Consider the following 115343-nt stretch of genomic DNA (forward strand, 5'->3'; position numbering starts at 1 on the left):
GATCGTTTCTTCTCTCAAAAACAGTCAGATACCGACCTAACTGCGTACATTGTTCAGATGAAACCCTCATTAAAATCACGGCAAAAAGAAATTGAGCAATTAGTAAAAGAATTACAAGGATTTACGCAGCAACCAAGAAAAAACATGTACCAGTTTTGGCAATTATTCATGAATCTTCCGCGAGCAAAAAAAGAACTCGAACAAAGTGAGCGCGATTGGTTAATAGAAGAAATCAAAAAACAACCGACATTGTTGCAATTGATAGAGTTAGAAAAATCAATTCAATCGCAAGCAAAGCAACTGAAAACACGATTGATTGCTTATCGACAAGGAAAGCTAGATGCGTTATGTATTCAAAGTATTCATAAAAGTAAAGGATTGAGTTACAGAAATGTTTTCTTGATTGGCTGTAACGAAGGCGCGTTGCCACATAACGGCGCTGCAGAAAAAGGAGCCGTGTCGTCGGAACAAATCAAGATAGAACCTGTGACAACGATTGAAGAAGAACGCCGCTTATTTTATGTGGCGATGACCAGAGCTCGAAATCGCCTGTATTTGTGTGTACCGCAAATGAAAGGAACTCGGCAATTAAAGCCATCTCGTTTTATTAAAGAGTCTGGTATTCAACTCAGGAAATAACTAAAAAATTGTGCCGCAATTGATAATTGTGGCACAATTTTTTTAGTTCACTTAGCGAATGATTGGTCTTTTTGAAATAATTCAGTTAAAATGGGATTATAATTAAAGAGGAGTGAGAAAATGATAAAAGTATATACCTCACCTAGTTGTACTTCTTGTCGTAAGGCTAGAGCATGGTTGCAAACGAATCAACTTGAGTTTGAAGAAAAAAACATTTTTGTCGATCCGTTACTTGAAGAAGAGATTAAAGAAATTCTAGCAGCAACTGAAGGCGGGGTTGAGGATATTATTTCCACTCGGTCAAAAATTTATGAAAAATTGTGTTTGGATTTCAATGAATTAACGCTTAAACAAATGATTGTTTTGTTTAAAGAGTACCCTTCGCTGATTCGTCGCCCTATCTTAATTGATGAAAAGAGAATTCTGATTGGTTTTAATGAGGATGAAATTCGCTCATTTGTTCCTAGAAAAATTCGTTGTGTTGAACGAAATCTGATTTATTTGCAAAATTATGGCACGTTGAACTCTTAGCCAATTAAAAGAAAGAGGGAGGTCCTGTGAGAATAAAAGTATTTGGATCAAAAGATTGCTTGACTTGTTTGAAAGCTAAAAAGTGGTTAGAAAATCATCGTTTAGCTTATCAATTTATTGACTTAGAAAAAACAGCATTGAGTATACAGGACGCCAAAGAACTATGTAGCTTTAAAGAAGTCCAAGCAACTCAATTGTTTGCTACTTGGTCCGAAGCATTTCTCAAAATGCAGGTGGATCTATCAAATTTACAAAATTCTCAGTTGATTTCACTTTGTAGAGAGCACACAGAAGTCTTGAGACGTCCGCTGATTATTATTGATGATGTTTTATTTATTGGCTATGATGAACAATTATTAGAACAGTTAGTTGTTCATGAATAAATTTGAGTGAAGAGTAGGACGTAATCGTGTCTACTCTTTTTTGATGTTTCTAAAATTGAATATTATTGAATGTTATATAGAGGTAAGGAACAACGCTTGCAATCACTTTAAGGTATCTTTATAGTTAACTGTTGATTAGTTAACCATGATTGCTAAGATAAAATAGTAAGTAACGCTATCTGAGTAACGTTATATAGAATAAAAGAAAAAAGCGAGGCGTTTTTAATATGAAAAAGCAAGTACAGTTTCTATCTGCTGATGGAAAGACTATGGTGGAAGTAAGCTGTTGGTATCCTGAGCAACAGCCCGTAGCCACTTTACAGATTGTTCATGGGATGGTTGAATTTATCGAACGTTATGATCTATTCGCTGATTATCTTAATAAAAATGGGATTATTGTGGTAGGGCATGACCACTTGGGACACGGCCAGTCTATTCAATCAAAGGAACATTTTGGCCATTTTGCAGATGAAAATGGTTCAGAACTCTTACTTTCAGATATTCATACAGTAAATGAAAAAATTAGTGAACAATATCCAACACTCCCACATTTTATTTTTGGTCATAGTATGGGTTCTTTTTTGGTAAGAAATTATTTGGCACAGTTTGAGACGAATTTTTCCGGTGTAATTATTATGGGGACTGGGTGGCACAATCCCAAAGAGATGACAGTTGCTGAATTAATGGCTTCGACAATCGTCACTATTCGCGGAGCAATGTATCGTTCAAAATTTCTAGATCAATTAGCATTTGGCGGGTTTAATCGACAATTTGAACCTGCAAGAACTTCAAAAGATTGGCTTACGCGTGATGAAATAGAGGTGGATAAGTATTTACTGGACCCTAGAACGCAATTTATTTTTACAGCGTCTTCTTATAAAGAGCTATTCCGATTAGTTAGACAAGCTTGTAGCCGTGATGAAGTACAACGGATTCCAGATCATCTTCCAATGTTAGTTGTTTCGGGAGCGAAGGATCCAGTAGGTGCGAATGGCCGTGGTGTTCAAACTTTTGTCCAAGTAGTGAAAGAATATACTACTAGTCAATTAACACTTTTGCTATATGAAGAAGCACGCCACGAATTACTTAATGAAATCAATCAAAAGGTGGTATATCAAGATCTTTATCTTTGGTTAAAAAAATATATTGATACTTATTGACAGGTAAAAAATTACATGATATATTTATTCCCGTTGTTGCGAAAGTAACATTCATGAAACTTTCGTAAATAACATGAAAAATAGTTGTTGACATGTGGATTATCACATGATAAGATAACTAAGTCGTTTAAAAAGGACTGCTTATGAAGCTTGATTTCATCAAGAAAAACTTCAAAAAAGTTCTTGACAAATAACAAACGATGCGATATGATAAATGAGTTGCTGAAAGATTTCTCAAACGAAATCAAAAAAACTTTTTGTAAAAAAGAGTTGACATTCAAACGTCGCTCTGATATGATATAAAAGTTGCTACGGCAATTCAAGTAGACCTTTGAAAACTGAACAAAGTAAGACAAACCAAATGTGTAGGGCGTCTTGATTCAATTCAAGACAACAAACATTTTTAAACAGCAAGCAATATGCTAGCAAACAAATTGAGCTTAACAATCGAAAGATTGTTCTAACTTTTATTATGAGAGTTTGATCCTGGCTCAGGACGAACGCTGGCGGCGTGCCTAATACATGCAAGTCGTACGCTTTTTCTTTCACCGGAGCTTGCTCCACCGAAAGAAAAGGAGTGGCGAACGGGTGAGTAACACGTGGGTAACCTGCCCATCAGAAGGGGATAACACTTGGAAACAGGTGCTAATACCGTATAACAATCGAAACCGCATGGTTTTGATTTGAAAGGCGCTTTCGGGTGTCGCTGATGGATGGACCCGCGGTGCATTAGCTAGTTGGTGAGGTAACGGCTCACCAAGGCCACGATGCATAGCCGACCTGAGAGGGTGATCGGCCACATTGGGACTGAGACACGGCCCAAACTCCTACGGGAGGCAGCAGTAGGGAATCTTCGGCAATGGACGAAAGTCTGACCGAGCAACGCCGCGTGAGTGAAGAAGGTTTTCGGATCGTAAAACTCTGTTGTTAGAGAAGAACAAGGATGAGAGTAACTGTTCATCCCTTGACGGTATCTAACCAGAAAGCCACGGCTAACTACGTGCCAGCAGCCGCGGTAATACGTAGGTGGCAAGCGTTGTCCGGATTTATTGGGCGTAAAGCGAGCGCAGGCGGTTTCTTAAGTCTGATGTGAAAGCCCCCGGCTCAACCGGGGAGGGTCATTGGAAACTGGGAGACTTGAGTGCAGAAGAGGAGAGTGGAATTCCATGTGTAGCGGTGAAATGCGTAGATATATGGAGGAACACCAGTGGCGAAGGCGACTCTCTGGTCTGTAACTGACGCTGAGGCTCGAAAGCGTGGGGAGCAAACAGGATTAGATACCCTGGTAGTCCACGCCGTAAACGATGAGTGCTAAGTGTTGGAGGGTTTCCGCCCTTCAGTGCTGCAGCTAACGCATTAAGCACTCCGCCTGGGGAGTACGACCGCAAGGTTGAAACTCAAAGGAATTGACGGGGGCCCGCACAAGCGGTGGAGCATGTGGTTTAATTCGAAGCAACGCGAAGAACCTTACCAGGTCTTGACATCCTTTGACCACTCTAGAGATAGAGCTTCCCCTTCGGGGGCAAAGTGACAGGTGGTGCATGGTTGTCGTCAGCTCGTGTCGTGAGATGTTGGGTTAAGTCCCGCAACGAGCGCAACCCTTATTGTTAGTTGCCATCATTTAGTTGGGCACTCTAGCAAGACTGCCGGTGACAAACCGGAGGAAGGTGGGGATGACGTCAAATCATCATGCCCCTTATGACCTGGGCTACACACGTGCTACAATGGGAAGTACAACGAGTCGCGAAGTCGCGAGGCTAAGCTAATCTCTTAAAGCTTCTCTCAGTTCGGATTGTAGGCTGCAACTCGCCTACATGAAGCCGGAATCGCTAGTAATCGCGGATCAGCACGCCGCGGTGAATACGTTCCCGGGCCTTGTACACACCGCCCGTCACACCACGAAAGTTTGTAACACCCGAAGTCGGTGAGGTAACCTTTTTGGAGCCAGCCGCCTAAGGTGGGATAGATGATTGGGGTGAAGTCGTAACAAGGTAGCCGTATCGGAAGGTGCGGCTGGATCACCTCCTTTCTAAGGAATATTACGGAGACTACACACGTTTGTCATCATTACTTTGTTCAGTTTTGAGAGGTTTACTCTCAAAACACTTTGTTCATTGAAAACTGGATATTTGAAGTAAGATCAAAACAAACCGAGAACACCGCGTTGAATGAGTTTTTTAATAAGTTCAATTGCTTATTTTTCTTGACTAGTTTCTATCGCTAGAAATGATGTCAAAACCCAACCGTAAGGTTGATAAGGTTAAGTGAATAAGGGCGCACGGTGGATGCCTTGGCACTAGGAGCCGATGAAGGACGGGACTAACACCGATATGCTTTGGGGAGCTGTACGTAAGCTATGATCCAGAGATTTCCGAATGGGGGAACCCAGCATCTTTTATAGGATGTTACAAATATGTGAATACATAGCATATTTGAGGTAGACGCAGAGAACTGAAACATCTAAGTACCTGCAGGAAGAGAAAGAAAATTCGATTCCCTGAGTAGCGGCGAGCGAAACGGGAAAAGCCCAAACCAACAAGCTTGCTTGTTGGGGTTGTAGGACTCCGATATGGTAGTTTTTTCAGATAGTCGAATGACTTGGAAAAGTCAGTCAAAGAGGGTAAAAACCCCGTAGATGAAATTTGGAAGACACCTAGGAGGATCCTGAGTACGGCGGAACACGAGGAATTCCGTCGGAATCCGGGAGGACCATCTCCCAAGGCTAAATACTCCCTAGTGACCGATAGTGAACCAGTACCGTGAGGGAAAGGTGAAAAGCACCCCGGAAGGGGAGTGAAATAGAACCTGAAACCGTGTGCCTACAACAAGTCAAAGCCCGTTAATGGGTGATGGCGTGCCTTTTGTAGAATGAACCGGCGAGTTACGATTGCATGCGAGGTTAAGTCGAAGAGACGGAGCCGTAGCGAAAGCGAGTCTGAATAGGGCGTTTGAGTATGTAGTCGTAGACCCGAAACCATGTGATCTACCCATGTCCAGGTTGAAGGTGCGGTAAAACGCACTGGAGGACCGAACCCACGTACGTTGAAAAGTGCGGGGATGAGGTGTGGGTAGCGGAGAAATTCCAAACGAACTTGGAGATAGCTGGTTCTCTCCGAAATAGCTTTAGGGCTAGCCTCGGAATTGAGAATGATGGAGGTAGAGCACTGTTTGGACTAGGGGCCCATCTCGGGTTACCGAATTCAGATAAACTCCGAATGCCATTCATTCATATCCGGGAGTCAGACTGTGAGTGATAAGATCCATAGTCGAAAGGGAAACAGCCCAGACCACCAGCTAAGGTCCCAAAATATATGTTAAGTGGAAAAGGATGTGGGGTTGCACAGACAACTAGGATGTTGGCTCAGAAGCAGCCACCATTTAAAGAGTGCGTAATAGCTCACTAGTCGAGTGACCCTGCGCCGAAAATGTACCGGGGCTAAACATATTACCGAAGCTGTGGATAACACCTATGGTGTTATGGTAGGAGAGCGTTCTAAGGGCGTTGAAGGTAGATCGTGAGGACTGCTGGAGCGCTTAGAAGTGAGAATGCCGGTATGAGTAGCGAAAGACAGGTGAGAATCCTGTCCACCGAATGACTAAGGTTTCCTGGGGAAGGCTCGTCCGCCCAGGGTTAGTCGGGACCTAAGCCGAGGCCGAAAGGCGTAGGCGATGGATAACAGGTTGATATTCCTGTACCCGTTGTTTTTGTTTGAGCAATGGAGGGACGCAGGAGGCTAAGGAATGCAGACGATTGGAAATGTCTGTCCAAGCAGTAAGTCTTAGGTTGAGTCAAATGCTTAATCTTTTAAGGACAAGCTGTGATGGGGAGGGAAATAATAGTACCGAAGTTCCTGATGTCACACTGCCAAGAAAAGCTTCTAGTGAGAAAACAACGGCCCGTACCGCAAACCGACACAGGTAGTCGAGGAGAGAATCCTAAGGTGAGCGAGAGAACTCTCGTTAAGGAACTCGGCAAAATGACCCCGTAACTTCGGGAGAAGGGGTGCTGATCGTCAGATCAGCCGCAGTGAATAGGCCCAAGCGACTGTTTATCAAAAACACAGGTCTCTGCAAAATCGTAAGATGAAGTATAGGGGCTGACGCCTGCCCGGTGCTGGAAGGTTAAGAGGAGTGCTTAGCGTAAGCGAAGGTACGAATTGAAGCCCCAGTAAACGGCGGCCGTAACTATAACGGTCCTAAGGTAGCGAAATTCCTTGTCGGGTAAGTTCCGACCCGCACGAAAGGCGTAACGATTTGGGCACTGTCTCAACGAGAGACTCGGTGAAATTTTAGTACCTGTGAAGATGCAGGTTACCCGCGACAGGACGGAAAGACCCCATGGAGCTTTACTGTAGTTTGATATTGAGTGTCTGTACCGCATGTACAGGATAGGTAGGAGCCGTAGAAATCGGAACGCTAGTTTCGATGGAGGCGCTGGTGGGATACTACCCCTGCGTTATGGCCACTCTAACCCGCACCACTAATCGTGGTGGGAGACAGTGTCAGATGGGCAGTTTGACTGGGGCGGTCGCCTCCTAAAAGGTAACGGAGGCGCCCAAAGGTTCCCTCAGAATGGTTGGAAATCATTCGAAGAGTGTAAAGGCAGAAGGGAGCTTGACTGCGAGACCAACAAGTCGAGCAGGGACGAAAGTCGGGCTTAGTGATCCGGTGGTTCCGCATGGAAGGGCCATCGCTCAACGGATAAAAGCTACCCTGGGGATAACAGGCTTATCTCCCCCAAGAGTCCACATCGACGGGGAGGTTTGGCACCTCGATGTCGGCTCGTCGCATCCTGGGGCTGTAGTCGGTCCCAAGGGTTGGGCTGTTCGCCCATTAAAGCGGCACGCGAGCTGGGTTCAGAACGTCGTGAGACAGTTCGGTCCCTATCCGTCGCGGGCGTTGGAAATTTGAGAGGAGCTGTCCTTAGTACGAGAGGACCGGGATGGACTTACCGCTGGTGTACCAGTTGTTCTGCCAAGGGCATTGCTGGGTAGCTATGTAGGGAAGGGATAAACGCTGAAAGCATCTAAGTGTGAAGCCCACCTCAAGATGAGATTTCCCATTTCTTTAAGAAAGTAAGATCCCTGAGAGATGATCAGGTAGATAGGTCAGAAGTGGAAGTACAGTGATGTATGGAGCGGACTGATACTAATCGATCGAGGACTTAACCAAGAATGGTAAAAGAAAAAAACTCGGTAGAGTTGAGATTACTTCAAATCCAGTTTTGAGTGAGCAAAAAGCAAACTCAATAAGATAACACCACAGTGTGGTGGCGATAGCGAGAAGGATACACCTGTAACCATGCCGAACACAGAAGTTAAGCTTCTTAGCGCCGATTGTAGTGAGGGGTTGCCCCTTGTGAGAGTAGGACGTCGCCACGCAACGGTAAAAAACAGATGAGTGATTAAGCTCATCTGTTTTTTTGTATTCTTTTTACTATTCAGCAAGAAGCTTTTCGATATCATCAATCATCTTTTCAGGAGAAGTCTGTGGTGCAAAGCGTTTGATGACAGTTCCATCTTTATCAATTAAAAATTTGGTGAAATTCCATTTAATTGCGTTAGTCATTGTACCAGGTGCATTTTCCTTCAAATAGGCGAATAAAGGATCAGCAGCTGCTCCATTTAATTCGACTAATTGATGCATTGGAAATGAAACACCATAAGTAGTTCGACAAGCTTGCGCCGCTTCTTCAGCAGAATCCAGTTCTTGTTTAAATTGGTTGGAAGGAAAGCCTAAAACGACTAATCCTTTTTCTTTATAGGTAGTGTAAAGTTGTTCAAGCTGCTCAAATTGTGGAGCAAGTCCACATTTGGTTGCAGTATTAACGATAATCATTGGATGATTCTGGTAGTCGTTTAGAGAGTAAGTAGTTCCATTTTCCAAAGTTGCATCAAAATCATAAACTGTCATAAAAATTCTCCTTTACTAATTGAGTAAGTACACACTTATTATAGAACAAAAAAACTGAGAAGCTTGTTTAAAAGCTCTCAGTTTTTTTAGTTAAATTATGCAAAGACGTCAGACCATTCATCGCGTTTTGCTAAGAATTCACGTGCTAGTGCTTGCGCACCCTCTAAAGTGTGACTTGCAGCCCAACCACATTGTGTTTCATTGCTTGCGGGTACTTCAGTAGCTTCAAGAACGTCCTTCATTGTTTTTTCTAAAACATCTAGTACATCGTCATAACTTTCATGATTCAGCACAGTTAGGTAAAAACCTGTTTGGCAGCCCATCGGCGACCAATCCACAATGTAGTCAGCATGATTACGAATTAGTTCAGCTGTTAAATGTTCAAGTGAATGTAAGCTTGGCATCTCCATATGCTCTTTGTTTGGTTGTTTGAAGCGGACATCATATTTAATGATCATGTCACCATTTTCACCAGTTTTGCGATCAGCAACACGGATATAAGGTGCTTTTACTTTTGTGTGGTCTAGATTGAAACTTTCAACATTCATTTTCATGTAAGTTACCTCGATTCATTTTTTGTTCAGTAGTGATAGCTAAATTCTAACATTTATTTAGAATAAGTTATAGGTACATCTTTGATTTTTAACCTTATTTCTATAAATGAAGAAATTTATTTAGTACTTTCCATTTTATCTAAGGCTTGGGTTAAGTCTGCTAATAAATCATCTATATGTTCGATACCTACAGAAAGACGAATCAACCCATCTTTGATTCCTGCTTTTTCACGTTTATCTTTTGGAATAGAAGCATGAGTCATAATCGAAGGAACCTCAACTAGACTTTCTACGCCACCTAAGCTTTCTGCTAGAATAAATAATTTTAATGATTCAACAAAAGGTACTGCTTTTGCATCTTCTTTTAAGTCAAAAGAGACCATACCACTAAAACCACTCATTTGTGTTTTTGCAATCTGATAGTTTGGATGACTTGTTAGTCCAGGATAATAAACAGTTTCAACAGCTGGATGATTCTCAAGAAAAGTTGCTACTGCTAAAGCATTTTTTTGATGTGCTTCCATTCGCACACTTAGCGTTTTGATCCCACGTTGGATTAGCCAACTATCCTGAGGGCCTAAGACTGCACCCATCGCATTTTGTAAAAAGCCAATTTTTTCCGCTAAGTCTGCTTTATTAGTGGTGACTAAACCAGCAACAACATCACTGTGTCCACCAAGATATTTCGTACCACTGTGAACAATGATATCTGCGCCAAGTGCCAATGGCTGTTGGAAATAAGGTGTCGCAAATGTATTGTCAACGATTGTTAATAGATTATGTTTTTTTGCGATGGCAAGACTAGTTTTTAGATCAGTAATTTTAAGGAGTGGATTACTTGGTGTTTCAAGATAAAGTGCCTTTGTGTTTGGTTGAATCGCTTGCTCAATTTGTTTAAGATCACTTGTATCAATAATTGTGTATTCTAAACCGATTTTAGAAAATACTTTATCAACTAATCGAAAAGTTCCGCCATAAACATCATCACCGAGTAAGATATGGTCACCAGGTTCAAACAGTGATAAAACTGTATGGATTCCTGCCAATCCTGATGAGAAAGCAAAGCCTTGGATTCCACCTTCAAGGTCTGCAATTAGTTCTTCTAATGCAAATCGGGTTGGATTACCTGAACGAGAATACTCGTATTTTTTTGGTTGACCAACACCGTTTTGCCGGTAAGTTGAGGTTTGATAAATTGGAACACTAACAGCACCCGTTGTTGGATCTTCACTAATACCACCATGAATTAATTTTGTTTGAATATGCATTTTTATTCCTCCTATAAATAAATATTTTTTGACAGATAACGATCACTTGCATCAGGGAAGATGGTTACGATTGTGCTTCCTGCAGGCAATTGTTGCACTTCTTTGAGGGATGCTGCAAAAGCGGCACCACTTGAACTACCAACTAATAATCCTTGATTTTTAGCTAAAGCACGCGTGTAATAGAATCCTTCCTCATCTGAGATAGTTTCAAAACGAGTAATAGGCAAAGACTCAATAAACGGAGGAATAAATTCTACACCAATTCCTTCAATTTCATGAGAAGCTGCTTTGCCACCATTCAAAATAGAGCCTTCGGGTTCAACACCAATTAGTCGAATATCACTTATCTGTTCTTTAAGATAACTTGCTGTGCCAGAAAAAGTTCCACCACTACCAATTCCAGCCACGAAACTATCTATTTTTCCTGCCAGTTCGTCAATCAACTCTGGTCCAAGTGTGTGATAATAAGTTGCTGGATTGTCAGGATTTTCAAATTGTTTTGGGAGATAAACATTTTCTAATTTGGCTGCTAACTCCTGACTTTTTTTGATAGCACCGACCATTCCAAATGAAGTAGGGGTATGAATGATTTCTGCACCTAGTGCCTTCATAAGTTGTTGTTTTTCAATACTAAACTTTTCTGGTACTACAAAAATAGTTTTTAAATGGTAGTTTAAAGCAGCTAAGGCTAAACCAATTCCGGTATTGCCAGCGGTTGGCTCAATGATCGTTGTGTCTTGGTTGATCTTGCCAGTTTTCAAACCTTGTTCAATCAAATAAAAACCAAGTCGATCTTTAACGCTACCTCCAGGATTCAAATATTCAAGTTTCGCATAGATTTTTGAATCTTTTGGTATTTCATAAGCATCATGCGTAAACTCAAATAAAGGTGTCTTACCAATATAATCATGAATCGTTGTTAATATCATAGCTTCCTCCTAAAAATTCGATAAAAAAAGGAGCTGACTATTAAATCAGCTCCTAGATATCATAAATTATTCGTGCTTTTCCAGAGAGTACACGTAAATTATGAAGGGCAATTAATAGACACGGCAAATAGTATGCTGCTTTTTTGCACCATACAACAACAAGTAATCAATTGATTGAAGTTACTTTGTGTGTTCATCATGTCTGTTCCTCCAGTAATATTTTTATCAAAAATAGCATGAAAAAATGTCAGAGTCAAAGTATTCGGTGATTTTTAGTGATAGGAATAATTGGATAGAGTGCATGATAAAGTGAATCACAGAATCAAATGAAGAAGTGTTGCTAGATAAAAATGAAGATTTGCTAGTCTTATCCACTGTTGTTTGATACAATAAAAAAGATGATGATAAACAAAAAAGGAGCAATTTAAATGATTTCAGCAAGCGATTTAAAAGCCGGTATGACATTTGTACAAGATGGAAAATTAATTAAAGTTTTAGACGCAAGTCACCACAAACCTGGTAAAGGAAATACAGTTATGCGTATGAAACTAAAAGATGTTCGTTCTGGTGCAACATATGATACAACTTTCCGCCCAGAAGAAAAATTTGAAAAAGCACACATTGATACAAAAGCTGTTCAATACTTGTATACAATGGATGACACAGCGTTCTTCATGGATCTAGAAACATATGAACAATATGAGATTCCTGTTGAAACAGTTGAAGAAGAAATGAAATACATCCTAGAAAATATGGAAGTAAAAATTCAATTTTTCGGCAGCGAAGTAATCGGTGTGCAATTACCAACAACTGTTGTTTTACGTGTTGTTGAAACACAACCTTCAATCAAAGGTGCAACAGTAACTGGTTCAGGTAAACCAGCAACAATGGAAACTGGCTTAGTTGTCAACGTTCCTGACTTTGTTGAAGTAGATGAGTTATTAGAAATCAATACAACTGAAGGTTCTTATATCAAACGTGCCTCAAAATAATGAAATAAAAAAGTGCCGCAAAGATCTGTTCAGGTCTTTGCGGCACTTTTTTATAAGGAGAAAATCATTTTCAAGCTTAAATGATTAGTAAGTGACAGTGGTATCTTCATTGGTAATTAGTTGAATGACATGCGCTAAAAATTTTTCGGGATCTTCTCCTACTAATTTTTCCTCACGTTTCCCATCAAGTAAATGATACATTTTTTGGGCATCTTGTAAGAGATAGTAGTCATTTTCACCTTCAATATGAAATGCTTGAAGATCGTTTGGAAATTCAATATGGATGTCAATTACGCTAATTCCACCCAAACGATTGGTTAAATAATCTTCTATTTCTTTTGCTGTTACAGTTTTCATATTTCTCGCCTCTTTGCTTTAATAATTTTATTATATACCTATCAAAAAAGAGTGGGGTAAAAAACGTCTTGCTGAAGCTGAGGCATAATGATCAACTAAGTCTATTTGTTATGCTAAACTATGAAACAGTACGAAGAAGAAAGGACGTAATCGTGATGAAGACCTTAGTAATTGTCAGCCATCCCAATCTTCAAGAATCATTGAATCAACAATTTTTTAAAGAGGCATCTCAATCGCTTTCGATTACATGGCATCATTTAGAATCTGTCTATCCAGCCGGAGAAATCAACCAAAATGACGAATTAGCGTTGTTAGCAACGCACGAGCGAATCATTTTCCAATTTCCTCTTTATTGGTATAGCGCACCTGCACATTTAAAAATATGGCAAGACACAGTGTTGGCTAAAGCAAGTAAAGTGCTAAAAGGAAAAGATTTTGGTGTTGTAGTAACGACTGGCGTTGCAGAAAAAGAATATCAAGCAGGCGGAAAAGAAGAGTTCACGCTGTCTGAATTTTTGCGACCATATCAACGAATTGCACACAAATTTCAAATGAATTATTTGCCTCCATTCGTATTAGCACAATTTATGTATCAGACTTCGGAGATACGATTTGAACGCTTAATTGCTTATCAGCAATATCTTTCTTTAACTGGAAAACCAAGTCTTGTTCAGCGAATCAACTGGTTTCTTGAACAAATAGAAAAAAATACGCATTTTTCAGAACCGCAAAAATCCTATCTCCTAGATGGCTTAAAAGAACAACAGGAGATGATCGAAGACTTGACCTTCACACTGGGTGAATTAAAGGAGGAAAATGAATGAGTAGTGAGTGGTTACAGCAACAAATTGACGAGCTGAATGAAAAAAATGTTCATTATGAGGATGCTGCTTTGTTATTTGAATTGAAAAAATTAGTCAAAGAAAGCGACGAGCGCATCGCTCAACTGCAGGGAGAAATTGATGGAAAATCATGGAATCATCGTGAGTGGTAAAAAGGATTAGAAAATTTTAAGAAAAAAATGTGCATAACTATTGTTATTTGTTACAATGAGGATAAGGCATAACACTATTTTTAACATAAATTATTGGTGGTGAACTTATTGAAAAACAAAAATGAACGAGATGAAAATGTTCGGATGTCTAGAAGGCGTCAGCAAAAGCAACGAATGCAAAAAAGATTGTTGATTATTGGTGCCTGTTTGGTAGCAGTCTTGGTGATTGGCGGCTCAGTCTGGGGATTGACGCAGTTCGGAAAATCAACTTCTAGTGCCAAAGAAACACCTGAAACAACTGTTTCTTCAACGCAAAAAAATGAAAAAAAAGCGAAGAAAAAACAAAGTAAAAAAGCGACAAAAACAACCGATAGTTCAACAAAATCATCAACAGAAACGAGTAGCACAGATAAAGAGTCAGCAGATGAACTACAAACGATTTTGACGACTTACTCAGAGAAGTTGACTGAACAAACACCAATATTGATTGATGAATATCAAACAGAAATTCAATCAAATCAAAATGGGGTTGCAGGATTATCTTCGATTGCTAATCAGAAAGCATTAGCACTACAAGCAATTTCAAATGAAGGAATCAGCAAATTAAAAGCTGCACATCAAGCAGATAGTTCCTCAACTGTCGATATTAATTCTTTGGTTGACCAGCTATCAAGTAAATACACAACTGAAGTAGCAAAAATATCAGATATTTATTTACGAACGAGTAGTGCGCTGCAAGCTGAAGAAGCAAACAAACAGGAAACAAGTAGTTCAACCTCAGAAGAAACAATGACTTCAACTACCGAACAAACGGCTGAAACAACAAGTAATCAAATGACTGATACGTCAGAAACTACAACGAATCAATCTGCAACAACTGTTGTATTAGCTGGTGAAGGCCCCAATCAAGTTGCACAACGTACAGGTGTACCAGTCGAAACAATCTTAGCATTGAATGGAATGACGATGGATGATTATTTCTTAACGCCTGGTGCTGTACTTCAATTGCAATAAGCAATAAAAAACTGCGAGATGTTACTAACTCTAGAAAGGTCCCCTTTCCAAGAGTAGAACAGACTCGCAGTTTTTTTGTTGTTTAAGCTTTCTTCAAGCGTTTTTCGCGAAGAAAGTAATGAATCGTCATTAAAAACAAGAAGGCTAACCCAATAAGCAAGGAAATTCTTGTTTCAGGGTTAATAAACATGAAACAAAGAATAATAGCTAAAAATGCTAAAGTTAAATAATTGGTGTAAGGGGATAATGGCATTTTGAATGGATGTTTTGTCATTTGTTCAGCGTGGATTTTACGGAATTTGATTTCACTGATTAAAATGACAATCCAAGGAATCATTCCTGGTAAAATACTTGAACTATAAACAAAGACAAAAATATTTTCAGAGTGAGTAACAAACATTGGTAGCAAATAATTGATGACCAAACCAATCAAGATACCTCCTGAAATGGCAACAACGGGATAAAATGGAACACCATGACGAGATAGTTTTAAGAAACGCTTCGACATTTTTCCATTAACTGCCAATGTGTAAATCATGCGACTGGCGCTGAAAATACCAGAGTTACAGCCAGATAAGGCAGCAGTGATTACCACAAAGTTAATCAATCCAGCGGCAAAAGTAATCCCAATTTTCGCGAATGTTTGAACAAATGGGGACCCGATTTCACCAAGCTGATTCCATGGATAAATACTTACGATAATAAAAATAGCACCAATATAAAAAATAAGAATGCGTCCAATGGTAGATTGAACAGCTTCAACGATTGTTTTTTGTGGATTTTTTGCTTCACCAGCAGTCATCCCGATTAACTCAATTCCTTGATAAGAAGCTATCACGATGGATAAAGCAAAAAAGAAACCTTTCACGCCACCGGTAAAGAAGCCACCATTTTTCCAAAGATTTGAAATACCAATAGGTTGACCATGATTGCCAAAGCCAAAGAAGATAACGCCTAAACCAGCCACAATCATCAAAATGATCGTTACGACTTTGATCATCGAAAACCAAAATTCTAATTCACCGAAGGCTTTTACTGAAAACAAGTTAGCTAACATCAAGAAAAGTATCACAGCGATACCAGGAATGATGGTTGGCAAATTTGGCCACCAATAATTCATATACTCGCCAACGGCAATGACTTCACTAATTCCAACTACGACATACTGAAAGATATTGCTCCAAGCAGTTAAGTAACCAGCAACTGGATGGATGTAATCACTCGCGTAATTAGCAAATGAACCTGTAGAAGGGTCAACGTAAAGCATCTCGCCTAATGCACGCATAATCAAGTATAAAAACAAGCCAGCAACAGCATAGGCAATCATTACAGAGGGACCAGTCCAGCGAATGGTTGAAGAGGCACCCATAAACAATCCAACGCCAATTGTTCCTCCCAACGCGATCATTCGAATATGACGTGCGCTAAGACTTCGATTTAATTTTCCTTCTTCCATACAAAAACTCCTTTCATAATTTAGAGAATAAGCCAACACATTTGATTAAATTTATCAGTCAAAAAAATAAATTATTGATAAATAAAAACAGTTATTAAATTAATCTCTTGATGTGATTTTACAGAAAGGATTCAAAAAACGCGAGAAGAAATTTAATTTAATTGCAAAGTTTTTTGTTGAAAATGTTTTCTTAATGAGTTAAACTATCTTTAAATAAAAAGTTAGGTAAACCTAAAAAGGAGTGCTTAGGATGGCGAAACCAACAATCAGCGTAGAGAATCTTTCCGTTGCGTACCAAGGAAAGATCGCTTTAAAAAATATATCTTTAACGATTCAATCAGAAAAAATGACAGGAATTATTGGACCGAATGGTGCGGGGAAATCAACTTTTATGAAGTCTTTGTTAGAATTAATTCCCAAATCTTCTGGTACGGTGACGTTTTCAGGTCAATCTGTAAAAGAGGTTCGGAAAAAAATTGCTTACGTTGAACAACGAAGTGCAATGGATCTATCTTTTCCAATTGATGTTTTTGGTGTGGTATTACTTGGAACGTATCCTTCGCTAAGGATTGGAAAAAGACCAGGAAAACTGGAGAAAGAACGAGCAACACAGGCGCTAGTCAAAGTCGGAATGGAAAAATTTGCTAATCGACAAATCAGTGAACTATCTGGTGGTCAATTACAACGAGTGTTTATTGCACGGGCATTGACACAGGGTGCGGAATGGATCTTTTTAGATGAACCCTTTGTGGGAATCGATGCTGTTAGTGAGAAAAAGATTTTTTCGATTTTACAAGAATTGCGTGCAGAAGGCAAAACAATTTTGATTGTTCATCATGATTTGCATAAAGTAACTGAATACTTTGATGAAGTAATTTTATTAAATCGTGAGCTGATTGCAGCTGGGACGGTTCAAGAAACTTTTACTTCAAATAATCTGCAGTTAGCTTATGGTGAAGTAATTGGTCAGTTGGTAAAGGGGGAACAAGCATGATTCAGTCATTTGTTGAGGGGGTATTCAATTATCAATTTTTACAATATGCATTGATTACATCTATTTTAGTCGGATTAGCTTCAGGAGTGATCGGTTCATTTATTATTTTACGCGGAATGTCTCTGATGGGGGATGCAATTTCTCATGCAGTTTTACCCGGAGTGGCAATTTCTTATATGTTTGGGTTTAGTTATATTTTGGGCGCAACTGCTTTTGGTGTGCTGACTGCTGCATTGATTGGTTTTGTCACACAAAAGAGTCGCTTAAAAAATGATACGGCAATCGGGATTGTTTTTAGTTCATTTTTTGCATTAGGAATCATTCTTATCTCTTTTGCTCAAAGTGCAACTGATCTTTATCATATTCTATTTGGTAATGTTCTAGCTGTTCGTGAGAGTGATTTATATCTCACGGCAATCGTTAGTGCTGTTGTCTTATTATTTATTTTCATTTTTTATAAGGAATTGAAAATTACTTCTTTTGATCCAATGATGGCAAAAGCCTATGGGTTAAACACAACATTTATTCATTACGCATTGATGTTCTTCTTAACTTTAGTTGCTGTAGTGAGTCTCCAAACAGTTGGAACAATCTTGGTGATTGCCATGTTGATTACACCAGCTGCAACAGCCTACTTGTTAACGAATCGTTTATCTATAATGATTGCTTTATCTGCGAGTTTTGGTGTGTTGAGCGCAATCGTGGGTGTATTTTTCAGTTACAGTTATAACTTACCTTCAGGGGCAACGATCGTGTTGGCATCAGCTGTGTTTTTTGCCCTAGCATTTTTATTTTCACCAACAAAAGGCATTTTGTTTCAAAGAAAGGAGCAAACAAATGAAGAAATCTAAATTACTAATCTTGTTATTCGCACTAGGAATTTTCCTAGTAGGTTGCTCAACAAAGAGCGAGAAATCAGAACAAACGAAAGATGGAAAACTAACTGTTGTTGCGACAAATTCAATTCTGGCAGACATGGCAAAAGAAGTTGGAAAAGACAAGGTAACGATTCATAGTATCGTGCCCGTGGGAACTGATCCACATGAGTATGAAGTTTTACCAGAAGACATCAAAAAAGCTAGTGATGCAAAAGTTATCTTGTATAATGGACTGAATTTGGAAACAGGGAATGGTTGGTTCAATAATTTGATGGAAACTGCTAAAAAAGTCGAAGATGAAGATTATTTTGCCGTTAGTCGTGAAGTAGAGCCCCTTTATTTAACAAGTGCTGGTCAAGAAACACAGGCAGACCCGCATGCATGGCTGGATGTGTCTAATGGAATCAAATATGTTGAAGAAATCACTCGAATTTTGAGCGAAAAAGATCCTGAGAATAAAGAAGTTTATGAAAAAAACAGTCAAGAATACCGTAAAAAACTTGAATCATTGGATCAACAAGCAAAAGAGTCATTTGCTACGATCAGTGAGGAGAAAAAGTTACTAGTCACCAGTGAAGGTGCATTTAAATATTTTTCAAAAGCGTATCAATTACCAGCTGCTTACATTTGGGAAATCAATACGGAAAGTCAAGGAACACCCGATCAAATGTCTGCAATTATTGACCAAGTCAAAGCGTCAAAAGTCCCTGGTTTGTTTGTAGAGTCGAGTGTCGATCCTCGGAGCATGGAACGTGTATCGAAAGAAACCGGTGTTCCTATCGCTGAAAAGTTATTTACAGATTCAGTAGCCAAATCAGGTGAAACAGGTGATTCTTACTATGGAATGATGAAATGGAATATTGAAGCAATTCATGATGGGTTATCAAAATAAATTCATTATCCAAAAGGTTGAACTAAAACATTCTTTTGTTTTAGTTCAACCTTTTTCTGTTTTCGTATATGGATAGCAAAAGGAAGTATCAATGACAGATAGTTATTCGAAAAAAGAAAAAACATCTTCGAAAAGTTCTTTTTTAATTCAATGAGCTAGTTACTTTGGATCATAATTTTTTTTCGCGTTTTTTTAGTGTAATAATGTTTTTTTCTTTCGATTTCCGTTATAGTTAAGGGTAAGAAGGAGAGGTGTAGCTATGAATTTCACACGTAAAGATAAGCATCAAATTAAAGAAGACGTCTTTCGTTTGCTTGACCAACAAGAAGCAACTAAAAAAGACCAAGACCTTCAATTTCTTGAAACCGAGATGGCAAAATTATTCATAGCGAATGCAACAGATGACGCAGTTGAACCAGAACGTTACATTGGAAAGTGGATTTTTGATGAGTTTCAGCCACTAGATGAAACGGCCGGAATTGGTTACTTTGTTTTCATTTCTGCAGTTGGATTTATACCAGGAGTCTTAGTCAAGCAAAATCAAGAAGTTCAAACGAAAGCTTGGCCAGCACTTTTTTCTGTCATTGGTACTGAAAATGTTATTCAGAAAATCCAAGCAGCGTATTATAAGAGTTCATTTATTGCACACAGTAAGTTAATGAATAGCTATTATAACCAGTTGATGTTAGTAGCACGACCAGGAAAAATACCACAAACATTTACTTATACGCAACAAAAAAACTTACATGAAGATGTGTTATACTCTCGAGATTTATCAGAACTTCCTCAAACAGAGCAAGTACGTTTACATCAATTGTTGAATACAAAACCAGTCTCTTGGAACTTCTTCCAAGCATTGGATGACAAAAAAAAGCTAATCTCAACGAATTATTGGGAAGTTTTTGTTACTCGTAATCGTTGGCTAAAGGAAAAGAAAGTCGCTGATCAACAAATTGAGTTCGTCCAATTAAAAAAAGAAAAATTATATTATGGATTATATAGCCGGTAATCTTGCTACCAATAATCTATTACTTAATATAGAAGAAAAATGAAATAAGCGAGGAAATTTATGACTTTAAAGGAAGAAATCATTCGCGAAAGTAAACGCTTGGGTATTGATAAAATCGGGTTCACGACTGCGGAGCCTTTTGATCACTTGAGAGAATCACTGGAAGAACAAAAAGCCGCAGGGCACACTTCTGGTTTTGAGCATCCAGTAATTGAAGAACGACTTTATCCAGAAAAAACATTTGATCAACCTCAATCTATTATTTCAATTGCATTGGCATATCCCACAAAAATTCATGAGGAAATCCCAAAAGATGAAAAAAGAGGGCAATTTGCCCGCGCTTCTTGGGGAATCGATTATCATGATATTCTGCGAGATCGTTTAAATCGTTTGATTGAATTTATTACAACACGCGGAAAACAGTGGCAAGCAGAGGAAGAGTGGCGCTTTGCTCCACAAGTAGACACAGGAGAGTTGATTGATGTAGCAGTCGCACAGCGAGCTGGCTTAGGTTTTATTGGACGCAATGGTCTGCTGATTACGGAAGAGTTTGGTTCTTTTGTTTATTTAGGTGAAATTGTTACAAATATTGTTTTTGAACCGGATGAACCAGGTATGTTTGGTTGTGGAGATTGTACTCGTTGTATCGACGGCTGTCCGACGAAAGCGCTGCTTGGAGATGGGCGAATGAATGCCCAAAGATGCTTGTCTTATCAGACCCAGACAAAAGGGTTGATGCCAGAAGAGTATCGAAAAAAGATGCGTAATGTCATTTATGGTTGTGATATCTGTCAGCTAGTTTGCCCATATAATAAAGGGAAAGATTTTCATTTCCATGAGGAGATGGAGCCAAAAGTTGATGAAGTATACCCTAAACTAAAACCAATGCTTTCTATTTCTAATAAAGAATTTAAGCAACAATTTGGTCATCTAGCTGGTTCGTGGCGTGGGAAAAAGCCACTTCAACGAAATGCATTGATTGCCTTAGCAAACCTCGGTGATCGAGACTCATTACCGGAGATTGCTGCTTGTCTCAAAGATGTCCGTCCAGTGATTCGTGGAACGGCCGCTTGGGCAATCGGACGTTTGGGTGCGAAAGCTCCAGAAGAATGGTTAACAGTTCTGCAAGACTCATTGGCGAAAGAAACAGATGAAGAAGCGAAGCTAGAATTTGAAAAAGCAATCGAAATTTTACAAACGAAGCAGAGAAAAAAACAGAAATAGCTCAAAAGTGCAAGGATTTGCCTAATTTTTGCTAATTCATTCATTTTTAGTCAGTAATTGTTGTAACAATTACTGACTTTTTTGCTGTTTTTGTTGTTTTTTGACTGAAATTCGTTATTTTAGCAAAAAAAAATGCATTTTTCTTCTAAAATTTTCGTTGTAATGTTACAAAATGTCGAGTTTTTGTGAAAAAACACACGGGTTGATGAAAATGTTTTCTTCTTTGATACCAACGGTTTCTACGACTTTAGTCTGAGAGGGCAGACTAGTGAAATGTTACAAATATTAAAAAAAATGTCATTTTGTCATCAAATGTCATCATTCTTTTACCTATGAAATATTTTCAAATGTTAAAGTTAATGACGTTGAAAGAAACTAAGAGGACATGAGGGAGTTTAATATATGAATTCAATGAAGAAGATCGTTTTAGGAACAACTTTTGCTGCAGGTGCTGCAATGTTTGTGGGAGCTACAGAAGCTCATGCTGACGAAACTTATACAGTCAAATCAGGTGACACTTTATCTACAATTTCACAACAATTTGCAGGTGACAATTCTTTAATTAACACAATTGCAGAAAAAAATTCTATTTCTGATATTAACCGTATCTACGTTGGTGAAGAATTAACTATCCCAACATCAGGCGAAGTTTCAACTAAAGCAGAAGTAAAAACTGAAACTAAACAAGAAACAGCAGCAACTGAACAAGCAACTCAACAATATACATACGTTGCACCAGTTGAAACTGTTGAACCAGTAGTTGCAACACCAGCAGCTCCTGCAGCTTCAACAAGTGATGCAAAAGAATGGATCGCTCAAAGAGAATCAAGCGGTTCTTATACAGCTACTAACGGACGTTACATCGGACGTTACCAATTAGATTCATCATACTTAAATGGTGACTACTCAGCTGCTAACCAAGAACGTGTTGCTGATGAATATGTATCATCACGCTACGGTTCATGGGATGCTGCTAAAGCATTCTGGTTATCAAACGGCTGGTACTAAGTCGAGTAATCAACTGAAACCAAAATAGTTGAAGCCAAGGAAATTACTTTCGAGTGATTTTCTTGGTTTTTTTGTTTTTCAAAAAAATAATTGCTATTCTTGCATATCTAATTGTGTAGAGGAGCGGATGAGGGATGCCGTAAGACAAAAAAATAGTGCTGAGATATAATAGTTATAAAGCGTTTTCTATTTTTGATTTAAAAAAGGAAGGTGAGCGGATGAGTACGATAACGGGATATCCACAAGCAGCAATCAACTCAAAGAGCAGCTTATTTTCGAGTATTCGAGTAATAATTGAAACAGCATTTTATGGAAATAATGTACAAGTGATCGAGCATTTAGCACAAGCATATCAGTTAGCAGCTAGTAGTCCTGGGACGATCGTGACAGATTTAGCTGTCTCTCACACAGAAGAGTTAAAACTTCCAAAAGATAGCAAAGTTTTAGTTTTTAATGATGGTGAAATTGTTGGTCGAACTGCGGCAGCACGTAGGGTAATCGGTGAACCAGAGATTAACCAGGTGAAGTATGAAAAAATTTTACGGGAAGCAATTTATCAAAGTAGAACACGTCAGTTTTATCATGGTGAAGTCATTGTTGGGTTGGACCAGGAATTTTCAGTTAAAGCACATGTGCTGATTCCTGAAGGTTTTGAGAATAATCTATACTCGTATTTATTGAACTTTCAAGCGTTAACAGCAGAAATTGAAAACGAGTATCAGCATTCGCAAACATATCATGAGGGCGACTTGTACATCTTTGCTGATCCAGAATGGCAAAACCCAGCGTTTCCTGATGGCTTGGTATTGATTGATGCTGTGCATAATGTAGCAGCTGTTTTGGGACTACGTTACTTTGGTGAGCTAAAAAAAGCAACGCTGACTCTTGCTTGGGCGCTAGCAAATCGAAATGGTTTCATTGCGTGTCATGGAGGACTGAAGCAATATCAATTTCCATCACATCATTACACGATGGCCGTTTTTGGCTTATCTGGTTCTGGAAAGTCAACGATTACGTTAGCAAAACGCGCAGATGATGTAGTAACTGTGCTGCATGATGATGCGTTTGTCATCTCAAAAACAAAAGGATCAACCACGGCACTTGAGCCAGCCTACTTTGATAAAACACAAGACTATGCTTCAGATGATCCAACAATTGCATCATTTTTAACCTGTCAAAATGTGGGGGTGACGCTGAATGACTCTGGGAAAAAAGTATTGGTGACTGAAGATATTCGTAATGGCAATGGTCGGGCAATCAAATCACGATTTGTTACGCCAAATCGTGTAGATCATTTGGATGATAAAATCGACGCAGTTTTTTGGATTATGAAAGATGATATTTTTCCGCCGGTTGTTAAAATGAATGATCCTATCTTAGCCGCAATTTTCGGTGCAACATTAGCAACAAAACGGTCAAGTGCAGAAAACATTCGAAATCAAGAAGAAGTGGATCAGCTAGTCTTCGTTCCATACGCTAATCCATTTAGAGTATATCCATTAGCTGAAGACTATCAAGCTTTTAAAGAGCTGTTTGAGCAACAAAACACCGATTGCTATATTTTAAATACAGGATTTTTTGACCAAAAAAAAATTACACCTGAAATCACGTTGAAAAGTGTAGAGGCTATTGCTAAAAAACAAGTGCAATTTCTGCCACTAGGAAAGTTAACAGAATTGTCTTATTTACCGATAGCTGGATTTTCTGAGCGATTTAATGAGGTAACTTATCAAGAACGTTTGTATCAGCGGTTGAGTTCAAGAAATCAATTTCTGCAAGAACAAGCAGAGCTTTTAGAGGGATACCATGAACTTCCTGCTGAAGCAACGGAATATTTGGAACGATTATTGAAAAAGTTGAAGAAATAAAGAGAGCTTGTGGAAATCAAACAGTCATCTTTTGAGAGCAGACAACATATTGGTTTGCAGTATAGGAGAAAGAGATGATTTTAACAAATTTTTTGGGGTAAATTAATGATTGATTGACCTATCAAGTGAACAAGAAGAACAAAAAAGAGCGAGACAGATGTCCGCTCTTTTTTTAACTCACACTCAACTAACTGACTTCGAGATGTAAGTTTTTATTTCTTTTTGATAATTTTTTTTCTGCCAATTTCCCGTGTTTAGGTAGTCCGCTAACAAATACCCGATATAAGGACCTGTTGTTAAACCAGAGGAACCTAGCCCGCTTGCAACTAATAAGGTGGGATCATCTGGAACCGAACCGAAAAATGGTGAAAAATCAGACGTATATGCACGAGTACCCACACGAAAATGATAGTGCCAATCGTTTAGTTGCTCCGGTTTTGCTAAAAATTGTTTCGTGTGAGTAGTAAGCATTTCATAAGCTGTTTTAGTAGGAGCTAAGTCCCAACCACCGTCGTTTTCATGCGTGGCACCAATCAAAATTTTACCAGACATGAACGGAATAAAATCAGCTTCACCATCAAGCATCGCTACGGGCCATTCGCTACTGTGTTGATATGGAGAGTCAAAAACTAATAATTGTCCTTTTTGAGGTCGAATATCAACTGTATAGCCAATTGTTTCCAGCAAAGGTTTTAATGCGGGACCCGGAGTAAGAATGATTCGATCAACTAGTTTTTCACCAAAATCGCCTTGAATCAACCATGCATCACCTTTTGGTTGAAACGAAACGCAATCATTGATAATTGCCACTTGCTGATGGGTTAATCGTTTTGCTAGTTGCGTTAAATAAGCTTTGCCGTCAAGTTTTCCTCCACCACTGATATGAAGTGAAGGTGCTGGTTTAAGCAGTTCAAGTTTAGTGGCCGTTTGAGTTGGTGTTAGTAGTTCGATATCACCGATTTCTGGTGCTTCCTTTTTGCGTTCCTCCGCTAATTCTGCAAGTGAAATTAAGTCTTCTTGAGGACGTAATAAAAGAGTTCCTGAACGATCATAAATGGTTGAATCCAGTTGAAAATCTTGAATCAATTTATCGAAGAAAGCAGCACCATCTTTTGCTAGTTGATACCACTGTTTGTTCCGTCTTTTGGAAAGCCAAGGAGAAATTATTCCTGCACTGGCTTTTGTTGCTTGACCAGTAGCGTCATCGAATAAAGTGACCTCGAATTTTGTTGTATCTAAGTAATTTGCGAGGGTCATACCGATGATTCCACCGCCAATAATGGCAATTTTTTCCATAAAAGAGCCTCCTTTTTCGTTCTCATTCTTACACAAAAAGAAGATGGATGCAAACACCCATCTTCTTTCGTTTAATTTTATTTTTTATTTAAATAGTAAGGCATGAATTGAGCAAAGCTGATAATCAGCAAGACAAGTAAAACACCGAGTGCTGCTTTTGAACCTAAAGTAGTAGCTGCTTCATAATTCAAAGTGGAATGGTCTTGTACAAGGTTGATAATGATTGCTACCAGTGATGTAGCAATCGCACCAGAGAATTGTTGAAGAGTGTTGAATAGCGCATTTCCATCTCCTTGTAACTCTTCGCTTAAGGCGTTCATCCCAGTAGTCATCATATTGCTGTAGGAAAGTCCGATACCAATCATGTAGAAAACATGACAAGCCACTAACCAAATCAAAGAAGCATGACCAATCAATAGAACGAGCGCCAACCAACCAATGAAGGATAAGATCAAACCAACTAAGATTGGTTTTTTAGGTCCATGTTGGTCGAGTAATTTTCCAGAGAATGGAGATAAAATCGCACCGATTGCGGCTCCCGGAAGCATGGACAAACCAGCGATAAAGGCAGTATCTCCCTGAACGATTTGAATGAAATTTGGTAGGACAAATGAAACACCAAGTAATAGAAATTGATAAATTAAGAAACTAAATAGAAATAATCGGAAGGTTTTGTTAGATAAAATTGATAAGCGAATCAATGGTTGCTCGATTGTTTTCGAACGTTGATAGAATAAAAAGAAACCAATGATTGCGATAATCAAAGCAAGCCAACTAATTAGCTGACCAATCGTGCTCAGGAAGGTTAAAGCACCGCTGAAAAGTAAACATAAACCTAGTACGCTAAGAAAATCTAAGTGGCCACCTTTTTCTACACTTGTTTCTGGGATGGAGAATAGACCAATCACTAATGAAATCAGTAAAACTGGTACAAGGAATAGAAAAATGTGATTCCAAGTAAAAGCGGAGGTCAAAATTCCACCATAAGTTGGTCCAATAGCCGGAGCAATTGCAGTAGTCAATGTTCCGACACCAATCATCGTACCACGGCGATTCATGGGGGCATACGTCAAAATGATATGAAACATCAATGGAAGCGCGATACCAGTCGCAATCCCTTGTAATAGGCGCCCCATTAGGAGAATCATGAAAGTTGGTGAGAAAAAATCAACTAAGATACCAGCAAGAAACAGAAAATTTGAAAATAAAAATAATTTTCGAATACTAAAATTGCGGTTTAAATAGGTTGATAACGGCACGATGATTGAAATCATCAATAAGTAAATCGTTGTTACCCATTGGACTTGAGCCGTTGTCAAATCAAATTGAGTAATCAGCGTTGGAAAAGTTACGTTCATCGCAGTTTCAATCAGAACACCTGCGAAGGACATAATACCAGTTGCAATCACTGCGGGAACAAGTAGTAGTTCTTTTTGTTTTGTCATACATTTCACCTCTTAAAAATTTCGCAAAAAAAGAGAGAAGATTTCTATTAAAAAATAGAAACCGCCTCTCTCTCGACACGCATTTACGTGTTATCTGTACGATTGTTTGCTGGGATTATTTTAGCATAGACTCAAATTTTATGTCAATAAGATTAGTCAAGGATCCTCAAAAAGGTTATGATTGAATGGAGTGTGAAAATGGAAACAAATCAAAAAAATCGTAAATACATAAAGCAAGGGTAGGAGAAAAACAAAATGGATAAAATTGAATGGCGTAAAGCTGAACCAGGCTATCGGGTAACAAAAAAACCACAGATTTTAGAATTGCCTGAACAAAATTTTTTCACAATTAAAGGTGTAGGAGATCCAAACCAAGAAGATTTCCAACGACGTATTGGGACATTATATCCAGTGAGTTATGCAATTAAAATGTCACCGAAAAATAATTGGAACATTCCTGGTTATCAACCCTATACTGTCTATCCATTAGAAGGTCAATGGGGATTACAAGAAAAGTATTTGCAGGAAAAAGTGATGCTAAAAGACCATTTTGCTTATCAATTGATGATTAAACAACCTGATTTCGTGACACCAGAGATTGCCCAGCTTGCAATTGAGCGTTCGGCAAAAAAAATTCCCGAAGATTTGCTTACACAATTACAATTCGAGGCGATTGAAGAAGGGGTAGTTGGACAAATTTTACACATTGGTTCTTATGATGAGGAGCAGGAGAGTTTTGAAAAATTAACCGCTTTTCTTGAAGAAGAAGGCTATTATCGAGTATCCAAAGAGCATAAAGAAATCTATCTAAGTGATCCTAGAAGAGTGGCACCAGAAAAACGAAAAACAATTTTACGTGTGCGCATTGCAAAAAAATAGGCGAATCAGAAGTAATTTCTAAAGTAAACACGCAAATGATTGAGTAAGTTTGTTATAATTATGGATGAGAGAGGTGTCCAGGATGAAAAAAAGTCAACGACAGGCATTGATTCGCCAAATAATTACAGAATATCCAATTAGCACGCAAGAAGAGTTGCTTGCACGATTAGAGGAATCGGGTGTTAGTGCAACTCAAGCAACAATTTCTCGTGATATTCGTGAAATGAAAGTGATTAAGGTTCAAGACGAAGAGCAACGTGTTCGTTATTCTCTTTTTAGTCAACCATCCGTTTCGTTAAATGAGCAACGTTTGCGCTCTGCCGTTAAGCGAGAAGTTTTACGAATTGAGACAGTCCAATTTATGGTTGTTGTGTTAACTGAAAAAAATGGAGCAGATGTGGTAACAAACTGGTTGGATGAAGTTGCTTATCCAGAAGTTGCAGCGACAATTGCAGGCTTTGATACATTTATCGTCGTTTGTCGTTCAGAAAGTGAAGCACAAGCATTCGCCGAAAAATTAGAAAGTATGCGCGAATAACGCCAAAGTCAAATAATAAGTAGTAGTAATAGCTAGAACTGTTTTTGACACAAAGATTGTGAACTTGAATTTTTGGTAGTTATTTGCAGGACTTATTTATGAAAGCGTTCTAAAAGCGAGCTTGAGTGGCTGGAAGATCTATCTGAGTTAGGGCAAGAAAGAAGTCAAAAGGTGGGGAAGTTTGTTCGTTTTCTGGTAATGGAGGAGGAAAAAATGATGACGGGTATGATTATTTTTTTGACTGTGTTGGTGTATGGAGTAAATTTTTTAGTATATATGTATCTTAAAATCAATAAAATTAAGGATTATCTAGAAAAATTAGCTATTTATTTTGGAACAAACATGACGTTGTTATTTACAAGTGGTATTTTTATGTTTTTTGGTAAACTAGTTGAAGATGGCATTTTAGCATTTGAATGAGCAGATTCTTTGAATAAACGTCTCCAATAGGCTTACACTAGAAGTGTAGTAAGAAAGTCGAAAGGAGTAGTACAATGAAAAAATTATACGAAACAGCGATGATTAACCATGGCGGGCGAGAAGGCTCAGTCGAAGCACCAAATGGTTCAATGCACATGAAGATCACACCACCAGGAATCCATGCGGAGGGAACAAATCCTGAACAATTATTTGCAGCGGGATATGCTTCATGTTTTAATGGTGCATTACAGCACATGGTCAAAGAAGCAGGCTTAGATGCTGATTCAACAGTTAAAGCACGCGTTTCACTTTACACATTAGATGATGGTGGCTACCAAATTGGTGTTGTTCTAGAAGCTCATGTGGAAGGTGTTAGTGAAGAAGAAGCACGAAAATTAGTTGATGATGCACATGAATTTTGCCCTTATTCAAAAGCAACTAAGGGAAATATCGAAGTACAAGTAGACCTTGTTTAATAGTATTAATGAAAGAATATTTGAACGTAAGAGCTGACTTAGCTGTCAGTTTTTACGTTTTTTTGTTTTTTAATCGTTCAAACATTTATAATCAATTATAAAGAAACGGAAACCACAGTTGTCATGGGCTGTGGGGTTTGCTATTGTAGATGCAAGAAGAGAAAGTGGGAGGATTAGTCGATGGCAAAAATCATGGTAGTCGAAGACGAAGAAGTCATTCGTCAGCTAATTATGGAAGAGTTAGAAAAGTGGCAATTTGAAACGTTTGGAACAACTGATTTTAATCAAGTTTTTTCGGATTTTGAAGAAGAAGCACCGCAATTAGTTTTATTAGATATCAATCTTCCAGTTTTCGATGGTTATTACTGGTGTCAAAAAATTCGCGAAGTATCAAAAGTACCAATTATTTTTATCTCAAGCCGTAATACGAATATGGATATGATTATGGCAATGAATATGGGAGCAGATGATTTTGTAACCAAACCATTTCAAGTGGACGTGTTGATTGCTAAGATCAACGCGCTATTGCGTCGATCTTACAATTATACGGAACTGTCTAGTGAAATGATGAGTCATAATGGCATCACGTTAAACGTTGATAATGGCAGTATGGAAATTGACGGAGAAATCATTGATCTAAGTAAAAATGAATATCGATTATTATTTATTTTAATGAAGCAACATGGGAAAATTTTAAGTCGTGAAAAGTTATTGCGCGCTTTGTGGGATGATGAACGTTTTGTTGATGACAATACGTTGACCGTGAATATCAATCGCTTGCGAAGAAAAATCGAACAAGCCGGAATCATGGGCTACATTGAAACAAAAGTTGGACAAGGATATATTGTTCCTTAGAAAGGGCGGACAATAGCCAATGAATTTTTTTAGGTATTTAAAAGATCAATGGTCTTTAATTTTAGGCTGGCTTTTTTTCATGATATTGACAGCTTTCGTTATGTGGTTAGCGCCTAATATCGTAGTTGATTGGGAAACGATTGCTTATCTGACTGTTATCCAAAGTGTTTTTTTAGCATTTTATTTATTAGGTGGTTACCTCGGAAAACGTCGCTGGTGGGCACATTTGGCAAACGTGAAAGAACATTCTCCTTTGCAAAGTTACTTAGAGGGCGGTCATACAGAAGAAGAGAAGCTAGTTGAAGAATATATCAATCAACTGATTCGAGAACATCAAGAACTGATGCAGCAAGCAATCAGTAATCAACAGGATCAAAAAGATTACATTGATTCATGGGTGCATGAAATCAAAGTGCCTTTAGCAGCTTCAGAATTGTTGGTGCGTTCGGTTGAATTTGATATTGATGATAAAAAGTATATGTTATTAGAAAATGAGCTGTCAAAAATTGATGAGTATGTTGAGCAAGTGTTATACTACGCACGCTTAGATAGTTTTTCGAGAGATTATTTAATCCAAGAGTATAGCTTAAAAGGAATTATCCAACCTGTGATTCGCAGTCAAGCCAATTATTTTATTCAAAAACAAATCCGTTATGAGATTATTGGCGAGGATGCCGTGGTATTAACCGATGCGAAATGGGTTGCATTTATTTTCAAACAATTATTAAGTAATGCAATCAAATACACACCAAATCATGGAGAAATCATGATTTTAATCGAAACAACAGCTCAGGGAGTAACTTTAGCGGTGAAAGATTCTGGAATTGGTATCCCTACTGAAGATGTAAAACGAATTTTTGACAAGGGCTTCACAGGTGTCAATGGCCGCTTGACGCAGCAGCATTCAACAGGTTTAGGTCTGTATTTAGCAAAGAATCTGGCAGAAAAATTAGGTCTGAAATTAACCGCGGATTCAATCCAAAATCATGGTACAACGATGACTATTTTATTTCCAACCTTAAATTTCTACAATGAAGAACGTTAGAAAATCGTTAGAAAAGAAAAAATTTGCTTGTGTTGTTAACGTTTTCCCTGATAAGTTTCTTTACATGTGAAATAAAAGGAGAAAAGTTATGGAAATATTAATAGCATTAATCCCTATGCTTGCTTGGGGAAGTATCGGCTTAGTCAGCGGAAAAATTGGTGGCGATGCCAATCAACAAACTTTAGGAATGACCATAGGTGCATTCTTGTTTTCTTTAGTCTTATTTTTTGTAGTAAATCCAGTAATTACCCCTTGGATTTTCTTGATCGGATTTTTATCTGGTTTAGCGTGGAGCGTTGGTCAAAACGGTCAATTCCATGGAATGAAATTTATGGGTGTATCTGTTGGCTTGCCATTATCAACTGGTTTTCAATTGATTTTGAATACGATTGCGGGCGCGGTGTTCTTCCATGAATGGACGCAAACAAAAGATTTTATTTACGGTTTTATTGCTTTAGCGTTACTTGTAAGCGGTGCTTATTTGACTGCCCGCCAAGATGAGGACGGAAAAGTAAACACGGATAATAAAATGCTTGATTTTGGAAAGGGTTTTAGAGCATTAATCTATTCAACATTAGGTTATGGCGTCTACACGATTATCATTACTTGGGCACATCTTGACGCATGGTCAATTATCTTGCCACAAAGTGTTGGGATGATTTTAGGTGCAAGTTTCTTTGCCTTTAAAAAAGTTAAAATCGATCAATTTGTTTGGAAAAACATGATTTCTGGCTTACTTTGGGGAATCGGTAATATTTGTATGTTGTTAACAGTTAAATCACTAGGCTTAGCAGTAGGGTTTTCTTTATCACAAATGGGAATCATCATCTCAACTTTAGGTGGTATTTTCATTTTAGGCGAACACAAAACCAAAAAAGAAATGGTTTACGTGATTGTTGGTTGCCTTCTAGTCATTTTAGGTGGTATCCTTTTAGGGTATATGAAAACAGTTTAATTACTGTTTTCCAACCTAAAATGGGGAGGAACTTCAATGGATTTATTTCGTAAGAAAAAGATCGAGCTCAATCAAACGAGTGGTATGAAAAAAGAATTAAAAACAACGGATTTGATTATGCTAGGTATTGGTGCAATCATCGGAACCGGAATATTTGTAGTGACAGGAGTTGCGGCCAATCAAAATGCAGGCCCAGCACTGTCACTTTCGTTCGTTCTAGCGGCAGTTGTTGTTATTCTATCAGGACTAAGTTTTGCTGAATTTGCATCACGCGTACCAATACTTGGTGGGCCATATGCGTATCTGTACGTCGTATTTGGGGAATTCATTGCATGGTTGACTGGTTGGTTGCTGATAGGCGAATTTTTACTAGCTGTATCATCAGTTGCATCTGGTTGGTCTGGATATGTTCAAGGATTTTTGGCTAGTCTGGGTGTGGAATTACCGACAGCATTAACCGGAGGATATAATCCTGGAAAGGGTACGTATCTGGATCTAATTGCGATCTTAGTTGTTGTGTTTGTAACTTATATCGTTTCATTGGAAGCAAAGAAAGCTTTGCGTTTAAATAATGTAATGGTATTTGTTAAATTTGGAATTATTGCTTTATTTATTGTTGTAGGAATCTTTTTTGTAAAACCTGCAAATTGGACACCGTTTACGCCATTTGGTTTTTCAGGTGTGTTAGATGGGGCGGCACTAGTCTTTTTTGCCTTTCTAGGTTTTGATGCGGTAGCAATGGCAGCTGAGGAAGTGAAAAATCCACAAAAAGATGTTCCAAGAGGAATTATTGGTTCGATTTTAATTGCGACAGTTTTATATATTGTAGTGACGTTGATTTTAACAGGAATTGTACCATTTACAGAATTAGGTGTGAGTGATCCAGTAGCGTTTGCGATGCGTTATGTAGGCCATGATACAGTCGGGGCAATTATTGCAGTCGGAGCGATACTGACGTTATTAACAGTGACGATTTCAATGATGTATTCTTTAGCCAGATTGTTATTTGCGATTAGTAAAGATGGTTTGTTGCCAAAATACATGACGGAGATTGACGAAAAACATCGGACACCTAAAAAAGCAACTTATACAGCCGGTGTGGTAGCAGTCTTTTTTGCTGGGGCATTTCCACTTGATATTTTAGCTGAATTAACTAATATCACAGCGTTAACTTACTTGATTCTGGTAAGTTTAGGATTGTTGAAATTAAGAAAGCAATTTGGTCAACCAAAAGCGGGAGAATTCAAAGTGCCGTTTGTACCAGTTCTACCGGTGATTTCTATTTTGACTTGCGTGGTATTGATGTTACGTTTACAGGCGATTACGTGGATCGTTTTTGCAATCGTTATGGTGATTGGCTTGCTTATCTACTTTACTTACGGGTATAAAAATAGCGTTATGAATCAACAACAAGGCGAGTAATAATTGAATAAATGACAATGAAAAAGGGGTTGTGACAATGATTTTGTCACAACCCCTTTTTTTCAAAGAAATGGTGTTTCAGAAGTAATTCTGGGCTTATTTATTGATGCTAATGGAGCCACAACCTCTATCCACGGTGTTCCCCAAGCAACTCCTCGAAATAATCTGTAACTGACCAAAAATATGAAAAGCTATTTTTGCCAGTTACTTTTTATTTTTCGGAGCTGACCGCTTGGAGCCACAACCTCTATCTACGGTGTTCCCCAAGCAACTCCTCGAAATAATCTGTAACTGATCAAAAATATGAAAAGCTATTTTTGCCAGTTACTTTTTATTTTTCGGAGCTGACCGCTTGGAGCCATAACCTTTATCCACGGTGTTCCCAAGGCAGCTTCTTCGGCAATAAGTCCTTCTTTCATAAAAACATGAGGAACTGTTTTTAGAAAGAAATTCTTATTGCTTGAAGCTAAACGCCTTGTGCCACAACCTTTTTAGTCACTTTATTGTGTTAAATCAAGTAATTTTTGTTTCAAGTCTTCTTCCATATTTGATAGTTCAAGTTCTGCATGGCGACGTTTTTCTTTACCTTCTTGTTGGATACGTAAAGTTTCTTGGATTGTTTCAACGAGATCATTTTGTGTTTTTTGTAGTGTTTCGATGTCCACAATTCCTCGTTCGTTTTCTTTCGCCGTTTCAATAGCAGAAATTTTCAACATTTCTGAGTTTTTCTTCAGCAAGTCATTGGTTGTTTCAGAAACTTGACGTTGCGCAGTGACAGCATCTTTTTGACGAAGCAACGTCAACGCAATGACAACTTGGTTTTTCCATAAAGGAATCGCTGTCGCAACCGAAGCTTGAATTTTTTCTGCTAGTGCTTGGTTGGTATTCTGAATCAGCCGAATTTGTGGTGCTTGTTGAATCGTGATTTGTCTTGCTAAACGTAAATCGTGGGTACGCTTATCTAAACGATCTAAAAATTGGGTGTAGTCGTTAGCAATTTGGACATCCATTTGATCGCCGGTTTCTTCTGCTTTCTTCATTGCTTCAGGAATAGTCGTTGTTTGTAACTCTTCCATTTTTAGTTCCCCAGCGGCAATATAAATGTTTAGCGCATCAAAATAGTCTTTATTTTTTTGATAAAGCTGTTCAAGCATTAAATTATCTTTTAGTAGGCCATCTTTTTCTTTATCTAATTTAACAGCAATTTTGTCGATTTGTGCACCAATTTTTTGGTATTTTGCAGTTACTTCATAAATAGATTGCTTTACTTTACCAAAAACACGTTGGAAAATATTTCCTTCACCAGCGCGTAGCTCATCTGGATTTGCTTCTTGTAAACGATACATCAATTCTGTTAAAGAATCCCCAACTGGTCCAATGTCTTGTACTTGTACATGATTCAGCATTGATTGTGAAAATTCACTTAGTTTGGTTTGCGCAGCAGAGCCATAACTGATGACTGATTGTGCATCGGTGGCATCAATCTTTCCAGCTAGTTGTTTTGCTTGTTCCTGGCGTTCTGGGGGTAATTTATCAATCAAGCGTGTTGCGACTTGTTGCTCTTGTAAAGCATTGATTTCTGCTTGTTGCGTTTGAGTTAATGTATCTGTCGGTGTTGAAAAAGGATTGTTTAATAGGTCATCTAACGTACTATCTACAGGTGTAACATTTTTTAGTTCATTTGGCTTGTTATTGTCCATCTGAGTTCCTCCTTAGGGCTTGTGGTAAATGGTATAAAAAATCCGAGAGACGGAAATTGACAGCTAAGTTTGAAAATAACTCGAAGCACACCGAAAAAGCGGCAACTGCTTCGAGTCATTAGCTGACTATTCGAGTGACTCAGAAAAGATTAGTCTTCTTCTCTTCTATTATCACGTTTTAAGTTTTGTTTCGCAACTGATATCTCTAAATCTAGGTCATCTAAATCATCTGATACAAATTGTTGATAGTCTTGCGCAATCAAGCTAGCAACCTGATCGATGATCTGCGCACTTTCTTCTAATTTTGCATAAGTCTGCTTATTTTTGATTTCATGATTATTAATTTCGATATATTTATCCGTCAAATCAATGAGGTTTGGCAGATGTGTATAAAGAAAGTGACTAGCATCATGTAAGCGATGTGGCTCTTTGACCAATTCTTTAAAGAGTGCTTTGGCTGCTTTGACGGTGTCGTGACGTAGGTCAATTGCTTTAAGTTTTGCTGTTTGATTTAAGTTTACTTGAAGTCGATTGATTTGCGTTTTTGTGTGATTCATTGTTTCTCGAAAAAAATTAATTTCGCTTGGCGTCATACCAACTTCTGTATAGTGAACTTTTAAATCATCTGATAGTTCAGGAATTTCTTTTGAACGTTTTTTATTTTTTCCAGAACCAAATAGCTTCCATAAGACCAATAAAATTCCGGCTAAAATGATTGAGCTACTAATTAGCGAAGAATCTCCGCTGCTTGAAACAAATAGCAGAATTAGTCCGATTCCTAAAATCCATGGCCATTTTCGTTTTTTCATAATATGCCCTCCAGATTATTCTTTCCATTGAGTATCTATCGATGTTTCGATTTATTTCCCGTTTACATCTTTTATTTTAGCATATCCAGCTTAAGAAAGAGTATCGGGCTAAGGATGGATTTTCATATTTTAGGAAAATTCTAAGGTTTTTCTATGGTAAACTAGTAAGGAGTTTCTAGGAAAATTGAAAAAATAAAAAAAAGCAGTTATTATTACAAAAGAAAGCAGGAAACAGGATGCTGAATTATGACCAATTTGAAGAAAAAACAATGACGCGTAAAGAAATTTTTCATGGAAAAATTATTGATGTCGCTTTAGATGAAGTTCGTTTACCTGATGGAAAAATAGCTCAGCGTGAATTAGTTTTTCATCCGGGTGGCGTAGGAATCATCGCCTTTGATGAACAAGAACGTTTATTGTTAGTCAAACAGTTTAGAAAACCACTAGAAAAAGTGATTTTAGAAATTCCTGCTGGGAAAATTGATCCGGGAGAAGGACAAGAACCTGAATTAACTGCACGCAGAGAATTGGAAGAGGAAACTGGCTACCGTGCACAAGATATGACCCACATCACCTCGATGTATTTATCACCAGGTTTTGCTAATGAATTGTTGCATGTGTATCACGCAACAAACATAGAAAAAGTTGTGAATCCATTAGCGCAAGATGAAGATGAAGTATTAGAACTTTATGCGCTAACAATGGCAGAGGCGAAACAAGCAATGACTGAAGGCGTCATTTGCGATGCAAAAACCATTTTTGCGATTCAGTATTGGGCGTTATTGTCTAAAGGAAAGTAGAGGGATCGGCTGATGGCCAAAGGACCGCTGATTACGCGTTCAGAATTACGAAAACGACAAGAAGAGCAACTGAGAGAACCAGTTGATGAAACCAACTATCAGGTAAACAATCAGAGTGAGCCAGAGTCGGCTAACAGCTCAAATTTTTATCGTAAAGAAAGTAAAAAGAAACAAAAGGTAACGAAGACTCGAACAAGTGAACGAGAAAAAACACATAAGTGGAATGTTTTTTTGATGAAAGCATTAGCGATTGTGATCTTGTTGCTTTGTGTTGTTATTTTGGCAATCATATTTATTTAAGAGAGAAGGAATTTTTATGAAAATCGGTATTATCGGAGCAATGGAAGAAGAAGTAAAAATTTTGCGAGAAAATTTAAGTGAACCTTTGTCTTGGGAACGTGCAGGAGCATTATTCATTTCTGGCTCACTGGGAAAACATGAAGTTATCGTTGTTCGCTCAGGTATCGGTAAAGTATTGGCATCTATTACAACTAGTTTACTGATTCAACAATACGGTGTGAATATGGTTATCAATACTGGTTCTGCCGGTGGCATTGGTGAAGGCTTAGCTGTTGGTGATATTGTTGTTTCAGATAAAGTTGCCTATTTTGATGCAGACGCAACGGGATTTGGCTATGAACCAGGTCAATTACCAGGAATGCCACTTTATTATGAAGCAAGTACTTATTTACGTTCGGAAATGGTGAAGGCAGCAAACGCAACCAACTTAAATGTAAAAGAAGGCTTGATTGTAACAGGTGATACATTCGTAGATTCTCCAAAAAAAGTACAAGAAATCTTGACGAACTTCCCAGAAGCATTGGCTTGTGAGATGGAAGGGGCAGCTGTAGGACAAACGGCACGTCAATTCAATATTCCATTCTTGATTGTACGCGCAATGAGCGATACAGCAGATCACTCAGCGACACAAACATTCGATGAGTTTATTGAAGATGCAGGTAAACGTTCAGCAGAAATGGTTATCCAATTTGTTAAACATCTCGTTTAAGGAGGAAACACATGAAAGCATTAGTGTCAATTGATTATACAAATGACTTCGTTGCAACTGATGGGAAATTGACGACGGGTGCTGCGGGACAAGCAATTGAAACAGCAATTACAGCACATACCCGTGAATTTATTGAGGAAAATGAATATGTGGTATTCGCAATTGATGCCCATGATCCAAAAGATGTATTTCATCCAGAGAATCGTTTGTTTCCACCTCATAACGTAATTGGAACTGATGGTCGAGAATTATTTGGGACGTTAGCGCCACTTTATCAAAAATACCAAGAACAAGAAAACATTTACTGGATCGATAAAAGACATTATTCTGCTTTTAGTGGAACAGACTTAGATATTCGCTTGCGAGAAAGAAAGATTACAGACTTATATTTAACAGGTGTTTGCACAGATATTTGCGTCTTGCATACGGCTGTTGATGCGTATAATTTGGGTTATAACTTATTTATTTACAAGGATGCTGTGGCAAGCTTTGATGAAATGGGGCATGAATGGGCGCTCAGACATTTTGAAAATACGTTGGGAGCAACGATTGTCTAAAAGGTTGTGGCACAAGGCGTTTAGCTTCAAGCAATAAGAATTTCTTTCTAAAAACAGTTCCTCATGTTTTTATGAAAGAAGGACTTATTGCCGAAGAAGCTGCCTTGGGAACACCGTGGATAGAGGTTGTGGCTCCAAGCGTTTAGCTTCAAGCAATAAGGATGCTTTTCTAAAAATAGTTTCTCATATTTTTATGAAAAGAGGATTTATTGCCGAAGAAGTTGCTTGGGGAACACCGTGGATAAAGGTTGTGGCTCAAAACGTTCAGATCCGACTAGATAGTGGGCAGACACTCAAAATAGCTCCTCATATTTTGTAGGGGATGCAAGCTATCTTGAGGAGTTGTTTTGTGAACACCGTAAATAGAGGTTGTGGCTTCAAGTGTTCAGCCCCGAAAAAATAATGAGCAACTGACAAAATAGCCTTTCCTATTTTGGAACAGTTATGAGTTTATTTCGAGGAATTACTTGAGGAAGACCGTAGATAGAGGTTGTAAAAAAATATTCAGCTTTGAATGGATAATGAAAAAATTATGTTCACCAAGAGAAAAATAGGAATAAAAAATGAGGGCTGATTTATCAGTCCTCATTTTTGATAGTTCTTTTGTGATCAATAGTCAAAAGTCAGAAATTTTAGTGCACTATGTTACCAAATATGCACACGCTTTTCTGGTACACGATACATAGCATCATCTGGAGTAACATCAAACGTAGTGTAGAATTCTTCTAAATTTTGTGGTTGGATATTTGCGCGAAGCTTTGCTGGCGCATGAACATCCACTTGCAATAGTAGTTGTTGGTATTCTTTTTTTGCTTTGGTGCGCCAAATGGTTGCCCAGTTAACAAAGAAAGCTTCTAATGAAAGATCTGGTTCACCTTTAGCCGCTTCCAAGGCACAGCTTAGCCCACCTGCATCTGCGATGTTTTCTGAAACAGTTAGTTTTCCGTTTACGGTACCTTCTGCAAATTCAATTCCATCAAACTCTGCAATCATGGCTTTTGCTTTTTCTTGGAAATGAGCTAAGTCTTCATCTGTCCACCAGTTGTTTAAATTCCCATACTCATCAAAAAGTGCGCCGTTATTATCAAAAGCATGTGAGATTTCGTGTGCGATGACAGCACCAATTCCACCAAAGTTTGCAGAGCTCGATTGATCCAAACTGTAAAAAGGTGCTTGTAAAATTGCTGCTGGGAAAACAATGATATTTCTAAATGGATGATAATAAGCATTGACTGTGTCAGCACTCATTTCCCATTCTGTTCGATCAACAGGTTTGTTCCATTTGCTGAAACGGTCAATCAGTACTTTTTTACTAAAATCGAAGGCATTTGAAAGTAAAGAGCCTCCTTCTTCAGAGGATACTGTTTGGAATTGATCAAAAATCGCTGGGATTTTCTCAGGATAACCAACTTGAATACCTAATTTGTTTAATTTAATAATGGCTTTTTCGCGTGTTTCATCACTAAGCCAATTGTTTTCTTCTAATCGTTTTTGATAAACAGCAATCATCTTTTGTACCATTTGTTCAACATCTTTTTTAGCCGCTTCACCAAAATATTTTTTGCCGTAATAATCACCTACGACTTGATCGAATTGACCAGAAGCTAAATAGAAGGCTGCTTTCTTTTGTGGCATCGCTTCATCAGCACCAGAAAGTGTACGGGAATAGATGCTGCCGATTTGTCGAAAGTCTTCGGAAAGATAACCACTCAACGAACGAACGGTTTTAACAAATAACCAGCTCTTCAATAATGAAAAATGCGCATCGGTTAGTAATTCATCCAAATGTTCAAAGTAAACGGGATCCGTTACAATTACTTTATCTGGTTGTGTCCCAATCAAACCAATCGTTAATTTTTCTAGGTCTAATTTTTCGCTGTAACCGACAAAAGTTTCAAATGATTTTGGGTTATACATTTTGCTATAATCTGCATTTTCTTCCGCACTCTTAACATGTGGAGCAATCAGTTTGTCAAATTGAATGGCTTGTTCCACGATTGATTCAGCATGCTGTCTTTCTTTACCAGTAAGCTCTAATAACTGAACCATCATGTCAAAGAATACAGATAAAAGCTGTGCGCCGTTTGGATGTTCAGGTGTGTAATACGTTTTGTCGGGTAGAAATAAAGAAGGTGAATAAGCAAAATAAGCATTTGTTTGCGCGTTTTTCATATCTGCATCAACATCAACTGTGAATGGCAATGCAAATCCTTCCAGTGTCCAGTCAGGAAACAACGCATTTAAATCAGAATAAGAATTGATGGCTTCGATTTTTTCCAATAAAGGTAAAAGCGGTGTTGCGCCTAAGTCGTTTCGTTTGGAGTAATCATTTGCTAGCTGATAGTAGGCTAGAAAGTTTTTCATTTTTTTGGAAGAAACTTTTTCGGGATGTGCGAGTAAGTTGTCTACTTCGCCCATCAAAAGCTGGTCGATTCCTTCAACTAAATCTTGAAATCCACCTGTAGCAGGTTTATCAGCAGGAATTTTTGCTGTCTTTAGCCAGTCTTCATTGACTGCTTCAAAGAAATCTTGTTTCAATCGTTCTTTATTCATTCATCAGTCACTCCTTTTTTCTCGTGAATTCATTATCTAACAAAAAGTTTTTTTAAACAAATACTATGGTGTTTGTCGGTTTTTTTGTGAGAAATGAAAAATCAAAGTCATTTGTTTTTTAGTTGGCATCTATTATAATGAAAAAAAGGAGGCGAAGACAACTGAAATCAGAAATGAAAGAGTTTTCTTTAGCTGAAACAACCAATCAAATGATGAAAGAGCAGTGGGTTGGTTTGCCAGAAGAACGTTTTGAAAAGTACCAGAACTGGAAAACGCCATCTGGCTACTTATGTGGCACTTACGCGACGGCAGTTTTGTTAGCTTATTATCAAGATTACCGACAAGAGTTCACATTGCCGGAACGAATTCGTGTCAAAGATAGTCCAGATGAATCTGTACTAATTGATTTGTTACGTGCCTATATCCAACCACTAGGAATGCCGACAATCCCGTTACAAGTTAGTCAGGGACTCTCTCGATTTTTAAAAGCAATGGGAGAAGCGCAGCGCGCTAGAGGAACCTTGCTTGGGTCATGGCAACGTGCAACCAAACGAATTCGGCAAGGAAAACCAGTGTTAGTTGGTTTGTTGAAAGGATTAGGAAGTACCTACGGAAATCATTGGGTGGTGGCTTACGCATATTTTGAATCAACAACAGGAGAACGTTATTACAAGGTACATGATAATTGGGGAAATGCGAAAAAAATCATTCCAGTAAGCTGGACAAATGGAACTGTTTCACTTTCGTAACAATTTGCTGAAATTACCAGAAAATATGTTGAAAGTATGTTAAACTAACGTGGAATAGAAGTTTTAGGGAGGCCTACATGAGTAAAAAGTATCAGGATGACACGCTGAAAATTTTTAGCTTGAATGGAAATCGTCCATTAGCTGAAAAAATTGCAAAAGTGTTTGGGACAGAACTAGGAAAAAGTGTGGTAAAACAATTTAGTGATGGCGAAATCGCAATCAATATTGAAGAAAGTATTCGTGGCGATCATGTTTACATCGTTCAATCAACGAATGCGCCGGTGAATGATTATTATATGGAACTATTGATAATGATTGATGCAATGAAACGTGCAAGTGCTAAAACGATTAACGTTGTTTTGCCTTATTATGGATATGCGCGTCAAGACCGTACAGCGAAGCCTCATGAACCAATTACAGCAAAACTGATTGCTAATTTAATTGAAGAAGCTGGAGCAACACGTGTTTTAACATTGGATTTACACACGGTTCAAGTACAAGGATTCTTTGATATTCCTGTAGATAATTTATTCACGATGCCACTTTTTGCACATTACTATCGCGAACTTGGCTTAACAGGTGATGACATCGTTGTTGTGTCGCCAAAAAATAGTGGAGTCCAACGTGCGCGTAGTCTTTCTGAATACTTAGATAGTACTTTGGCAATCGTTGATCACGCAGATGATGCTGACTTAGATAGCGGCTATGTGATTGGTGATGTTGAAGGGAAAACATGCATTATGGTAGATGATATCTTAAACACAGGTGCTACATTTGCACGCGCTGCAAATGTCTTGAAAGAAAATGGTGCGAAAGATGTTTATGCTTGTGCCTCTCATGGGTTACTTTCAGTACCTGCAAAATCCATTCTAGACGGAGCACCAATCAAAGATATCTGTATCACTGATTCTGTTTGGACAAAGGACGAATTCCATCCAGAAAACTTGACGATTATTACTTGTTCTGAACTGATGGGTGAAGCTGTGAAACGAATTCACGAAAACACACCGATGAGTCCATTATTCAAGTTAGAAGAAAAAGCTTTTGACTAACCAATCGAAAGGTTGCTAATCAAAAAGTGAGAATAGCGAGTAGTTTCCTCAAGTTGTGAGAGGAGCTATTCGTTTTTTTTACTCAGCAAGTTGCTTACTTTTTTCTGAGGAATGAAGGAGTTATTTTTGGTAAGTAAGCTATTCTGTGCTAGAATGTGCCTAGTTATAAGTGGAAAGGATGAAATAAGGTGGAAAAAATTTATTTGGATCATGCGGCGACGACACCAATGCATCCTCAAGTAATCAAAGCAATGACTGATATTATGAATGAAACATTTGGAAATCCTTCAAGCATTCATGGATTCGGAAGAGTAGCACATGAAAAACTTGAAACAGCACGTCAAATGATTGCTGATACATTACAGGTGAAATCGCATGAAATTATTTTTAATAGTGGTGGAACTGAAGGCGATAATACAGCAATTCTTGAAACAGCTTTTGCAAGACAAAGTGAAGGCAAACATCTGATTACCACTGCAATCGAACATCCTGCAGTATTGAATACGATGAAATATTTGGAAACGCAAGGGTTTGAAGTCACTTATTTACCTGTTGATGAAAATGGGAATCTTTCAATCGCTGACTTTCAACAAGCATTGCGTGAAGATACGATTTTAGTTTCGATTATGTATGGAAATAATGAAATTGGAAATTTAATGCCTATCAAGGAAATCGGTGAATTATTGGCAGAGCATCCTGCGTATTTTCACACCGACGCTGTCCAAGCCTACGGAAACCAAACGATTCGTCCGGAAGCTTTGGGCCTTGATTTGTTGAGTGTTTCTGCACATAAAATCAATGGACCAAAAGGTGTTGGGTTCTTGTACAAACGTGACGGTGTGGTGATTCCAGCCCTACTTTTAGGTGGGGAACAAGAAGAAAAACGACGCGCAGGAACAGAAAATCTAGCAGGTATCTGGGGTATGGCAACAGCTGCAACGATTTTAGATGAAGAAGAACGTCAAGCTAGAAGTGAGAAATACCAAAAATTCCAACAAATGATTTTAACAGCGCTGGAAGATCACGGAATTGAGTATCAAGTGAATGGTGATTTAGCGAATAAATTACCTCATGTTTTGAATTTAAGATTACCTGGTGTGACGAATGATTTATTACTCATGAAATTGGATCTTAGAGGAATTGCTATTTCAACAGGATCAGCATGTACAGCAGGAAATATTGAACCTTCCCACGTGTTAGAAGCAATGTATGGTGAAGACACACCAATTCTAAAAGAATCAATTCGAATTAGCTTTGGGTTTGGGAACACAGAAGAAGAGATTCAACATTTTATCGAACAATTGCTTTCAATTTTAGAAAAATGAAAAAAGGACGGGCAAACGTGATTTCGTTTGCCCGTCCTTTTTTCTTTGTGCTTTTATAAAACTTTTGCCAAAGAAGCTAGTAAATTAAATTGGAAACTTTTATAATTAAGATAGAAAATAATTTTATCGAGGTGAAGAACGTGGCATTTGAAAAAACAGCGACAGTTCTTGGTGCAGAAACTAGTTATCGTTTAGCGCCAAGCGCAAAACGATATACACTGAGAGATAATGGCTTTATTGAAACAAATGGGGGAAATTACCAATTGATCCGCCCTTTAGATGCAACTCCACAAAGTAAAGAAGGTTTTAAGTTAAAGGTAACCGTATCAAAGGATATCCAAACAGTAAAAATGTCGATTACCACAGCTAACGGTCTGAAAGCCGTGAATATTTTTAAAGATCCTAAGCAAAAAATGAGTCAAGATAAGTTTTACTTCTTGATGGATGGAATGATCAGCCGAGGATTATTTGAAAAAGTTGAAGACTAAGCAAAAAATAACTAACCTCTCAATCAGTTGAAGGGTTAGTTATTTCTTTTTTATAACAAAGATATCTATAATTAGATTATTCTATACTATTTACAAAGCTTGAACATTCAATGTTTATTGAAAAAAATAATTTACGCATTTTTGGTAAAAAAACACCCCAGTTTTTTGTAGTTTTTATGTTTTTCTTGACTACTGGATACGCTATCAGTATCATAAGTGGCAGATAGAAACAGCCAAATAAAAAAGGCACCTCAGCAAATGGTGGCAGCCAAATGCTGAGGCCTTGAATCAGTCAACCAAACGGACCAATCAAGTTTGCCATAGTCAACGCAATGCATCAACCTCGTTCATTGTAACGAATCTGGAAGTATAAATCTAGTTTTTTAGAGAAATTTTCTAGAGGATGTATTCGGTTTATTTGCTATGCTGAAAGGTATTGGACAGATTGTGTTCGATACCTTTTCTTTTGTCTTAAAATACGCGTAAGAGACAAAAACTACTAAAAAGTGGCATCGTTTGTGCTACATAATTGTAGGAGCGAAGATTTTTTGTGATTTTATTGCCTTTTTTCATCGTTTGAAATAAAGTCCGCGTATTAATTTATGAAGGCACATTTCAATGTGGCTGTTTCTGTCATAAAAAGGAGGCATGCAGGTGCAAGTGATTTTGATATTGAATCATAATGCAGTCGTTGCAAGATCAAAGAAGGGAGAGTGGGTACTCATTCGACGAGGAATTGGATTTGGTAAGAAGGTCGGTGATCTCGTCGAACCAAAGAATGTGGAATGTATGTACCAAAAGATATCAATAGGATAACTAGGGGAGTTACTGTCTGGCAGGCTTGACCCATTCCAATGTTTGGAATGAGTCAGGTCTATTTTTTTTAGGAGGATGATTGGTTGGAAGCACTTGATATTCAGGAAATTATTCATAAAGACTTACTTGTTGTAGATTCGAAAGCAACGACCAAAGGCCAGATTCTGAAAGAACTAGCCAATTTATTAGAACGCAAAGGGTACGTAGCAAGCTCAGAAATATTTTTAACAGATGTCTATCAGCGAGAATCAGAAGGCGCAACTGGTATCGGACAGGGAATTGCGATACCGCATGGTAAGTCCACTACCGTGAATCAAACCGTAATTCTCATCGCTACTTTAGCACAACCAATTCCTTGGGAAACGCTCGATGATCAAGATGTCAAAGTTGTTCTTTTATTTGCAGTAAAAGCGGAAGATGCCAATCTTAAACATCTGCGGCTATTACAAAAAATTGCAACTTTGCTTGCAGATAATGAATTTATTCATGAATTAAAAGAAGTAGATACAGTTGAAGCTTTATATCAATTAATGATTAACCAATAAAAAAGGAGTGTCGATTAATATGTTAGTAACAGGAAAAGAAATTTTAGCAGTGGCAAAAGAAAAAGGGTTCGCAGTACCAGCATTCAATGCAGGTTCAGGTCAGTTATTGAATGCAGTGATGGAGGCGTGTGAGGAAGCAAAAGCGCCAGTTATGATTGCGATTCACCCAGAGGAACTACGTTTTTTAACAGATAGTTTTGTTTCACAAGTTAAATATTTAGCAGAAAAAGTAACGATTCCCGTTTGTATTCATTTAGACCATGGAGCAAATTTTGAGCAGGTTATTCACGCGATCCAATTAGGGTTTACGTCTGTAATGATTGATGCGTCTCATCATTCTTTTGAAGAAAATATCGCAATTTCTCAAAAAGTCGTAGAAGCAGCCCATGCAGTGGACGTCTCGGTCGAAGCAGAGTTAGGAACGATTGGTGACACAGGGAACACAGTTGAAGGTGGCGTTAGCGAAATTATTTATACGGACCCAAAAGTTGCGCAGAAGTTTATTGAAGAAACGGGTGTCGATAGCTTAGCTGTGGCAATCGGAACAGCGCATGGGATTTATCCAAAAGATGTTGATCCAGAGTTGCGCTTAGATATTTTAGAAGAGATTGAATATCTGACTGATGTCCCATTGGTTTTGCATGGTGGTTCAAGCAATCCGGATGATGAAATTTCAAAAGCTGTAGTGATGGGTGTCAATAAAATCAATATTTCTAGCGACATCAAAATTGTTTTCGCAGAAAAACTACGTGAAATCTTAAATGAAGGAAATCTGGAAATTCGTGAACCAAATGTGCTGTTCCCACCATGTATGGAAGCGACAAAAGAAGTTGCATTACAAAAAATTCATTTATTTAAAGCTGACGATAAGGCAAAATACTACACTACATCGAAATAGGAGGAGATCAATCCATGAAGATTGTTGGAATTGCTGCATGTACAGCGGGAATTGCGCATACTTACATCGCCCAAGAAAAACTACTTCAAGCTGCTAAGGCACGCGGACATGAGATCCATGTGGAAACACAAGGCCTAGCTGGTACGCAAGATGCTTTATTATCCAGCGATATTCAAGCTGCTGATATGGTATTGATTGCTGCGGATATCAAAGTTAGCGGGCGTAGTCGATTTACGGGAAAACGTATCGTGGACGTGCCTACAAGCTTGGTTGTTAAATCACCAAATAAATTGATGGAAAAGCTAGAAGAAATGCTCAAATAAATTTCAGGAGGACAAAATGGATAAAATCAAGACTTTAGGCATCAAAAAACATTTGATGACTGCAATTTCATTTTTTTTACCAATCGTTGTTGCTTCAGGTTTTTTATTAGCAATTGGAAACATGTTAGATGGTGTTGCAATTGAGACTTTTTCTGAGGGATTCGCATTTGCAGATACGTTGACTTCAATGGGAAATTATGGATTAGGTTTGTTGCCAATGATTGTTTCTTGTGCGATTTCTTACTCCATTGCCGACAAGCCGGGGATTGCTCCTGGTTTAATTATTGGGATGGTTGCAAAAGGAATTGGCGCAGGGTTTCTAGGGGGAATGCTTGGTGGGTACGTTTCGGGGATCATCGTGGTTCTCTTAACAGCTGGAATCAAAGTACCTAAATGGATGGAAGGTTTGATGCCGACTCTGGTTTTACCGTTTCTTAGTTCATTGATTGCCGGGCTGGTCATGTACTATGTAATTGGGACGCCAATCAATTGGTTTACAAACTTGATTACGAACTATTTGACTGGATTGGATACTTCTTCACTCTTTTTATACGGTGCAGTAATTGGTGTGCTTTCTGCGATTGATTACGGGGGCGCAATCAATAAAGTTGTCTTTGCTTTTGTCTTTGCTTTATTCTCAGAGGGAATCTATGAACCGGTCACTGTACTGATTTTGGCATCAATGGTAACGCCTTTTGGTTTGACGATGGCATTTTTCCTAGGAAAGATCATTCAAAAAGAAATTTTTAATCGTCAAGAAATCGAAACGCTAAAAACTGCGTTTCCGATGGGAATTTGTCAAATCACCGAAGGCTGTTTTCCTATTGTATTGAATGACTTGGTCCGCAATGTTATTGCTACTGGTGTTGGCGGTGGAATTGGCGGTGGACTAAGTATGCTGTGGGGAGCAGACAGCCATATTCCTGCTTCAGGGATGTTTGCTGTTGCTACGATGACCAGACCTTGGGCATTCATAGGTGCATTAATGATTGGTTCGTTTGCAACGGCTGTAACGATTTTAGTTTTGAAGAAACGTGTAGATCCAAATGCAGAAGTTGTTGTGGTCGAAAAAGCAGAAGAAGAAATTTCTTGGGATGATCTAACAATCAATTGAGGAGAACAGTCATGGACTATCAAACAAAAGTAAAACAGCTATTTTTGGATTCAGGAATGATTTTTACAGATGAAGAACTAGAGACCATTGAATTTGTTGATTTTGGCTTAGGTGCTATCGAGGTCGAAGGACTGAACTTATTTGTATATGAAAACAATGAACGCTATTGTGGAAAAGAACTAGCTTTGCTACCCTATCAAACATGTCCTGAACATCGACACCCACCAAGAAAAAATGATCTTGGTAAAAGAGAAACATTTCGGTGTCGAAAAGGAATCGTCTATTTGTATGTTGAAGGAGAGGAACCTGAAGTCCTATCATGCGAATTACCTGAAAATAATCAAGCAACTTATACAGTGAGGAAAGAGATTGTTTTACGACCAGGTGATCAGTATACGATTGAACCAAATATCAAACATTGGTTTCAAGCAGGGGAGACTGGCGCCGTGGTGACAGAATTTTCTTCTAGTAGTGATGATGCGAGTGATATTTTTACTAATCCGATGATCCAACGATAGTAAAAAGCAAAATAAAAATGGATTTGAAAAAAAGAATGTGTAGTTCATTTTTCGAAGAAAAGATGAAAGAGGTCTGGAAAATTTTCCAACCTCTTTTTTGTGTTTCGCGAAACATTCTTACTTAGTGAAACATAACAAATAAAAAAATTTTTGAAAAAAATGAAGAAAATGTTTGAACCAAGTTGAAGAAGCAAATGAACAAGCGGTTGAAAAAAATGTGTTATTCTTTCACATAAGATAATAAATAAGCCAATGGGAAAGAAAGTCATTTCAATTATTTAGGTATCTGTTATTTTTATTGATTTTTCATGAAAAAATAAGAAATAAAAGTTTTAGGGGTAAATCACTATATATAGTGTTTTTTTATTGTATACCACTAAAAATGCACAAAATCTAGTCTTTTCTTTTAAAAAAACACGAGTAGAATGAAGATAGATTTTAAAGTGAGGAAGTGTTTTTTTGAAATTAACTGTTTTTTGCGGTTCCCGTTTTGGCGAAAAAGAAAGCTACAAATTTATTGCCCAAACGTTAGGAAAATATATAGCACAAGAAGAAATAGAGCTCGTTTATGGTGGTTCAAATGCTGGAATCATGGGGATCATCAGCCAAACTGTGCTCGAAAATGAAGGAAAAGTAACTGGAATCTATCCAACTGGTTTATTTGAAGCAGAAACGCCAGCTGAAGAAGTAACGACGTTCATTGCAACAGAAACAATTGATGAGCGTAAAGAGTTATTATTTAGTGAAGGCGATGCTGTCTTAGTGTTTCCAGGAGGTTTGGGTACATTAGAAGAGTTTTCTCAGCTACTTTCATGGATTGCGATCGGATTAGTGCCAGAAAAACCAATTGGGATTCTGGATATTGGTGGGTATTATACAGGACTGGAGCAGTTGTTGAAGAATTTTGCCAAAGAAGGGTTTATGGATGAGAAATGGCTTGATCAAGTTGTTTTTTCAAATAACCCATTAAAATTAGTTGATTTATTAAAAGGGACGCATCAAGAAAATCGTCCTTTAGTGAAGGAGATTTATTGATGAGCCAAATTTATTTAGCAGGACCATTTTTTTCAGAGGAACAAGTTGAACGTATTCAACGAATCGAGCAAGCATTAGAAGACAATACTACCGTTTCGACTTTCTATTCGCCACGACATCACCAAGAGAGCGATTATGAAATGTTTAGCGCAGGCTGGGCACAAGAAGTGTATCAACGAGATATGACGGAAGTAACCGATGCGCAAGCTGTAGTAGCTATTTTGGATTTTGAAAATCAAACGATTGATCCTGGCACCGCATATGAGCTAGGTGTTGCGACAATGTTGAACAAACCAATAATTATTTTCCAAGAAGAGACAGTACCAGTGAATTTGATGGTTACAGAAAGTCTTCATGCTTATTTAAAAAATGATAGAGAAATTCAGCAATATGATTTTGAAAAAATGCCGAAACATGCATATATTGGTGAGTATTTATAGAAAAGGAAGGGTTGTATGTCAGTGATTTTAATTTCAGGAACGATTGGCGCAGGAAAGAGTAGCTTAACAGATATGCTTGCAACAGAGATCCGTTCAAAACCATTTTATGAAAGTGTAGAGGATAATGAAGTATTACCACTTTTTTATTCAAATCCAGAACAGTATGCATTTTTATTACAAATCTTCTTTTTGAACAAACGATTTTTAGCGATGAAAAACGCATTGATCAATGATGATAATGTTCTTGATCGTTCAATTTATGAAGATAGTTTATTGTTTCATCTAAATGCAGATCTTGGTCGTGTGACGGATATCGAAGTACAGCAGTATGATAATTTATTAGATACGATGTTAAACGAGTTAGATGATGTGGCGCCTAAAAAACGTCCTGATCTAATGGTTCATATCAAAGTTTCTTTAGACACGATGCTAAGCCGAATCAAAAAACGTGGTCGTGATTATGAACAATTAGAAAGCGATGAAACATTGTACAATTATTATCAACAATTGAATGAACGTTATGATCAATGGTATGAGAACTTTGATGTTTGTCCAAAAATCCAAATTGATGGAGATCAATTTGACTTTGTCGAAGAACCAGAGCATGCGAAAGAAGTAATTGAACAAATTAAGCAAAAATTAGTTGAATTAGAAAAAGCGCCTGCTGGAAGTTATTACACAGATAACAACTTAGCAAAAGGGCAAGAATTAGGATAAATAAAAAAGGCGTCGTGAGAAAATCACGGCGCCTTTTAATGCAATTAATGTGGCTTACTGCTCACTGCTTGAATGTTATCTGTAACATAAGCATCAAAGGATTTAAACGAATCTTGAATCAGTTTATGGCAGTTATCACAAATGCTTAAACTTCCTTGATCGCTAAATTCCGTATGGATGTTTTTATTGCTGGTGCATGTACAATAGTCATGACTATCAAATATATTCATTTTTTTCTCCTTAGTAACCAATCTAACTTTCCCAATATAACAGAAAAAAAGAAAATAGGGAGAAAAATTAAGAGAATTTAACGTGTTCTGAGTCTTTTTGTTTATTACATAAAAAAAGGACTGGGGCAAAAGGAGCTTAAATAGAAAAAAAGCCTAAAATTCGTTTTTGAAAACGTTGATTTTAGGCTTTTTTAAATTGAAAAACGTGTGAAGAACGACTGGATTTTTCGTTTTGTCCTAGTCTCAAATCATGTACTGGATCACAATTGTTTAAATACTATAAACGTTACCATCTTCATCTTTTATCTGATAGTTACCAATTTTAGTAAAGACAACGGAAACTTCTTTTTTGTCTGCCATTCCAGTAATTGTATAACTGTCACCTTTTGTGTCAATTTTAATGGAAGTTAAGGTAATGTTCTCACTGGTCTCAGAAGAAGTCGTACTGTCTTCGTTATAGGTACGCAACCATTCCATCTTATCATCGGTAAACGTAATTTTCCCACTAACTAAATTCATGTTCTTACGCATTTTCAAAGAATAAACACTATTTGAAATATCAGTTTTTTCTGCTTTAAGCGTAGAAGATTCGGTGGTTTCGTTTGTTGATTGGTTTGATCCACCCAGCATATTACAGCCAGTTAAGGTAAAAAGTACCAGTCCTAGAGTAAATATAGCTAATAGTTTCTTCAAAATCCTGCCTCCGTCTAATAGGATAAAGAAATTATACCATTTGAATGAACAACAGGAAACTAAGGATTGTAAAAATCTTTTTAAGGAAAACGCTTAAAAAGTAGTTGCAACTTGGAAAAGTGTTTGTTATATTATTTTTGAACCGGTTCAAAAATCGGTGAGCAACTAAAGATACTTCACTAAAAAAAGAGGTGAACAAGTTGAGTTCAATTCGTGAAGTAGCCAAATTAGCAGGCGTTTCTACAGGTAGTGTCTCACGTTACCTGAATGGTCAAACACTAAAAGTAGCCAATATGGAAAAAATCGCTACGGCAATCGATCAACTGAATTACAAAGAAAATATTATTGCTAAAGGGTTAAAGAATAATCGAAGCTTTTCAGTCGGACTGTTAATGAATAATTTGTCGAGTCGACTAAGTGCGGATATCGTAGCAAGTATTGAAGCATTGATGGAAGAAAACGGGTATAGTTTATTTTTAAGTTGTTTTAATGGTGAAGCGCAATTAGTTTCGCAAAAAATCGACTATCTACTTTCGCACTCAATTGATGGACTGATTCTTTTTGAAGCAGATGAAACTTGGCCAGGAATGGAAAAATTAGTAGAGCTAACGATTCCGATCATTTCTTTAAATACGCCTAATCAGTTGGAAAATGTCGATTCGATTTTGGTTAATGATCGCAAAAGTGTCCGCGAAACGATTGAGCAGATGATTGCGATGGGACATCAGTCAATTGGTGTTATCGCAGCGCCACAAACAGAATATGTGGCTAGAGAGCGATTAGCCGGGGCATTGGAAGCCAAGAAATACAGCGAAAAAGAAATAACTATTGACGTTTACACGGGTGATTACTCACGATTGAGTGGCTTTTATGGTGCGAAAGAATTATTAGCCAAAAACATAACAGCTTTATTTGTTTGTAACTATAACATGTCTATTGGAGCACTAGAATATTTTAACAAAAGTGATCAACAAATTGATCAAGAGATTTATTTTGCGCACTACGACTACTTAGATGAGTTACAGACGGTACTTCCTGAACGAATCATCATTCAACAACCCGCTGTGACAATTGGTGAATTGTGTGGGAAACGTTTGATTGAAAGAATGGAAAACCAGCATACAAGTGGTCAAACGATTCTTTTAGAAAATAAAATTTATGGAATGAAACAAAATAACTAAAAAAGAGGACGAGAAGATGACAAAGTATCAATTTCCTGAAAATTTCTGGTGGGGTTCAGCAGCAAGCGGCCCACAAACAGAAGGACGCGTAGCAAATGATGGCAAAGGTGATAATATTTTTGATTATTGGTATGCACAAGAGCCAGAAAAATTTTTTGATGAAGTAGGTCCAGGTAAAACATCACAAGTTTATACCAAGTACAAAGAAGATGTACAGTTAATGAAACAAACTGGACATAATTCTTTCCGTACATCGATTCAATGGAGTCGTTTGTTACCAGATGAATCTGGTGAAGTAAATCAAAAAGCGGTTGATTTTTATAATAGTTATTTTGACGAATTAATCGAAAATGGTATCGAACCGTTTGTAAATTTGTATCACTTTGACATGCCAATGTACCTTCAAGAAAAAGGTGGCTGGTTAAATCGTGAAACAGTTGAAGCTTATGAACGCTATGCAACGATTTGCTTTGAACTATTTGGACAAAAAATCAAAAAATGGTTTACTCATAACGAACCAATCGTTCCTGTTGAAGCTGGTTACTTGTATCGTTGGCACTATCCAGAAGAAGCAAATATGAAACATGCTGTTCAAGTTGGATATCACGAAGCTTTGTCGTCTGCGCTTGCAATCAAAGCATATCATTCTCTAGACTTATCTGGAAAAATTGGGATTATTTTGAATTTAACACCTAGTTATCCACGTGATGAAAATAACCCGGAAGATGTCAAGGCAGCAAAATTAGCAGATGCGTTCTTTAATCGCTCATTCCTTGATCCAGCAGTTAAGGGCGAGTTTCCGAAAGAACTGATTGAGGTATTAAAAGGCTTAGATTTGTTACCTGAAATCAAAGAGGGTGACAAGGAAATCATCAAAGAAAATACGGTTGATATTTTAGGAATCAATTATTACCAACCACGTCGAATCAAAGCAAAGGAAACACCAATTGACAAAGCTCTTTCGCCAATGCCTGAAGACTTCTTTGATAACTATGAAATGCCTGGCAGAAAGATGAATCCTTACCGTGGATGGGAAATCTATGAAAAAGGGATTTATGATATCTTGATCAACGTTCGTGACAATTACGGAAATATTGACTGTTTCATCTCTGAAAACGGAATGGGTGTTGAAGATGAAGCAAGATTTATTCAAGAAGATGGGATGATTCACGATGACTATCGAATTGAATTTGTAACAGATCACTTGAAATATGTGCATCAAGCAATTCAAGAAGGAGCCAATTGTTTAGGGTATCATATGTGGACATGCATGGATAACTGGTCTTGGACGAACGCTTATAAAAATCGTTATGGTTTTATTTCAGTTAATTTAGCTAAAGATGGTGAGCGTACAATTAAAAAATCAGGTCATTGGTTCAAGCAAGTTTCTGACCAAAATGGATTTGATGCGTAATTAGCGTGAGCAAAATTTTTTAAATTTTACTCAGATCATTAAAAATAAAATAAAAACTGTGTTTAAATCACGTAAAGATTTAAGCACAGTTTTTTTTCGCTAGAAAAAAGTGTTATTGATTACTATGAAATTTTATAGTCAAGTTGTCTTTTCAACGATAGTTTGTTTATTAAAAAAAGCAGCTAGTTATTTATTGTTTTTTTACAGGTTTTTTACCTTTAGATTTCATTTTTTGTATATAATAGAACAGGTAAATTCAAATAGGAGTGGAAGAAGGTATGAGAAAGAAGCGTCCTGTTCTTCTCTTTTGGTTAATTGGTTTTTTCCTTTTGCTTATTCTATCTGTAACGATTTCTGGACGAATCACAACAGAAATAGTTCATACAAAAACGGAAAAAATCGTTGCAAGCAAAGAATCAGTAGATAAATTTAGAAAAGAATTCTCAACTTATTGGTGGGAGGACTATAAATTTGAAGCCGACTATGATCAAGGCGAATTAGTGATTTATTTACCAAAAGGAAAAGAAGACAACCAGTTTACAAATATCGACGATGTTTTAAGTGCGATTTCCTTGAGACAATATCAATTTAAAGATAAACGACTGACCGTTTTACTGTTATCAAATTCGGGAGAGAAGCTAGCCCGATTAAAAAATGGAAAAGTAACAAAAGGGTACTCTGACAAAGTAGATAAAAAAGTCGTGGCCAGTCGCTTAGCGGAATGGAAAAAGACAAATACGCCAACGAAAACAAGTGATTCCAGTCATCCGAAAACAACAATTGACTCAACGACTGCACCACCGGCAACAAATTCGTCTGAAAGTTCATCCACAAGTAGTCATCTTTCTGGGACGAGCCAGTGATCAAAAATAGTGAAAGAAAAGTTGTGACAATTGTCACAGCTTTTTTTTGGAAAAGAGGGAGAAAATGATTTCTTATCGTGCAACGAAAAAACTAACACAACAGCAATTATTAGGGTTATATGAAGACGCTGGCTGGACAGCCTATACGAAAGATATCGAGCAACTACAGCAAGCCGTTCAACATTCCTTATCCGTTATCACTGCGTGGAAAGAGGACGAACTAGTTGGGTTGATTCGTGTTGTGGGCGATGGGCTAACGATTATTTATATTCAAGATATCTTAGTCAAAAAAGTAGTTCAAAATCAAGGAATCGGGTTTGAACTGATGCAGCAAATTTTGTTGAAATATCAAGCAGTTCGTCAAAAAGTATTACTGACGGAAGAGGCGCCAGCTATACGTCATTTTTATGAAAAATGTGGCTTTATTTCGGCAGATAAAGGTGATACAGTAGCTTTTGTTAAACTATCTTAAAATATAAAAATTTATTAAAAAAAATAGTCTTTTAGCTTATTCTCATTTTTTAAGTTCAAAATGTACGACAAAAGCGAATAGAGAGAAGTGATAATCGTGACTCCAATCAAAAAGTGGTGTCAAAATCGTTTGTTTATTGTTATTTTGGCAGGTGTATTTTTTTGGTTAAAAACTCTTTTAGCCTACTATATTGATTTTTCCTTGGGTGTCGAGGGAATCATTCAAACATTTATTTTATGGATTAATCCAGTTGCAACGACGCTGTTATTATTTGGACTATCTTTGTATGTAAAAAAAACAAAGCCAGCGCTATTTCTACTATTGTTTTTAGATATTTTGAATACAGCTCTTTTATATTGCAATATTATTTTTTATCGAGAATTTACTGATTTTATTACAGTTAAATCAGTTTTAGGTTTTTCGAAAGTGTCACAAGGACTGTCAGGAAGTTCGTTTTCTTTAATGAAACCTCACGATATTTTATATTGGTTGGATATTCTGGTCTTTCTTGGTTTGCTCATTTGGGTAATTGTCAAAAATGTACCCATTAAAAGTCAACCAGTTAAGAAACCAATGGCGATTGCAATAAGTTGTTTGGCTGTGTTTATTTTTTCTGGAAACTTAGCGTTGAGTGAAGCGAACCGTCCTCAACTGTTACAACGAACTTTCGATCGTTCTTATATTGTGAAGTATCTAGGAATTGATGCATATACGATTTACGATGGCATCAAAACGGGAATGACAAGCAGTGTTCGCGCGCATGCAAGTAGCAACGGAATCACTGAGGTCTTAGATTATACGAAAGAGCATTACGCAGAACCAGATAAAAGTATGTTTGGAATAGCAAAAGGGAAAAATATTATTGTGCTCCATTTGGAAAGCTTTCAACAATTTTTGATCAATATGAAGGTTGATGGTCAAGAAGTAACACCTTTTCTTAATAGTATTTTTGATAATCAAGCAACAATTAGTTTTGATAATTTCTTTCATGAAGTAGGCCAAGGAAAAACGAGTGATGCTGAAAATATGCTAGAAACGGGCACATTTGGTTTACCACAAGGGTCGTTATTTACTGAACTAGGTTCTGATAATGTTTTTCAAGCTGCACCAGCTATTTTAAAGCAAAGCCAAGGCTACACAAGTGCCGTGTTCCACGGAAATGTTGCTAGTTTTTGGAATCGAGATCATGTGTACAAAAACTTGGGTTATGATAATTTCTTTGACCGTTCTTACTTTGAAGAAGCGGACGAAACTTTAGGCTATGGTATTTTAGACAAAAATTTATTCAGTGAATCAGTCGGCTATCTTGAACATTTGCAACAGCCGTTTTATACAAAATTCTTATCTGTAACCAATCACACGCCTTATTATACTGATGATAAGAATTTTGATTTTCCAGGTTTAAATACTGGTAACAGTACAGTTGATAATTATGTGCGAACAGCCCATTATCTTGACCAATCATTGGAACAATTTTTCACTTATTTGAAAGCCTCAGGTATTTATCAAAATTCAATGTTTGTTATTTATGGTGATCATTTTGGGATTTCAAATTCAGATAACAAAGATTTAGCTACAGTATTAGGCAAAGATGAGAAGACTTGGAGCGAATTCGATGATGCACAGATGCAACGAGTGCCATTGATGCTTCACATTCCTGGATACACAAACGGGAAAGTCAGTCACGCATATGGTGGCGAGATTGATGTTTTGCCAACGCTACTTCATTTGGTCGGTGTAGATGATAAAAATTATGTTCATTTTGGAACAGATTTATTGTCTGCTAAACATGACCAAGTAGTTGCTTTTAGAAATGGTAATTTTGTTACTCCAAATTACACTGTTTTGGGGAATAAAACGTATGATAATAAATCAGAGCAAATTCTAGATACTGAAGCTCTGGGTATTCAAAAAGAAATCACGAAAGATCAAGACAAAGTGAAGAAAACTTTAAGCTTGTCAGATAAATTGAATCAAGAAAACTTATTACGTTTTTATGTGCCAGATGGATTTACAACAGTTGATCCACAAAAAATTGATTATCAAAAAGAAGCAGAAAAAAATGAAACAATTGAACAGCAAAAAGGAAAAGCTTCAACCAGTGTTTATTCAAAAAATGGAAATAAAACGACTAAGAACCTATATCCAAAAATTACAGATTCTACTGGGAATTGAATCAGCTACTTTAAACTTCTGAAAAACAAATTTTTGTTTTTCAGAAGTTTTTTTTATGTTTTGATATTTTTTTCCTTTTTTACGTATGTAAATAGTGAACCTAGTGATTTTTTCATTATACGCACCAGAAAAATTGCTAAACCTGTTGGTCATTCATTTAACCGACAGAATAATAATTTGAGGAGGAACAAAGCGATGCATGACGGGAAATTGATTAGGAGCCTTCGGATCAGTAAAAAATTAACTCAAGCTGAGTTAGCGGAGGGGATTTGTTCAAAGACATCATTAGTAGGTCTGGAAAAAGGAACAGTGAGAAAAATCGCATTTACGACATTACAAGCAATCTTGGCTCGCCTAAACGTTTCTTTGGCAGAGTATGAAGTGTTGCGACATAGATTGGAAGAACCAACAAAAAGCAAAAGAACCAGACGCCTGCTTAGTAAGGTACAAGAAGAAAATTTTGATCCGTACAAGGAAGTAGGGAACAATCGAAAACGGTTCAAGCAAACAGGAGATTTATATTACTTAGTTTTGAATATCCACATGTTTTTAAAAACAGATAGTCAACTCCAAAAAGAACTGCAGTTTGAATTTTTACGCTATGAATGTAAAAAAATTGAGGATTACTTTATGCGAATACAAGAATACAGCCAATTTGAGATGACGATTCTAGCTGAATTACCCTTTTTATTTAGCGAGTCTTTCATCGAAAGTAATTATGTGAAAATCAAGAAAAGAATGCGGAATTTTTCTCTGACAAATAATCCTGATCAGTATATGGATTTGTTTTTGTTAAACTTGACTACGCATTACATTGCGAAAAAACGATTTAAAAAAGCGCGAAATGTCAATGATGATTTAGCAAGAAGCCTTGCAGCCAAAGCTAAGAACTTAATTATTTACGAAACATTAATGATGAATTATCAAAAACAACTGATTCTTGTTGGATTGGGTGAGTTGATTGATGAGGATGAATGCAATCAACTGTTTTCTGTTTTGGAGTATAGCTTGGGGAGAGAGCAACGTAGGCAGTTGGAAGAGCAATTTCGTGTGCTTTTGCCATAAAAAAGGTTGTGGCTCCAAGCGGTCAGCTCCAAAAAAATAATGAGCAACTGACAAAAATAGCTTTTCATGTTTTTGGACAGTTATGAATTATTTTGAGGACATCTAGAAGAAGGTTGTGATGCAAAATACTTAGCCCAGAGAAGATAGTGAACAGGCCCTCAAAATTGTACTTTATATTTTACAATAGGTTCAAGTTATCAGAAGAACAATGATCGACTAACTGTAGGAGGGCGCAATTATTTAAGAAAATGTTACTTACATAGATTATTTTGAGAAGTCATTTTAATGGATTTTTATTGGAGAAAAAGCATTGTTGAATGACGCCAATCAGCAGTTAGTTGTGGAAAAATAAAAAAAGCTAGAAGTAGAATATCCTAGCTTTTGATAGCGTGTTTTAAGATGGTAAACTGCTGCTTTCTAGCACAGCTTCCTGTTCATATTGATAATGTGTTGGTGGGAAGAATCGAGCAATCTCATTTTTTGAAGCATCACGAGAATCAGAAGCATGGATAATGTTTGCTGTTCCAGGAACTGCAAAATCTCCGCGAATCGTTCCGGGCAGTGCATCCACAGCCTTGGTTGCGCCAACCATTTTCCGGACGATATCAATGACATCATCGCCCTCTAGTACAAGATAAACAACAGGTCCAGAGATCATGTAGTCGATTAACTCTTGAAAAAAGCTACGACCAGCTAAGTGTTGATAGTGTTCTTTGGCAAGTTCTGGAGTCATTGTTGCTAGTTTCATGTCAACGATTGTTAGCCCTTTTTCTTCAAATCGTTGAATAATGCGGCCAATTAGATGTCGACGGACACCATCTGGTTTGATAATCACAAGCGTGTGTTCCATAAAGATCACTCCTTTTGTCCATTACTATAATTTTATTATAGTAATGGAAAGCTTTTATGACAAATGAAATTCGAAAAAAAGTTTTTTTTGTTAAATAAATTAAAAAATGAATACGCTTTATTTAGGGGAAAAGGAAAAATTTGAGAAATAGATTTGACATTTCTGTAAATCGTTGTTACAGTAACCACTGGAAAACTAAATAAGATTTGTTAGGTGAGGCTCCTATACAAACACAGGCTACTGCCCAAAAATGTCGAGAGACGCCAATGGGTAGAACAGGAATTGTCGATCTAAGGCTTTTCATAAGGTAGCTAAAGGCAGAGGTATTTGCTTTTTACGTTGTATAGTGTCAAAACTCAACGATGAGATCGAAATAGCTTCTTTTTGCTGTGCTTATTTCAACCTTTCGCTGAGTTTTTGGTGGAAGGTTTTTTTGTTGCCAACCTAACAGTTTAAATTTTAGTAATCCGGCAAAGTAAGGGAGCTGATTTTTGTTGGGACATTGATGCGACAAGTACGAGTGAATTTTTGTAAGGAAAAAGAACAGATTTATGAAAGCATAAAGGAGATGAGAACAAATGGATGACAGTTTACCGAAACCGAGGGGATTAGAGAAAAGTAAAAGTTTGCTGAAACTATTATCTATCTGTTTTCAGCCCACTTATGTAAAAATGCTTCTCTCTTGACCCAAAAAATACGAAAAACAAAATTGTAAAAGTTTGTTTTTCTGATACAAGGGAGAGAATACAATGGAAAAAAAGAAAGATACACAAAAATTATATGCAAATTTTGCACAAAAAAGCGAACGTGCATTATTTGACTTGTTCCATAGCAGTGAAAAAGGAATGAGCACAGAACAAATCGAACAATCAAAAGAAGTCTATGGAGATAACACGATTTCATATGGAAAGAAAACACCTTTTTTAATTGAAGTGTTGAAGGCTTATATTACACCATTTACCTTAGTATTGATTGCTTTAGGGATTATTTCGTTTATTACAGAATATTTACTACCAGCTCCAGGTGAGAAGGATTTATTCGGTGTAATTATTATTTTTAGTATGGTAATTGTGAGTGGCACAATGACTTTGATTCAATCAGTTCGTTCAAACCAAGCAGCTGAAAAATTAAAATCATTAGTAAAAGTGACCGCTGCAGTAAAACGTCAAGGCAAATACCAAGAGATTCCAATGGAAGAAATCGTCTGTGGTGACTTGGTTCGATTATCTGCAGGCGATATGATTCCGGCAGATATACGATTGCTTTCTGCAAAAGATTTATTTATTTCTCAAGCAGCTTTGACGGGTGAAAGCTATCCTGTTGAAAAGAATGCCGTAGTTGCGATAGATGGGAATAAGAATGAAACAAGCTATGAAAACCTAGCGTTTATGGGAAGTAATGTAATTAGCGGAAGTGCCACAGGAATTATCGTAGCTGTGGGAAATCAAACTTTGTTTGGTCATGTAGCACAAACGTTATCTGAAAAACCAATTAAATCCAACTTTGAATTAGGTATCCATAAAACATCTATGTTATTGATCAAGTTCATGGCTTTGATGGCACCCACAGTGATTGTCATTAATGGATTAACTAAAGGAGATTGGCTAGAAGCTTTCTTATTTGGATTGTCTGTTGCAGTCGGTCTAACGCCAGAAATGTTACCAATGATTGTTACGACGAACTTGGTTAAAGGCGCTAGTGTGATGGCAAAAAAAGGGACAGTTATCAAAAATTTGAGTGCGATTCAAAACTTTGGCGCAATTGATGTTTTATGTACTGATAAAACAGGAACGTTAACTCAAGATAAAATTATCTTAGAATACCACATGAATTGTGAAGGCGCTGAAGACGATCGGGTATTACGCCATGCGTATTTAAACAGTTATTATCAAACAGGTTTGAAAAATTTACTTGATGTCGCGATTATTGACGAAGCTGAAGAAACCCTTGATACAACCAACACGCGTTACAGAAAAATAGATGAGATTCCATTTGATTTTGAACGTCGTCGCATGAGTGTCGTCGTAGAAGATGTGACAGGCAAGACACAAATGATTACCAAAGGCGCGATTGAAGAAATGTTGAGCATTTCTAAGTTTATTGACTTAGAAGGAGAAGTTACACCTTTAACGAAGGAAAGAAAACAGGAAGTTTTAGAAAAGGTAACAGCGCTTAATGAAGATGGATTACGTGTAATTGGTGTAGCCCAAAAAACAAATCCTAGTGTAGTTGGAGAATTCTCAGTCAAAGATGAATCAGACATGGTGTTGATTGGTTACTTAGCGTTCCTTGATCCACCAAAAGAAACAACGAAACAAGCATTGCAAGCATTGAAAGATCACGGAGTGGCTGTTAAAGTGTTGACTGGAGATAACGAATTAGTAACACGTTCTGTTTGTCGTCAAGTTGGCTTAGAAATCGATGAGCTAATCACCGGAGAAAAAATTGCTTCTATGGATGATCACCAACTTTCACAGGTTGTTGATGAAAATGATGTTTTTGTAAAACTAAATCCACAACAAAAAGCACGCCTAACAACAGCTCTTAGAAATAATGGACACACAGTTGGGTTCTTGGGAGATGGAATCAATGATGCTCCTGCGATGAAAGTGGCCGATATCGGTATTTCGGTTGATACAGCTGTCGATATTGCAAAAGAATCAGCAGATGTCATCTTATTAGAAAAAGATTTGATGATTTTAGAGCGTGGACTATTAGCGGGTCGGGAAACATTCGGAAATATCATGAAATATATCAAAGCGACAGCTAGTTCAAACTTTGGAAACATGTTTTCCGTTTTGATAGCCAGCACCTTTTTGCCATTCTTGCCAATGTTGCCTTTACAAATTTTATTCTTGAATTTGATTTATGATGTGTCTTGCATTTCCTTACCATGGGATAAAATGGATCCAGAATATTTAGTAAAACCTAAAAAATGGGAAGCTTCAAGTATTGGCAAGTTTATGGTGTATTTTGGTCCAACAAGTTCTGTCTTTGATATTACAACGTATTTATTGATGTACTTTGTTATTTGTCCAGCGGTTATTGGAGGAGATTTCCACACGTTGAATGGCACACAACAAGTAGCATTTATTGCGTTGTTCCATGCAGGTTGGTTTGTGGAATCACTTTGGTCACAAACGTTAGTATTACATGCGTTACGCACACCAAAATTACCATTTATCCAAAGCAACGCAACCTTTGCTATGACAGCAATTACTACGTTAGGCATTGCTGTTGGTTCTGTTTTACCATTCACAAGTTTTGGTGCAGAGCTAGGTTTGATGCCATTACCAGGTAGTTATTGGGTTTGGTTGATCGTAACAGTTTTAGCTTATTTAACACTGGTTACGGTAGTTAAAAAATATTATATCCACAAATTTGGTGAACTGTTGTAATTTAAAGGTTAAGAAAAGCACAAGCATGCGGAGTAATTTTCTCAAGAAAAGTCTTCTGCATTTGCTTGTGTTTTTTAGTTTCAATCAAGTTACAAAACATTACTGGAATGTGTCATTTTTAAATTTCCCTTAAGGCGGATATGTTTTTTTGTTAAAATAAAAGATAGGTGATACATACATCCAATAAAAAATATGAGGAATAAAGGAGAAAAAATGAAAAAAACGAATTTTTTACTTAGTGTGATGGTACTAGGCGGAATCGTTTCAACTGCTGCTCCTGTGAGTTTTGCAGATGAAGTTGGCACAGGCAATGAAGCAATTGCGCAATCAACAGTTAGCACATATGAGAATCAAATAGCTGGAACTGAAACACAAGAGAGTGCACTTGAGACACAAAATAGCTCGACTATTAGTACAACAGAGGCAACTGCTGTAGAATCAAGCGAAATAACAGAAGCAACTGGTTCAGCAGTGGAAGAAACAGCTCCTGAATCAGAGGAACAATCTACGGAAGCAACAGAAGCAACAAAGGCTACAGAAACAGTGGAGAATCAGTTGGATGACGGAGAGGTACTTGTTCACACAACGCAAACAGACCTTTCACAATTTGAAGTTTCTATTGCTTCACGCTTTGCACGTTCATCATCAAATACACAACAGCAATTCATTGACAGCGTGGCTCCCTCTGCAAGAACGCTAGCAAGCCAAAATGATTTGTATGCTTCTGTCATGATTGCTCAAGCGATTGTGGAAAGTGGTTGGGGAAAGAGTCAATTAGCTTCTGCACCAAATTATAATTTATTTGGAATTAAAGGTAGCTATAATGGACAATCGGTAACTTTTCCAACAGCAGAGTTTGTTAATGGTCAATGGATTACAGTAAATGCTGCGTTTAGAAAATATCCATCCTATAAACAATCTCTAGAAGATAATGTTCACATTTTAAAAACAACTTCATTCCAATCTGGCGTTTATTATTATTCGGGCGCATGGAAAAGTAACACAAAATCTTACAAAGATGCGACAGCCTGGTTAACGGGACGTTATGCGACAGCACCAAACTATGCAACAACTTTAAACAGTGTAATCGAAACCTATAATTTAACGCAGTATGACAGTCAACCTCAAGTACCTACATCACCAATGTATCGTTTATACAACCCAAATACTGGTGAACATTTGTATTCTCTAAATGAGGGTGAAAAAAATTCTTTACCAAAAATTGGTTGGAAATATGAAGGTGTGGCTTGGTTAGCACCAAACAGCGGAACAAAAGTGTATCGGATGTATAATCCAAACAGTGGCGACCATCATTATACGGCAGCCCAGTCAGAAATCAATTTCTTGAAAAAACTAGGCTGGCGTTATGAAGGACTAAGTTTTTACTCTGGCGGTTCAAAAGCGATCTTGCGTCTGTTCAATCCAAATGAACAAACAGGAACGCATCATTACACAATGAGTACAAAAGAAAGAGATTACTTAGTGAAATTAGGTTGGCGCTACGAAGGAATCGGTTTTTACGGCAACTAAGCGTTAGGTGTTCGAGCAGAAACTTCAAGAAGAACAAAGTTGCTTTGCAAACATCAAACAAGTAAAAAATGTCAGAAAATAACTACTTAGAGACAGAGTGCATAGGCGCTCTGTCTCTTTTTTGATTTGGAATGAAAAAAATAAAATAATTTTCGTGAAACTTCCATGCAGTCGATGATTTTATAACTGAATCATGCTAAACTAAGGATATTGTTTTTTGAAAGGAACCGTGGGGAAATGAAAGGCGCAATATTTGATTTAGATGGACTATTAGTTGATAGTGAAAGAGCTTATCGTGATGGTTGGGTCTGGGGCTTTGCACAATTTGGGATCGAGATTCCACAAGAAATCGTTAATACTTGGGGTGGAAAGAATTGGAAACAAAGTTTTGATATTTTAGTCCAATTAGCTGGCAGCCCAGAAAAAGTACAAGAAGTACGAGCAAAACGGGAAAAATTTTTTTATGAAAAACTAACGACCGGAGAAATCCAGCTTAAACCATATGCGAAAGAAGTACTGAGTTATTTAAAAGAACAGAATTTTAAACTTGGCTTAGCAACGACAACTGTTACTGAAAGAGCAACAGCCATTTTAAATCAGTTTGAATTAATGGACTATTTTGATACGTTTACTTTTGGGGATGAAGTATCTGAAAATAAGCCTTCACCGGTTCCTTATTTAACAGCATTGGAACGAACTGGATTAGTAGCAGATGAGGCTTTTGCAGTCGAAGATTCATTAGTGGGTGCAACTTCAGCTTCTCGCGCAGGCATGGGCGTATTTCTGATACCTGACTCAAGTTTTGAACGAAATTATTCGGAAAAAGACAAAGAAAACTTGCAAATTATCGAACAAGGAAAAGATTTGAAAATTGTTATTGATTTTGTGAATAAAAAAACAGCAAAAAATTCTTAGAAAAAAAGAATAAATTTTATGCTTGACTTTCATTTGTTCATCCTGTAAATTAATCGTCAACAACCAAATAATTTTTCGATGAAAAGGAAAGTAAACTTGGAGACTGCGTAGAGAGACTCTGGCTGGTGAAAAGAGTTCAGTATAAGAAAAGTTGAAAATGGCCTTGGAGAAAAATTTGTCGATAAGTAGGCAAATTCGGATTCGTTCGACCGTTAAAACGAACACCAATCTCTCATTACAGATGAGACGTTGGGCTGAGGGAAGGAAACTTCCGAATAAAGGTGGTAACACGATACGTCGTCCTTTTACTAGCATTTGCTAGTAAAAGGACTTTTTTTTATATATTTTTCGCGATGAAATGGTAAGTACATTGGTAAAGTCTTTAACAGAGAGCTTCGAAATGCTGAGAAGAAGTAAGATTAAACTTTTGGAAAATGGCCATTGAGCGATTCACTCCGAGCAATTTGTAAGGCGGTGACGGCTGCGTCCGATAGCACGCTAGAGTATGTTTGTACTTGAAGAGGAATTGTGCGTGAGTACAGTTCGAACATGAGGTGGTAACACGCAAAAAGGCGTCCTCAAGTAAATGACACTAGTCGTTTGCTTGAGGATGCTTTTTTTAGTATCGATAAGGGAGGAGAAAGAATGATTGATTTACGAAATATATCTGTCACCTTTCAACAAAAGGGGCAGGAGATTCGCGCAGTAGATTCTGTGAATCTAACGATTGATGAGGGAGATGTTTTTGGAATTGTTGGTTATTCTGGAGCCGGGAAAAGTACATTGGTTCGAGTAATCAATTTACTTCAACCACCAAGTGATGGTGAAGTTTGGATCAACGATGTGGAACTAACCAAGCTCTCACCAAAAAAGTTACGTGAAAAAAGAAGAAAGATCGGAATGATTTTTCAACATTTTAATTTGATGAACAGTCGGTCAATTTTTGATAACGTTGATTTTTCATTGAAATACACAGGGAAATCTAAACAGGAACGTCAACAAAAAGTGACTGAATTATTGGATTTGGTAGGTCTTTCAGATAAAGCTAATGCGTATCCAAATCAATTATCCGGCGGGCAAAAACAACGCGTGGCAATTGCCCGAGCTTTAGCCAATGATCCTGAAATTTTATTATGTGATGAGGCAACTAGCGCTTTGGATCCAAAAACGACGCTTCAAATTTTAGCTTTATTGAAACAACTAAATCAAAAATTAGGCTTGACCATCGTGCTGATTACTCATGAAATGCAAGTAGTCAAAGAAGTTTGCAACAAAGTAGCGGTGATGGAGGAGGGAAAAATTATTGAACAAGGAAGTAGTATTCAGATATTTAGTCGTCCGAAACAAGCATTAACAAAAGATTTTATCCGAACAGCAACACATATCGATCAGGCGCTAGAAACAATTACTGCTTATCCGGATTTTGCTGAGCAAACCAATGATAAATGGCTAGTGGAACTGTCTTACGTTGGAGAGCGAACCAATGAGCCACTAATCGCCCAACTTTACAGTAAATATCAAGTAACGACCAACATTCTTTACGGAAACATTGAATTGCTTCAAGATGTCCCGCTGGGGAGTTTGATTGTGACTTTGGCGGGTGAATTAAATCAACGACAAAAAGCTTTAGACTTTTTATTTGAACAAGGTGTGACAGTTCAAGTATTGAAGAAGAGTGAACGTAATGAACAAATAAAAGTGATTGAAGGGGGAAGATAACATGACCAAATTCCTAGAAACATATTTACCAAATGCTTCTGCGATTCCTGATGAATTTATTGAAGCAACGAAGCAGACGCTATATATGTCATTTTGGACGGCATTAATTTCTGGAATTATTGGAATTGCGCTTGGTGTGATTCTAGTTGTGACTCGCCCAAATGGATTATTAGCACATCGGTTATTCTATGAAATTTTAGATAAAGCAATCAATATTATTCGTTCGATACCGTTTATTATTTTATTGTCGCTTTTAGCACTTACTACTCGCTTTTTTGTTGGGACGACAATCGGTGCCAAAGCAGCATTAGTTCCACTGATTGTGGGCGTCGTACCATTTTTTGCTAGGCAAATTGAAAATGCATTGTTAGAAGTTGATCCTGGAGTAATCGAAGCAGCAGAATCAATGGGAACGAGCCCATTTGGAATTATCGTACGAGTTTATTTATTAGAAGGATTACCAGGAATTGTCAGAGTATCTGCTTTGACGATTATCAATGTAATTGGTTTGACCACGATGGCAGGCGCGGTCGGTGCCGGAGGATTAGGAAATTTAGCTATTTCTCGAGGGTACAATCGATTCCAAACAGATGTCACGATTGTTGCGACCTTATTGATTTTACTTTTGGTATTTTTAAGTCAATTTATTAGTAATCAAATTATAAAAAAAATTAGTCATTAATTGGGGGAAAAAGAGATGAAAAAAATTATTCGTTTAGTAGCAGTTGCACTTATTGCCGTGGTTTGGTTAGCAGGATGTAGTAAAGGATCAGCTGAAACCACTGATAAATCAAAAGAAACAACCGTTAAACTAGGTGTGATTGGTGAAGATACAGATGTTTGGGATGACGTGAAAGATCGCTTGAAAAAAGAAAATATCAATTTGGAATATGTTAAATTTACCGACTACAACCAACCAAATGCGGCATTAGCAGATGGCTCAGTCGATTTGAATGCTTTTCAACATCAGTTCTTTTTAGATAACTACAATGAAGAACATGGAACAGATTTAGTTTCCATTGGAAATACAGTCAATGCGCCATTAGGTATTTACTCAAATTCACTCAAAAAAATAACAGAGCTGAAAGATGGTGCAAAGGTTGCCATTCCTAATGATGTGACTAATGGTGGCCGTGCCTTATTGTTATTACAAACGGCTGGCTTAATCAAAGTAGATGACTCAAAAGGACCAGCACCAACTGTTTCGGATATTACTGAAAACAAGAAAAATCTAGTGATTTCTGAATTGGATGCTTCACAAACAGCACGTGCATTATCTGATGTAGATATTTCCGTCATTAATAGTGGTGTCGCAGTCGATGCAGGATTTAATCCAACGAGCGATGCAATTTTCTTAGAACCTGTCGATGAAAATGCTCGTCCTTATGTCAACATCATTGTTGCAAGAAAAGAAGATGAAAAAAATAAAACATATCAAAAAATTGTCGACGCATATCAAACAGAAGATACAGCTAAAGTAATCGAAAAAACATCAAAAGGTTCAAGCGTTCCTGCATGGGAAACATTTGGACGTAAATAAATCAGCCAAAACTAAGGGAGGAATTTTTTATGAGTACAACACAAACGACAACATCTGTAAAAGAATTTATTGCTGAAAGATTGCCAGAATATCAAGAGTTAGCATTAACGATCCACGATCATCCAGAAGTCAGTAACTATGAATTTTTCTCCTCAGAGGCATTGATTAAACAGCTGGAAAAAGAAGGGTTTACTGTTGAAAAAGAAGTCGCGGGTCATCGAACAGGTTTTGACGCTCGTTATGCTTCAGGAAAACCTGGTCCAACCCTCGTTTTTTTAGCCGAGTTTGACGCATTACCGGGCATTGGGCACGCATGTGGGCACAATTTATTTGGAACGTATTCAGTATTAGCGGCTAGCGCAGTGAAGGAATGGACCAATGAATTTGGTGGGGAGATTCGAGTCTATGGTACGCCTGGTGAAGAAGGTGGTGAAAATGGCTCAGCGAAGGGAAGTTTTGTTCGCGAAGGATTTTTTGAAGACGTGGATGCAGCTCTTTGCGTTCACCCAGCCTATCGTTATGGAAAAACCACAGAATCTTTAGCAAATGATCCAGTAGATATCAAATTTTATGGAGTTGCCTCCCATGCTGCAGGAGCACCGGAAAAAGGAATCAATGCACTTGAAGCATTAATTCAAGTGTTCAATGGGATTAACGGATTACGCTTGCATTTACCAAAGGATGTCAATATCCATGGTATTATTACCGACGGTGGAGTTGCTGCTAATGTCATCCCTGAATATGCGGCTGGACGTTTCTACTTGCGGGCAGCTAACCGTGAAACGTTGGACGAAGTATCTCAAAAAGTTGAAAACATTGTGAAAGGTGCGGCACTCAGTACAGGTACCTCTTATGAATTTGGGTTGTTCCAAAATGCAGTCGATGATGTGGTTGTCACCCCAGCGTTTGATGAACTCTTTTTTGAACATCTTCAAGAACTTGGTATTCCAGACGAAGAAATTGAAACTCAACAGCGTACAAGTCTAGGTTCATCTGATGTTGGAAATGTTAGTCAGGTAATCCCGACGATTCAACCAACTGTCTCCATCTCTGATACGTATATTGCAGGTCATTCGACTGAATTCAAAGCAGCAGCAAGAAGCGAAAAGGGACTAGCATCAATTGCGATTGCAGCAGAGCTTTTGGCAAAAACAGCACTTGATTTGCTTCAACAACCAGAAACATTAACCACAATCAAAAAAGAGCATCAAGAACAGCTTGCTAAGAAGAAAGAACAGGGATCTTCTTTCTAAAATGTTATCTTTTATTTTGAGCACAGAAAAATAAATCAGATTTTTTTGTTGACAAATATTTGTTGAGGATGTAAACTTCATGAAAGTCATCTTTTCAACAGTAGTAGCAGAGGTGTTTTGTTCAGAAAGTCGGTGGTTGCTGCGAACCGATCAAGCCATGCTAACGAATTACATGAAAAGTTCAAAAAATAAAATATGTTATTTAAAGTGAAAAACAGATCTGTTTTTAATTAAGGTGGTACCGCGGAGCAATTCGTCCTTAGTTGAAAACGGGTCTTTTTATTTTTAGCCAGAGGGGGAAGCCAAAATGAATTGTGGCGGGATGATTCGATATTATTTCTTTTTTAGTACCTAATATTTTTAACTAAAAAAGGAGAAATTATCATGGAGAAAAAAGCAAATCCGAGTTTTGTAGAAGCAACATTAGTATTAGCAGTCGTCGTATTGAGCATTGCAGTTGGGGTAGTGGGATTGAAAATCTCACCAAATATTGCTATTTTAGCAGCTATCGGGATGGTCATGGTTTACGCTGTTGTAAAGAAATACCCTTCTGAATGGTTGCATGAGGGAATTATTAATGGAATCAAACCAGGAATTATTCCAATTTTTATTTTTATTTTAGTTGGTTCATTGATCGCAGTTTGGATTCAAGCGGGAATTATCCCAACCTTGATGGTGATTGGGTTTGATTTGATTAGTGTCCAATGGTTTGTCCCATCTGTCTTTGTTGTTTGTGCGATTGTAGGGAGTGCAGTTGGTAGTGCTTTTACAGTTATGTCAACAATTGGTATTGCCTTTTTCGGTATCGGAACAACGTTAGGTTTAAGTCCAGCTTTGGTAGTGGGTGCCATTGTTTCTGGTTCTGTCTTTGGAGATAAGATGTCTCCGTTGTCAGAGTCAACGAACTTGGCAGCAGCGATTGTCGATGCAGATTTATTTAAACATATCAAACATATGATGTGGTCAACTGTTCCGGCATTCGTACTTTCGTTTTTCTTATTCATGTTCTTAGGCCACACGGATAAAGGTGCAAGTCTTTCAGCTATCCGTGAAGTCACAAATACGTTAGAAGCCAATTTTACAATTTCATTTTGGTCATTGATTCCACTTGTTTTGATGTTAGTATGTGCATGGAGAAAGGTACCAGCCATCTTAACTATTTTATTGAATATTGCTGTAGCAGTCGGAATGATTTTTATTCAAAACCCGCAGACGTCTGTGAACCAATTAGCTTCTGTAATTGAATCAGGATTTGTGGCAAATACTGGAAATGAACAAATTGATGCGTTACTAAGTCGTGGAGGAATCGAAAGTATGATGCCGACCGTTGCATTGATTATCTTGACTTTATCACTAGGTGGTTTGCTAATTGAGTTTGGGTTGATTTCAACTGTGATGGATGTTGTTTCTAAGCGGATGACCAGCACACCAAAGTTAATTTTTACAACATTGTTAACAAGTATCGGGGTCAACGTTTTCATTGGTGAACAATTCTTGTCAGTCATTTTGCCAGGAAATGCATTTAAAGACACGTTCAAAAAGGCTGGACTTGATCCAACTGTTCTAGGACGAACACTGGAAGATGGTGGTACAGTTATTAACTACTTAGTTCCTTGGGGGATTGCTGGTAGTTTCGTAGCAAGTACATTTGGTGTTCCAACATTAACGTACTTACCATTTGTTTTCTTTAGTTTGTTATCACCAGTCTTTTCAATGGTGAGTGCTTTCACTGGTTTAGGTATTTCAAAAATTGAATCAGAAGATGAATCAGAATTAGTTTCTGAATAATAGCGGCGTATTTAAAAACAGGAAAAATATGCTGTAAAAATAAGATTAGAGGGTAAAATCAAACATCATTGATTTTACCCTCTAATTGTCTAGTAAGGTTGTGGCGCAAAACGTTCAGCTCCGAAAAAATAATGAGCAACTGATAAAAATAGCATTTCATATTTTAGACAGTTGTAAGTTATTTCGAGGAGTTGTTTTGGGAACACCGTGAATAAGGTTGTGGCTCCAAGCGTTCAGCTCTGAAAAAATAAAGAATAACTGACAAAAATAGCTATTTATGTTTTTGGACAGTTATGAATTATTTCGAGGAGTTGCTTTGGGAACACCGTGGATAAGGTTGTGGCGCAAAACGCCTAATTCCGACAAGATAGCAATCATTAAAATAGTTTTCCATGTTTTGAAATGGATGCAAGCTCTATTGAGGAATTGCTTCTTGAACACTAGTAATTAGAAAAAAGAGAGGTGACAAAATTTTGTCACCTCTCTTTTTTGCTAGGACTGATCAGATAAGGCGAAGGGTTCTTTGGGTTTTCGATAACTAAAGAAGATAATTAGGTAAAGTAAAGCAGTCAATAAAGTAACACCAAGTATATTGGTCATTAAAATACCAATGAAAATTAAAGACAATGCAATTAGCGCAAATAGGTTGAGACTTTTATCGAACAAAGTACCTTTCTTTAGTGAAAGAACAAAAGCAGCAGAAACAATCATCAACCAAATAACTAATACGGTATAAGAAAGTGAACCTGCTAGATAACCAAATAACTCATCACCGACAAAGTAAGAAAGGATGACACCAAGGTAAAGAACACTGGTGCAAAAGAAAACTGAGCGTTGAGGTACTTGATGTTTATTTAGGACTGCAAAGGTTTTTGCAGCTCCTTTCTTATCTTTCAATCGGAAAAACAGCGTGCGCGAAGCAGCATAGACACCTGAATTGATGGAAGAAAACAAAGCTAGAACAATGACAAAATTGACAATATCCGCAGCAAATGGAATATTCATTTTTTCAAAAACCATTACGAAAGGACTCACGTTACTGTTAGCCAGTGTGTTCCAAGGGAAAATAATCAAAAGTAAAAACAAAGGAATAATATAGAAGGAAACGATTCGTCCCATCACACCTTTGACTGCTTTAGGAATAGCTTTTTTAGGATCATCTGCTTCACTAACTGTAATCGCAATCAGTTCAGAACCACCGTAAGAATAAATTACGACTAACAAAGAATTAATGATTCCTTTCATTCCATGCGGTGCAAAGCCACCATGATTTGTCATTTGTTGTAAGGTGGGAAAAACGCCATGGCCAAACATCTGTTGTCCAACTAAATAAAGACCAAAAAGAATAAGTGCAATAATTACACTGATTTTAGCAAAAGCTAACCAATATTCTGTCTCAGCAAAAAGTCTCACGGAATAGAGATTAATCAGTGTTGTGAGGACTGCTAAAATCAACACGAAGATCCACGCAGGGATATTAGGAAACCAAAGCTGTAAAAAAGATGCAGCTGCTACAGCTTCTGCAATAATGTTGATCATCCATAATGACCAGTAAACCCAATCAATAAAGTCAGCAGAGTGGTCACCAAGATAAGGGCGGATCAATCCAGAAAGGCCATGCTGGTTCTCACCATCTAAAACAAGTTTTCCTAATCCAGTCATAACAATAAATAAAACGATGCCGCCAATAGCAAATGCTAATAAGACGGAGGGACCTGCGATGCTAATTGCTTCACCACTCCCTTTAAATAAACCTGCACCAATCGCGCCACCTAATGCTAGCATCGTAATGTGACGCGAACTCATTTGTTTTTTTAGTTTTGTATTTTCCATAAGCAACCTCTTTTCTGTACGTGTTTCATGAATAAAAAATAACGTTGCTTAATAATACCAAATATTCTGACAATTTCAACTATTCTAAAAAATTTTTTGGATACTTTAATCAAATCGTCATAAAATTGAAAGATAGAAACGAAAAGAATTGACAAAAAGAGAGACTAATTTTATTCATTCAGAGCATAATATTCGCTTTTCTATTTCTATAAGAGCTATGATTAGGAAAATTCTTTATGGGAAAGTGAGGAGAATGAAATGGCTGATACTCATGAAATTTTACTCGTCGCAAAAGATAAAAACTTATATTTTTTTCCTTTCATCGACTCATTCGAAGTGATTTCTGGAAAAGACTTATTTGATGAACAGTTTTTACGAATGAATGCTGCAAATTTTCGCCAATATCAACTGATTATTTTTTTGGATTTTGGATTTGAAGTGGCGATGGCTGCTCAAGTTCGTTCGTTGACTCAGGCAAAAATAGTTGTTTTCTTTTGGAATCACTTTAAAAAAGAACATTATGAATTATTGGAACAAGTACAAAAGGATTCAGCGATTGATGAAGTTTATCATTTTGATGCGTTGGAAGCACATGAGTTAGGTTTGAAGCACAATAGCTCCTTCTATTCTACAAATGTCCAACTACCCAAGGAACAAATCACAACAGATTTATTTTTTGGTGCGACTGATAATGGACGAAAGAATCTTGCTGAACAGTACCGAGCAGATTTTTCAGCAAGAGGTGTAACGACTAATTATTTTATTTTACCATTGAGAGGTAACGAACAAGTTGGCTATTTAAGTTACTCGGAATATTTGAGATTAGTGGCAAAAAGCCGGGGAATTTTAGAGTTGCTTCGTGCAGGACAACAGGGCGTAACATTGCGGACATTTGAATCCATGTACTTCCAGAAGAAATTGGTGACTGGAAACGATGTGATTTTTGATTATCAATGTTACCATCCAGATAATATCTTTTTATTGTCGCAACGATCTTTGGATGAATTACCCGAATTTCTTAACCAGCCCTATCAGTCAGTTTCGCCAGAAATTCTTGATTTCTTTGATGCGCCAAACTGGGCTAAGCGCTTCTTGGCTACTGATGAACTACTTTTTGAGCGCTATGAGTACCGGGCAGATTTGCTGGCAAGGTTGAAAAAGTGAGGACAACTACAAATAGCTGATACTTAGGGTGAAAATAAAAAGAAATTACGACTTAAATATATATAAGTCGTAATTTCTTTTTTTAAAGTTAGTAGAACTTGCTTTTTCATTCAGTAAGAGAACACTACAGGATAAAATCTTTTTTAGCTCCTTTTTAGAAACTTTATTAGTTATAAAATTAATTGGTTGCCTGAAAAAAATTTATAGCGACAGTTTAGTAATAAGACTGCTTTTATTGACTATTTTCTATTTTTCATTGCAAATGACGTGAAAGAGCAAATAAATTTGGGATAAGAAAATATCTATCTTGATGTATTGTAACTACAAGTTTTTATTACTAGTTGTATAGAGTATCAGTTTCACTAATTAATAAAAAGTGTTGTGGTTGATGAATAAAAAAAGGATGTCAATCTATTTTTATAGATTGAAAATAACTATTTTTAACAACTAACATAAGAAAAATTTTAAGAGTTATTGGTGCAAAAAGACACATAATAGCAGGATTATTTAAAAGTTGGTTTATTTTCATTAAAAAACATTAATAATGTTTTTTAATGAAAGGATAAGAGTTATCATATAAATATAGTAAGCGCTTGCTTTTGAGATTTATAATAACGATAACAATAGGAAGAAGGATGGTTATGAAATGGACTAAGTTTTTATTACTTTCCATATTTGCAAGTGTTGGATTATGTATGAGTGTAAGTAAGGATGTTCATGCAGCTGAAAGAATTGGTAAACCATTATCGGGTCCTGTCACTCAAGAAGAAATCTATAATAGATATTCTGATGATGCAAGTATCCTACTGATACCTGATGGTGGATTTCTTCATGGAGAAATGATTGAAACTTCTGCTATCACAGGTGAAGTAGTTGCTTATTACAATAGTGAGACAGATTCCAGTGCTACTACATGGGGGAAATTAAAAGATAAAATGGACCAAGTGCTAGAATCAGATGATTTTGTTGCTCCCCTCAATCTTCAACCAAGAAGAGCTACCCCACCTTCAACAGTTAGAGGTCTTTCTTATGGAGCAAGTTACACATCAGATTACTTTTCAGGAAGTGGTTGGCGATTTGCAGGATATTTATTCAAAGCAATAAATTCTGCAGGACCATTATTACGTTGGGAATCTCATAATGATGGTGGAGTAATCGGAACTGAGACACAAGCTTGGAACACACTAGATTCAGGATTTGCTGAAGGAACATTAATAAACAAGAATGCTTATTTATACTTAAATGGCACACAGTGCTACTTTAATCATAATCCTCAAAACGGAACATATTATTGGGTTGGAAATGTTGATTAAATTCGGCAACTAAGCCACAATACGATTAAGCAATCTATGATAAATTTGTCATAGATTGTTTTTTTATTTGTGGAACTTTTAGCTACTTTATTTCCTCTAATATAGTGTGTACATAAAGGGAAGGTGAATGTTAGTTGTTAAAGGAAACTTGGTTAGTAAAGAAAGCACAAAAAGGTGATGGAGAAGCATTTGTACAATTGGTTAAGCAATACGAAATAGTATTATATGGGGTTGCTAAACGTTACTTGAACATAGAAGATTCAGCAGATGCCTTACAAGAGACGATGCTCATTGCATTTAAAAAGATAAATGGGTTGCGACAGCCCAAATATTTTTATTCATGGATTACCAAAATTTTGATTAACGAATGCTATAAAATACTAAAGAAAAATAATGTATATTCGTTTCACGATCCAGATTATTCATATGAAAAATTTACGACAGAAAATACTGAAAATGATAAGTTGGGTGATTTAATTACAGAATTGAATCCAATTTATAAAACACCATTATTACTTTATTACTATAGCGGATTTTCTTATAAAGAAATCAGCACAATTATAGATGAGCCATTAGGAACTGTTAAATCACGTATTTATAGGGGAAAAGAGTTGCTAAAAAGAGAGTATTTGAAAGGAGAATAAAATCTAATGAGTCAGAAATTTGAAAAGAAATTGGAAAATTTGAAAAAAGAGGATATAGAAATTCCTTTTTTGGTAAGACATAAAGTAGATGTAGCTTATTCAAAAATCAAGCTTAGTAAAGGTATCAAACATAGATTTACCAAAAAGATTATGTTAAGTGTAGTTTTGCTAATCACCTTGTCAATAATTATTGGAATTTCTCCGATAACACAAGCCATAAATTACTTGAAATTTGGCTCATTCTCGTCCGAAAAATTGAGAGAAGAAAATTTTATTGTTGCTGACAACAGTCACTCGCAAAGTAAGGAAATAAAGATTAGTTTAGAAGAATCATATATGGGTAAAAAGCAAATAGGTCTACATTTTAGTATTAGTTTTCCTAAAAATTCAAAGTTACTCTCACCTGAGATTAACTATTACAGTTTAGGATTTTCAGTCAAAGACAAGAGTAATATATTATTTTCCAATGACACGAATGACGGCTCTATGGTAGGGGCATACACTCAAAATCAATTTTTTGATAAAAAAAATAGGACTTTAGAAATTACTTATTTTTTAAATAATTATCAGACTGAATTTTTAGCTGCAGAGGATAAGCAGAAGATAGAAATTACTAAAATCACAGGAACGATTCAAGGAAATACTAAAAAAGTTAAGCAGGGATTTTCACATGTAGAAACTGTAACAACTGAAGGGAAATGGGAGTTACCGCTGAGTACAAGAAATGTAGAAAATTTTCCGGAAATAAGATATACGGGAACGATAGTAGAAAACGGTGAGTTAGTAAAAGGGCAAGCTTTTCCAACGATGTTTAGAGTAGAAATAGATCCTTTTGAGTTTGCTAAAAACACAACAGATATAAAACTTGTTTCAGTAAAAAAGGGAAAAGTGAACGAACACAAATTATTAAATAGCTCTTCAGAAAATGGTAAACTGATTTGGTATTTTGAGTATTCAGATTATGATGAACCGAATGAAGTAAGACTTCAAATAAATAATAACAATGTAGCTACTTTGAGTAAATCTAAAAGTTAGCTTATTCCAAAGTTTGTATAGATTTTTTATGAATAAAGTAAAAATAGAAAAGAGCTGCGACAAAATCAACTGATGTCACAGCTCTTTTTTCTATTTTGCCCCCAAAAGGCCTTCTTTTGCATGAACGAGTTGCGTTAAGAAAGCACAATAAGGTGTTTGAATACCATATTTTTGTCCTTTGCGCCAAACAGCACCATTTATATAATCAATTTCAGTCAAACGATGATTTTTGATTAAGTCTTGATACATTGAAGGGTAATGAAGACCGATATTTGCAGGATCATAAGTTGCTGCAATGTGCTCGTTGACTTCTGGTTGGTCAAGCTGAATCCCTTCTTCAGCAGCAACAGCAGCAAATTCTGCAACAATTGTTTCAACAATCTCATTTGCGACGGGTTGTTCCCCAAAGCCAGCGATGTTGCAGTCTAAAATCGTACATAAGCCATTTAGTGTACCGTTGACACAAGCTTTGCGCCAAATCGAATAACGAACATTTCGACTATAGACCGGATTTAGGTTTGCTTCGTCAAAAACACGAACGACTTCATGCGCAAAAGTTTCGCCCTCAGGTTCAAGATTTTCTAATTCGATTTCACCATTTCCCAATAAGGTTACTTTCCCTGGTCCATCCAAACCGGCAGTCCACATTGTGATACCAAATAAAATGTTTTTCTTAGGAACATATTTTTCTAACACATCTTCATGTCCTAAACCATTCAATAAACAAAGAACATGGGTCTTTTCAGTAATAATTGATTGGATTGCGTGGAACATGTCGTCTAATTGATTTGCTTTAGTTAATGCAACGATCAAATCAACTTGTGTTTGACTTTCAATCAATTCTTCAGGTGAATAAATAGGAATTTTGGCAACAACTTCTTCTCCATTGAAGTCTGCAACCAAGCCATGTTCTCGAATAGCTTCAATATGTTCGGGCCAATGATCAATCAAAATCACGTCATTCCCACTTTGATGAAGCATTAGTCCGATTCGGCTACCCATTGCGCCTGCACCAGCGATAGCAATTTTCATGTCAGTTCTCTCCTTTAAAATTCGTTTCTTAAAACCGTTCTATTCTAGTATATAGAAAAAAAGCAAAAATTAGGATTGTTTTGTTTGATAAAAACGAAGAAAAGTGTCTAACTGAAAGAAAGAGAATCTAAAAAAAGTATGTCAGGAGGCGAAGTAAATGAATATTTTGGTTGCAATTGATTCCTTTAAGGGAAGCGCGACTTCATTTGAATTAAATCAAGCGGTTGCTCGTGGCTGGCAAGCCGTTCATTCAACTGACCAGTTAATAAACGTCCCCATTGCAGATGGCGGAGAAGGGACAGCACAAGCTTTGTTCTATTCATTAGGTGGAAAATGGCAAAAATTTTCTGGGGGAGACTTGTTATTTAGAAAACATGAAAGTCACTATTTGATTACCCAGTGGCAGGGAAAAAAAATCGCAGTGATTGAGTCTGCTGAAGTGATTGGTATTGATTTACTGGAACAAGCAACAGATCAAACAATTCGTTTAGCTTCTAGTTTTGCATTAGGAGAAATAATTAAGGATGCGTTAGCACAACGAGTTGATGAAATTATCGTTACACTAGGTGGAAGTGGTTGTTCGGATGGCGGGTTGGGCTTACTGCAATCTTTAGGTGCAAAGCTTGAAGGCGTAAAGGATGGCAACCCATTACTGACAACGGAAAAAGTCAATTTTCAGGCAAGTAAAGCCCACTTTTCTCATACAAAATTACGAATTGCTGCGGATGTAACTAGCCCGTATACTGGCGAAAAAGGAGCAGCAAAATTATTCGGTAAACAAAAAGGAGCATCACCTGAAACAATCGATTTTTTAGAGAAACAGGCAAAAAAACTAGCGAAACAATGGTCCAAAGAATATCAAATTGACCTTGAAAAAATTCCGGGAAGTGGAGCAGCTGGTGGCATAGGTGGTGCGTTATTTTTACTTGGGGCACAGATGATTAATGGCTTTGAATTGATTAGCCAAATGATCGAACTAGAAGCAAAAGTAAAACAAGCAGACTGGATTGTGACGGGTGAAGGGAAAATCGATCAGCAAACAATCCATGGAAAGGTTCCTTATGGTGTAGCCATGTTAGCGAAAAAATACAAGAAACCGATTATTGCTTTTTGCGGCAGTCGCCAGCCCGATTTAGGGGAATTAACCAACTATTTGCCAGCAGTTTTTAGTATTCAATTAGGACCAATTCGATTACGTGAGGCAATGGAGCATGAACGAACAATGGAAAATATTGCTATTTTGGCGGGAAATATTTGTCAACTTATCCGTCGTTAATTTTTTTGATTGACAAAAATTTTAAATCTGTGTTAACGTAATAGACAAATAAACCAAAGTGAGGGATCCGTGCATTGAAAAAATAAGTCAATTGATTGAAGCTGCATTCAGACTGTACCTTGATGAAACAAGGGAGCAGTGTGCAGATTTTCAGAATTGGCTAGTTTTTCAATGGAGGGGTCTTTTTTTGCGCCCGTACCTTTGTGACCAGTTCTGAAAATAGGACTGGTCTTTTTTTACGAGGTGAATTATTGATGTCTAAAATCGAAATAAAACAACTGACTTTTGGTTATGATAACCAAGAAACAACTATTTTTAATGAAGCAAACTTAAACTTTGATACACAATGGAAACTGGGATTGATTGGCCGAAATGGTCGTGGTAAAACAACACTCTTAACAATTTTACAAAACCAATTACCTTATCAAGGACAAATCGTCCATCAACAAGAATTTGTCTATTTTCCGCAAAAAACACAAGACACCAGTCGCTTGACTTATTATGTCTTGAATGATGTAACTGATTTTGAGATTTGGGAAATTGAACGCGAGTTGAACTTGATGGAAACAAATCCGGAGATCTTATGGCGTCCGTTTGATACTCTTTCTGGTGGCGAAAAAACAAAAGTTTTATTGGCATTGTTATTTGTGGACGAAGCCCGTTTTCCTTTGATTGATGAGCCAACCAATCATTTAGACTTAGCTGGTCGGCAACAAGTAGCAAAATACTTGAAGAAGAAACAACAAGGATTTATTGTAGTTAGCCACGATCGGGCGTTTATCGATGAAGTGGTGGATCATGTATTAGCAATTGAAAAAACACAGTTAGAACTCTATCAAGGAAACTTTACTGTTTATGAAGAACAAAAACGTCTTCGTGATGAATTTGAACTAGCGCAGAATGAAAAAATCAAAAAAGAAGTTAGTCGGTTGAAGAAAACAGCTGCAGAAAAAGCAGAATGGTCTCGTTCGCGTGAAGGCGATAAAACGAAGAAACGTGTCGGATTTGTTGATACTGAAGATCGCCGAAAAAACCTCGGAGCAATTGGTGCAGACGCTGCTCGAACGATGAAACGCTCCAAGGCCATTGTTAATCGAATGGAAACCCAGATTGGGGAGAAAGAAAAATTGTTAAAGGATATTGAATATATTGATGCGTTGACAATGAATTATCAGCCTTCTTATCATAAACGCTTGTTGAGTGTAGAAGAGTTGCAATTGAGCTATGAGTCACCATTGTTTGAAAAAATTAATTTTACGGTTGAGCAAGGAGAACGAGTTGCATTAGCTGGTCAAAATGGTGCTGGAAAATCTTCAGTAATTTACTACTTGCTAAATCAATTTCAAGGAATAGCCGAAGGAAAAGTGGGCTATCCTCAGAATCTCCGAATTAGTTATGTTCGCCAAAATTATGAAGACAATCGTGGAACGCTTAGTGATTTTGCTGAAAAAAATCAAGTAGACTATCAAGCTTTCTTGAACAATTTGCGGAAACTGGGAATGGAACGTGAAGTTTTTCATAATAAAATTGAACAAATGAGTATGGGACAACGAAAAAAAGTTGAGCTAGCTAAATCATTAGCACAACCTGCTGAATTATATATTTGGGATGAACCATTGAATTATTTGGATGTATTCAATCAAAAGCAATTAGAACAACTATTGCTTACGGTCAAGCCAGCGATGCTTTTTGTTGAACATGATCAAACTTTCTTGAAGAAAGTCGCAAATCAAGTGATTACTTTAACGCCAGTCAACTAGTTCTTGCTTTCTTGAAAGGTGGACGTTGATGAAAGCTTTTGGTATGTTGTAGGTAGTTTATAAAAATCAAAGATGAAGAGCAAAGGGAGTTTTATGACATGTTATATGTAACTAGGCACGGAGAAACTACTTGGAATGTTCAAGGTCTTGTTTGCGGACGAGCAGATGTTCCTTTAACTGAGAAAGGTAGACAGCAAGCAGTCGCATTAGCAGAAAAAGTTGCGACACTCGAGGTACCAGTAACTAAAATTATTCATTCGCCATTACAACGAGCAAAAGATACTGCACAAGCTGTTGCAGATAAAGTGGAGTTACCGTTGACGGCTGACCCACGTTTGATGGAAATGGATTTTGGTGCATATGATGGCATGCCTAGCCATGAAACGATATTTCAAGAAGCACGTTTAGAATTTGGGGTACGATTTCCAGAAGGTGAGTCACTCTTTGACATGTATGCGCGTGTTGTGCCAGTTTTACAGGAATGTCTAGCAGATGAAGAAAATACTTATTTGTTGGTCTGCCACAATGCGTTGATTCGGGCAATCAATGCGTATTTTACGCCAATGCCAAACGAAACCTTTTTTGATTTTTTTGTAGAAAATACTGAACTATTATCTTATAACTAAATGATTGAAAATGGCGTGACCAGGTCAGAGTCACGCTATTTTTTTATCTATCTAAGAAATAAAATTTAATTATTTTTATAAAAGTGTTGAAATTTCATTTCTTAAGCGTTATACTCTGTTCATAGAAATGAAGACGGATACATAAAGCGAGGGATGAACATGTTTGGGTTTTCAATATTCATGAATGAGCCATTAACTCCACAAAAAAAAGCGTATATTCATAAAATGGCAACTAGTGGTTTTATTGGCATCTTTACTTCGATGCATATTCCAGAAGATGATGTCAGTGCTTATCAAGGACGACTAAGAGAACTGGGCGAAGAAGCAAAAAAAAATCAGCTCGAATTAATGGTTGATATTTCAGGAGATGCGTTGAAACGAGCTGGGTTTTCGTTGACCGATTTAACGCCACTAAAAGAAATCGGCGTGACGGGCTTACGAATGGACTATGAATTGTCTAACAAACAGATTGCTGTTTGGTCACATCAGCTGAAAATTAGTTTAAATGCTAGCACGATTACACCAGAAGATATTAGTGAGTTGAAAAAATATCAAGCGGATTTTTCTAATCTTGAAGCGTGGCACAATTACTATCCACGTCCAGAAACTGGCTTAGCCAAGTCATGGTATCAAGAAAAAAATCAATGGTTAGCGGATCAGGGCTTTACAATTCAAGGATTTGTTGCTGGTGACGCTGATTTAAGAGGCCCGTTATATCAAGGGTTACCTACTTTAGAAAAACATCGTGGTGTCCATCCATTAGCAGCAGCGCTAGAGTTAGCCGAGTGTAAAACTGATTTGATTTACATTGGTGATGCAGGTTTGTCAGAAAGAGTACAGCAACAATTCGCAACCTATCAAAATAACCGAATGATTTCATTACAAGTAGAAGTACTTGATGAGGAATTGATTGAATTAGTCTTAGGCACGCATGTCAATCGCCAAGATGAGGCGAGAGATGTCATTCGAAGTGCTGATGCACGATTTAAAAAAATTCCACAAATTTCACCTAAGCAAACGATTGAACGAACGGTCGGGAGCATTACGATCGACAATGAAAACTATCTTCGTTATATGGGTGAGATTCAATTAACCAAAAGAAATTTACCAGCTGATGAAAAAGTGAATGTCGTGGCTCAAGTGGTTACAGAAGACTTACCATTGATTCACCAAATTCATGCAGGCGTCAACTATCAACTAATTCGTAAAGAGGGAAGAAAAGATGAGCAAAATTAATTTAGATAACTTAACAACGGAACGTAGAAATCAAGAAACATTTGGACTAGACGAGATGAGTGTAACACAAGCTGTTGAGTTGATGAATCGTGAAGACCAAAAAGTCGCAGAGGCAGTTGCAAAAGAACTAGGAAGTATTGAACCAGTAATTGCGCACACGATTGACTCATTTAAAAAAGGTGGACGTTTGATTTACATGGGCGCAGGCACAAGTGGTCGTTTGGGCGTACTAGATGCAGCAGAGTGTGTACCAACATTTGGCGTTGAGCCAGAAATGGTGATTGGCTTAATCGCAGGTGGCGAGGCAGCAATGACTGTAGCTGTTGAAGGTGCAGAAGATTCATTCGAGCTTGGAGAAGAAGACTTGATTCATTTAAATTTAACAAAAAATGACATGGTCATCGGAATTGCCGCAAGCGGACGTACACCATATGTTATTGGCGGCTTAGATTATGCTCGCTCAATTGGTGCAGTGACCGCAACGATTTCTTGCAATAAAAATGCTGAAATCAGTAAACATGCTGATTTCCCAATCGAAGTTGATGCAGGCCCAGAATTTTTGACTGGTTCAACTCGCCTGAAGTCTGGTACAGCTCAAAAATTGATTTTGAATATGATTTCAACAATCAGCATGATTGGTATTGGAAAGGTCTTTAATAATTTGATGGTCGATGTTAAACCAACCAACGAAAAATTAGTGGAACGTTCAAAACGAATCATCATGCAAGCAACAGAGGTTGACTATGAAACAGCTGAGCGATACTTTAATGAAGCAGAGCAAAATGTGAAATTAGCAATTGTTATGATTTTAACAAATAGTGATAAAGAAACTGCACAGGATAAATTGGTTGAAGCAAATGGTTTTGTAAAAGGAACCTTATAAGGGGGAGCGACTGATGGCTAAAAATGAATTGACTTTAGAAGAATTAGCAAAACGCATTTATGAAGAAGCTGGTGGGATGGACAATGTTGAGAGCATTGTCCACTGCATGACACGTGTACGAATGAAAATCAAAAATGACGAACTAGTTGACACAGAAAAATTAAAAGCGATTCCAGGTGTCCTGGGTGTTGTTGAAGATGAACAACTACAAGTGATTATCGGCCCGGGGAAAGTAAACAAAGTTGCACAGCAAATGGTTGATCTTGCGGGTGTAAAACTAGGCGAAAAATTGCCGGAACATGGGACAGCAGAACACTCAGCCAATTCTGGTAAGGATTTGGTAAATGAACGAGCACAAGCAATGAAAGCAGCTCAAAAATCAAAACAAAAACCATCAAAAATCAAATCAATCTTAAAAGATATTTCTAATATCTTTGTTCCGATGATTCCAGCTTTTGTTGGTACAGGGATTGTTGCGGGGATTGCCGCTGTATTAGCTAACTTAGTCACAGCAGGAAATCTTGATGCAGCAACTTGGCAACAATATATCGATGTAATGAATATCCTGAAAAACGGAATGTTCAGTTACTTAGTTATCTACACAGGGATTAACGCAGCACAAGTTTTCGGTGCTACACCAACTCTTGGTGGGGTAATTGGTGCCGTTGTGATGCTAACGGGAATGAATCCAGAAGCACCATTGAAAAATTTATTTACTGGTGAAGCTTTGGCAGCTGGTCAAGGTGGGATTCTTGGCGTAATCTTTGCTGTTTGGTTACTTTCAATAGTAGAAAAGAAATTGCACAAAGTGATACCGGATTCAATTGATATTATCGTGACACCAACGTTATCTCTAATTACAATTGGTTTAGTGGAAATCTTCTTGATTATGCCATTAGCTGGCTTTATTTCAGACGGCATGGTTGGCGGAATCGATTGGGTGCTAAATGTCGGCGGAGCATTTGCAGGGTTTGTTTTAGGAACATTATTCTTGCCAATGGTTATGTTTGGATTGCACCAAATTTTGACACCTATTCATGTTCAAATGATTGATGAAACAGGTCGCACACTATTGCTTCCGATTCTTGCGATGGCAGGTGCAGGGCAAGTTGGTGCAGCGCTAGCTTTATGGATTCGTTGCAAAAAAGATAAAGAATTGACAGAAATGATTAAGGGCGCTTTACCAGTTGGTATTTTAGGAATTGGTGAACCATTGATTTATGGTGTGACATTACCTCTTGGCCGTCCATTTATCACCGCATGTATTGGTGGTGGTATCGGTGGGGCAGTGATCGGAATGATTGGTAATGTTGGTGCGATTGCTATTGGTCCTTCAGGTGCGGCATTGATTCCATTAATTTCAGATGGTAAATGGTGGGGCTATGTTCTAGGTTTACTTGCAGCTTACGCAGGTGGATTTGTGGCAACATTCTTCTTCGGAATTCCGAAAGAACAATTAGAAAAAGAAGCGTTAGCAGACGAAACAAGTGACAATGTAGCAACAACCAATGAAGTTGTCTTAACAGCTGTTGCTGATGGAACAGTAATGTCATTAGAAGAAGCAAGTGATCCTGTATTTGCGCAAAAAATGATGGGTGAAGGATTTTTCGTTGAACCAACAAACGGACAAATTTATTCTCCAGTTGCTGGTACAGTTCAATCTGTCTTTCCAACAAAACATGCAATTGGTATCACGACACAAAATGGTATCGAAGTATTACTTCATATGGGGATTAATACTGTTGATCTTGGCGGTGCGCCCTTTGACGTGAAGGTGACAGAGGGACAAAAAGTTACGACTGATACATTGGTAGCAAATGCAGATCTTGATGCAATCAAGGCTGCTGGAAAAGAAACGTCAATGATGGTTCTTTTAACTAATATGGATCATGTAGAAAATTTTGTTTTGGAAAAAACAGGCGAAATGAAGGCTAAGACGGCTGTGATGGATGTGAAAACTGTGTAAAACAGGTTGTGGCGCAAAGCGGTTAGCTCCGAAAAGATAGTGAGCAGGCACTCAAAATAGCTTTCCATATTTTGAAGTGGATGCAAACTATCTTGAGGAGTTGCTTTGGGAACACCGTGAAAAAGGTTGTGGCGCAAAGCGATCAGCTTCAAGTAATAAAAATGCTTTTCTAAAAATAGTTTTCCATATTTTAAGAAAAGAGGACTTATTGCCGAAGAAGTTGCTTTGGGAACACCGTATATAAAGTTGTGAAAGAAATACTCAGCTCCAATAAATAAGAATAAATTACCAGGAATTACTTCTTGAATTTTTGAGTCATTTAGGCTTCACTCGATTCCTGATTAGAGGACATCAAGGAGTAAAAATGAGTTAGGCTGGAATATCAAGAAATACAACAAAAAGAAGAACTTAGATTCCCACTCGCTTAAAATAGCTAACCAAAAACACGTTGCCAAAATCTTAAGAAAGATTTTGGCAACGTGTTTTTCATTTTTGTAGCATTACCTATTTAAAAGTATAGCTATAGAACAGTAGGACTGTTATTCCTTAGTAAAACTATATTCAATTTTATTGGAATCGACAAGTCGGTTACCTTGATCATCTAGCCAGGTAAATTCTTTTTTATAATCGTCAGCATAAATAACTGTCTTTTCCTTTTTTTTATCAACTTGGACATATGCTTTTTTTATTTCTTTCTCGTATGTTTGAAATAGTTCATTTTGATCCGTCTGTTTATCTTCTTCTGAAAGCTCATTGTCCAATAATTTAATTATTTCTTCTCTTTCATTGTCAGAAATAATTAAATCAGAGGGATCTTGATTGATATCTTTAACCGTTTGGAGTTCTTTGAAGATTTGAAGGGTTCCATCTTTTAGTTTGTAACTACCTCTACTTTGTAGAGTCCCGCCATTAGTTACTTGGTTCAACTCAGCATTTTCTATTTTGCTGTTTTTTTCAGACTTACATGCGCTTAGTGAAACAATAAAGAAAGCTAATAAAGATATAAAAATAACAATGTTTTTATTTTTCATAATTAAGTCACTCCTTTATTATATCCTAGCATAATAAAAAATAAAAACAATCAATAACACTTTTTTTATACAGACTATATAAGTAATATATACAAAAAATATCGCGTGGAAGAGAATTTGTACATTTTGTTGTTATGTAATTTTAACAAGAGTCCTTATATTATGAAAATAGCTTGTTATAAATCGCATTAATTTCATGTTTTAAGTTATTTTATTATTTTTTCAAAATAAAAATTAATGGAAATTCAAAAAAACAAGTTGATAAAAAGACGTTTTTTGTTTTTATTTTATTTTTTTAAAAAAACAATGATATTATTTTCTTTTTTTTAATGATATATTTATATTTAAATTGTACCAAATAAAAATAAGAGGTGACTTATGAAGAAAAATGTTATTTTATGGTGTTTAGTTTGTTTGAGTTCAATTGTTGTGTCACTTACTAGCCAAGAGGTTAAAGCAGAAGAAACTTCTATGGATCCAGAAACTATTGTCACTAATCCTGTTGAAATCCTTGATATTTTCGACTTGAAAGAAAACGGTTTAGATAACATATCTCCATATGCAACTTTAACTAGATACTGGACAAGCGGTTGGGTAAAGACAGGAAGCCCAGCACCACAATTAGCGTTCTTTCAAAGTGGAGCTTATCGAGGGTGGTTAAGTAAGTACAGAGAATTGCCAAGTCACTATGGTACAACTGGTTACTATGAGGGCTATTTTTATCATAATTCCCTTCCTTTACCAATTCCATCGAGATTAGATACGATTGTCAACAAATAGTAAAAATAAGGAGGAAATCACAATGAAACGATTTAAAATTGCTTTATGTTCATTAATTGCATTAGGAGGGATTGTATCTTTTTCTAATTCTGTAAGTGCAGATGTTGAAACGACGCCTGTAACTACTTCCTCGGTATCTATAGTACCTTTTGGTAGTAAAGTAATTCATTATACTAAAAAATCAGCTACTTTAGGTGGCCTAACAAATACAATTATTTATAATGACGGAGTTTATTGTGGTCAATTAACCCTTCAATCATGGTCTTATGAAAAAGATTTTTCTACAGGTAAAATGTGGTATGTAGGGATTTATAAAGGGACAGTAAGAGACAATGGTGGTTGTCCAATTGGATAAAAAAATTGTTAAATAAGCATTCAGACTGAAGTATTGCTATGGGAAAATAGTGTGATTACGAAATTTTGCAATTTATTGCAAAGTTTTAGAGCTATGTTGTATTGAACGCTTCCAAAACAAGAAAAATAACCCTTTAAAACGAGGGTTTTTTTTTGTTGCTTCATTTTTTGGAATAGCAATTCCCCAATAAAGGAATTTTTTAATTGCTTCTGGAATTTCTTTATCAGTTGACTCGCGATTATCAATTTTTCCTAATGCAATCATGTCACTGTAAACATGACAAAATTCTGGACTATTAAAGCTAAAATTGATTGAAAGTTATCTGTATCCTTATTTTTTAGATAACCGTTGCATTTTTTGTATAAAATGGACAAGTCATGGCGTATTCACAATTATGCTCAAAAATAAATTTTTTTAGATTGTTTTAAATAGCACAAAGTTTTTGAGATATAATTAAAAATGATACGGAAGGTTTTTTTAGAAGTGCAAGAATAAGAAAAAAATAGATCCTTTACCTGCATTACGAGGAGTTAAAAAACTCCTCTTTTTTCTATGAATCAAGAAAGGTAGCGGGCTATGAAAGGGGAATAATGACAATACTATTCAAAATCGAGAATCATAAATTATGGGAAAGAAAATACTCTGTATTTCTGACTGTATTCAGTTTTTTAATCATGCTGATATTTTCCAAATCTTCTCCGCTCTACTTCATAAATGACTGGGTAGATGCCAATGCTTTTTTCTCAGTCGGTAAAGGAATCGCTCATGGGCAAGTGCCGTATAAAGATCTATTTGAACAAAAAGGGATACTCTTGTATTTCATTCATGCGATGGCTTACAAGTTGAGTACAACTTCTTTTTTCGGTGTTTATCTATTAGAAAGTATTTCGTTTGCCATTTCGATGATTTTATTTTTTAAAATTTGTAATTATTATTTCTCAGAGAAAATAGCCTTTGCAGTTACTTGTTTATCACCAATAATCTTGCTAAATAAGGATTATTTTCGTGCAGGAGATAGTGCAGAAGAGTTTGCTTTTCCTTTTGTGCTAGGGCTTTTATATTTAATCATATCTATCTCTAATACGGATGAAAGAATAAAAGGGAAGCAATATTTCATTCAAGGCTTACTGATGGGATGTGTATTTTGGATAAAATATACTATGATCAGTCCGTGGATTGCCTTTTTTCTCTTTTTTGGAATCTATTATCTAGTAAGGAAAGATTATCAGCAGTTACTTAAAGCAGTGATTTGTAGCTTGCTGGGATTTTTGTTAGTCAGCATTCCAATTATCATCTATTTTTTAGTCAACCATGCGTTACATGAAATGTATTTTGTTTATTTCAAATTCAATATGGTGTTGTATCCACAATTAGTTGACCAGGGAAATAATGTAAATATAGTTAGCCGCTTTTTTAATACATTAAAGATATTTTTTACTTTGATGTGGCCAAACAAAATTAGTTTAGCTGTCTTGATGATTGGGTCTGTCTACCTTTTATTTACAAAGGCAATCTTTAAGCAAACTCGTTTTAAAGTGTTGTGGCTGTTTATGTTTTTATGCACTAACTTTTTTGTTTTTTATGGTGGAATTCCATTGAACTATTATCTCTTGTTGGACTTAACCATATTATTAGTAGGATTTTTGGGTTTTTGTTTATTGTTGAAAAATTTAGTAATTCGATATAAATTGCAACGGCCTGAAGTAAGTAAATTTTTAATACCAGGGGGCATTATTTTTGCAATCCTATTGATGGTTATTTCAAATGATACTTTTAGAGATATGCGCTTTTTTACTAATCGACCAAGCATTCAAATAAAAAATGCTGCAAATACAAAGCCAAATGCAAAAGTACCAGCGCAGTTAGAATTTGCTAAATACTTAAAAGGCAAGGAAGATGTGACTCTGCTAAACTATCGCTTTGTTGATTATGGATTTTCTGTAATCCCCAATATTGTTCCGAGCGTCAAGTATTTTATGAATGTCAATATCCCTTACGAAGTTTATCAAGAAAGTATGGATCAACAAAATAAATATGTAGAAGAAAAGAAGACCGACTACGTTGTTGCTGGTCTTGATTTGAATGATGATGTGAATAATTTTGGTACGCCTTGGCTTCACGAGAACTATCATCCGATTGCTGTCCATGTCCAGGAACGTGAGGGAAATATCTTGAAATATGTGCTTTATGAAAAAAATAAAATTGACGTATACAATTAGCGGGGATTTTTAGCTGTCATTGTTCTATTTAAATGGTCTAAGTTTTCCTAACTATTTAGCATGAGGTGTATCTCATACTCAAGAGGGAAAAATAGGTTACACGTCAGATTTAAAGTAATATATGATAATAAAAAACTATTAAAATGAGGATGTTACATGAAAAAAATATTTTACATTGATGAAAGCGGGAACACTGGAGCAAACTGGTTAGATCTGTCACAACCATACTTTATATACGGAGGATTTTTAATTGCTGAACACCAATTAGAGAATATAAACAAATTATATTTAAATTGGATGAATGGTCTTCAAAGACAAAGTAATAAGGAATTAAAATCTAGTAAAATAATAAAAAACTTGAAAGGAAGGAGAGCAGTAGTAGATATATTAACAAATGTATTAAAACAGGATTCAGTGATTCCTTTTATATGGATAGCAGATAAAAAATTTTTGCTCTCTATTAAGTTAGTTGAAACATTTTTTGATCCAGAATACAACCCTAGACTCGATGTCAGCTTCATTTCTGAATTTAAAGTTAAAACCTCTTTAGCAAACTTTATATAATCATGACAACGGTGTACTAGATAATTTTTCTATGCTCGTAAAAAATGGTACAACCAGTATAGAACATATGAAAATTATAAAATACCAACTTATAAAATTATTAAGTGATTGTGAAATCAGTTTTTTTTCTGACATAACTAGTAGTTTGAGTGAATACAATCTCTATCAAATGATTGATGAGTTTGAGACAGTATCTGATAACGGGGAAATTAAGACTAGTTTAGCTTTAACAGCGCCTTTTGCTCGAGATATTTTTCAAAATGTCAATTTTGTTGGGAAAAACGCTGAAATAGCTATTGTGCACGATGAACTAAGGGGCTATTTTCAGACATTTAAAGATATGGCAAAATTAACTTTTTCAAACGGAGAAGATTTAAAGATGATTCCTATAGGCGATAGGGTACTGATAAACAATTACGAAAATGTGAAAACATTTGAATTCGCAAAATCTGAGGATGAATACATGATTCAACTAGCTGATTTGCTAATGGGTTTTACAAAATACACATTAAGTATTATGGACGGGGATACTTTGACAGTTGATGAGTTGGAATTGTGGGACATAATTTATAAATGGGCTATTAAATATGCAGAAGAGGAAAGTGAGTGCGCAGTTAACACTGTTAAAACTTATTTCACTGATGATTTAGATATTAAGTTTTATAATTTTACATCCAAAATTTGAATAATCAAATCTCTTCATTTAATTAGGTTCAGTTAGTTACTTACTTATTTTAGAGTCCAACAGAGTATAGCTGATTGGCTATAACCTGGTATTTCAAATTATTGCATTGGTTGCTTTGGGGATTAAAAAGAAGCATGGTAAGAACAATTTTGATGAAAATTAAACGTAATTAAGGAGCGAATGTTAGTGTTCAATTTTTTTAGAAGGAAAAAACTAACAGATGAAGATATGATACAGCTTAGTCATGAAGAAATACAAAGTCATCCGACAATTCGGGATGAAATTTTTTGTATAGATTTTAAAGGAATTGGTTTTGACACAGTACACAGAGTAGAGTTAAAACAGGTACCTGAGTCACCCAAAATGACTTATCTGGTGTTTACTTACGTTTCTGGATTAGCTGTTACGAACTGGAATTATGAACATTATGTGTTAGCTAATAAAAAAATAGCTATTGGAAATACACCCATTTACTATTATGTAGGCGGCTTTGACAAGACACCTACTGCAATATCTATGAGTTACAGAGAAAAATAATTAGCCTTGTTTTATAACTCTTTATCGTTTATGGAAATATAGGGCAATTTTTTGGGAAACCTGAAAGAGATATTTTCAGGTTTTTTATTTTGAATAGGTAGATTTATGCTTTTTAGGATAAAATGAAAGAAACAGATTTAGAAAAAATTGGTTGGGCAGCATAATATTTACAATAATTTATAGGAGGTAGCGAGTATGGTCAAAGAAAAAAATCCGACTATGTTTGATAGTTTTATGATAGAAGGTCTTTGGTCAACTAGTGTTGACTTTGAGAAAACGATGGGAGGAACGTTGAAATATGACCCGTTAGATTCAACTGCTATCGAGTTGAATCTGATAAATAGTTCAATGTTTGAATTTGAGGAAATTTCAGTTTTATATGGCATTTCTAGCAATGATGAATATGTTACTTTAATAGGATGTAGGATTAACAGCTTCACATGTAATTCTATTACTACTCAAACTGTGATAGCTCAAAAAATAATTGTAGGAAAGAAGCATTTATTGTTAAGTGATTTAAAAAAAATAAAAACAGCAAGTTTCAGTTTTTTTAACTTAAATGAATGGATGGATATGCCACTTTGGAATCAGATTGAAAGTTCAAAGGCCAAAATACCTATACAAAATGAAAAAGTTTTGCCTAACACTTATAGGATAGAAAACATAAAAGCAAATTTAGAAGAAGTATATTCTATTAACACTAATAGAATATATAAAAACTGGAATTTAAAAACAGAACAATATTATAAACTTATATTTGATGAACCTAAAAATCTTGGGGAGATATATTATGAAGTTTATCGTATTGTACAATTTTTTTATTTTGTATTTAGTCAGAATGCTCCGTTTAAATTTTTTGAATTTGAATATGGAGAAACAATTTATATGACAGATAAAAAAGCGCCAGATAAATATCGACTATATGTTAATCAGATAAGTAAGATGCCGGAACGTATAACAGCTTCTAGTAAAATGATTCCATACTCATATATCTCAAAAAATTTAGAATCTTTACTCGTCAATTGGTTTGATAATTATTCAAAAGTAAAACCAGTTATTCAAACATTTGTGGGTGATCTACAAGTAGGTTCTTTTATAGAAACCAAGTTTTTAAATGCGTGTAGGAATATTGAAGTTTTCCATAGAGTATTTATTGAAGAAAAAAAAGAAATACCTGAGGATATAGAGGATATTAGGGTGGAGCTATTAGACTTACTTAGTTCGAAAGAACCTATAATAAAACAATATTTTGGGAAGAGAATTAATCACACTGAAGAAGGGACCCTTTCAATGCGAATTAAAGAAAGCATAAATAAGTTGCCTAGCGATTTTTTAGGGGAAATTATAAAATTTGAAAATAAGAATTTATCAGACTCCAAGACCAAATTTACAAGAGCTTGTGTAAATACTAGAAATTACTTAACTCATGGTAGTAGCAATAAAGAAATGTATAAACCAATGTTTGAAAAAGAAAATCTTTCTAAGGCAACAAAAGTTTTAGATTTAATTATTGAATATTTTATTTTGCAAGAAATTGGTGTGGAAACAGAGCTAATTTTAGATGAATTTAGACTTAGTAAAAGATATTATGGAATACTTAATCAAAAATTTGTTAGCTAGATGCTATTACCAAAATTTATTTATCTACCAGGGGATACTTGTTGAATTTGTAAACTATTATGATCAAGGAGTTTGGTTATGGGAAAATTATTTGTTGATGAAAAAGGACCACAAGAAAATTTTAAAATATCGTCTCCATTTAACACAAAAGAGAAGCTAGCATACGGGACAGATATTATGCATGGATATGTTGCTAATGCTTGGTATATCGACAAAGATATGGATAAATTTACTGAAGAGTTTATTGAGTTAGAAAAATCTTACTTACAAACATTACAAAATCCCGACATAGAGTTGAAAGGGAGTAGAATTCTAAAAGGAAGATTTAAATATGGTGTTACTTCTTTAAGAAGAAAAGACGTTGAGTTTTATACGAAATTATTTGAGTTATTAATCAAATATAAAAGTATGAATCTATTATTTTCTGTTAATAAAATGTCAATTATCTTTGATAGCAGGTTGTTGGAATGGATATATTTATTAGAGGAAAAAAGAATGATAAGTAATGCATATCTTACAAAGTATTCACTAACAAAATATTTAAATATAGAAGCTTCAGAAGAAGTAATCAAATCAATTTTAGACTTGAATTGTACTAGTAAAGATCTTCTAAATAAAATACAACGAGATATGCAAAGTCTAGTTGATGCCAATAAAAAAAATAAACGTATGCAGGGGCAACTAGTAGAATATAAAAAACTTATCTCTACTATAAAGAAAACAAAGCATTTCATTGTTAATCCACCAGAAAAAATTGCCTTTGACTGGAATAAGGTTGCGTATGCCATGGATTTATGGCTAACTGATAATGAATTAAACAATCGAGTAAATCCTAAAGATATAGATCTTTATCTAGATAATGGTATTAAAAGCAGCTATTTTGAAAAATTTTCATTTAATTCTATTCACGAAAATGTTAACTCTAAAAATAATGCTGGCGTGAGGGTAACTGATTTTTTAGTGGCTATTGCGGGAAATTATATAAAAAATTTACACACAGCTTCTCAATATGATAGAGAAGAACCTGCTAAACCAAAAAGACTTTCTGCAAATTTTTTTGATGTAACAAAAGATCAATTTTATTTATTAAAATTGATGAATGAATTTTTCTTTTGTAGTGGGAATTTTTCTATTGTAGTTGATACGTTTTTTGATGATGAACTTATTTTTGAAGCATTTTTAAACTATTTTGATCAATTTAAATCATTTGAAGAGTTTCAAATGACCAGTAATAAAACGCATGTGAAAGAGCAACTTAAACTTACTATCTATTATTTTAGAGAGAGATGGAATCAGGGAATAGTACACGATGGAGATGTAAAGAACTTATTTTCTAGTACAAGAGAAGCTGTTGCATCAGGACTACTAAGACCGTTGTAGCAACTATAATTTAGTAATTAAAACTAGCAAAGAGGAGAATAATAAATGCAAAAAGTATTTAAGTTGTTGGGTATAGGGATTACGATTTTAGCGTTAGGAGGTTGTACTGACTCTAATAAAAATGATGATGAACATAGTCAAGAAACAACTATGTCAAAAAATATTACTATTACACAAGATAAGGTAAGTGATCCTTTTACAGCAAAAGAAGATATAGAGATAACGAATAAAGAAAGAGAAATGAACGCCTCTGAAAGAATGAATGAACTATTTAATGCTACTGATAAGGATAAGATCATAGATAGTACGACTGAAGAATTTCAGTATCAATTTGCTGTTGAAAGTAGTTCACATGGACCATTTACACAAAAAAAACAAATCGAAGAAAATAAACAAATTGTATTTAATAATTTGGATAAAGAAATTGGGCTAAAAAAATATTTTACTGGGGTTGCATTGAAAAATATTAAAGACAGCTTTGAACAAATGAATAGTCGTACAGAACTTCAATATCCATTAGAATTTTTCTTCTTGGCTCAGTATAAAGCGTCGTATTGGTCAGAAGTTAAAACTAATGATGAAGGATACGTTAATGCATATATTGATAGAAAGACTGTAGTATTTGATGGCCAAAGTTGGAATGTAGCTTATGTGGATTCAGAAGGAGAAAACGTTGCAAAAATGGAAATAACTAATAATTCTATCGAAAATGGTCCTACTGGATACAAAAACTCATATTCTTTTGATTCAGAACTTTTAAAAAATAAAGTAGAAAATAAAGACAATGACCAATTAGCCCAATCTTTACAGTTGAATGATCATAAATATGAAAATTTATCAGTGTCATTTGAGAATCCTGGCATTAATCCTTTAGGCTTAACAAGTATTGGAGGAAGACCTGCATTGGTTGTCACTTTAAATAAGGAAGATTCAATTTGGAAAATTAACTCAGTAGAGTATGGTTATTAACGTCTATAAATATGATATCTAATAAAAAGGAATGATTTAAATGGAAAAATTTACATGTCAAGAATGTGGCAATGAATTTAAAAAAAGTGAATTAGATAGAGATTTTTTTGACGATGGTGAATACTATTGCCAAGCATGTACACTATTTCTTTTACAATGTGGACAAGATGCAATCGATCCTCATTGGGATGAGGAGTAAGTTATAACTTGACTTCAATCAAAAGTTAATTATTTTCAGCTTTTGATTCGTAATTTTATTTTTGTCTATGAGTTTTATTATGAAGATATTTTACAATGGTTTTAGTCCAATAGGGTATACCCTGTTGGACTTTCAGAAGATATAGAATGAAGTATGGGATTACTAATAAAACTAGGGAACAAAGAAGAGGTGAAAAATAGAAGTTTCAGTATTGGTATTGCATATTTTAATGAAAAATTTGATATAAATTATTTTAAAAATCGGTAATGGAGGTCCTGATGTGATAATTTTAGTGAGTAAGATGTGAGAAACACTAAGAATAGGTTAAAAAAAAATTATTTGATTAGGATTAGCAAATGAAAAAATAAAACTTTTTCTATATGTAGTGGACTTTGCCAGAATACGAGGACTCATATAAATAAACATTACAAAAAATACACCAATTATTACATAATTGGTGTATTTGAAATATTTGATACATTTATTTTACCTATGAAATATTTTATCACGTTATTATAGTGTAGCGATGTTAGTCGTGTAGTGATCTTGGCGAAAGGAAAATTTATGAAAAAACAAAATAATGCTTTGCAATTACTTTTTATTGCAGTATTAGCTGTAACTATTACTTATATTTTTGTAGAATACAACCAGACAGTTTTAGAATGCTTCCCGGCTTTAAAAACTATCTGGTCAGAATTAAAATCTATTTACTACCATGAAAATTTTAAATATCTTGTTATGCTTTTACAAACACTATTTTCTATTAGAAAAAGACCTTCATGAAAACTTAGCAACTAAAAGAAAAACTCTTTCTATTTTACTAAATAAATTGCCAAGACACACTCTTATAGTAATATAAGAGTTTTTTCTTTTTACGCTTTCATTCTAACAACACACAGAACAGAAATCTAGTAGTTTTGAAAATTGTAATTTGTTAGTAATCTTCCCGTTACTTCATTGTCGTATTTACATTATAAAATTTTATCGATTTAAGTATTTTCTATTTAGGATACTATACACTTAATAAAAATTATGAAGAGAGATTACGAGTCTAGTCTCTCTTTTTTGCGGTATTTTCCTTGAATAGACTACCTTTTTTGAGCCTGAATATGTAGTAAATCGTTATATATTTCAGACATATCTTTTCCTGCTGATAATGATAAAGAATAGATGAATGCAGCAGGCAAACTTTCGACACTTTTTTCTCTGGTGACCCCCAATTAGCATATAGAACTAAAAATAATTTAGGAGTCAAATATGTTTTGCTTTCTTTTGTTGAGCTAATTTTTTCTATTTGTATTGTTCTGTTCAAACCATTCTTTTAGTAAATAAATGATCATTAAAAATAGAGCAGTGTACAATCCAGAACCAATGAAATCTCCGTTGATAATATATTCAATCAAAATACCTACTAAACTAGCAATAATAAAAACTATTATCAAATTAAGATATGGGTGACGTTTTTTGAATTTATTATATTCATTTAACATTTTAGACCTCAATCCAATTATTCTGTCTTATATCTTGTTGCTACGACTTTTCCTGCAGCATTAAAACCTCTTTGATAGTAAAATCCAACCATTGTGGTTTTTATGGACCAAATATATTGGTAGGTTATTGGGGAAAATTAATTTTATGAGAATCGTCTGTTGGTTGATTATGATGGCTGATAAGCTGCTACGAGTTTTCTAAGTGTGTGTAAGCCTTCTTCCTTCATTCACAAAATTTAAATCATGCATTATGTAGCCATTGAATAGTATTATCTGCGCTGGTATCAAGAAGAGATGCAACTGTATAATCAGCTTAGACTAAATAAAGAGACTGACTTCCTAAACTAGTAAATATTTGCTCAAAAATCTTACGTGGTACTTTTCTATTTTTGTACCCATAAGGATCATTTACAAAAATAGTATTCTTGTCAAATCCTGTAATAACACTTGCATGATTAGCTACATCAGCTACAGGCTCAACACCTACTCCCAATACTAAGTCGCCGCCCTGAATTTCTCCAACAAACCCCTCATGAGGATTTCCGCGAAGACCATTGTTGTCAATAACAGGAACATAATTTAGTAATTTAGCCAGATTATTTTTGGTTGATATCCATAATACTTTATCAGCATATCTGCTTTCACATTATGACAAGTACGGTAAAGAAAAAACTAAAAAAAAATCAAATCAACCCCAACTGCAAGAATAACCAATATATTTAAAACAGAAAGGAATACTCCCAAATATAAAAAACTGTGATATATTTTCAATTTTAGCCTCTTTTTAAACTCCAAAGTTAAATATATCAAAATAAATGCTGCTAATGGAGTAAAGAAAGAAGCAATTGCTACCAACAATAGAAAATAAAAATTTTGATTGTTTATGGCACCGTTCTCTTCCGGAGTAGATTGAAGCATCTCAACGGAATCATCTATAAAATAACTAATTGGAACTTCATAGAATTTACTAATTATCTTTAAGTTTTCTGTATCTGGAATAGAGTAACCTCTTTCCCAATTAGAAATGGTTTGTCTCGAGACATTAATTTTGGTAGCTAGTCCTTCTTGCGTATAGCCGGCTGCTTTCCTTAAATTCCTCAGTTTTTCTTCCATAAATTGCCCTCCAATATTAAATTTCAAAGGTTTGCAAAGTGATTTTGACAGATTATTTCCCGATATTACGCAATACTTATTGAGTGATCCCAATTACTTTATAAAAAACGCATAAGGAGCGATACAGATGAAAAAATCAATTTTTTTAAAAACGAGCATTGTTTTAACTACTATTTTAACACTAAGCACCAGCCTAACACCATTGACAACTTTCGCTGCAGAAAATCACAGCATAGACGAACAGACAGTACCAGCGTCAACCAGTTCAGATTTAAAAGAACAATTTGGTCTCACAGACAAGGAGTTGAATTCTATTGATAAAACACAAAATTTTACACCAACCGCAGATCAATTAAAACAAATTGACAATTTATTAAACCGTAACCATAATGCCCGTATATTCGGACTTGATGATGTGTTAGAATTAATTGCAATTGTAGGATTTGGTTATGCAGCTGGTCACTGGGCAGCAAGCGAGGCGCATAAACGCTTTGGCCTATCAGCTGCAAGCTATAAATCAAATAGATGGTGGTGGAGAGCAGGAATCGCTGCTGCTGCAGGAGTTCCAGCTGCGGTAGGATTCGATGATTATTTCTATGGAATCTAAAAGAAATACGAAAGCAAGATTAAAACGTCTTCAATATCTTTTCGTTATATTGATGATCGTAGCTTTAATTAGAGAAGTATACTTTTTAGCATTTAGCTTTGGGATTACATCAAGTATATTTTATCTATTCCAAAAGAACTACAAAGAGAATAATACATAGATCGAGTTATCTCGCTTCTACGTATAACAAAAAGAGCTTGGGACGTAAGTTCTAACAAAAATCCAGATGCCAGTCAAACTGATTGGCATCTGGATTATTTTTTATATTAAAATAAAAACACCATTGCTAAAATAAAAGTGACTAAACAAATAAAAAGTGAGGCGTTCTTATGTTTAAAGTTATACCACAAATCAAGTCGTTCCTCCTCTAGATTTTAGTTTTCAGTTAGAAAAAAATGATATTGCGTTCGCTATTGATGAGTTAATTGAAAGTATTCCTGAAGAGCGTTTCATTCCTTTTCATCCTCAAATGGGGCCGTCTTCCTATCATCAAAAAATGATGATGAAGATGATTTTATGTGCCTACGCACAATCCGTGTTTTCTGGTCGAAAGATTGAAGCATTGACGAAAGACAGTATTCGCATGATGCGGCTTACGCAAAGTTATCAGCCTAGTTATCGAACAATTAATCGGTTCCGTATGAATCCTTTGGTGAACACACTCCTTCGAGAGTACTTCGTTCAGTTCCGTAGCCAATTGGTCAAGGAACAACTGATTGATGAAAAAGTCATTTTTATCGATGGGACAAAGATTGAAGCCACTGCCGATAAATACACCTTTGTTTGGAGAAAATAAATTGATAACTTTGAGAAAAGGCTTACTGAAAAATCAGCTTTTCTTTATGATGAATTGGTAAAAAATCAAGTTATTCCTGAAATTGAGCGCGAGTCCACAAAGGAATTCAACTGATTAAGTAAGATTGAGGAACACCTTACTCCTGTTGTCGATAAATTGACAGAAAAAATCGAACAAGAAGATGGCGTGACTCGAAAACAGTTGCGTTCGAAACGAAAAATCCCCAAAAAAATCAGAAAACTATTTCATGATTTCAAAGAAAACTTGCCTATCAAAGACATAGACAAATTCTAGGAAACCGAAATAGTTATTCTAGAACCGACCTAGATGCTACGTTTACGCGCATGAAGGAGGATCACATGAAAAATGGTCAGTTGAAAGCTGGCTACAATCTTCAAATCGCCACAAACAGTCAGTATATTTTAGGCTATGAGCTTTTCTCAAATCCAACAGATACACGAACACTGCGTCCTTTTTTAACTACTTTAAAAGAGCGTTTCTTTGAACTACCAACCTACATTGTCGCAGATGCCGGTTACGGAGGAGAAGAAAACTATCAAGCCATTTTAGAAGCCCATGGGCGGACACCACTCATTACCTATTTGATGTATCATAAAGAACAAAAGAAAAAATTCAAACAAGACCCATTTCTTCCTGCAAACTGGTCGTATCAAGAATTAGATGATACGTTTCTTTGTCCTAATGGATGAAAAAGGAGGTTTCGCAATTACTCTATTCGTACAGATAAAGATGACTTTAAACGATAGTTAAAACAGTATGAATGTGAAGACTGTTCGAATTGTCTTCTTCAAAGCCAGTGTAAAAAGCAAAGAGTGACAAGAAGCGTAAGATTAAAAAGAACATGAACCGGGAATACTTTAAAGCAACGATTCAACAGCTACTTTCAGAAGAAAAAACTGGTAAAATCTATCGTCAACGAAAAATTGACGTTGAACCAGCTTTCGGACATTTGAAGGCTTGTTTAGGTTTTACTCGGTTCTCTGTTCGAGGAAAACAGCAGACAAACAATGAGATTGGCTTTGCGTTAATGGCAGTAAATTTAAGAAAATATAGATTGAACATGCCCACAATCAAGGAAGATTCTTCCAATAATTTCAAAAACAGACGGCTGAAAATCCTTTTTACGATTTTCGGTCGTCTGTTTGATGGTTCTTAGGACTTATGTCCCAAGCTCAACGTGTTTTTGATTTTGGTAGGCCATTTACTGGTTTTGTCCCAGGCCCCGATTCATTTTTATCGTTAATTGGTTAAGATTTTTATATTAACCAATGTTTTTGTTTATTGATTGTCGTTAAACACTTGAGTCAATGTTTGATAAATTTGTGCCACATCAGTTGGCGTACCACGTAATTCATAATCAGCTAAGAAAGGAAAACCAAATTGTTGCGCATATTGTTTAGCAGTTAAGCAATACTGGTTGTTGAAATTTTTATTGCCACTACCAACAACACCTAAACAAAATTGATAATTATTTTGAAAATCCAGATATTCACGCATGGTTTCAGTCAGAATTTCAGTATCACCATTATCAATTCCGTTGCCACCTTCCAAATAAGTCGGAACAAATGTGAAGAAGGGTTCAGTTTCTTGTTCAAAATCACTATTTTCATGGATTTCTTTTAGCGTGATTTCAGGTAAAGTGTTATCTGCTTGATGCTGTTCTTGGGAGTATTCCATCAGATGATGAGCAAAAGCACGCGTGTTACCAGAGATTGATATATATAAAATGTTCATTTGAGTTCCTCCTATTCGTCTGTTTAGTATAGCATGTTTTTAAGGAAACGACAGAAGGAAAAAGGCGAATGTTTATACGGTGTTTTGTGAATAATTAGAAAAAAATGTATAAAATAATAATTTTGTGAGAGTTTTAGTGAAAAGGGTAAAAGCAACAGTGGTTTGTTATAATTTGATAAAAGCGGTTTTTTATTTGGAGGATACTTGCATGAATGAGATAGAGCGACAGAAAAAAGGGATTGGGCTAATTCCACTAGCAGCCATGGTCATTGGTTCAGCTATTGGAGGTGGCGTTTTCGGTATCATGACAGACATCTCTGGTTCAGCAGGAGGTGCAGCGCTCTTTAGTTGGTTACTTGTCGGCTCGGCAATGTTGATGTTATCTTTGTCTATTAACAATTTAAACAAAAAACGTCCGGATTTAGAGGGCGGAATCTTTAGTTATGCTGAAGCGGGATTTGGTCGATTTGCAGGATTTATCAGTGGTTGGGGCTATTGGCTGACTTGTTGGTTAGGAAATGTTGCTTTTGCAACGTTGCTGATGAGTGCATTGGGGTATTTTTTCCCAGTGTTTGCTGGTGGTCAAAATATTCCTTCTGTGATAATGAGTACTCTTTTACTTTGGGGATATGCTTGGTTAGTCAATCGCGGAGTAGAAAATGCAAGTATTGTGAATGCAATCGTGACGATTTGTAAATTAGTACCACTCTTTTTATTCATTGTGGTAGCAATCAGCACATTCTCGATTCAACAATTTATTGCAAACTTTTCAAGTGATATTATTTTAACAGCCAATGGACAAGTTGTTCCATTTTCGAGTCAAATTTTAAGTTGTATTATGGTGATGCTCTGGGTATTTGTTGGAATTGAAGGTGCATCAGTTGTTGGTTCGCGTGCAAAGAAAAAATCAGATGTTGGAAAAGCAACGATTTTAGGGATTCTTGGCTTGATTTTGATTTACGTGTTAGTTTCTATGCTTCCGTATGGAACGATGCCAATGAAAGAACTTCAATCGATTCAGACACAACCGGCTATGGGGTATGTATTTGAAAAAATGGTTGGTAAATGGGGCGCAGTAGTAATTAACGGAGGTTTGATCATTTCGTTATTTGGTGTGTGGCTTTCATGGACGATTTTACCAGTAGAAACGATGCGCAATATGGCACAAGATGGTTTGTTACCAAAAAGTTGGAGTAAGGTGAATGCACAAGGCGCACCAACCTTCGCGATTATTTTAACAACGTTGTGTACAAATGTGTTCTTGTTATCACTTTTATTTACAGACAGTGCGTATAACTTTGCGTATACTTTGGGAACGGCAGCGATTTTCTTTACGTGGTTATTTCTCGGATTGTATCAAATGAAATTATCCTATCAACGTCGTGAATGGGGACAGTTTTTGATTGGCCTGTTAGCCAGTGCCTTCCAAGTTTGGGCAATGTTTGTGGTTGCCTTTAACGAAGTAATGCTTGTCTTGGTTCTTTTCTTGCCAGGTATTTACTTCTATCTGCAAGCTAGAAAAGAGCAGGAACAGCCAGTCGATCATGTGAAAATCGATCGCTTCTTATTGATTTTGGTCACTTTAGTAGGAGTCGTAGCTTTAATCCTATTTGGAACAGGAAAACTGCATGTGTAGTTGATTGCAAGTTCTTTAAAGTAAATAAAATAGTTATTAGTAAAAAAGATAGCTTTAATTTCCAAACCTTCGGAAATTGAAGCTATCTTTTTATGTATATCAAGGTCCCTATTTATAATAAATTGGCACCAACAGCCTATCAAGGTCAACTAGAAGGAACAATGGTTCATTTTTGTGCTTGATAAAATAAGCCACTAATTTTATAGCCAAGCTTTTTGTACATTTCTTTTGGCGTATCGGAATAGTCAGCAACAACAACGATAGTCGTATCTTGATAAAAATTCGCTACATATTGTTGTAATGATTTAGCAACTGTTTGATTTCTAAAGTCTGGCGCAGTATAAATATCATAAATTTCAATATTTGTTGGATGCTTAATGACCGTCGCAAAGCCAATCACCGCTTGATTTGTTGAAGCAATAAATAGATCTAAGATGTCCTCTTTAAATAAAGTTAGGAGAAAGTGTTGATTGATTTTTGCAAATTCTTCACCGTAGATAAGGTCTTGCGTAAATTTGCTATTTAAAAATTCAGTGAGTGTAGCTGTATGTACCTTTGAAATCTCAAATTTGGGGAAGCTTGTTGAGGCTAACTGATTACTTGGAATAGTAAAAATCAACATTTTTTCTGTAGAGAATCCTTGCGTCTCTAAATGAGCTAAAAAAGAATCAGAAGGGGTGAAGTTAAATTTAAACATAGGTGCATCGTTCATCCAGTTTTCCATAAAGTTCTCTTCAATAGCAGCTAATTCATCAATAGAAGGTTCTTTTTTTAACCAAATAAAATTCTGGTCATATAGGTAATTGGAATACGCACTAAAATGTTTCTGAAATAAGTCTGTTTCATAAGAAATCTTAGATCCAGTAAAAAATTGTTTATTCATAAGCTGGTGCTCTCCTTTTAGTTGATAATATTTTTTAAATAGTTGTTCTGTTTTCTTTTTAAAAAAGCCGATTTGCTCGTACATCTATTAACAGCGTAATCCAAATCAGTGAAAATGACAGCTATTTTTTGACGTAACATACGCAAATCGACCCAATTCATTTTTTATTCTTGTTTAATGGCCACTTGTCATTTTGATACCAACGATGCTAATCAACAAAAGTCCGACAAAAAGCCAAGTTGCTGTATTCAGTTTGTCATGGAATAAGACAACTCCAATGATAACGGAACCTAGGGCACCAATCCCTGTCCAGATAGGGTAAGATAAACTCATTGGTAAGTGTTTGATCGCTTTTGATAAAAAATAGAAACTGGCAATCATACCAATAATCGTATAAATCGAATAATTAACTTTTGAAAAGCCATCACTCCATTTCATCATTGTTGACCAAAATACTTCTAGAACTCCTGCTACAATTAATTCTAACCATGCCATAGCCAAATGCTCCTTTCTAAAATTTTGAACACAAAAAAGAGGAGAACCATTCCTTCAAAGACCTAACGGAATGATTATCCTCATATGCTACCCGGTGGCAGCTTTGTATTCGATTAATAGAGTCAGTATAGCACATTTTAAATAGGTTGGCATTTCTAAAGATAAAAAAACACTATCCAACAAAATTGTAAGAGGAATAGTTACTCTTAAAATGGTTTTGTTTATTGCGAATTAGTATACTAAAGAAATGTTATTAAATAATGAAAAAGTTGAGGGTTTAAGAGTGAATTTTAAAGGAATAAATAGTTTTCAATTAAAGTGGTTAGCGATTGCTTTTATGGTTGTGGATCATGTGAATAGTTATTTTGGGTCACAGCTAGGTTTTCCTTCATGGGTAGCATGGTTAGGGAGATTTGTTGCACCTTTATTTGTTTTTTTATTAGTAGAAGGATTTAGACACACGCGAAGTCGAGCAAAATATGCAAAGCGTTTGGGGTTGGCTGCATTCGTTACGGCAATCGGTAATGTGGTTTACCAGTTGCTGACGGGAGCCTATATCAATCCTTTGACACATCAGCCTGATTACTTTTTATTTTTAGGCCCGCACAATATTTTTCTTACGCTATTTCTTTTATTTTGTATGATGTGGGTGCTAGCTACGATGAAACAAAGTAGTGTGGGACAAAAAATTATGTTGATCCTGACATTTTTGATTTTATTGGTGCTTACAGCAGCATCAGAAGGAGGCATCTATCTGATTCCAATGATGTTGCTGATGTTTGCTTTCAAAGAAGAGGGACAAAGAAACAAATTGTTAATTGGGATTTTTGTTTATACCATGATTTTACTTGCCCTAGCTATTTCTAGTTACATGCAGACGCCAGTGAATCAAAGTTTGTATGATTATTTAACTTTTGATAACGAGTTTATGATGGTGACAGTTATTCCATTAATTGCATTATACAATGGTCAATTAGGTGGGACTAATAGCAAGTGGAACAAATATTTCTTCTATCTTTTTTATCCTATTCACCTCTGGATCATTTATGTTATCTTCTATTTTGTACGTTAACGCTGTCGTAAAAAATACTGTAATCGCTGGATGACTGATTACAGTGTTTTTTTATTTTGTCGATTAATTGACAGAATTTTCGCACATTGATGTCTTTTCATTCGATTTCAACTATATTTTCATTCAAATTTGTTTTATAATTAAAAAATATCTTGTCATTTGGGGGAGGAAAACAAATGGAGAATTATCTAAGCCTTTTAGGCGTTTTAATTGTTATTATTGGTTTTGCACTAAAATTAGATTCAATTTTGATTGTGATGGTTGCTTTAGTCGTAACTGCTTTAACAGGTGGGCTAGGGATTAATGGCATGCTTGAGTTATTGGGTACCAGCTTTGTAAATAATCGAGGCATGGCTATCTTTATTATTATCATGTTAGCAACAGGAACGTTAGAAAGAAATGGATTGAAAGAGTCTGCTGCGACTTTGATTCAACGATTCAAAAAAGTTTCAGCTGGCATGATTATCGATATCTATGGAGTTTTCCGGATGATTTTTGCTGCGTTTAATGTGAGCTTTGGGGGCGTTGCAGGATTTGTTCGTCCAATTATTTTACCAATGGCATTAGGCACAGTTGAATCAAAAGGACTGAAAGTTCATCCAGAACATGAGGAAGAGCTTAAAGGGATGGCATCTGCTATGGAAAATATTTGTTGGTTCTTTGGACAAGTTTTATTTATCGGTGGTGCGGGCGCCTTGCTGGTACAGTCAACATTGAAAGACTTAGGTTATGAAGTGACCTTAGGACAGTTAGCGCTGGTTGAAGTACCAGTGGCACTGACTGCATTAGTTGTTTCTAGTATTTATTTCTATTTAAAAGAAAAGAAATTAGCAAAGAAATATTATTCTCAAGAAAAGGAGCAATAAGATGAATTTTTTTACGAATCCTGATATTTTATTAAGTGATAAATTACTTGAAATTTTATATATCATCATGGGTCTAGTCTTAGTTTATACAGGACTACGAAATCTACTTGATAAAACGAATCCACATCGTTATGGCTCAGCCTTTTTTTGGGCAACGTTAGGTGTGGTGATTGCAGCCGGCCGATGGTTGCCACCACTAGTAAGTGGTATCTTGATTTTTGCTATGACGATTCCAGCAATTGCAAAAAGGGTGAGCAAGGGTGATAGTCGTTTGCCTTCAAAAGAATATATGGAAAAAATGTCAAGCAAACTAGGCATGAAGATTTTTATTCCAGCGTTAAGTATTGGGGTATTTGCAATTTTGTTTGCCTTATTCACCAAATTAGGTGCTTTAGTTGGAGTTGGAGTTGGTGTCTTTGCAGCGATGGCGATTTTGATGTTCTTTTCCCGCGACAATCAGCCTACAACGTTCTTAGACGACGCAGCTGATATGTTAGGAACAGTTGGTCCGTTGAGTATGTTACCAATGCTACTTGCTTCATTGGGCGCTGTGTTTACCAGTGCAGGAGTAGGAACGGTGATTTCAAATGCTGTTGGTACAATTGTTCCTGAAGGAAACGTGAATATTGGGATTATTATCTATGCAGTGGGAATGGTTGTCTTCACAGTAATTATGGGGAATGCCTTCGCAGCAATTACAGTCATGACTGTTGGGATTGGCGCACCGTTTGTCTTTAGTCAAGGAGCAAATCCAGCGCTGATTGGAATGGTTGCTTTAACTTGTGGTTTTTGTGGAACGCTCTTGACACCGATGGCTGCAAACTTTAATATTGTTCCAGTCGCTATGTTAGAAATGAAAGACAAGTATGGCGTAATCAAAAATCAATTATTTATTGCTTTATTTATGTTAGTTTTCCAAATTGCTTATATGATTTTATTTAAATAATTAGGAGGAACAAAAGATGAAAGTATTAGTAACAGGTTTTGATCCATTTGGTGGCGACAAAGTAAATCCAGCTTATGAAGCTGTAAAAAAAATGCCTGCAGAAATTGCGGGAGCTGAGATTATCAAACTAGAAGTACCAACTGTTTTTGGAAAAAGTAGCCAAGTAGTCAGAGAAGCAATCAAAGAGCATCAACCGGAAATTGTCATTTGTGTTGGACAAGCAGGAGGTCGCTCAGCTGTTTCATTTGAACGAGTAGCAATCAATCTAGCAGAAGCACGTATTCCTGATAATGAAGGAAACCAACCGTTTGATACGGCATTGGAAGAAGATGGACCAGCTGCTTATTTCACTACGTTGCCAATCAAAGCAATGACTAAAAATGTTCACGATCATGGACTGCCAGCATATATTTCTTATACTGCAGGAACATTTGTCTGCAATGATATCATGTATCGTTTATTACATGTCCTTCATACAGAATTTCCAACAATTCGTGGTGGCTTTATCCATGTGCCGTTTTCACCTGATCAAGTAATCGAACGTCCAGTGGGTACAGCATCTATGTCATTAGCTGATATTGCCGATTCACTAACGTATGCGGTCGAAGCTGCAATTGAAAATGAACAAGATATTTCTGGTAATGCAGGTACAACTCACTAATAATTAGCAATCAAATAGTAGAGGCTGGCAACTAACGACTCGTTAGATCCCAGCTTCTTTTTTTAGGAGGGAAACGTTATGGAAGAATGGAAAGCAGTATTTGAAGAATGGTTTCCCAAAGAACTAAATAAGAAAAGTTATCCAATTAAAGTATCAAAACAATATACCAGCAATCAACGCTTTGAAATTTATGAACGGTTGACGAAGCCACAACGCAAATTAGTTGATAAATACCGTCGTTACTTAATCAATTCACGTTTTATGGAAGAAAATTATTTGGCTGCTACGGATTGGGTATTTGCTGACTTTAAAATCAACCCTTTTTTTCGAACTTCTCGAAGACAAGAAAAGTTGTATTGCGATTGTGGACGAGAATTAAAGGTTCAATACATCGTTAAATCTCCAAAAACAGGGAAAATTCTAAAACTAGGAATCAATCACTTTGCCGAGCATCTGCATGTTTCACCAGCAATTGCAAATTCAATCCATCAAGGGATGACACAAGTTGATTTAGCATTGGATGAACTATTATGGTTAAAACAACAAAATATCGAATTTCCTGAAGTGTTATGGCAAGAATATCTTTTTTCTTTGTACCATAACCGACGATTGAAACGACCGTATTTACCAGACGTTCATTTGGCTAAACGAGTAGCAGATTTTCGACAAGCTCAGATGCCCATTTACTTAGCAGATTATCAGGCAATAGAACATGAAATCCAAAAAATCAGTGAGCAGATTGCTGATCAGCCAAAGAAAAGTCGAGCAAAGAAGGAATTATTTGAAGATTTTACAGAAGAGTTAACGAGGAACGTTGAAGAATTTTTGACAAATTACCGTGCATTTTTACGAAAAGATTGGCAAGCTGTCTTGGTGGATACAAAGGAAAAATTACCAAGCAGTTATTTTTACTTATTGATTGCTGAATTACGTTCGTTCAATCGAGAACAGCCGACGCATCAGTTGACTGAAGCGAAGGTGCGCGCACAACAACAACGTTTTATCCAACCGGCTATTTACATCTTGATTTGGGAAAAATATGCCTATTATGGTTTTACAGAAGGCTTTTTTGATAGTTTGCCGAGAGTTATCCGTAATGGATTTTTAAAAGCCTTACGCCGAGAAAATACGAGTGAGCAACTGTCGAGCATTGAAGTCAAATCAACTAGTAAAAAGCTGACTGAACAAGAATGGCAAAGCCTTGCTCACTCACTTCATGGCAAAAAAGTAGCCGAAGTGATTGTTGATTTTGAACAACGGCAGTATGTCTTTTCAGAAGAACAAAAAACAGCGTTAGATTATTATCAAAAATTAGAACACTCTCTTTATTTAGAAAAGCCAGAAGTTAAAGCACTATTGAAAGAATTGCTATAAAAAAACTACTGTGACGAAAAGTCACAGTAGTTTTTTGTTCGTTGCTTTAAGCTGTTCTTGATACAACCTTCGCTAATAAGAATTTCTTTTCTAAACTATTTTTAGAAAAATTTCCTTATTGGTTGAAGCTAACCATTTTGCGTCACAACCTTATTCACGGTGTTCCCAAAGCAACTCCTCGAAATAATTCACAACTGTCCAAAAACATGAAAAACTATTTTTTGCCAGTTGCTCATTATTTTGTCAGAGCTGAACGTTTTGCGCCACAACCTTATTCACGGTGTTCCCAAAGCAACTCCTCAAGATAACTTGCATTCACTTCAAAATATGAAAAGCTATTTTGAGTGTTTGCTCATTATCTGTTCGGAGCTAAACGTTTTGCGCCACAACCTTATTCACGGTGTTCCCAAAGCAACTCCTCAAGATAACTTGCATTCACTTCAAAATATAAAAAGCTATTTTGAGAGCCTGCTCGCTATCTTGTCGGAGCTAAACGCTTTGTGCCACAACCTTACGCGTGTTGATGTGTCTGATAATATTCTTCTTCCATTTTTTGCATTCTTTCACGTTCTTTCTGGTTGTACCAAGGAGAAACGGTGAAGGCCAATACATCGTTTAGCAAATAAACAGAGCTGTTAACAAACATTGCTAGACTCGCAGAACCATGTGTAAATGATACATACCAAAGAACCATTTGAGCCAAACCAGATGCTAACCACCAATAATATTGATTGTTGTATCGCAAGAAGCTGATGATACCAGCTGAAAGACTGATTGAAAAGGCAATCGCATCAATCCAAGGACGAGGATCATCAGTATAACGACCAATCAAGAAACCTGAAACAAAATAAACAAGAATAGTACCGATAATTGCGATGAACCAACTTTTACCAGTAAATTTACGAATTTTTGAAGCCATATTGTGATTCCATTCTTTACTTAATAAAACGGGAATATCCAAAGTTACCATATAAGCAATTTGTTCACCTATACTTAAATAATTTTTAGCTGAAAAGCCGACAATGATGAAACACATAGCAGATAAAATGCCCAAAACACCATTAACAGATTTCGCAGCGTTGATCGATAAAATACATAAAACACCTAAATTAGTCCCGATAAAAGCAACAATCGACAGCCAAGTAATGGGGCTATTTACGAGTGTCATGATTTGACAACCCAGACTAAAAAAGAAAAGATAATAATTTTGTTGAGGCCAACCTTTTAGCTGATGAGCTAGAAAATGAAAATATGATTTCATGTATAAGAACTCCTTTAGACACAAAATGTAGTGTCTCTAGATTTTTTTACCACAATCTATTGTATGCTTTTAAATGATAAAATCTAGTCTTACAATTTAAAAAAATCTGTGTTATGATATTTTTATTTCAAATTTCTGCAAAAAACAGAAAAGATTTCAAAGCGTAAATCAAACAAAAAAGCCATTAGTCAATTACCTGACTTTTGGCTTTTCTTTTTCATTGTAGAGAGAATGTCATCTGAACCGGATTATGATCTGAATAAGCAAATTTCGTATCAATTACTTGAATATCTTTAATTGAAAGATTATCAGAAACCAAAAATCCATCAATTAACGTGACGAAAGTTTTGTCTGGTTGATAAGCTTCGTTTAAATTGCGTACAGAAGGAACTGCTTTTTCTGCTAAATCTTTTCGAACGATGTGCATGCCTTTCGGTAAAAGTTCTTCAGGAAACGCATGCGTCCAACTCAAATCTTCTTTTGTTTCGCCAAAAATTTTCTCGCTATCCGGCAACAGAGTGTGATTATAATCACCACCTACAATGATATAATTTTTTTCTGCTTGATCTTTTTTGATTTGTGCGACTAATTTTTTGATTTGTGCTTTTTGAATCGCAGGATCTTTTGTATAAGCAGAGAGATGTAAATTATAAAGTGAAAGAAATCTGCCATTTGCAACAGGAATCTTACTTACCGTAAATGCACGGTCTAAGTCAAAAAACTTATTGAACCCAGTTTCGATGGGTAAAGAATAGCGTGTACTTTCAGCAATCGTTCCTTTACTAAAAGTGACCAACCCAGATTGTGATTTACCAATTGGTTGTGTGATTGGATAAAAAAGATAAGCCGAGTTATAATTTTGACCATAAACAGATGAATAGTCACTAAAATTTTGTGAAAGAGTGGCAACTTCATCAATGTTATATGAACGAGTTGCTTTCTTGTCAACTTCTTGAAAGAAGGCAAAGTCTGGTTGGTGTTCTTGGATAACACCTTGGATTTCCTGTAAGTTATGTTTAACATTTTGTTTACTAAATGCTCGTGACTCAGTGCCGCCATCCATAAAAAAACTATAATCGGGCGGATAGGCCGCATAACCAATATTATAGGTCATGATTTGATAGTCTTGAGCTGTCTGGAGATCTTTGGCTGAACTACTTGACTGAATAGTAAGATCCTGGTTGTCAGCTTCTCGGTGATAGCTTAGATACACGTAACCAACATAGCCTGCTATAATAAGTGCAAGAATTGCGAATATTGATAAAAGTATTTTTAGTAATTTTTTCATTTTATCCTCCTTAAAATATCTATATCTTAGCAGTAATTTAATTAAGAAGCGAGGAGTTTGTGTTCATGACAACCGGATTAAATCATCAGAGTTCTAAAGATTGTACCAATAAATTTTTTTGAGTTAAGAAAGGGAAAAAGAATGAATTTATCAACCATCCACCATGTAGCAATCATTGTTTCTGATTATCAAAAATCGCGAGAGTTTTATGTCGAAAAACTAGGCTTTGAAGTAATTCGTGAGAACTATCGCACAGACAGAGATGATTACAAACTAGACTTAAGACTAGGAGAGGCTGAATTGGAGATTTTTGGCATTGCTTCTGCACCAGCAAGACCAAACTATCCAGAAGCTTGTGGGTTGCGCCACTTAGCTTTTAAAGTCGATCAGATTGAAGAAGTTGTAGCTGAACTTCAGCAAATGGGTATTGAGACAGAGCCAATTAGAAAAGATACTTTTACAGGTGAAAAAATGACTTTTTTCTTTGATCCAGATGGCTTACCACTTGAATTACATGAATAGATAACAAAACTGTCACTTCTTTTTCACTTGCTTCGATTTTTCCAAAAACAGAGTCTTGGTATACTGAAAAAAATTGGGAAAAGGGAGTAGGCAAATGAAAAAAATCGTTCTTACTTTGGCTGCTTTAGTGTTTGTTGGCGTTGCGGGTGGAATGGGCTTGTTAAATGCAACTTTTCAACCAGATGATTTGAGTGAGCAAGATTATCAAATTTCTCTGGAAGAAGCAATTTCAATTTTTGAAGAGGAAGCACACAGTCAGAAAGTGACAAGCATTGGCTTTTTTTTACCTGATGAAGTTAAGAAAACTGCTAGTTCAGCTTATAGTTATTTATTTGTAGATAAAGAGCATGAAGTTGTTGTCAATCCAACGACGGGAAAAACGACGACCAAAGCTATCAGCCAACAAAAAAAGCAAAATCAGACACAATTGGAGACGAAAAAGCTGCGTAAAGCTAAGAAACCGCAAGTTGCTATGAAAGAAGCGATTGCTGTTTCTGGAAACAAGCGGGCAAAAGTCCATGCTTGGGAAATTCTCGAAAAAGAAGGGAAACTTTACTACAATATCCATCTTTTAGCCGAGAAAAAAATCCAGCAATTTTTAATATCAGCATAGTCCAGAAAGAGAAGGTTATCACTTCTCTTTTTTTGTATATAAGAGTAATCTAAAGGTGTGAAAACCGAAAGGAAGTTGAGATTATGGAAAAGATGGTGTGCCCACATTGTGGTAAAAAATTTGCGTATCATGAAGTTAGAAATGTTGTTGAACACGTGGATAAAGAAGTACCAATTGTTTGTCCATATTGCCGTGAAGAAGCAGCAAAACGAGTCTCTCACGGTTACTTTGTTACTCAAAAAATTGAAAATTATTTAAAATAACGAATTTTGCACTTTCTTTTTCCAAATGCTACAATGGCAAGAAAAGGAGAGAGAATAAACATGATTCGTTTTGCAAGAAAAGAAGACGGACCTGAAATTGCACCGTTGATTTTGGTCATTTTAAAAGATATGGAATTACCATTTGTTCAAACCTTTGGCGAGCAAAAAACAATTGAGGTTTTAACTGATGCAATTGCTGATCCGGACTATCGTTATAGCTATACTCGTGGGATCGTTGAAGAAATAGATGGAAAAGTGGCAGGTGTTGCCTTTGGCTATACGGACGAAGAAGAACCCATGATTGATTTACCGTTAGCTGATATTTTAGAAAAACATGAACTTCCACGTGACCAATATTTATTTATAGATAAAGAAACCTTACCTAATGAATGGTATCTGGATACGATTTCTGTTTCTGAAAAATTTAGAGGAAAAGGAATTGGCTCTAAACTATTAGAAGCGTTACCGATGTTAGCAGAAAAAGCGAACCGAACAATCATCGGTTTGAGCGTCGATCAACAAAATCCACAAGCAAAAAAATTATATGAGCGTCATGGATTTGAAGTCGTTGAAGAAACGGAAATCAGCGGGCATCAATATGAGCATATGCAAAAGACAATATAACAGTTGTTTGTAGATAGACTAAGGGTTAGCCAATAAAAAATGA

At 36.3% G+C, this 115343-nt stretch carries 110 protein-coding genes, 3 rRNA genes, 2 pseudogenes, 1 riboswitch and 2 other annotated features (1 of these 118 only partly in view); of the genes and pseudogenes, 90 read left to right on the top strand and 25 right to left on the bottom strand.

What is annotated here, in order from left to right:
* From IGJ66_RS01945 to rrf, 7 genes are all read left to right on the top strand, one after another.
* Positions 1–639: the 3' portion of an ATP-dependent helicase gene (locus IGJ66_RS01945; protein WP_430617011.1), read on the top strand. 1527 nt of this gene lie to the left of the window's left edge; the window shows 639 of its 2166 coding nt (coding positions 1528–2166); the start codon falls outside the window, past its left edge; its stop codon occupies positions 637–639.
* A gap of 120 nt (positions 640–759) precedes the next feature.
* The gene (gene spx / locus IGJ66_RS01950) at positions 760–1170 is read left to right on the top strand and encodes a transcriptional regulator Spx (protein ID WP_075492039.1); all 411 of its coding nucleotides are present in this window, start codon (positions 760–762) and stop codon (positions 1168–1170) included.
* Between the two features lie 26 nt (positions 1171–1196).
* Entirely contained in the window at positions 1197–1553 is a 357-nt protein-coding gene (locus IGJ66_RS01955) for a Spx/MgsR family RNA polymerase-binding regulatory protein (protein ID WP_067481360.1), read from the top strand.
* Positions 1554–1780: 227 nt separating this feature from the next.
* Complete coding sequence (locus IGJ66_RS01960; protein ID WP_430616751.1) at positions 1781–2713, top strand: alpha/beta fold hydrolase; 933 nt, start codon at positions 1781–1783, stop codon at positions 2711–2713.
* A 468-nt stretch (positions 2714–3181) separates the two neighbouring features.
* Positions 3182–4742, top strand: a 16S ribosomal RNA gene (locus IGJ66_RS01965).
* Between the two features lie 229 nt (positions 4743–4971).
* Positions 4972–7885: ribosomal RNA gene (locus tag IGJ66_RS01970) — 23S ribosomal RNA — on the top strand.
* Between the two features lie 93 nt (positions 7886–7978).
* Positions 7979–8094: ribosomal RNA gene (rrf, locus tag IGJ66_RS01975) — 5S ribosomal RNA — on the top strand.
* The 16S, 23S and 5S rRNA genes sit together here, the layout of an rRNA operon.
* A 55-nt stretch (positions 8095–8149) precedes the next feature.
* Here rrf and IGJ66_RS01980 read toward each other — a convergent pair.
* The 4 genes from IGJ66_RS01980 to IGJ66_RS01995 all read right to left on the bottom strand — a co-directional run bounded on the left by IGJ66_RS01980 (position 8150) and on the right by IGJ66_RS01995 (position 11377).
* Positions 8150–8626 (bottom strand): glutathione peroxidase, encoded by a 477-nt coding sequence (locus tag IGJ66_RS01980; protein ID WP_067485398.1) that lies wholly within the window; start codon positions 8624–8626, stop codon positions 8150–8152.
* A gap of 95 nt (positions 8627–8721) precedes the next feature.
* On the bottom strand, positions 8722–9180 hold the full coding sequence (locus IGJ66_RS01985) for an S-ribosylhomocysteine lyase (protein ID WP_067485396.1): 459 nt from the start codon (positions 9178–9180) through the stop codon (positions 8722–8724).
* Between the two features lie 116 nt (positions 9181–9296).
* Complete coding sequence (locus IGJ66_RS01990; RefSeq protein ID WP_095803409.1) at positions 9297–10448, bottom strand: cystathionine gamma-synthase; 1152 nt, start codon at positions 10446–10448, stop codon at positions 9297–9299.
* Between the two features lie 11 nt (positions 10449–10459).
* Positions 10460–11377: a PLP-dependent cysteine synthase family protein gene (locus IGJ66_RS01995; RefSeq protein ID WP_430616752.1), complete on the bottom strand. Its 918-nt coding sequence runs from the start codon at positions 11375–11377 to the stop codon at positions 10460–10462.
* A gap of 428 nt (positions 11378–11805) precedes the next feature.
* Between IGJ66_RS01995 and efp the strand changes: the two genes are divergently transcribed.
* Complete coding sequence (gene efp / locus IGJ66_RS02000; protein ID WP_067485388.1) at positions 11806–12369, top strand: elongation factor P; 564 nt, start codon at positions 11806–11808, stop codon at positions 12367–12369.
* An 84-nt stretch (positions 12370–12453) separates the two neighbouring features.
* Here efp and IGJ66_RS02005 read toward each other — a convergent pair whose 3' ends face one another.
* A complete protein-coding gene (locus IGJ66_RS02005; RefSeq protein ID WP_071868765.1) occupies positions 12454–12726 on the bottom strand; it encodes a hypothetical protein in 273 nt (90 codons plus the stop codon).
* A gap of 155 nt (positions 12727–12881) precedes the next feature.
* On the opposite strand from IGJ66_RS02005, the gene IGJ66_RS02010 reads away from it, so the two are divergent.
* The 3 genes from IGJ66_RS02010 to IGJ66_RS02020 all read left to right on the top strand — a co-directional run bounded on the left by IGJ66_RS02010 (position 12882) and on the right by IGJ66_RS02020 (position 14734).
* Complete coding sequence (locus tag IGJ66_RS02010; protein ID WP_067485382.1) at positions 12882–13550, top strand: NAD(P)H-dependent oxidoreductase; 669 nt, start codon at positions 12882–12884, stop codon at positions 13548–13550.
* Positions 13547–13720 carry a hypothetical protein gene (locus IGJ66_RS02015; RefSeq protein ID WP_169819325.1) on the top strand — a complete coding sequence of 58 codons (174 nt, stop codon included), beginning with the start codon at positions 13547–13549 and terminating at the stop codon, positions 13718–13720. Before IGJ66_RS02010 ends, IGJ66_RS02015 begins: the two co-directional genes overlap by 4 nt.
* 108 nt (positions 13721–13828) lie before the next feature.
* Positions 13829–14734: a peptidoglycan-binding protein LysM gene (locus tag IGJ66_RS02020; protein ID WP_086270584.1), complete on the top strand. Its 906-nt coding sequence runs from the start codon at positions 13829–13831 to the stop codon at positions 14732–14734.
* A gap of 82 nt (positions 14735–14816) precedes the next feature.
* Here IGJ66_RS02020 and IGJ66_RS02025 read toward each other — a convergent pair whose 3' ends face one another.
* A complete protein-coding gene (locus tag IGJ66_RS02025; RefSeq protein WP_067485379.1) occupies positions 14817–16190 on the bottom strand; it encodes an amino acid permease in 1374 nt (457 codons plus the stop codon).
* A 250-nt stretch (positions 16191–16440) separates the two neighbouring features.
* Between IGJ66_RS02025 and IGJ66_RS02030 the strand changes: the two genes are divergently transcribed.
* From IGJ66_RS02030 to IGJ66_RS02060, 7 genes are all read left to right on the top strand, one after another.
* The gene (locus IGJ66_RS02030) at positions 16441–17184 is read left to right on the top strand and encodes a metal ABC transporter ATP-binding protein (protein ID WP_086270586.1); all 744 of its coding nucleotides are present in this window, start codon (positions 16441–16443) and stop codon (positions 17182–17184) included.
* Positions 17181–18035: a metal ABC transporter permease gene (locus IGJ66_RS02035; RefSeq protein ID WP_071868767.1), complete on the top strand. Its 855-nt coding sequence runs from the start codon at positions 17181–17183 to the stop codon at positions 18033–18035. The genes IGJ66_RS02030 and IGJ66_RS02035 overlap by 4 nt, the downstream gene beginning before the upstream one ends.
* Complete coding sequence (locus tag IGJ66_RS02040; protein WP_271015366.1) at positions 18022–18954, top strand: metal ABC transporter substrate-binding protein; 933 nt, start codon at positions 18022–18024, stop codon at positions 18952–18954. Before IGJ66_RS02035 ends, IGJ66_RS02040 begins: the two co-directional genes overlap by 14 nt.
* Positions 18955–19213: 259 nt before the next feature.
* Positions 19214–19963: a hypothetical protein gene (locus IGJ66_RS02045; RefSeq protein WP_071868768.1), complete on the top strand. Its 750-nt coding sequence runs from the start codon at positions 19214–19216 to the stop codon at positions 19961–19963.
* A gap of 60 nt (positions 19964–20023) precedes the next feature.
* Positions 20024–21187 (top strand): tRNA epoxyqueuosine(34) reductase QueG, encoded by a 1164-nt coding sequence (gene queG / locus IGJ66_RS02050; protein ID WP_430616753.1) that lies wholly within the window; start codon positions 20024–20026, stop codon positions 21185–21187.
* 402 nt (positions 21188–21589) lie between these two features.
* On the top strand, positions 21590–22195 hold the full coding sequence (locus IGJ66_RS02055) for a LysM peptidoglycan-binding domain-containing protein (RefSeq protein ID WP_067485361.1): 606 nt from the start codon (positions 21590–21592) through the stop codon (positions 22193–22195).
* A 218-nt stretch (positions 22196–22413) separates the two neighbouring features.
* Positions 22414–24063, top strand: coding sequence for a phosphoenolpyruvate carboxykinase (ATP) (locus IGJ66_RS02060; protein WP_430616754.1), 1650 nt, complete (start codon positions 22414–22416; stop codon positions 24061–24063).
* Between the two features lie 183 nt (positions 24064–24246).
* Here IGJ66_RS02060 and IGJ66_RS02065 read toward each other — a convergent pair whose 3' ends face one another.
* Entirely contained in the window at positions 24247–25359 is a 1113-nt protein-coding gene (locus IGJ66_RS02065; RefSeq protein ID WP_430616755.1) for an NAD(P)/FAD-dependent oxidoreductase, read from the bottom strand.
* 77 nt (positions 25360–25436) lie between these two features.
* Positions 25437–26804: an MFS transporter gene (locus IGJ66_RS02070; protein WP_095803414.1), complete on the bottom strand. Its 1368-nt coding sequence runs from the start codon at positions 26802–26804 to the stop codon at positions 25437–25439.
* A 255-nt stretch (positions 26805–27059) separates the two neighbouring features.
* On the opposite strand from IGJ66_RS02070, the gene IGJ66_RS02075 reads away from it, so the two are divergent.
* The 8 genes from IGJ66_RS02075 to IGJ66_RS02110 all read left to right on the top strand — a co-directional run bounded on the left by IGJ66_RS02075 (position 27060) and on the right by IGJ66_RS02110 (position 33394).
* The gene (locus IGJ66_RS02075; protein ID WP_270660569.1) at positions 27060–27683 is read left to right on the top strand and encodes a GyrI-like domain-containing protein; all 624 of its coding nucleotides are present in this window, start codon (positions 27060–27062) and stop codon (positions 27681–27683) included.
* A gap of 82 nt (positions 27684–27765) precedes the next feature.
* Positions 27766–28221, top strand: a complete 456-nt coding sequence (locus IGJ66_RS02080; RefSeq protein ID WP_067485348.1) for an arginine repressor — start codon at positions 27766–27768, stop codon at positions 28219–28221.
* A 213-nt stretch (positions 28222–28434) separates the two neighbouring features.
* Positions 28435–28641 carry a hypothetical protein gene (locus IGJ66_RS02085; RefSeq protein WP_067485345.1) on the top strand — a complete coding sequence of 69 codons (207 nt, stop codon included), beginning with the start codon at positions 28435–28437 and terminating at the stop codon, positions 28639–28641.
* 74 nt (positions 28642–28715) lie between these two features.
* Positions 28716–29117 (top strand): organic hydroperoxide resistance protein, encoded by a 402-nt coding sequence (locus IGJ66_RS02090; protein WP_067485342.1) that lies wholly within the window; start codon positions 28716–28718, stop codon positions 29115–29117.
* Positions 29118–29297: 180 nt separating this feature from the next.
* Positions 29298–29972 carry a two-component system response regulator SapR gene (gene sapR / locus IGJ66_RS02095; RefSeq protein WP_067485340.1) on the top strand — a complete coding sequence of 225 codons (675 nt, stop codon included), beginning with the start codon at positions 29298–29300 and terminating at the stop codon, positions 29970–29972.
* A gap of 19 nt (positions 29973–29991) precedes the next feature.
* Positions 29992–31017: a two-component system sensor histidine kinase SapS gene (gene sapS, locus IGJ66_RS02100; protein ID WP_067485337.1), complete on the top strand. Its 1026-nt coding sequence runs from the start codon at positions 29992–29994 to the stop codon at positions 31015–31017.
* A gap of 88 nt (positions 31018–31105) precedes the next feature.
* On the top strand, positions 31106–31972 hold the full coding sequence (locus tag IGJ66_RS02105) for a GRP family sugar transporter (protein WP_067485334.1): 867 nt from the start codon (positions 31106–31108) through the stop codon (positions 31970–31972).
* A gap of 36 nt (positions 31973–32008) precedes the next feature.
* A complete protein-coding gene (locus IGJ66_RS02110) occupies positions 32009–33394 on the top strand; it encodes an amino acid permease (RefSeq protein WP_067485331.1) in 1386 nt (461 codons plus the stop codon).
* Positions 33395–33894: 500 nt separating this feature from the next.
* Here IGJ66_RS02110 and IGJ66_RS02115 read toward each other — a convergent pair whose 3' ends face one another.
* Both IGJ66_RS02115 and IGJ66_RS02120 read right to left on the bottom strand, forming a co-directional pair.
* On the bottom strand, positions 33895–35094 hold the full coding sequence (locus tag IGJ66_RS02115) for a toxic anion resistance protein (protein ID WP_067485325.1): 1200 nt from the start codon (positions 35092–35094) through the stop codon (positions 33895–33897).
* 149 nt (positions 35095–35243) lie between these two features.
* A complete protein-coding gene (locus IGJ66_RS02120) occupies positions 35244–35903 on the bottom strand; it encodes a 5-bromo-4-chloroindolyl phosphate hydrolysis family protein (protein WP_067485323.1) in 660 nt (219 codons plus the stop codon).
* Positions 35904–36139: 236 nt separating this feature from the next.
* On the opposite strand from IGJ66_RS02120, the gene IGJ66_RS02125 reads away from it, so the two are divergent.
* From IGJ66_RS02125 to IGJ66_RS02140, 4 genes are read left to right on the top strand one after another with little or no spacing between them, the layout of a single operon-like run.
* Entirely contained in the window at positions 36140–36703 is a 564-nt protein-coding gene (locus tag IGJ66_RS02125; RefSeq protein WP_067485320.1) for an NUDIX hydrolase, read from the top strand.
* A 12-nt stretch (positions 36704–36715) separates the two neighbouring features.
* Positions 36716–37003 (top strand): cell wall synthase accessory phosphoprotein MacP, encoded by a 288-nt coding sequence (macP, locus tag IGJ66_RS02130; protein ID WP_067485317.1) that lies wholly within the window; start codon positions 36716–36718, stop codon positions 37001–37003.
* Positions 37004–37019: 16 nt separating this feature from the next.
* On the top strand, positions 37020–37712 hold the full coding sequence (locus IGJ66_RS02135) for a 5'-methylthioadenosine/adenosylhomocysteine nucleosidase (protein WP_071868776.1): 693 nt from the start codon (positions 37020–37022) through the stop codon (positions 37710–37712).
* Between the two features lie 11 nt (positions 37713–37723).
* On the top strand, positions 37724–38269 hold the full coding sequence (locus tag IGJ66_RS02140) for a cysteine hydrolase family protein (RefSeq protein WP_067485311.1): 546 nt from the start codon (positions 37724–37726) through the stop codon (positions 38267–38269).
* A 645-nt stretch (positions 38270–38914) separates the two neighbouring features.
* Here the strand turns inward: IGJ66_RS02140 and IGJ66_RS02145 are convergent.
* Positions 38915–40822 (bottom strand): M13 family metallopeptidase, encoded by a 1908-nt coding sequence (locus IGJ66_RS02145; protein WP_430616756.1) that lies wholly within the window; start codon positions 40820–40822, stop codon positions 38915–38917.
* A 224-nt stretch (positions 40823–41046) separates the two neighbouring features.
* Between IGJ66_RS02145 and IGJ66_RS02150 the strand changes: the two are divergent.
* The 13 genes and pseudogenes from IGJ66_RS02150 to IGJ66_RS02210 all read left to right on the top strand — a co-directional run.
* Positions 41047–41571: pseudogene (locus IGJ66_RS02150) on the top strand (dihydrolipoamide dehydrogenase); the annotation flags it as partial.
* 77 nt (positions 41572–41648) lie between these two features.
* A complete protein-coding gene (locus IGJ66_RS02155) occupies positions 41649–42623 on the top strand; it encodes a ribose-phosphate diphosphokinase (protein WP_067485302.1) in 975 nt (324 codons plus the stop codon).
* A gap of 188 nt (positions 42624–42811) precedes the next feature.
* Positions 42812–43948, top strand: a complete 1137-nt coding sequence (locus IGJ66_RS02160) for a cysteine desulfurase family protein (protein WP_067485299.1) — start codon at positions 42812–42814, stop codon at positions 43946–43948.
* Positions 43949–44088: 140 nt separating this feature from the next.
* Entirely contained in the window at positions 44089–44436 is a 348-nt protein-coding gene (locus IGJ66_RS02165) for a DUF1831 domain-containing protein (protein WP_067485296.1), read from the top strand.
* Positions 44437–45084: 648 nt separating this feature from the next.
* A complete protein-coding gene (locus IGJ66_RS02170) occupies positions 45085–45252 on the top strand; it encodes a CAT RNA binding domain-containing protein (protein ID WP_231885469.1) in 168 nt (55 codons plus the stop codon).
* 83 nt (positions 45253–45335) lie between these two features.
* Positions 45336–45797, top strand: coding sequence for a PTS sugar transporter subunit IIA (locus IGJ66_RS02175; protein WP_430616757.1), 462 nt, complete (start codon positions 45336–45338; stop codon positions 45795–45797).
* Positions 45798–45816: 19 nt separating this feature from the next.
* A complete protein-coding gene (locus tag IGJ66_RS02180) occupies positions 45817–46695 on the top strand; it encodes a ketose-bisphosphate aldolase (protein WP_430616758.1) in 879 nt (292 codons plus the stop codon).
* A 14-nt stretch (positions 46696–46709) separates the two neighbouring features.
* Entirely contained in the window at positions 46710–47018 is a 309-nt protein-coding gene (locus tag IGJ66_RS02185) for a PTS fructose transporter subunit IIB (protein ID WP_067485290.1), read from the top strand.
* 16 nt (positions 47019–47034) lie between these two features.
* Positions 47035–48132, top strand: a complete 1098-nt coding sequence (locus IGJ66_RS02190) for a PTS fructose transporter subunit IIC (RefSeq protein WP_067485287.1) — start codon at positions 47035–47037, stop codon at positions 48130–48132.
* 11 nt (positions 48133–48143) lie between these two features.
* Complete coding sequence (locus tag IGJ66_RS02195; RefSeq protein WP_067485285.1) at positions 48144–48650, top strand: D-lyxose/D-mannose family sugar isomerase; 507 nt, start codon at positions 48144–48146, stop codon at positions 48648–48650.
* Positions 48651–49109: 459 nt separating this feature from the next.
* Complete coding sequence (locus IGJ66_RS02200) at positions 49110–49685, top strand: TIGR00730 family Rossman fold protein (protein WP_071868780.1); 576 nt, start codon at positions 49110–49112, stop codon at positions 49683–49685.
* A complete protein-coding gene (locus tag IGJ66_RS02205; RefSeq protein ID WP_071868781.1) occupies positions 49685–50125 on the top strand; it encodes a nucleoside 2-deoxyribosyltransferase in 441 nt (146 codons plus the stop codon). Before IGJ66_RS02200 ends, IGJ66_RS02205 begins: the two co-directional genes overlap by 1 nt.
* A 15-nt stretch (positions 50126–50140) precedes the next feature.
* Positions 50141–50842: a deoxynucleoside kinase gene (locus IGJ66_RS02210; protein WP_071868782.1), complete on the top strand. Its 702-nt coding sequence runs from the start codon at positions 50141–50143 to the stop codon at positions 50840–50842.
* Between the two features lie 44 nt (positions 50843–50886).
* Here IGJ66_RS02210 and IGJ66_RS02215 read toward each other — a convergent pair whose 3' ends face one another.
* Together IGJ66_RS02215 and IGJ66_RS02220 are read right to left on the bottom strand one after the other, a co-directional pair.
* Positions 50887–51066 carry a hypothetical protein gene (locus IGJ66_RS02215; protein WP_172843738.1) on the bottom strand — a complete coding sequence of 60 codons (180 nt, stop codon included), beginning with the start codon at positions 51064–51066 and terminating at the stop codon, positions 50887–50889.
* A gap of 276 nt (positions 51067–51342) precedes the next feature.
* On the bottom strand, positions 51343–51765 hold the full coding sequence (locus IGJ66_RS02220) for a hypothetical protein (RefSeq protein WP_067485270.1): 423 nt from the start codon (positions 51763–51765) through the stop codon (positions 51343–51345).
* A gap of 200 nt (positions 51766–51965) precedes the next feature.
* On the opposite strand from IGJ66_RS02220, the gene IGJ66_RS02225 reads away from it, so the two are divergent.
* From IGJ66_RS02225 to IGJ66_RS02250, 6 genes are all read left to right on the top strand, one after another.
* Positions 51966–52946, top strand: coding sequence for a LacI family DNA-binding transcriptional regulator (locus IGJ66_RS02225; protein WP_430616759.1), 981 nt, complete (start codon positions 51966–51968; stop codon positions 52944–52946).
* 16 nt (positions 52947–52962) lie between these two features.
* A complete protein-coding gene (locus IGJ66_RS02230; RefSeq protein ID WP_270346341.1) occupies positions 52963–54360 on the top strand; it encodes a glycoside hydrolase family 1 protein in 1398 nt (465 codons plus the stop codon).
* A gap of 278 nt (positions 54361–54638) precedes the next feature.
* Positions 54639–55223, top strand: coding sequence for a hypothetical protein (locus IGJ66_RS02235; RefSeq protein ID WP_430616760.1), 585 nt, complete (start codon positions 54639–54641; stop codon positions 55221–55223).
* Between the two features lie 64 nt (positions 55224–55287).
* On the top strand, positions 55288–55695 hold the full coding sequence (locus IGJ66_RS02240; RefSeq protein WP_071868787.1) for a GNAT family N-acetyltransferase: 408 nt from the start codon (positions 55288–55290) through the stop codon (positions 55693–55695).
* A gap of 96 nt (positions 55696–55791) precedes the next feature.
* Positions 55792–57870 carry an LTA synthase family protein gene (locus IGJ66_RS02245; RefSeq protein ID WP_430616761.1) on the top strand — a complete coding sequence of 693 codons (2079 nt, stop codon included), beginning with the start codon at positions 55792–55794 and terminating at the stop codon, positions 57868–57870.
* Positions 57871–58065: 195 nt separating this feature from the next.
* On the top strand, positions 58066–58935 hold the full coding sequence (locus IGJ66_RS02250) for a helix-turn-helix domain-containing protein (RefSeq protein WP_430616762.1): 870 nt from the start codon (positions 58066–58068) through the stop codon (positions 58933–58935).
* 394 nt (positions 58936–59329) lie between these two features.
* Here IGJ66_RS02250 and ndk read toward each other — a convergent pair whose 3' ends face one another.
* On the bottom strand, positions 59330–59785 hold the full coding sequence (gene ndk, locus IGJ66_RS02255) for a nucleoside-diphosphate kinase (RefSeq protein WP_067485251.1): 456 nt from the start codon (positions 59783–59785) through the stop codon (positions 59330–59332).
* 198 nt (positions 59786–59983) lie between these two features.
* A riboswitch (M-box (ykoK) riboswitch) is annotated at positions 59984–60160 on the top strand.
* A gap of 374 nt (positions 60161–60534) precedes the next feature.
* Between ndk and mgtA the strand changes: the two genes are divergently transcribed.
* From mgtA to nhaC, 8 genes are all read left to right on the top strand, one after another.
* Entirely contained in the window at positions 60535–63183 is a 2649-nt protein-coding gene (mgtA, locus tag IGJ66_RS02260) for a magnesium-translocating P-type ATPase (protein ID WP_430616763.1), read from the top strand.
* A gap of 213 nt (positions 63184–63396) precedes the next feature.
* Positions 63397–64713 (top strand): glycoside hydrolase family 73 protein, encoded by a 1317-nt coding sequence (locus IGJ66_RS02265; RefSeq protein WP_067485245.1) that lies wholly within the window; start codon positions 63397–63399, stop codon positions 64711–64713.
* Between the two features lie 237 nt (positions 64714–64950).
* Positions 64951–65628, top strand: a complete 678-nt coding sequence (locus IGJ66_RS02270; protein WP_430616764.1) for an HAD family hydrolase — start codon at positions 64951–64953, stop codon at positions 65626–65628.
* A gap of 69 nt (positions 65629–65697) precedes the next feature.
* Positions 65698–65936 (top strand) — a binding site (T-box leader).
* A gap of 36 nt (positions 65937–65972) precedes the next feature.
* Positions 65973–66211 (top strand) — a binding site (T-box leader).
* A gap of 62 nt (positions 66212–66273) precedes the next feature.
* Complete coding sequence (locus IGJ66_RS02275) at positions 66274–67347, top strand: methionine ABC transporter ATP-binding protein (protein ID WP_430616765.1); 1074 nt, start codon at positions 66274–66276, stop codon at positions 67345–67347.
* Position 67348: 1 nt separating this feature from the next.
* Complete coding sequence (locus tag IGJ66_RS02280; protein ID WP_067485236.1) at positions 67349–68029, top strand: methionine ABC transporter permease; 681 nt, start codon at positions 67349–67351, stop codon at positions 68027–68029.
* Between the two features lie 15 nt (positions 68030–68044).
* On the top strand, positions 68045–68887 hold the full coding sequence (locus IGJ66_RS02285) for a MetQ/NlpA family ABC transporter substrate-binding protein (protein WP_075491877.1): 843 nt from the start codon (positions 68045–68047) through the stop codon (positions 68885–68887).
* A gap of 29 nt (positions 68888–68916) precedes the next feature.
* The gene (locus IGJ66_RS02290; protein WP_067485229.1) at positions 68917–70140 is read left to right on the top strand and encodes a M20 family metallopeptidase; all 1224 of its coding nucleotides are present in this window, start codon (positions 68917–68919) and stop codon (positions 70138–70140) included.
* Between the two features lie 384 nt (positions 70141–70524).
* A complete protein-coding gene (gene nhaC, locus IGJ66_RS02295) occupies positions 70525–71928 on the top strand; it encodes a Na+/H+ antiporter NhaC (protein ID WP_067485226.1) in 1404 nt (467 codons plus the stop codon).
* Positions 71929–72420: 492 nt separating this feature from the next.
* Here nhaC and IGJ66_RS02300 read toward each other — a convergent pair whose 3' ends face one another.
* Positions 72421–73761, bottom strand: a complete 1341-nt coding sequence (locus tag IGJ66_RS02300; RefSeq protein WP_075491879.1) for an amino acid permease — start codon at positions 73759–73761, stop codon at positions 72421–72423.
* Positions 73762–74019: 258 nt separating this feature from the next.
* Between IGJ66_RS02300 and IGJ66_RS02305 the strand changes: the two genes are divergently transcribed.
* From IGJ66_RS02305 to IGJ66_RS02320, 4 genes are all read left to right on the top strand, one after another.
* A complete protein-coding gene (locus IGJ66_RS02305; protein WP_430616766.1) occupies positions 74020–74925 on the top strand; it encodes an oligosaccharide biosynthesis protein Alg14 in 906 nt (301 codons plus the stop codon).
* Positions 74926–75566: 641 nt separating this feature from the next.
* A complete protein-coding gene (locus IGJ66_RS02310) occupies positions 75567–76238 on the top strand; it encodes a hypothetical protein (RefSeq protein ID WP_430616767.1) in 672 nt (223 codons plus the stop codon).
* Positions 76239–76372: 134 nt separating this feature from the next.
* A complete protein-coding gene (locus IGJ66_RS02315) occupies positions 76373–76882 on the top strand; it encodes an RNA polymerase sigma factor (RefSeq protein WP_270346328.1) in 510 nt (169 codons plus the stop codon).
* 6 nt (positions 76883–76888) lie between these two features.
* Complete coding sequence (locus tag IGJ66_RS02320) at positions 76889–77917, top strand: hypothetical protein (RefSeq protein WP_430616768.1); 1029 nt, start codon at positions 76889–76891, stop codon at positions 77915–77917.
* Positions 77918–78007: 90 nt separating this feature from the next.
* On the opposite strand, the gene IGJ66_RS02325 is transcribed toward IGJ66_RS02320, so the two are convergent.
* Positions 78008–78949, bottom strand: a complete 942-nt coding sequence (locus IGJ66_RS02325; protein ID WP_430616769.1) for a 2-dehydropantoate 2-reductase — start codon at positions 78947–78949, stop codon at positions 78008–78010.
* 157 nt (positions 78950–79106) lie between these two features.
* On the opposite strand from IGJ66_RS02325, the gene IGJ66_RS02330 reads away from it, so the two are divergent.
* From IGJ66_RS02330 to IGJ66_RS02355, 6 genes are all read left to right on the top strand, one after another.
* Positions 79107–80225, top strand: coding sequence for a glycerate kinase family protein (locus IGJ66_RS02330; RefSeq protein WP_430616770.1), 1119 nt, complete (start codon positions 79107–79109; stop codon positions 80223–80225).
* A 254-nt stretch (positions 80226–80479) separates the two neighbouring features.
* Entirely contained in the window at positions 80480–81985 is a 1506-nt protein-coding gene (locus tag IGJ66_RS02335) for an Lsa family ABC-F type ribosomal protection protein (RefSeq protein WP_349702607.1), read from the top strand.
* A gap of 98 nt (positions 81986–82083) precedes the next feature.
* The gene (locus IGJ66_RS02340; RefSeq protein ID WP_067485209.1) at positions 82084–82611 is read left to right on the top strand and encodes a histidine phosphatase family protein; all 528 of its coding nucleotides are present in this window, start codon (positions 82084–82086) and stop codon (positions 82609–82611) included.
* A 159-nt stretch (positions 82612–82770) separates the two neighbouring features.
* On the top strand, positions 82771–83847 hold the full coding sequence (locus IGJ66_RS02345) for a DUF871 domain-containing protein (protein WP_430604897.1): 1077 nt from the start codon (positions 82771–82773) through the stop codon (positions 83845–83847).
* Positions 83834–84730: an N-acetylmuramic acid 6-phosphate etherase gene (murQ, locus tag IGJ66_RS02350; RefSeq protein WP_067485204.1), complete on the top strand. Its 897-nt coding sequence runs from the start codon at positions 83834–83836 to the stop codon at positions 84728–84730. Before IGJ66_RS02345 ends, murQ begins: the two co-directional genes overlap by 14 nt.
* A gap of 13 nt (positions 84731–84743) precedes the next feature.
* Positions 84744–86696, top strand: coding sequence for a glucose PTS transporter subunit IIA (locus IGJ66_RS02355; protein WP_430616771.1), 1953 nt, complete (start codon positions 84744–84746; stop codon positions 86694–86696).
* A 539-nt stretch (positions 86697–87235) separates the two neighbouring features.
* Here IGJ66_RS02355 and IGJ66_RS02360 read toward each other — a convergent pair.
* Entirely contained in the window at positions 87236–87727 is a 492-nt protein-coding gene (locus IGJ66_RS02360) for a hypothetical protein (RefSeq protein WP_430616772.1), read from the bottom strand.
* A 378-nt stretch (positions 87728–88105) separates the two neighbouring features.
* Between IGJ66_RS02360 and IGJ66_RS02365 the strand changes: the two genes are divergently transcribed.
* The 11 genes from IGJ66_RS02365 (at position 88106) to IGJ66_RS02415 (ending at position 97818) form a co-directional block, all read left to right on the top strand.
* Complete coding sequence (locus tag IGJ66_RS02365; RefSeq protein WP_430616773.1) at positions 88106–88507, top strand: hypothetical protein; 402 nt, start codon at positions 88106–88108, stop codon at positions 88505–88507.
* A gap of 22 nt (positions 88508–88529) precedes the next feature.
* A complete protein-coding gene (locus IGJ66_RS02370; RefSeq protein WP_430616774.1) occupies positions 88530–88862 on the top strand; it encodes a hypothetical protein in 333 nt (110 codons plus the stop codon).
* A 590-nt stretch (positions 88863–89452) separates the two neighbouring features.
* Positions 89453–91081: a glycosyltransferase family 39 protein gene (locus tag IGJ66_RS02375; RefSeq protein WP_430616775.1), complete on the top strand. Its 1629-nt coding sequence runs from the start codon at positions 89453–89455 to the stop codon at positions 91079–91081.
* A 156-nt stretch (positions 91082–91237) separates the two neighbouring features.
* Positions 91238–91645 (top strand): DUF3800 domain-containing protein, encoded by a 408-nt coding sequence (locus IGJ66_RS02380; RefSeq protein ID WP_430616776.1) that lies wholly within the window; start codon positions 91238–91240, stop codon positions 91643–91645.
* 67 nt (positions 91646–91712) lie between these two features.
* The gene (locus IGJ66_RS02385; RefSeq protein ID WP_430616777.1) at positions 91713–92330 is read left to right on the top strand and encodes a DUF3800 domain-containing protein; all 618 of its coding nucleotides are present in this window, start codon (positions 91713–91715) and stop codon (positions 92328–92330) included.
* A gap of 186 nt (positions 92331–92516) precedes the next feature.
* A complete protein-coding gene (locus tag IGJ66_RS02390; RefSeq protein ID WP_430616778.1) occupies positions 92517–92867 on the top strand; it encodes a hypothetical protein in 351 nt (116 codons plus the stop codon).
* Positions 92868–93062: 195 nt separating this feature from the next.
* Positions 93063–94487 (top strand): HEPN domain-containing protein, encoded by a 1425-nt coding sequence (locus IGJ66_RS02395; RefSeq protein ID WP_430616779.1) that lies wholly within the window; start codon positions 93063–93065, stop codon positions 94485–94487.
* A 78-nt stretch (positions 94488–94565) separates the two neighbouring features.
* Positions 94566–95867 (top strand): hypothetical protein, encoded by a 1302-nt coding sequence (locus IGJ66_RS02400; RefSeq protein WP_430616780.1) that lies wholly within the window; start codon positions 94566–94568, stop codon positions 95865–95867.
* A 45-nt stretch (positions 95868–95912) separates the two neighbouring features.
* Positions 95913–96836: a hypothetical protein gene (locus IGJ66_RS02405; RefSeq protein ID WP_430616781.1), complete on the top strand. Its 924-nt coding sequence runs from the start codon at positions 95913–95915 to the stop codon at positions 96834–96836.
* A 40-nt stretch (positions 96837–96876) separates the two neighbouring features.
* Positions 96877–97035 carry a hypothetical protein gene (locus IGJ66_RS02410; RefSeq protein ID WP_430616782.1) on the top strand — a complete coding sequence of 53 codons (159 nt, stop codon included), beginning with the start codon at positions 96877–96879 and terminating at the stop codon, positions 97033–97035.
* 564 nt (positions 97036–97599) lie between these two features.
* Positions 97600–97818: a hypothetical protein gene (locus IGJ66_RS02415; RefSeq protein ID WP_430616783.1), complete on the top strand. Its 219-nt coding sequence runs from the start codon at positions 97600–97602 to the stop codon at positions 97816–97818.
* A gap of 497 nt (positions 97819–98315) precedes the next feature.
* Here the strand turns inward: IGJ66_RS02415 and IGJ66_RS02420 are convergent, their stop codons facing one another.
* From IGJ66_RS02420 to IGJ66_RS02430, 3 genes are all read right to left on the bottom strand, one after another.
* Positions 98316–98525 carry a hypothetical protein gene (locus IGJ66_RS02420; protein WP_430616784.1) on the bottom strand — a complete coding sequence of 70 codons (210 nt, stop codon included), beginning with the start codon at positions 98523–98525 and terminating at the stop codon, positions 98316–98318.
* 313 nt (positions 98526–98838) lie between these two features.
* Positions 98839–99018 (bottom strand): hypothetical protein, encoded by a 180-nt coding sequence (locus IGJ66_RS02425; protein ID WP_430616785.1) that lies wholly within the window; start codon positions 99016–99018, stop codon positions 98839–98841.
* A 179-nt stretch (positions 99019–99197) separates the two neighbouring features.
* The gene (locus IGJ66_RS02430) at positions 99198–99638 is read right to left on the bottom strand and encodes a helix-turn-helix domain-containing protein (RefSeq protein ID WP_095803431.1); all 441 of its coding nucleotides are present in this window, start codon (positions 99636–99638) and stop codon (positions 99198–99200) included.
* Positions 99639–99765: 127 nt separating this feature from the next.
* Here IGJ66_RS02430 and IGJ66_RS02435 point away from each other — a divergent pair, with 127 nt between their 5' ends.
* The gene (locus tag IGJ66_RS02435) at positions 99766–100245 is read left to right on the top strand and encodes a hypothetical protein (protein ID WP_430616786.1); all 480 of its coding nucleotides are present in this window, start codon (positions 99766–99768) and stop codon (positions 100243–100245) included.
* Positions 100246–100585: 340 nt separating this feature from the next.
* A pseudogene (locus tag IGJ66_RS02440) lies at positions 100586–102218 on the top strand (IS1182 family transposase); the annotation flags it as partial.
* Between the two features lie 122 nt (positions 102219–102340).
* Here the strand turns inward: IGJ66_RS02440 and nrdI are convergent.
* Complete coding sequence (nrdI, locus tag IGJ66_RS02445) at positions 102341–102796, bottom strand: class Ib ribonucleoside-diphosphate reductase assembly flavoprotein NrdI (protein WP_430616787.1); 456 nt, start codon at positions 102794–102796, stop codon at positions 102341–102343.
* A 208-nt stretch (positions 102797–103004) separates the two neighbouring features.
* On the opposite strand from nrdI, the gene IGJ66_RS02450 reads away from it, so the two are divergent.
* Positions 103005–104432 (top strand): basic amino acid/polyamine antiporter, encoded by a 1428-nt coding sequence (locus tag IGJ66_RS02450; protein ID WP_067485169.1) that lies wholly within the window; start codon positions 103005–103007, stop codon positions 104430–104432.
* A gap of 166 nt (positions 104433–104598) precedes the next feature.
* Here IGJ66_RS02450 and IGJ66_RS02455 read toward each other — a convergent pair whose 3' ends face one another.
* Both IGJ66_RS02455 and IGJ66_RS02460 read right to left on the bottom strand, forming a co-directional pair.
* Positions 104599–105315: a GNAT family N-acetyltransferase gene (locus IGJ66_RS02455; protein WP_179189238.1), complete on the bottom strand. Its 717-nt coding sequence runs from the start codon at positions 105313–105315 to the stop codon at positions 104599–104601.
* A 174-nt stretch (positions 105316–105489) separates the two neighbouring features.
* Entirely contained in the window at positions 105490–105810 is a 321-nt protein-coding gene (locus tag IGJ66_RS02460; protein WP_067485163.1) for a DMT family transporter, read from the bottom strand.
* Between the two features lie 283 nt (positions 105811–106093).
* On the opposite strand from IGJ66_RS02460, the gene IGJ66_RS02465 reads away from it, so the two are divergent.
* The 5 genes from IGJ66_RS02465 (at position 106094) to IGJ66_RS02485 (ending at position 110729) form a co-directional block, all read left to right on the top strand.
* The gene (locus IGJ66_RS02465) at positions 106094–106882 is read left to right on the top strand and encodes a TraX family protein (RefSeq protein WP_430616788.1); all 789 of its coding nucleotides are present in this window, start codon (positions 106094–106096) and stop codon (positions 106880–106882) included.
* 176 nt (positions 106883–107058) lie between these two features.
* Complete coding sequence (locus IGJ66_RS02470) at positions 107059–107748, top strand: DUF969 domain-containing protein (RefSeq protein WP_067485156.1); 690 nt, start codon at positions 107059–107061, stop codon at positions 107746–107748.
* A gap of 1 nt (position 107749) precedes the next feature.
* Positions 107750–108694 (top strand): DUF979 domain-containing protein, encoded by a 945-nt coding sequence (locus IGJ66_RS02475; RefSeq protein WP_067485154.1) that lies wholly within the window; start codon positions 107750–107752, stop codon positions 108692–108694.
* Positions 108695–108710: 16 nt separating this feature from the next.
* Positions 108711–109355 carry a pyroglutamyl-peptidase I gene (gene pcp / locus IGJ66_RS02480; protein WP_067485150.1) on the top strand — a complete coding sequence of 215 codons (645 nt, stop codon included), beginning with the start codon at positions 108711–108713 and terminating at the stop codon, positions 109353–109355.
* 78 nt (positions 109356–109433) lie between these two features.
* Complete coding sequence (locus IGJ66_RS02485; RefSeq protein WP_430616789.1) at positions 109434–110729, top strand: hypothetical protein; 1296 nt, start codon at positions 109434–109436, stop codon at positions 110727–110729.
* A 511-nt stretch (positions 110730–111240) separates the two neighbouring features.
* Here the strand turns inward: IGJ66_RS02485 and pnuC are convergent.
* The gene (gene pnuC / locus IGJ66_RS02490; RefSeq protein WP_067485144.1) at positions 111241–111990 is read right to left on the bottom strand and encodes a nicotinamide riboside transporter PnuC; all 750 of its coding nucleotides are present in this window, start codon (positions 111988–111990) and stop codon (positions 111241–111243) included.
* Between the two features lie 217 nt (positions 111991–112207).
* Positions 112208–113278 (bottom strand): endonuclease/exonuclease/phosphatase family protein, encoded by a 1071-nt coding sequence (locus IGJ66_RS02495; RefSeq protein WP_067485141.1) that lies wholly within the window; start codon positions 113276–113278, stop codon positions 112208–112210.
* A 141-nt stretch (positions 113279–113419) separates the two neighbouring features.
* On the opposite strand from IGJ66_RS02495, the gene gloA2 reads away from it, so the two are divergent.
* The 4 genes from gloA2 to IGJ66_RS02515 all read left to right on the top strand — a co-directional run bounded on the left by gloA2 (position 113420) and on the right by IGJ66_RS02515 (position 115300).
* Positions 113420–113800 (top strand): SMU1112c/YaeR family gloxylase I-like metalloprotein, encoded by a 381-nt coding sequence (gloA2, locus tag IGJ66_RS02500; protein WP_067485139.1) that lies wholly within the window; start codon positions 113420–113422, stop codon positions 113798–113800.
* A gap of 94 nt (positions 113801–113894) precedes the next feature.
* Positions 113895–114413 carry a PepSY domain-containing protein gene (locus tag IGJ66_RS02505; protein WP_067485136.1) on the top strand — a complete coding sequence of 173 codons (519 nt, stop codon included), beginning with the start codon at positions 113895–113897 and terminating at the stop codon, positions 114411–114413.
* 83 nt (positions 114414–114496) lie between these two features.
* Complete coding sequence (locus IGJ66_RS02510; RefSeq protein ID WP_067485133.1) at positions 114497–114676, top strand: hypothetical protein; 180 nt, start codon at positions 114497–114499, stop codon at positions 114674–114676.
* Positions 114677–114736: 60 nt separating this feature from the next.
* Complete coding sequence (locus tag IGJ66_RS02515; RefSeq protein WP_067485131.1) at positions 114737–115300, top strand: GNAT family N-acetyltransferase; 564 nt, start codon at positions 114737–114739, stop codon at positions 115298–115300.
* The last annotated feature ends 43 nt before the right edge of the window (positions 115301–115343 follow it).

Origin of the sequence: Enterococcus sp. DIV0176, assembly GCF_050528535.1 — a bacterium.
GTDB lineage: Bacteria > Bacillota > Bacilli > Lactobacillales > Enterococcaceae > Enterococcus_B > Enterococcus_B thailandicus.

Excerpts from the sequence above, each read along its gene's own strand:
- IGJ66_RS02190 (WP_067485287.1), top strand. The coding sequence starts at position 47,035 with ATGGATAAAATCAAGACTTTAGGCATCAAAAAACATTTGATGACTGCA.
- queG (WP_430616753.1), top strand. The coding sequence starts at position 20,024 with ATGACTTTAAAGGAAGAAATCATTCGCGAAAGTAAACGCTTGGGTATT.
- IGJ66_RS02185 (WP_067485290.1), top strand. The coding sequence starts at position 46,710 with ATGAAGATTGTTGGAATTGCTGCATGTACAGCGGGAATTGCGCATACT.
- IGJ66_RS02360 (WP_430616772.1), bottom strand. The coding sequence starts at position 87,727 with ATGAAAAATAAAAACATTGTTATTTTTATATCTTTATTAGCTTTCTTT.
- IGJ66_RS02090 (WP_067485342.1), top strand. The coding sequence starts at position 28,716 with ATGAAAAAATTATACGAAACAGCGATGATTAACCATGGCGGGCGAGAA.
- IGJ66_RS02250 (WP_430616762.1), top strand. The coding sequence starts at position 58,066 with ATGCATGACGGGAAATTGATTAGGAGCCTTCGGATCAGTAAAAAATTA.
- IGJ66_RS02450 (WP_067485169.1), top strand. The coding sequence starts at position 103,005 with ATGAATGAGATAGAGCGACAGAAAAAAGGGATTGGGCTAATTCCACTA.
- IGJ66_RS02030 (WP_086270586.1), top strand. The coding sequence starts at position 16,441 with ATGGCGAAACCAACAATCAGCGTAGAGAATCTTTCCGTTGCGTACCAA.
- IGJ66_RS02400 (WP_430616780.1), top strand. The coding sequence starts at position 94,566 with ATGGGAAAATTATTTGTTGATGAAAAAGGACCACAAGAAAATTTTAAA.
- IGJ66_RS02170 (WP_231885469.1), top strand. The coding sequence starts at position 45,085 with ATGCAGGTGCAAGTGATTTTGATATTGAATCATAATGCAGTCGTTGCA.
- efp (WP_067485388.1), top strand. The coding sequence starts at position 11,806 with ATGATTTCAGCAAGCGATTTAAAAGCCGGTATGACATTTGTACAAGAT.
- IGJ66_RS02265 (WP_067485245.1), top strand. The coding sequence starts at position 63,397 with ATGAAAAAAACGAATTTTTTACTTAGTGTGATGGTACTAGGCGGAATC.
- IGJ66_RS02060 (WP_430616754.1), top strand. The coding sequence starts at position 22,414 with ATGAGTACGATAACGGGATATCCACAAGCAGCAATCAACTCAAAGAGC.
- IGJ66_RS01995 (WP_430616752.1), bottom strand. The coding sequence starts at position 11,377 with ATGATATTAACAACGATTCATGATTATATTGGTAAGACACCTTTATTT.
- IGJ66_RS02325 (WP_430616769.1), bottom strand. The coding sequence starts at position 78,949 with ATGAAAATTGCTATCGCTGGTGCAGGCGCAATGGGTAGCCGAATCGGA.
- IGJ66_RS02280 (WP_067485236.1), top strand. The coding sequence starts at position 67,349 with ATGACCAAATTCCTAGAAACATATTTACCAAATGCTTCTGCGATTCCT.
- pnuC (WP_067485144.1), bottom strand. The coding sequence starts at position 111,990 with ATGAAATCATATTTTCATTTTCTAGCTCATCAGCTAAAAGGTTGGCCT.
- IGJ66_RS02010 (WP_067485382.1), top strand. The coding sequence starts at position 12,882 with ATGAAGACCTTAGTAATTGTCAGCCATCCCAATCTTCAAGAATCATTG.
- IGJ66_RS02475 (WP_067485154.1), top strand. The coding sequence starts at position 107,750 with ATGAATTTTTTTACGAATCCTGATATTTTATTAAGTGATAAATTACTT.
- IGJ66_RS02330 (WP_430616770.1), top strand. The coding sequence starts at position 79,107 with ATGAATATTTTGGTTGCAATTGATTCCTTTAAGGGAAGCGCGACTTCA.
- IGJ66_RS02415 (WP_430616783.1), top strand. The coding sequence starts at position 97,600 with ATGAAAAAACAAAATAATGCTTTGCAATTACTTTTTATTGCAGTATTA.
- IGJ66_RS02035 (WP_071868767.1), top strand. The coding sequence starts at position 17,181 with ATGATTCAGTCATTTGTTGAGGGGGTATTCAATTATCAATTTTTACAA.
- mgtA (WP_430616763.1), top strand. The coding sequence starts at position 60,535 with ATGGAAAAAAAGAAAGATACACAAAAATTATATGCAAATTTTGCACAA.
- IGJ66_RS02180 (WP_430616758.1), top strand. The coding sequence starts at position 45,817 with ATGTTAGTAACAGGAAAAGAAATTTTAGCAGTGGCAAAAGAAAAAGGG.
- IGJ66_RS02510 (WP_067485133.1), top strand. The coding sequence starts at position 114,497 with ATGGAAAAGATGGTGTGCCCACATTGTGGTAAAAAATTTGCGTATCAT.
- nhaC (WP_067485226.1), top strand. The coding sequence starts at position 70,525 with ATGGAGAAAAAAGCAAATCCGAGTTTTGTAGAAGCAACATTAGTATTA.
- IGJ66_RS02340 (WP_067485209.1), top strand. The coding sequence starts at position 82,084 with ATGTTATATGTAACTAGGCACGGAGAAACTACTTGGAATGTTCAAGGT.
- IGJ66_RS02385 (WP_430616777.1), top strand. The coding sequence starts at position 91,713 with ATGAAAATTATAAAATACCAACTTATAAAATTATTAAGTGATTGTGAA.
- IGJ66_RS02120 (WP_067485323.1), bottom strand. The coding sequence starts at position 35,903 with ATGAAAAAACGAAAATGGCCATGGATTTTAGGAATCGGACTAATTCTG.
- IGJ66_RS02115 (WP_067485325.1), bottom strand. The coding sequence starts at position 35,094 with ATGGACAATAACAAGCCAAATGAACTAAAAAATGTTACACCTGTAGAT.
- IGJ66_RS01960 (WP_430616751.1), top strand. The coding sequence starts at position 1,781 with ATGAAAAAGCAAGTACAGTTTCTATCTGCTGATGGAAAGACTATGGTG.
- IGJ66_RS02005 (WP_071868765.1), bottom strand. The coding sequence starts at position 12,726 with ATGAAAACTGTAACAGCAAAAGAAATAGAAGATTATTTAACCAATCGT.
- spx (WP_075492039.1), top strand. The coding sequence starts at position 760 with ATGATAAAAGTATATACCTCACCTAGTTGTACTTCTTGTCGTAAGGCT.
- IGJ66_RS02495 (WP_067485141.1), bottom strand. The coding sequence starts at position 113,278 with ATGAAAAAATTACTAAAAATACTTTTATCAATATTCGCAATTCTTGCA.
- IGJ66_RS02355 (WP_430616771.1), top strand. The coding sequence starts at position 84,744 with ATGGCTAAAAATGAATTGACTTTAGAAGAATTAGCAAAACGCATTTAT.
- IGJ66_RS02080 (WP_067485348.1), top strand. The coding sequence starts at position 27,766 with ATGAAAAAAAGTCAACGACAGGCATTGATTCGCCAAATAATTACAGAA.
- pcp (WP_067485150.1), top strand. The coding sequence starts at position 108,711 with ATGAAAGTATTAGTAACAGGTTTTGATCCATTTGGTGGCGACAAAGTA.
- IGJ66_RS02430 (WP_095803431.1), bottom strand. The coding sequence starts at position 99,638 with ATGGAAGAAAAACTGAGGAATTTAAGGAAAGCAGCCGGCTATACGCAA.
- IGJ66_RS02310 (WP_430616767.1), top strand. The coding sequence starts at position 75,567 with ATGAAATGGACTAAGTTTTTATTACTTTCCATATTTGCAAGTGTTGGA.
- IGJ66_RS02230 (WP_270346341.1), top strand. The coding sequence starts at position 52,963 with ATGACAAAGTATCAATTTCCTGAAAATTTCTGGTGGGGTTCAGCAGCA.
- IGJ66_RS02055 (WP_067485361.1), top strand. The coding sequence starts at position 21,590 with ATGAATTCAATGAAGAAGATCGTTTTAGGAACAACTTTTGCTGCAGGT.
- IGJ66_RS02135 (WP_071868776.1), top strand. The coding sequence starts at position 37,020 with ATGAAAATCGGTATTATCGGAGCAATGGAAGAAGAAGTAAAAATTTTG.
- IGJ66_RS02270 (WP_430616764.1), top strand. The coding sequence starts at position 64,951 with ATGAAAGGCGCAATATTTGATTTAGATGGACTATTAGTTGATAGTGAA.
- IGJ66_RS02380 (WP_430616776.1), top strand. The coding sequence starts at position 91,238 with ATGAAAAAAATATTTTACATTGATGAAAGCGGGAACACTGGAGCAAAC.
- IGJ66_RS02075 (WP_270660569.1), top strand. The coding sequence starts at position 27,060 with ATGGATAAAATTGAATGGCGTAAAGCTGAACCAGGCTATCGGGTAACA.
- IGJ66_RS02205 (WP_071868781.1), top strand. The coding sequence starts at position 49,685 with ATGAGCCAAATTTATTTAGCAGGACCATTTTTTTCAGAGGAACAAGTT.
- IGJ66_RS02300 (WP_075491879.1), bottom strand. The coding sequence starts at position 73,761 with ATGGAAAATACAAAACTAAAAAAACAAATGAGTTCGCGTCACATTACG.
- IGJ66_RS02085 (WP_067485345.1), top strand. The coding sequence starts at position 28,435 with ATGATGACGGGTATGATTATTTTTTTGACTGTGTTGGTGTATGGAGTA.
- IGJ66_RS02015 (WP_169819325.1), top strand. The coding sequence starts at position 13,547 with ATGAGTAGTGAGTGGTTACAGCAACAAATTGACGAGCTGAATGAAAAA.
- IGJ66_RS02420 (WP_430616784.1), bottom strand. The coding sequence starts at position 98,525 with ATGTTAAATGAATATAATAAATTCAAAAAACGTCACCCATATCTTAAT.
- IGJ66_RS02395 (WP_430616779.1), top strand. The coding sequence starts at position 93,063 with ATGGTCAAAGAAAAAAATCCGACTATGTTTGATAGTTTTATGATAGAA.
- IGJ66_RS02370 (WP_430616774.1), top strand. The coding sequence starts at position 88,530 with ATGAAACGATTTAAAATTGCTTTATGTTCATTAATTGCATTAGGAGGG.
- IGJ66_RS02140 (WP_067485311.1), top strand. The coding sequence starts at position 37,724 with ATGAAAGCATTAGTGTCAATTGATTATACAAATGACTTCGTTGCAACT.
- IGJ66_RS02460 (WP_067485163.1), bottom strand. The coding sequence starts at position 105,810 with ATGGCATGGTTAGAATTAATTGTAGCAGGAGTTCTAGAAGTATTTTGG.
- IGJ66_RS02320 (WP_430616768.1), top strand. The coding sequence starts at position 76,889 with ATGAGTCAGAAATTTGAAAAGAAATTGGAAAATTTGAAAAAAGAGGAT.
- IGJ66_RS02365 (WP_430616773.1), top strand. The coding sequence starts at position 88,106 with ATGAAGAAAAATGTTATTTTATGGTGTTTAGTTTGTTTGAGTTCAATT.
- gloA2 (WP_067485139.1), top strand. The coding sequence starts at position 113,420 with ATGAATTTATCAACCATCCACCATGTAGCAATCATTGTTTCTGATTAT.
- IGJ66_RS02025 (WP_067485379.1), bottom strand. The coding sequence starts at position 16,190 with ATGGAAGAAGGAAAATTAAATCGAAGTCTTAGCGCACGTCATATTCGA.
- IGJ66_RS02070 (WP_095803414.1), bottom strand. The coding sequence starts at position 26,804 with ATGACAAAACAAAAAGAACTACTACTTGTTCCCGCAGTGATTGCAACT.
- IGJ66_RS02290 (WP_067485229.1), top strand. The coding sequence starts at position 68,917 with ATGAGTACAACACAAACGACAACATCTGTAAAAGAATTTATTGCTGAA.
- IGJ66_RS02155 (WP_067485302.1), top strand. The coding sequence starts at position 41,649 with ATGAGTAAAAAGTATCAGGATGACACGCTGAAAATTTTTAGCTTGAAT.
- IGJ66_RS02210 (WP_071868782.1), top strand. The coding sequence starts at position 50,141 with ATGTCAGTGATTTTAATTTCAGGAACGATTGGCGCAGGAAAGAGTAGC.
- IGJ66_RS02285 (WP_075491877.1), top strand. The coding sequence starts at position 68,045 with ATGAAAAAAATTATTCGTTTAGTAGCAGTTGCACTTATTGCCGTGGTT.
- IGJ66_RS02235 (WP_430616760.1), top strand. The coding sequence starts at position 54,639 with ATGAGAAAGAAGCGTCCTGTTCTTCTCTTTTGGTTAATTGGTTTTTTC.
- IGJ66_RS02240 (WP_071868787.1), top strand. The coding sequence starts at position 55,288 with ATGATTTCTTATCGTGCAACGAAAAAACTAACACAACAGCAATTATTA.
- IGJ66_RS02435 (WP_430616786.1), top strand. The coding sequence starts at position 99,766 with ATGAAAAAATCAATTTTTTTAAAAACGAGCATTGTTTTAACTACTATT.
- nrdI (WP_430616787.1), bottom strand. The coding sequence starts at position 102,796 with ATGAACATTTTATATATATCAATCTCTGGTAACACGCGTGCTTTTGCT.
- IGJ66_RS02335 (WP_349702607.1), top strand. The coding sequence starts at position 80,480 with ATGTCTAAAATCGAAATAAAACAACTGACTTTTGGTTATGATAACCAA.
- IGJ66_RS02505 (WP_067485136.1), top strand. The coding sequence starts at position 113,895 with ATGAAAAAAATCGTTCTTACTTTGGCTGCTTTAGTGTTTGTTGGCGTT.
- ndk (WP_067485251.1), bottom strand. The coding sequence starts at position 59,785 with ATGGAACACACGCTTGTGATTATCAAACCAGATGGTGTCCGTCGACAT.
- IGJ66_RS02145 (WP_430616756.1), bottom strand. The coding sequence starts at position 40,822 with ATGAATAAAGAACGATTGAAACAAGATTTCTTTGAAGCAGTCAATGAA.
- IGJ66_RS02305 (WP_430616766.1), top strand. The coding sequence starts at position 74,020 with ATGGCTGATACTCATGAAATTTTACTCGTCGCAAAAGATAAAAACTTA.
- IGJ66_RS02345 (WP_430604897.1), top strand. The coding sequence starts at position 82,771 with ATGTTTGGGTTTTCAATATTCATGAATGAGCCATTAACTCCACAAAAA.
- IGJ66_RS02045 (WP_071868768.1), top strand. The coding sequence starts at position 19,214 with ATGAATTTCACACGTAAAGATAAGCATCAAATTAAAGAAGACGTCTTT.
- sapS (WP_067485337.1), top strand. The coding sequence starts at position 29,992 with ATGAATTTTTTTAGGTATTTAAAAGATCAATGGTCTTTAATTTTAGGC.
- IGJ66_RS01990 (WP_095803409.1), bottom strand. The coding sequence starts at position 10,448 with ATGCATATTCAAACAAAATTAATTCATGGTGGTATTAGTGAAGATCCA.
- IGJ66_RS02455 (WP_179189238.1), bottom strand. The coding sequence starts at position 105,315 with ATGAATAAACAATTTTTTACTGGATCTAAGATTTCTTATGAAACAGAC.
- IGJ66_RS01985 (WP_067485396.1), bottom strand. The coding sequence starts at position 9,180 with ATGAAAATGAATGTTGAAAGTTTCAATCTAGACCACACAAAAGTAAAA.
- IGJ66_RS02125 (WP_067485320.1), top strand. The coding sequence starts at position 36,140 with ATGCTGAATTATGACCAATTTGAAGAAAAAACAATGACGCGTAAAGAA.
- IGJ66_RS02375 (WP_430616775.1), top strand. The coding sequence starts at position 89,453 with ATGACAATACTATTCAAAATCGAGAATCATAAATTATGGGAAAGAAAA.
- IGJ66_RS02105 (WP_067485334.1), top strand. The coding sequence starts at position 31,106 with ATGGAAATATTAATAGCATTAATCCCTATGCTTGCTTGGGGAAGTATC.
- IGJ66_RS02470 (WP_067485156.1), top strand. The coding sequence starts at position 107,059 with ATGGAGAATTATCTAAGCCTTTTAGGCGTTTTAATTGTTATTATTGGT.
- IGJ66_RS02405 (WP_430616781.1), top strand. The coding sequence starts at position 95,913 with ATGCAAAAAGTATTTAAGTTGTTGGGTATAGGGATTACGATTTTAGCG.
- IGJ66_RS02275 (WP_430616765.1), top strand. The coding sequence starts at position 66,274 with ATGATTGATTTACGAAATATATCTGTCACCTTTCAACAAAAGGGGCAG.
- IGJ66_RS01980 (WP_067485398.1), bottom strand. The coding sequence starts at position 8,626 with ATGACAGTTTATGATTTTGATGCAACTTTGGAAAATGGAACTACTTAC.
- IGJ66_RS02040 (WP_271015366.1), top strand. The coding sequence starts at position 18,022 with ATGAAGAAATCTAAATTACTAATCTTGTTATTCGCACTAGGAATTTTC.
- macP (WP_067485317.1), top strand. The coding sequence starts at position 36,716 with ATGGCCAAAGGACCGCTGATTACGCGTTCAGAATTACGAAAACGACAA.
- IGJ66_RS02485 (WP_430616789.1), top strand. The coding sequence starts at position 109,434 with ATGGAAGAATGGAAAGCAGTATTTGAAGAATGGTTTCCCAAAGAACTA.
- IGJ66_RS02110 (WP_067485331.1), top strand. The coding sequence starts at position 32,009 with ATGGATTTATTTCGTAAGAAAAAGATCGAGCTCAATCAAACGAGTGGT.
- IGJ66_RS02065 (WP_430616755.1), bottom strand. The coding sequence starts at position 25,359 with ATGGAAAAAATTGCCATTATTGGCGGTGGAATCATCGGTATGACCCTC.
- murQ (WP_067485204.1), top strand. The coding sequence starts at position 83,834 with ATGAGCAAAATTAATTTAGATAACTTAACAACGGAACGTAGAAATCAA.
- IGJ66_RS02515 (WP_067485131.1), top strand. The coding sequence starts at position 114,737 with ATGATTCGTTTTGCAAGAAAAGAAGACGGACCTGAAATTGCACCGTTG.
- sapR (WP_067485340.1), top strand. The coding sequence starts at position 29,298 with ATGGCAAAAATCATGGTAGTCGAAGACGAAGAAGTCATTCGTCAGCTA.
- IGJ66_RS02195 (WP_067485285.1), top strand. The coding sequence starts at position 48,144 with ATGGACTATCAAACAAAAGTAAAACAGCTATTTTTGGATTCAGGAATG.
- IGJ66_RS02410 (WP_430616782.1), top strand. The coding sequence starts at position 96,877 with ATGGAAAAATTTACATGTCAAGAATGTGGCAATGAATTTAAAAAAAGT.